Origin of the sequence: Alloalcanivorax profundimaris (assembly GCF_015265435.1) — a bacterium.
Taxonomy (GTDB): Bacteria; Pseudomonadota; Gammaproteobacteria; order Pseudomonadales; family Alcanivoracaceae; genus Alloalcanivorax; species Alloalcanivorax profundimaris.
In genome coordinates, this window is the sequence record NZ_JABJWH010000009.1 from 1 (window position 1) to 115,343 (window position 115,343).

General features: G+C 65.6%; 85 protein-coding genes (1 of these 85 running past the window's edge). 23 read left to right on the plus strand and 62 right to left on the minus strand.

Features of this window, described 5'->3' with window-relative positions:
• Positions 1-123: 123 nt before the first annotated feature.
• The 6 genes from HMJ39_RS05375 to smc all read right to left on the minus strand — a co-directional run bounded on the left by HMJ39_RS05375 (position 124) and on the right by smc (position 8,583).
• Positions 124-363 carry a YheU family protein gene (locus tag HMJ39_RS05375; RefSeq protein ID WP_161383083.1) on the minus strand — a complete coding sequence of 80 codons (240 nt, stop codon included), beginning with the start codon at positions 361-363 and terminating at the stop codon, positions 124-126.
• A 24-nt stretch (positions 364-387) separates the two neighbouring features.
• Entirely contained in the window at positions 388-816 is a 429-nt protein-coding gene (locus HMJ39_RS05380) for a hypothetical protein (RefSeq protein WP_161383084.1), read from the minus strand.
• An 18-nt stretch (positions 817-834) separates the two neighbouring features.
• Positions 835-1,413 (minus strand): transglycosylase SLT domain-containing protein, encoded by a 579-nt coding sequence (locus tag HMJ39_RS05385; protein WP_161383085.1) that lies wholly within the window; start codon positions 1,411-1,413, stop codon positions 835-837.
• A gap of 95 nt (positions 1,414-1,508) precedes the next feature.
• A complete protein-coding gene (gene ligA / locus HMJ39_RS05390; RefSeq protein ID WP_194296556.1) occupies positions 1,509-3,851 on the minus strand; it encodes an NAD-dependent DNA ligase LigA in 2,343 nt (780 codons plus the stop codon).
• Between the two features lie 147 nt (positions 3,852-3,998).
• Complete coding sequence (zipA, locus tag HMJ39_RS05395) at positions 3,999-5,015, minus strand: cell division protein ZipA (protein WP_194296557.1); 1,017 nt, start codon at positions 5,013-5,015, stop codon at positions 3,999-4,001.
• Positions 5,016-5,088: 73 nt separating this feature from the next.
• On the minus strand, positions 5,089-8,583 hold the full coding sequence (gene smc, locus HMJ39_RS05400; protein ID WP_194296558.1) for a chromosome segregation protein SMC: 3,495 nt from the start codon (positions 8,581-8,583) through the stop codon (positions 5,089-5,091).
• Positions 8,584-8,790: 207 nt separating this feature from the next.
• Here smc and dbpA point away from each other — a divergent pair, with 207 nt between their 5' ends.
• Positions 8,791-10,173 (plus strand): ATP-dependent RNA helicase DbpA, encoded by a 1,383-nt coding sequence (gene dbpA, locus HMJ39_RS05405; protein WP_194296559.1) that lies wholly within the window; start codon positions 8,791-8,793, stop codon positions 10,171-10,173.
• Positions 10,174-10,452: 279 nt separating this feature from the next.
• Here the strand turns inward: dbpA and HMJ39_RS05410 are convergent, their stop codons facing one another.
• From HMJ39_RS05410 to HMJ39_RS05465, 12 genes are all read right to left on the minus strand, one after another.
• Complete coding sequence (locus HMJ39_RS05410) at positions 10,453-10,860, minus strand: hypothetical protein (protein ID WP_194296560.1); 408 nt, start codon at positions 10,858-10,860, stop codon at positions 10,453-10,455.
• 241 nt (positions 10,861-11,101) lie between these two features.
• On the minus strand, positions 11,102-11,515 hold the full coding sequence (locus HMJ39_RS05415; RefSeq protein ID WP_194296561.1) for a hypothetical protein: 414 nt from the start codon (positions 11,513-11,515) through the stop codon (positions 11,102-11,104).
• Between the two features lie 671 nt (positions 11,516-12,186).
• Positions 12,187-19,446 (minus strand): RHS repeat-associated core domain-containing protein, encoded by a 7,260-nt coding sequence (locus tag HMJ39_RS05420; protein WP_194296562.1) that lies wholly within the window; start codon positions 19,444-19,446, stop codon positions 12,187-12,189.
• Between the two features lie 202 nt (positions 19,447-19,648).
• The gene (locus tag HMJ39_RS05425) at positions 19,649-20,050 is read right to left on the minus strand and encodes a hypothetical protein (RefSeq protein ID WP_194296563.1); all 402 of its coding nucleotides are present in this window, start codon (positions 20,048-20,050) and stop codon (positions 19,649-19,651) included.
• Positions 20,051-20,104: 54 nt separating this feature from the next.
• Positions 20,105-20,503 (minus strand): hypothetical protein, encoded by a 399-nt coding sequence (locus HMJ39_RS05430; protein WP_194296564.1) that lies wholly within the window; start codon positions 20,501-20,503, stop codon positions 20,105-20,107.
• Between the two features lie 139 nt (positions 20,504-20,642).
• Positions 20,643-21,038 (minus strand): hypothetical protein, encoded by a 396-nt coding sequence (locus HMJ39_RS05435; RefSeq protein ID WP_194296565.1) that lies wholly within the window; start codon positions 21,036-21,038, stop codon positions 20,643-20,645.
• A gap of 119 nt (positions 21,039-21,157) precedes the next feature.
• The gene (locus tag HMJ39_RS05440) at positions 21,158-33,001 is read right to left on the minus strand and encodes a two-partner secretion domain-containing protein (protein ID WP_194296566.1); all 11,844 of its coding nucleotides are present in this window, start codon (positions 32,999-33,001) and stop codon (positions 21,158-21,160) included.
• Between the two features lie 50 nt (positions 33,002-33,051).
• Positions 33,052-34,617 carry a ShlB/FhaC/HecB family hemolysin secretion/activation protein gene (locus HMJ39_RS05445; RefSeq protein ID WP_194296567.1) on the minus strand — a complete coding sequence of 522 codons (1,566 nt, stop codon included), beginning with the start codon at positions 34,615-34,617 and terminating at the stop codon, positions 33,052-33,054.
• A gap of 537 nt (positions 34,618-35,154) precedes the next feature.
• Positions 35,155-35,916 carry a sulfate transporter CysZ gene (gene cysZ, locus HMJ39_RS05450; protein WP_161383093.1) on the minus strand — a complete coding sequence of 254 codons (762 nt, stop codon included), beginning with the start codon at positions 35,914-35,916 and terminating at the stop codon, positions 35,155-35,157.
• 91 nt (positions 35,917-36,007) lie between these two features.
• Positions 36,008-36,436 (minus strand): organic hydroperoxide resistance protein, encoded by a 429-nt coding sequence (locus tag HMJ39_RS05455; protein ID WP_161383094.1) that lies wholly within the window; start codon positions 36,434-36,436, stop codon positions 36,008-36,010.
• A gap of 95 nt (positions 36,437-36,531) precedes the next feature.
• On the minus strand, positions 36,532-36,987 hold the full coding sequence (locus HMJ39_RS05460; protein WP_194296568.1) for a MarR family winged helix-turn-helix transcriptional regulator: 456 nt from the start codon (positions 36,985-36,987) through the stop codon (positions 36,532-36,534).
• 96 nt (positions 36,988-37,083) lie between these two features.
• Positions 37,084-37,884, minus strand: a complete 801-nt coding sequence (locus HMJ39_RS05465) for an AraC family transcriptional regulator (RefSeq protein ID WP_161383096.1) — start codon at positions 37,882-37,884, stop codon at positions 37,084-37,086.
• Between the two features lie 136 nt (positions 37,885-38,020).
• Between HMJ39_RS05465 and HMJ39_RS05470 the strand changes: the two genes are divergently transcribed.
• Positions 38,021-38,305, plus strand: coding sequence for a hypothetical protein (locus tag HMJ39_RS05470; protein WP_161383097.1), 285 nt, complete (start codon positions 38,021-38,023; stop codon positions 38,303-38,305).
• Positions 38,292-38,702, plus strand: coding sequence for a GntR family transcriptional regulator (locus HMJ39_RS05475; RefSeq protein WP_194296569.1), 411 nt, complete (start codon positions 38,292-38,294; stop codon positions 38,700-38,702). The genes HMJ39_RS05470 and HMJ39_RS05475 overlap by 14 nt, the downstream gene beginning before the upstream one ends.
• Here the strand turns inward: HMJ39_RS05475 and HMJ39_RS05480 are convergent.
• Positions 38,699-39,904 (minus strand): 3-oxoadipyl-CoA thiolase, encoded by a 1,206-nt coding sequence (locus HMJ39_RS05480; RefSeq protein WP_194296570.1) that lies wholly within the window; start codon positions 39,902-39,904, stop codon positions 38,699-38,701. The genes HMJ39_RS05475 and HMJ39_RS05480 overlap by 4 nt on opposite strands.
• Positions 39,905-40,171: 267 nt before the next feature.
• Here HMJ39_RS05480 and HMJ39_RS05485 point away from each other — a divergent pair, with 267 nt between their 5' ends.
• A complete protein-coding gene (locus HMJ39_RS05485) occupies positions 40,172-41,323 on the plus strand; it encodes an acyl-CoA dehydrogenase family protein (protein WP_161383100.1) in 1,152 nt (383 codons plus the stop codon).
• A 244-nt stretch (positions 41,324-41,567) separates the two neighbouring features.
• On the opposite strand, the gene HMJ39_RS05490 is transcribed toward HMJ39_RS05485, so the two are convergent.
• Positions 41,568-42,596, minus strand: a complete 1,029-nt coding sequence (locus HMJ39_RS05490; RefSeq protein WP_161383101.1) for an MBL fold metallo-hydrolase — start codon at positions 42,594-42,596, stop codon at positions 41,568-41,570.
• Between the two features lie 104 nt (positions 42,597-42,700).
• On the opposite strand from HMJ39_RS05490, the gene HMJ39_RS05495 reads away from it, so the two are divergent.
• Together HMJ39_RS05495 and HMJ39_RS05500 are read left to right on the plus strand one after the other, a co-directional pair.
• The gene (locus HMJ39_RS05495; RefSeq protein ID WP_194296571.1) at positions 42,701-43,666 is read left to right on the plus strand and encodes a zinc-binding dehydrogenase; all 966 of its coding nucleotides are present in this window, start codon (positions 42,701-42,703) and stop codon (positions 43,664-43,666) included.
• 149 nt (positions 43,667-43,815) lie between these two features.
• Positions 43,816-44,571: a class II aldolase/adducin family protein gene (locus HMJ39_RS05500; RefSeq protein ID WP_161383103.1), complete on the plus strand. Its 756-nt coding sequence runs from the start codon at positions 43,816-43,818 to the stop codon at positions 44,569-44,571.
• Here the strand turns inward: HMJ39_RS05500 and HMJ39_RS05505 are convergent.
• The 21 genes from HMJ39_RS05505 to HMJ39_RS05605 form a co-directional block, all read right to left on the minus strand.
• Complete coding sequence (locus HMJ39_RS05505) at positions 44,559-46,175, minus strand: PepSY-associated TM helix domain-containing protein (RefSeq protein WP_194296572.1); 1,617 nt, start codon at positions 46,173-46,175, stop codon at positions 44,559-44,561. The genes HMJ39_RS05500 and HMJ39_RS05505 overlap by 13 nt on opposite strands.
• 2 nt (positions 46,176-46,177) lie before the next feature.
• On the minus strand, positions 46,178-46,483 hold the full coding sequence (locus HMJ39_RS05510; RefSeq protein WP_194296573.1) for a hypothetical protein: 306 nt from the start codon (positions 46,481-46,483) through the stop codon (positions 46,178-46,180).
• Entirely contained in the window at positions 46,483-46,740 is a 258-nt protein-coding gene (locus tag HMJ39_RS05515) for a hypothetical protein (protein ID WP_161383106.1), read from the minus strand. Before HMJ39_RS05515 ends, HMJ39_RS05510 begins: the two co-directional genes overlap by 1 nt.
• Positions 46,741-46,757: 17 nt before the next feature.
• Positions 46,758-49,235 (minus strand): TonB-dependent siderophore receptor, encoded by a 2,478-nt coding sequence (locus HMJ39_RS05520; RefSeq protein ID WP_194296574.1) that lies wholly within the window; start codon positions 49,233-49,235, stop codon positions 46,758-46,760.
• A gap of 115 nt (positions 49,236-49,350) precedes the next feature.
• A complete protein-coding gene (locus tag HMJ39_RS05525; RefSeq protein WP_194296575.1) occupies positions 49,351-50,271 on the minus strand; it encodes a ketopantoate reductase family protein in 921 nt (306 codons plus the stop codon).
• A complete protein-coding gene (locus HMJ39_RS05530; RefSeq protein ID WP_194296576.1) occupies positions 50,271-51,719 on the minus strand; it encodes a DHA2 family efflux MFS transporter permease subunit in 1,449 nt (482 codons plus the stop codon). Before HMJ39_RS05530 ends, HMJ39_RS05525 begins: the two co-directional genes overlap by 1 nt.
• A gap of 9 nt (positions 51,720-51,728) precedes the next feature.
• Positions 51,729-52,760 carry an NADP-dependent oxidoreductase gene (locus HMJ39_RS05535; protein ID WP_161383110.1) on the minus strand — a complete coding sequence of 344 codons (1,032 nt, stop codon included), beginning with the start codon at positions 52,758-52,760 and terminating at the stop codon, positions 51,729-51,731.
• Between the two features lie 200 nt (positions 52,761-52,960).
• The gene (locus HMJ39_RS05540; RefSeq protein WP_194296577.1) at positions 52,961-54,112 is read right to left on the minus strand and encodes an acyl-CoA dehydrogenase family protein; all 1,152 of its coding nucleotides are present in this window, start codon (positions 54,110-54,112) and stop codon (positions 52,961-52,963) included.
• 277 nt (positions 54,113-54,389) lie between these two features.
• Positions 54,390-55,589: an acyl-CoA dehydrogenase family protein gene (locus tag HMJ39_RS05545; protein WP_161383112.1), complete on the minus strand. Its 1,200-nt coding sequence runs from the start codon at positions 55,587-55,589 to the stop codon at positions 54,390-54,392.
• Between the two features lie 21 nt (positions 55,590-55,610).
• A complete protein-coding gene (locus tag HMJ39_RS05550) occupies positions 55,611-57,695 on the minus strand; it encodes a 3-hydroxyacyl-CoA dehydrogenase NAD-binding domain-containing protein (RefSeq protein ID WP_161383113.1) in 2,085 nt (694 codons plus the stop codon).
• A gap of 237 nt (positions 57,696-57,932) precedes the next feature.
• Positions 57,933-59,096 carry an ABC transporter substrate-binding protein gene (locus tag HMJ39_RS05555; protein WP_161383114.1) on the minus strand — a complete coding sequence of 388 codons (1,164 nt, stop codon included), beginning with the start codon at positions 59,094-59,096 and terminating at the stop codon, positions 57,933-57,935.
• A 71-nt stretch (positions 59,097-59,167) separates the two neighbouring features.
• Entirely contained in the window at positions 59,168-59,875 is a 708-nt protein-coding gene (locus HMJ39_RS05560) for an ABC transporter ATP-binding protein (protein WP_161383115.1), read from the minus strand.
• The gene (locus HMJ39_RS05565) at positions 59,862-60,647 is read right to left on the minus strand and encodes an ABC transporter ATP-binding protein (RefSeq protein WP_228462175.1); all 786 of its coding nucleotides are present in this window, start codon (positions 60,645-60,647) and stop codon (positions 59,862-59,864) included. Before HMJ39_RS05565 ends, HMJ39_RS05560 begins: the two co-directional genes overlap by 14 nt.
• Before the next feature lie 2 nt (positions 60,648-60,649).
• Positions 60,650-61,666, minus strand: coding sequence for a branched-chain amino acid ABC transporter permease (locus tag HMJ39_RS05570; RefSeq protein ID WP_228462176.1), 1,017 nt, complete (start codon positions 61,664-61,666; stop codon positions 60,650-60,652).
• 11 nt (positions 61,667-61,677) lie between these two features.
• Positions 61,678-62,541, minus strand: a complete 864-nt coding sequence (locus tag HMJ39_RS05575) for a branched-chain amino acid ABC transporter permease (protein ID WP_194296579.1) — start codon at positions 62,539-62,541, stop codon at positions 61,678-61,680.
• 135 nt (positions 62,542-62,676) lie between these two features.
• On the minus strand, positions 62,677-64,353 hold the full coding sequence (locus HMJ39_RS05580) for a long-chain fatty acid--CoA ligase (protein WP_194296580.1): 1,677 nt from the start codon (positions 64,351-64,353) through the stop codon (positions 62,677-62,679).
• Positions 64,354-64,656: 303 nt separating this feature from the next.
• Positions 64,657-65,463 carry a 5'/3'-nucleotidase SurE gene (surE, locus tag HMJ39_RS05585; RefSeq protein WP_194296581.1) on the minus strand — a complete coding sequence of 269 codons (807 nt, stop codon included), beginning with the start codon at positions 65,461-65,463 and terminating at the stop codon, positions 64,657-64,659.
• A gap of 15 nt (positions 65,464-65,478) precedes the next feature.
• Entirely contained in the window at positions 65,479-66,534 is a 1,056-nt protein-coding gene (locus HMJ39_RS05590) for a phosphotransferase family protein (RefSeq protein ID WP_194296582.1), read from the minus strand.
• Between the two features lie 16 nt (positions 66,535-66,550).
• On the minus strand, positions 66,551-67,315 hold the full coding sequence (locus tag HMJ39_RS05595; RefSeq protein ID WP_194296583.1) for an SDR family NAD(P)-dependent oxidoreductase: 765 nt from the start codon (positions 67,313-67,315) through the stop codon (positions 66,551-66,553).
• 69 nt (positions 67,316-67,384) lie between these two features.
• A complete protein-coding gene (locus HMJ39_RS05600) occupies positions 67,385-68,587 on the minus strand; it encodes an acyl-CoA dehydrogenase family protein (RefSeq protein WP_194296584.1) in 1,203 nt (400 codons plus the stop codon).
• 121 nt (positions 68,588-68,708) lie between these two features.
• Entirely contained in the window at positions 68,709-69,410 is a 702-nt protein-coding gene (locus HMJ39_RS05605) for a TetR family transcriptional regulator (RefSeq protein WP_228462177.1), read from the minus strand.
• 90 nt (positions 69,411-69,500) lie between these two features.
• Here HMJ39_RS05605 and HMJ39_RS05610 point away from each other — a divergent pair, with 90 nt between their 5' ends.
• The 4 genes from HMJ39_RS05610 (at position 69,501) to HMJ39_RS05625 (ending at position 76,104) form a co-directional block, all read left to right on the plus strand.
• Positions 69,501-70,727, plus strand: coding sequence for an efflux RND transporter periplasmic adaptor subunit (locus tag HMJ39_RS05610; RefSeq protein WP_194296585.1), 1,227 nt, complete (start codon positions 69,501-69,503; stop codon positions 70,725-70,727).
• 27 nt (positions 70,728-70,754) lie between these two features.
• On the plus strand, positions 70,755-73,904 hold the full coding sequence (locus HMJ39_RS05615; RefSeq protein ID WP_194296586.1) for an efflux RND transporter permease subunit: 3,150 nt from the start codon (positions 70,755-70,757) through the stop codon (positions 73,902-73,904).
• Positions 73,901-75,394, plus strand: coding sequence for an efflux transporter outer membrane subunit (locus HMJ39_RS05620; RefSeq protein WP_323370848.1), 1,494 nt, complete (start codon positions 73,901-73,903; stop codon positions 75,392-75,394). The genes HMJ39_RS05615 and HMJ39_RS05620 overlap by 4 nt, the downstream gene beginning before the upstream one ends.
• Positions 75,395-75,543: 149 nt before the next feature.
• Positions 75,544-76,104 carry an acyloxyacyl hydrolase gene (locus HMJ39_RS05625; protein WP_194296587.1) on the plus strand — a complete coding sequence of 187 codons (561 nt, stop codon included), beginning with the start codon at positions 75,544-75,546 and terminating at the stop codon, positions 76,102-76,104.
• Here HMJ39_RS05625 and HMJ39_RS05630 read toward each other — a convergent pair.
• Positions 76,092-77,960, minus strand: a complete 1,869-nt coding sequence (locus tag HMJ39_RS05630) for a sigma-54-dependent Fis family transcriptional regulator (RefSeq protein ID WP_194296588.1) — start codon at positions 77,958-77,960, stop codon at positions 76,092-76,094. The genes HMJ39_RS05625 and HMJ39_RS05630 overlap by 13 nt on opposite strands.
• A 221-nt stretch (positions 77,961-78,181) precedes the next feature.
• On the opposite strand from HMJ39_RS05630, the gene HMJ39_RS05635 reads away from it, so the two are divergent.
• The 5 genes from HMJ39_RS05635 (at position 78,182) to HMJ39_RS05655 (ending at position 87,411) form a co-directional block, all read left to right on the plus strand.
• A complete protein-coding gene (locus tag HMJ39_RS05635) occupies positions 78,182-80,323 on the plus strand; it encodes a PQQ-dependent dehydrogenase, methanol/ethanol family (protein WP_194296589.1) in 2,142 nt (713 codons plus the stop codon).
• Positions 80,324-80,325: 2 nt separating this feature from the next.
• Complete coding sequence (locus tag HMJ39_RS05640) at positions 80,326-81,840, plus strand: aldehyde dehydrogenase family protein (RefSeq protein ID WP_194296590.1); 1,515 nt, start codon at positions 80,326-80,328, stop codon at positions 81,838-81,840.
• 85 nt (positions 81,841-81,925) lie between these two features.
• Positions 81,926-83,620: an AMP-binding protein gene (locus tag HMJ39_RS05645; RefSeq protein ID WP_194296591.1), complete on the plus strand. Its 1,695-nt coding sequence runs from the start codon at positions 81,926-81,928 to the stop codon at positions 83,618-83,620.
• Entirely contained in the window at positions 83,613-85,232 is a 1,620-nt protein-coding gene (locus tag HMJ39_RS05650; RefSeq protein ID WP_194296592.1) for an AMP-binding protein, read from the plus strand. The genes HMJ39_RS05645 and HMJ39_RS05650 overlap by 8 nt, the downstream gene beginning before the upstream one ends.
• A gap of 109 nt (positions 85,233-85,341) precedes the next feature.
• Positions 85,342-87,411, plus strand: coding sequence for a TonB-dependent receptor family protein (locus HMJ39_RS05655; protein WP_194296593.1), 2,070 nt, complete (start codon positions 85,342-85,344; stop codon positions 87,409-87,411).
• 12 nt (positions 87,412-87,423) lie between these two features.
• Here the strand turns inward: HMJ39_RS05655 and HMJ39_RS05660 are convergent, their stop codons facing one another.
• From HMJ39_RS05660 to pedF, 6 genes are all read right to left on the minus strand, one after another.
• Entirely contained in the window at positions 87,424-87,852 is a 429-nt protein-coding gene (locus HMJ39_RS05660; protein WP_161383131.1) for a host attachment protein, read from the minus strand.
• A gap of 194 nt (positions 87,853-88,046) precedes the next feature.
• The gene (gene adhP / locus HMJ39_RS05665) at positions 88,047-89,075 is read right to left on the minus strand and encodes an alcohol dehydrogenase AdhP (RefSeq protein WP_194296594.1); all 1,029 of its coding nucleotides are present in this window, start codon (positions 89,073-89,075) and stop codon (positions 88,047-88,049) included.
• A gap of 73 nt (positions 89,076-89,148) precedes the next feature.
• Positions 89,149-90,669, minus strand: coding sequence for an acetaldehyde dehydrogenase ExaC (gene exaC / locus HMJ39_RS05670; RefSeq protein ID WP_194296595.1), 1,521 nt, complete (start codon positions 90,667-90,669; stop codon positions 89,149-89,151).
• A 94-nt stretch (positions 90,670-90,763) separates the two neighbouring features.
• Positions 90,764-91,720, minus strand: coding sequence for a quinoprotein relay system zinc metallohydrolase 1 (locus tag HMJ39_RS05675; RefSeq protein WP_194296596.1), 957 nt, complete (start codon positions 91,718-91,720; stop codon positions 90,764-90,766).
• Positions 91,707-92,486, minus strand: a complete 780-nt coding sequence (locus tag HMJ39_RS05680; RefSeq protein WP_323370849.1) for a quinoprotein dehydrogenase-associated SoxYZ-like carrier — start codon at positions 92,484-92,486, stop codon at positions 91,707-91,709. The genes HMJ39_RS05675 and HMJ39_RS05680 overlap by 14 nt, the downstream gene beginning before the upstream one ends.
• Positions 92,476-92,919, minus strand: coding sequence for a cytochrome c-550 PedF (pedF, locus tag HMJ39_RS05685; protein WP_161383134.1), 444 nt, complete (start codon positions 92,917-92,919; stop codon positions 92,476-92,478). The genes HMJ39_RS05680 and pedF overlap by 11 nt, the downstream gene beginning before the upstream one ends.
• 202 nt (positions 92,920-93,121) lie before the next feature.
• Here pedF and HMJ39_RS05690 point away from each other — a divergent pair, with 202 nt between their 5' ends.
• From HMJ39_RS05690 to HMJ39_RS05700, 3 genes are read left to right on the plus strand one after another with little or no spacing between them, the layout of a single operon-like run.
• Positions 93,122-94,963 carry a PQQ-dependent methanol/ethanol family dehydrogenase gene (locus HMJ39_RS05690; protein WP_194296598.1) on the plus strand — a complete coding sequence of 614 codons (1,842 nt, stop codon included), beginning with the start codon at positions 93,122-93,124 and terminating at the stop codon, positions 94,961-94,963.
• A 50-nt stretch (positions 94,964-95,013) separates the two neighbouring features.
• Positions 95,014-95,682, plus strand: coding sequence for a pentapeptide repeat-containing protein (locus HMJ39_RS05695; RefSeq protein WP_161383136.1), 669 nt, complete (start codon positions 95,014-95,016; stop codon positions 95,680-95,682).
• A gap of 2 nt (positions 95,683-95,684) precedes the next feature.
• Positions 95,685-96,218, plus strand: a complete 534-nt coding sequence (locus HMJ39_RS05700) for a rhodanese-like domain-containing protein (protein ID WP_194296599.1) — start codon at positions 95,685-95,687, stop codon at positions 96,216-96,218.
• Here the strand turns inward: HMJ39_RS05700 and HMJ39_RS05705 are convergent.
• The 6 genes from HMJ39_RS05705 to HMJ39_RS05730 form a co-directional block, all read right to left on the minus strand.
• A complete protein-coding gene (locus HMJ39_RS05705) occupies positions 96,184-97,629 on the minus strand; it encodes a NahK/ErcS family hybrid sensor histidine kinase/response regulator (RefSeq protein WP_228462178.1) in 1,446 nt (481 codons plus the stop codon). The genes HMJ39_RS05700 and HMJ39_RS05705 overlap by 35 nt on opposite strands.
• Positions 97,598-98,764 (minus strand): nitric oxide-sensing protein NosP, encoded by a 1,167-nt coding sequence (gene nosP / locus HMJ39_RS05710; RefSeq protein ID WP_228462179.1) that lies wholly within the window; start codon positions 98,762-98,764, stop codon positions 97,598-97,600. Before nosP ends, HMJ39_RS05705 begins: the two co-directional genes overlap by 32 nt.
• 75 nt (positions 98,765-98,839) lie before the next feature.
• Complete coding sequence (locus tag HMJ39_RS05715) at positions 98,840-99,514, minus strand: response regulator (RefSeq protein WP_194296601.1); 675 nt, start codon at positions 99,512-99,514, stop codon at positions 98,840-98,842.
• 194 nt (positions 99,515-99,708) lie between these two features.
• Positions 99,709-100,152 (minus strand): PaaI family thioesterase, encoded by a 444-nt coding sequence (locus tag HMJ39_RS05720; protein WP_161383140.1) that lies wholly within the window; start codon positions 100,150-100,152, stop codon positions 99,709-99,711.
• A 13-nt stretch (positions 100,153-100,165) separates the two neighbouring features.
• Complete coding sequence (locus HMJ39_RS05725; protein WP_161383141.1) at positions 100,166-100,972, minus strand: IclR family transcriptional regulator; 807 nt, start codon at positions 100,970-100,972, stop codon at positions 100,166-100,168.
• Positions 100,973-101,106: 134 nt separating this feature from the next.
• Complete coding sequence (locus tag HMJ39_RS05730; RefSeq protein WP_194296602.1) at positions 101,107-101,895, minus strand: SDR family NAD(P)-dependent oxidoreductase; 789 nt, start codon at positions 101,893-101,895, stop codon at positions 101,107-101,109.
• 295 nt (positions 101,896-102,190) lie between these two features.
• Between HMJ39_RS05730 and HMJ39_RS05735 the strand changes: the two genes are divergently transcribed.
• The gene (locus HMJ39_RS05735) at positions 102,191-103,618 is read left to right on the plus strand and encodes an aldehyde dehydrogenase family protein (protein WP_194296603.1); all 1,428 of its coding nucleotides are present in this window, start codon (positions 102,191-102,193) and stop codon (positions 103,616-103,618) included.
• Positions 103,619-103,628: 10 nt separating this feature from the next.
• A complete protein-coding gene (locus HMJ39_RS05740) occupies positions 103,629-104,477 on the plus strand; it encodes a crotonase/enoyl-CoA hydratase family protein (RefSeq protein WP_194296604.1) in 849 nt (282 codons plus the stop codon).
• A gap of 44 nt (positions 104,478-104,521) precedes the next feature.
• Here the strand turns inward: HMJ39_RS05740 and HMJ39_RS05745 are convergent, their stop codons facing one another.
• The 7 genes from HMJ39_RS05745 to HMJ39_RS05775 all read right to left on the minus strand — a co-directional run bounded on the left by HMJ39_RS05745 (position 104,522) and on the right by HMJ39_RS05775 (position 111,261).
• On the minus strand, positions 104,522-105,442 hold the full coding sequence (locus HMJ39_RS05745) for an SMP-30/gluconolactonase/LRE family protein (protein WP_194296605.1): 921 nt from the start codon (positions 105,440-105,442) through the stop codon (positions 104,522-104,524).
• 2 nt (positions 105,443-105,444) lie between these two features.
• Positions 105,445-106,242, minus strand: coding sequence for an SDR family NAD(P)-dependent oxidoreductase (locus tag HMJ39_RS05750; protein WP_194296606.1), 798 nt, complete (start codon positions 106,240-106,242; stop codon positions 105,445-105,447).
• Between the two features lie 122 nt (positions 106,243-106,364).
• On the minus strand, positions 106,365-107,147 hold the full coding sequence (locus HMJ39_RS05755; protein WP_194296607.1) for an SDR family NAD(P)-dependent oxidoreductase: 783 nt from the start codon (positions 107,145-107,147) through the stop codon (positions 106,365-106,367).
• 119 nt (positions 107,148-107,266) lie between these two features.
• Positions 107,267-108,031 (minus strand): SDR family oxidoreductase, encoded by a 765-nt coding sequence (locus HMJ39_RS05760; RefSeq protein ID WP_161383148.1) that lies wholly within the window; start codon positions 108,029-108,031, stop codon positions 107,267-107,269.
• A 132-nt stretch (positions 108,032-108,163) separates the two neighbouring features.
• On the minus strand, positions 108,164-109,195 hold the full coding sequence (locus tag HMJ39_RS05765) for a phosphotransferase (protein WP_194296608.1): 1,032 nt from the start codon (positions 109,193-109,195) through the stop codon (positions 108,164-108,166).
• A 135-nt stretch (positions 109,196-109,330) separates the two neighbouring features.
• Positions 109,331-110,539, minus strand: a complete 1,209-nt coding sequence (locus HMJ39_RS05770) for an acyl-CoA dehydrogenase family protein (RefSeq protein WP_161383150.1) — start codon at positions 110,537-110,539, stop codon at positions 109,331-109,333.
• Positions 110,540-110,583: 44 nt separating this feature from the next.
• On the minus strand, positions 110,584-111,261 hold the full coding sequence (locus HMJ39_RS05775) for a histidine phosphatase family protein (RefSeq protein ID WP_194296609.1): 678 nt from the start codon (positions 111,259-111,261) through the stop codon (positions 110,584-110,586).
• 215 nt (positions 111,262-111,476) lie between these two features.
• Between HMJ39_RS05775 and HMJ39_RS05780 the strand changes: the two genes are divergently transcribed.
• On the plus strand, positions 111,477-112,250 hold the full coding sequence (locus tag HMJ39_RS05780; protein ID WP_194296610.1) for an enoyl-CoA hydratase/isomerase family protein: 774 nt from the start codon (positions 111,477-111,479) through the stop codon (positions 112,248-112,250).
• A gap of 111 nt (positions 112,251-112,361) precedes the next feature.
• Here the strand turns inward: HMJ39_RS05780 and HMJ39_RS05785 are convergent, their stop codons facing one another.
• Entirely contained in the window at positions 112,362-112,988 is a 627-nt protein-coding gene (locus HMJ39_RS05785) for a TetR/AcrR family transcriptional regulator (RefSeq protein ID WP_194296611.1), read from the minus strand.
• 257 nt (positions 112,989-113,245) lie between these two features.
• Between HMJ39_RS05785 and HMJ39_RS05790 the strand changes: the two genes are divergently transcribed.
• On the plus strand, positions 113,246-114,430 hold the full coding sequence (locus HMJ39_RS05790; RefSeq protein WP_194296612.1) for an acyl-CoA dehydrogenase family protein: 1,185 nt from the start codon (positions 113,246-113,248) through the stop codon (positions 114,428-114,430).
• Between the two features lie 12 nt (positions 114,431-114,442).
• Positions 114,443-115,343: the 5' portion of an acyl-CoA dehydrogenase family protein gene (locus tag HMJ39_RS05795; RefSeq protein ID WP_194296613.1), read on the plus strand. The gene runs 185 nt beyond the window's last position; only the first 901 of its 1,086 coding nucleotides appear in the window; the start codon lies at positions 114,443-114,445; the stop codon falls past the right edge of the window.

Consider the following 115,343-nt stretch of genomic DNA (forward strand, 5'->3'; position numbering starts at 1 on the left):
CCGTGAACCCGTCCCTGGGGGCTCCCGGTTTGACATCCTGTCAAACAGGGTCCCGGAAAGGGGGCCACGCCGAGACGCTTCGAGCTAAGCCGCGACAGCGGTTTTTTGGGGAGGGGTGAGGCCTCAGAGGCCCAGCTCGCGGAGTTGCTCGCGGGTCATGACGGAGACGGTTTCGGTGGCGTCGTCGAACACCACCGAGGCCTCGCCGCGCTTCAGCTGGGCGCGCACCTGCTCCACCTTGGTGGCGGTGGGCACTTCCTGCTCGCCGTAATCGGTGCCGTCGCGGGTGACGAATTCCTCGATCAGGTTGTCCAGGGTGGCCCTGTCGATGTCGGACCAGGGCACGATGATGGGCGTGCTCATATCGGCTTCATACTCGTGTCGGATTCAAACCACGTTGCCTTCCCGGGACCACTCGCAGCGTACCCGCAGCGGCTCCTCGGAGGGCTCATGGTAGTCGTCGGCGCTGTCCCAGAGAAAGGTGTGGAAGCCGGCGAATTCGGTTTCCAGATGCACCACGGCGCTGACCCAGTACATGCGCTTGAGCAGCCGTTCGAACTTGGCGATCCAGTGTTCCCATTCGTATTCCACCGCCCGGTAGGACATGCCGAAGTGAATCACCTGGGTCTGGAAGCCGCCGCCGGCGCCCGGGTCGCCGGCGATGGCGAACATGTCCTGGCTGAGGAAGGGCCACTCGTCCGCTTCCGGCAACGCGCGCAGGGCACGCCGGTTGTGAAAGCAGCTCGCCTTGCGCTGCCGTTCGTCGCCGAACGGCAGGTGCTTGATGCAGCCGTAGACGATGGATTCGTTATCCACGGCGGCTCCCCTGCGCGGTCATCGTCCGCAGCGCTCCAGCTGCACCGCGTAGCGGCTGGCCATGTCCTGGGCGCGGCGGGCGGAGCGCTGCATGTAGGGGCGGCTTTTCCACACGCCCCGGGCGTAGCCGCCGTGGCCGGCGTAGTAGGCCAGGTAAAGGTGGTAGGCGTCGTTGAGAGCGATGCCATTGCGCACGTGGCTCTGGTAGTGGTACCAGCCGACGAAGTCCACGGCGTCGCCGAAGTCGTCGCGCTTGGCGCCGCCGTGGCCGGTTTCGCGCTGGTACCAGGCCCAGGTGCCGTCCAGGGCCTGGGGGTAGCCGTAGGCGCTGGAGGGCCGCGTCCAGGGAATGAAGCCGAGCAGCTTGGTGCGCGGTGGCTTGGCGTGGGCCTGGAAGCCGGATTCCTTGTAGATGGTGGCCATCAGGATCGCCACCGGCACGCCGTATTCCTGTTCGCTGCGCTTGGCGGCCTTGTACCAGTTATTGAACCAGCCGCCCTTCTGATCGAACACCGCGCAGACGTCGTCGATGTGGGTGGGGGTGGTGGCGCAGCCGCCGAGCAGCAGCAATGTCAGCGCCAGAACCAGGACGCGCATGAAGGGACCTCACGATTTCGGCTTGGCGACATGGTAACCGGCGGGGCGGTGGGCCGCCATCACCGATGGTAGCGACATCGGTGCGCCGGCCACGATCATTGTTCCGGCAATGAAAGACCGTGGCCGGCCAGGAAGTGGACGAAAGTGTCCTCGTCCATGACCTCGACGCCGAGCTTCTCGGCCTTGGCCAGCTTGGAGCCGGCGGCTTCGCCGGCCACCACCCGGGCGGTGTTCTTGGAAACGCTGCCGGCCACCTTGGCGCCCAGGCTTTCCAGGCGTTCCTTGGCCTCGCCCCGGGTGAGCCGGCTCAGGGTGCCGGTAAGCACCCAGGTCTGGCCTTCCAGGGGGCGCTCGTCGGCGGCGCCGGCGGGGGCCTTGTCGGCCAGTTTGGCGGCGTACGCCTCGGCGGCCCGCAGACGCGCCAGCCAGTCGTCGGCGCGCAGGCCTTCCTTCAGCTTCTCCAGGGTGGCGGCCTTGACGCCGGTGTCGGCGTCGTCCTCGCCGGCCTCCACCGCCTTAAGCAGATCGTCCAGCGCCCGGTAGTGGCGGCCCAGGGTCTCCAGGGTTTTGTCGCCCACGCCGCTGAGCGGCATGCCCAGGAACTTGGCGCCGCGCAGGAAACCGGCCAGGGTCAGGGCGTCCACGAAGCGCCTTGAAGGCACGCCGTCGCTGGCCGGGGTGACGCCGGCGGCGAGCAGGTCGTCGATCACCTTCTCGTTGTGGTCCTCGGCGAAGAAGGCGGCGATCGCCCGGGCCACCTCGCCGCCCACGTCCGGCACCTGCAGGAACAGCATCAGCGGCGCGTGGCGGATCGCCTCCAGGTCGCCGAAGCAATCCGCCAGCGCCTTGGCGGTTTCCTCGCCGATCTGCAGGATGCCGAGGGCGAACAGGAAGCGGCTCAGGCTGTTGTGCTTGGAGGCTTCCAGGGCCGCCATCAGGTTGGCGGCGGACTTCTCGCCCATGCGCTCCAGGCCGGCCACGTCCTCCGCCTTGAGCTTGTACAGGTCGGCCACGTTGTCGATCAGCTCCTGGTCCACCAGGGCGTCCACCAGCTTGTCGCCGAGGCCGTCGATGTCCATGGCCCGGCGCGAGGCGAAATGCTTGATCGCCTCGCGGCGCTGGGCGCCGCAGATCAGGCCGCCGGTGCAGCGCGCCACCACGCCGTCGTCGGCGCGCAGTATCTCGCTGTCGCACACCGGGCAGCGTTCCGGCAGGTGGATTTCCCGGGCGTTGTCGGGGCGCCGCTCGGGCACGGTTTTCACCACCTTGGGAATGACGTCGCCGGCGCGGTAGATCACCACGGTGTCGCCGACGCGGATGTCCAGGCGGCGGATCTCGTCGATGTTGTGCAGGGTGGCGTTGCTGACGGTGACGCCGCCCACCTGCACCGGCTCCAGCTTGGCCACCGGGGTTAGGGCGCCGGTGCGGCCCACCTGCCAGTCCACGTCGTTGAGCACGGTGAGCTCTTCCTGGGCCGGGAATTTGTGGGCGATGGCCCAGCGCGGCGCGCGGCTGACGAAGCCCAGGTCGCGCTGCCAGTCGAAGCGGTCCACCTTGTAGACCACGCCGTCGATGTCGTAGTCGAGCCGTTCGCGGCGTTCCTGGATGTCGTTGTAGAAATCCAGCAGCGCGTCGATGCCCTGGCAGCGGCGCACCTCGCCGTTAACGCGCAGGTTCAGGTCGCGCAGGCGCTCCAGCATGGCGGAATGGGTATCCGGCCAGGGCTCGCCTTCCAGCCGCGCCACGGAGTAGGCGTAGAACTCCAGGGGGCGCTCGGCGGTGATGCGCGAATCCAGCTGGCGCAGGCTGCCGGCGGCGGCGTTGCGCGGGTTGGCGAAGGTCTTGTGGCCGGCCTCTTCCTGGCGCCGGTTGAGGTCGCGGAAGCCGCTGTGCGGCATCACCACCTCGCCGCGCACCTCCAGCAGGGCCGGCGGGTTATCGCCGCGCAGGCGCAGGGGGATGGAATCGATGGTGCGCACGTTGGCGGTGATGTCCTCGCCGGTCTCGCCGTCGCCCCGGGTGGCGCCGCGCACCAGGCGGCCCTGCTCGTAGACCAGGGACACCGCCAGGCCGTCCAGCTTGGGCTCGGCCACGTAGTCCACCAGGCCGCTCACGTCCAGGCGATCACGCACGCGCTGGTCGAAGTCACGCAGTTCCTGGTCGTTGAAGGCGTTGCCCAGGCTCAGCATGGGCACCGCGTGGCGCACTTCCTCGAAGGCGTCCAGGGGGGCGTCGCCGACCCGCTGGGTGGGCGAGTCCTCGGTGACCAGGTCCGGGTGCGCCTCTTCCAGTTCCTGCAGGCGGCGGAAGGCGCGGTCGTATTCCGCGTCCGGCACGGACGGATCGTCCAGGGTGTAGTACCGGTAGGACCAGTCGTTGAGGGTGGTGCGCAGTTGTTGGATCTCGTCGGCGGGGGCCGGGGTTTTCTTCGAGGTCACAGAGTATTGGGTCCTTGCTTTGGGGACGACCGGATGGCGTTCCGCTTCGGCCGCGATGGGCGCCGGGGTATCCGGTCGCTATCGCGGCCGAAGCGGAGTGCCGCCCAGCGCTCGTGCCGCTTCCTGGAGAGCGCAGTGCGGCGGCGGTCAGGCGCCGTGGGAGACGCGCTGGCGGCGTTCGAATTCCTGCACGCGCTGGCGCAGGTGCTCCATGGTTTGCGGCGTGAGCACGCTGTGCTGTTCGTCCTTGAGCTCGCCGTCCAGTTCATCGGCCAGGCGGCGGCCGATGGCCAGCATGCGGTCCAGGGCGGCCAGGGGCTCGCCGGGGCCGGGCAGCTTCATGAAGAAGGTGATGCCGGCGAAGCCCTCTTCTTCCATGGTGTCGATGTCGAAGGTGCCCGGTTCCACCGCGTTGGCCACGGAGAATTCCAGCTGGTCGCCGGCGTTGCTGTCGCGGTGGCGGTGGAAGATCTGCATGTCGCCGTAGCGCAGGCCGCCTTCCAGCAGCAGGCGCAGCAGGGCCTGGCCGTCGAAGCGGTCCGGGCGGCGGGCGATCAGGTGGAACACGATCACTTCCAGCGGGGGCGCGTCCTGGGCCGGGGCGTGGTTGTTGCGCGCGCGGGGCGGTTCCGGGGGGGCCTCGGGGGTTTCGCGGCCGGAGCCGCTCCTACCGGGATCGTCCGCGGCGCGGGAAGGTTGCAGCGGCTCCGGTTCGGGACGCGGCTCCGGCTCGGGTTCCGGCTCCGGGGCCGGCGGCTCGGGCTCCACCCGGGGCGGCGGCTCGGCGGCGCGGGGCGCCGGGTCGCCGGCCTCGCCTTCGCCGTCGAACAGGCTGCCCTGCTCGGCGCGGCGGGCGGCGCCTTCCTCCGGTGGGGTCTCCGCCGGGTCCATCATCATCGGCGGGTCGGCGCGGTCGAGCGGGTCGTCGACGCCGTCCATGTCGAAGGACGCTTCGCCACGGCGGCGGACCCGGGGTTTGCCCAGGTCGTGGGGGTATTCGTCCTCGTCGTTGTTGTCGTCGCCCTTGCCCTTGCCGAAACGGCGGTCGATGCGCATGCGCAGGCGGCCGTGCCGCTCGCGGATCATGCGTCGCACGCCATCGGCGAGAATCAGGAGGATCAGAATGACCAGGATGCCAATCAGTGTTTCCAGATTCAGGCCCATGTTGCCTCTTCCTTAGCTTGGCTTGCGTCGCCCAGATTCATCGGATCGGTGTGCTCCCGCGTTACGTCCCGCATTACATGGCCGCCATTTCCGCGGCTTCGTCCACGTCCACGGACACCAGGCGGGATACGCCCGGTTCGTGCATGGTCACGCCCATCAGGGTGTGCGCCATTTCCATCGCGATCTTGTTGTGCGTGATGTAGATAAACTGTACCCGCTCCGCCATTTCCGACACCAGATTACAGAAACGCCCCACGTTGGCGTCGTCAAGGGGGGCGTCCACCTCGTCGAGCAGACAGAACGGCGCCGGGTTCAGTTCGAAGATACTGAATACCAGGGACAACGCCGTGAGCGCTTTTTCACCCCCGGACAGCAAATGAATGGTGCTGTTGCGCTTGCCCGGGGGCCGCGCCATGATCGCCACGCCGGTGTCGAGCAGGTCCTCGCCAGTGAGTTCCAGGTAGGCGTGGCCGCCGCCGAACACCTTGGGAAACAGCTCCTGGAGCCCCTTGTTGATGCGGTCAAAGTACTCCTTGAAGCGGGTACGGGTCTCCCGGTCGATCTTGCGGATGGCGTTTTCCAGGGTCTTGAGCGCGTCTTCCAGATCGTCGTTCTGCTGATCCAGGTACTGCTTGCGCTCGGACTGCTGCTGGTATTCCTCGATCGCCGCCAGGTTGATCTGGCCCAGGCGGGCGATGCGCTGGCCGATGCGTTCCAGCTCCTCGGCCCAGTCTTTCTCGTCCGCCTCCTCGGGCAGGTTGTCGAGCACCGTGTTGAGGTCGAAGTGCTGCTCGTCGAGCTGCTCGGCCACGGTCTGGCGGCGGGTGGTCAGGTCCTGCCACTGCATGCGCTTGCCGTTGATGGTGTCGCGCACTTCCTGGGCCTGGCGCTCGTGCTGGCCGCGCCGGCCTTCCAGGTCGCGCATGCGGTGCTCCACGTCCTCCAGGCGGCGGCGCGCCTCGGCCAGTTGCTGCTCCGCCTCCAGGCGCTGTTCCAGTTTTTCCTCCAGCTGTTCCTGGAGTTCCAGGCCCGGGTCGCCGCCCTCGCTGGCCTGCTCCTCGAGCTGCGCCTTGCGCTCGCCGAGGCTGGCCACCTGGGAGGACAGGCGGTCCAGGTTCTGGCGCAGGGCGTCCGCCTGGGTGCGCGCGCCCTGGGCGTCCATGGCCAGCTGGTGGGACAGGTCGCGCTGCTGGCGCGCCTGCTGGCGGGCGTCGTCAAGGCGGGCGCGGGCTTCGTCGCGCTTTGACAGCAGCGCCTCGCGCTCGCCGGAGTCCTGCTCCATGGCGTCCAGGGCTTCCTGGAGCACGGCGCGGGCCTCCTTGACCTGTTCCTCCTCCTGCTGGAGCTGCCCGCGGGCCTCCTCCATCTCGTTGCCGAGGCGCTCGCGGCGCATGGTGATCTGCTCCAGGCGCACCTGGCGGGCACTGACCTGGGCGTTCACCTCGCCCAGTTCCCGGTTAATGCGGGCCGCCTGGCGCTGCACTTCCTCGCGCTCTTCCTCCAGCTCGGCGATCGCCTCGCGGGCCTCTTCCAGGGCCGCCTTGAGCTCTTCCACCCGGGCCTCGCCGGTGTCGATGGTGCCGGCCAGAGCCTCCAGCTCGCGGCGACGCTCCAGCACGCCGGCCTCCTGGTCCTGTTCGCGCACCACCTTGAGCCAGTCCGGGCCCAGCCAGATGCCGTCCCGGGTGACCACGGATTCGCCGGCGGCCAAGCGCCCGCGCAGGGCCAGGGCGGCCCCCAGGTCCTCGGCGGCGTGCACGCCGGCGAGCAGGCCCTCGGGGACCTCGCCGCGCACATGGCGGCGCAGCAGGGTATCGCCGTCGGCGGCATCGGGGGCGCTGTTCTGGATCAGGGTGACGCGGCCGTGGGTGAGGTCGCCGAGCCAGTCGCCGACCCGGTCCAGGCCGTCGATGGCCACCGCCTGCAGGGCCTCGCCGAGCACCGCTTCCACGGCGTTTTCCCAGCCTTCGGCCACCTGGATGCGGTCCGCCAGGCGCGGGTGTTGGTCCAGCTCATGGCGCTCCAGCCACTCGCTGACCGCGCCGTCGTCGCCCATGGCCGCCTTCTGCAGGGCCTCCAGGGAGGTGTGGCGGTTCTTGGCCGCCTGCAGCCGGTCGCGGGCCTCGTCCAGCTCGCGGCCGCGCTCGCCGTTCTCCCGGCGCAGCTGGTTGATGCGCTCCTGCAGGCTCTCGGCGCGCAGCTCGCTTTCCTCGCCCTGCTCCCGGAACTCCGCCACCTGCTCCTCGAGCTGGCGCATTTCCTGGGCCAGGGGCCCGGAATCCAGGGATTCCTGCTCCTTGGCCAGGCGCTCCAGGCGGTCGCCCAGGCGCTCGATGGATTTTTCCAGGTGCTGGATGCGGGACTGCTCCACCTCCGCCTGACGGCGGGATTCACCGGCCTTGTTATTGAACGCTTCCCAGGCCTGCTGCCATTCCTGCATGGCGTCCTCGGCCAGGGCCAGGGCCTCGGCGGCGGTTTCCTCGCGCTCCCGGGTCAGCTCCAGATCCGGCTCCAGGCTGGCCAGGTTCTCGTCCAGTTCCGCCAGCTTCTCGGCATCGGCGCTCTGGTGGGCCTCCGCCTCCTTCCAGCTGGCGCTCACCTGCTCCAACTCCTCGTAGAGCTGCTGGCGCCGCTCGCGCTGGTGCTGGATGCTCTGCTCCAGGCGCGCCACCTCGGCGCCCAGGGCGTAGTAGCGCTGTTGCACCTGGTTGAAGCTTTCCTGGACGTCGTTGTGGTTCTCGCGCAGGGCCTCGATCTCGGCGTCGGCGTGGCGCTGCTCGGCGATGCGCGCCTCCAGGGCCACTTCCAGCTCGCCGATCACCTGATCAAGCTGCTTGACCTGGGTGTCCAGGCCTCTCCAGCGCAGCGCCTTGAGCTGGGCGCTCTTGTGGCGCTCTTCTTCCTTGTACTGCTTGTACTTCTCGGCGGCGGCGGCCTGGCGGCTGAGGCGTTCGAGCTGGCGCTCCAGCTCCTCGCGGATGTCGGTGAGGCGCTCCAGGTTCTCGCGGGTGCGGCGCATGCGGTTCTCGGTCTCGCGGCGCCGCGCCTTGTATTTGGAGATGCCCGCCGCTTCCTCGATGTAGACCCGCAGTTCCTCCGGCTTGGCCTCGATCAGGCGGGAAATCATGCCCTGCTCGATGATCGCGTAGCTGCGCGGGCCCAGGCCGGTGCCCATGAAGATGTCGGCGATGTCCTTGCGGCGGCATTTGGTGCCGTTGAGGAAGTAGTTGGACTGGCCGTCCCGGGTCACCTGGCGTTTCACGGAGATTTCGTTGAACTTGCCGTACTCGCCGGTGACGGTGGCGTCGGAGTTGTCGAAGATCAGCTCGATGGAGGCCTGGGCCACCGGCTTGCGGGCGTTGGAGCCGTTGAAGATGACGTCCGCCATGGATTCGCCGCGCAGGTGCTTGGCGGAGGACTCGCCCATCACCCAGCGTACCGCGTCGATGATGTTGGATTTGCCACAGCCATTGGGCCCGACCACGGCGGTCAGGTTGTCCGGAAACGAGGCCGACGTGGGATCCACGAACGACTTGAAGCCGGCCAGCTTGATGGTTTTCAGTCTCATAGGGTGCGAACCGCGGCCATCGCCGCTCCAACGATCTAAAGCAGACTAGTCTAGCGGCAAGAGGGCTTGAATTCACCCGGCCCGGGGGCTTTTTACGTGTGCTTGCGGTAACCGGGAGGGCCCGGCCGCGCTTGTCGCTCCAGCGGGGACGGGATGGGGGCGGAAGGTGCTAGAATGCGCGCCCTTCCCTGCTTTCCAGGCCGTGCCATGACCGATACCGATTTCGCTTCCCTGCCGCTGGACGCCGCCACGCTGGCGAACCTGGCGTCGCTGGGCTTCACGGCCATGACGCCGATCCAGGCGCGCAGCCTGCCCGTCATTCTCGAGGGGCGGGACGTGCTCGCCCAAGCGGGCACCGGCTCCGGCAAGACCGCCGCGTTCGGGCTAGGGCTGCTGCATTCGCTGGACCGCCGGGACTTCCGTTGCCAGGCCCTGGTGCTGTGCCCCACCCGGGAGCTGGCGGACCAGGTGGCCCGGGAGCTGCGGCGGCTGGCCCGGGGGACGGACAACATCAAGGTGCTGACCCTGTGCGGCGGCGTGGCCATGGGGCCCCAGGTGGGCTCCCTGGAGCACGGCGCGCAGATCATCGTCGGCACCCCGGGGCGGATCGAGAAGCACCTGGCCAAGGGCACCCTGTCCCTGGACGGCCTGAATACCCTGGTGCTGGACGAGGCCGACCGCATGCTCGACATGGGCTTCGTGGACAGCATCGCCGGCATCGTCGAACGGACCCCGGCGCGGCGGCGGACGCTGCTGTTCTCCGCCACCTGGCCGCCGGCCATCCAGGCCCTGGCGGGCCGCTTCCTGCGCGATCCGGTGTCCATCAAGGTGGCCACGGAAGAGGACCGCCCGGACATCGAGCAGCGTTTCTACGAGGTGACGCCGGATACCCGCCTGGAGGCGGTGACGCGGCTGCTTTACAGCCTGCGGCCCACGTCCTGCGTGGCCTTCTGCGCCACCAAGCGGCAATGCCAGGAGGTGGCGGACCACCTGAACGCCCAGGGCGTCTCCGCCCGGGCCCTGAACGGGGACCTGGAGCAGCGCGACCGGGACCAGGTGCTGGGCCTGTTCGCCAACCGCAGCCTGGCGGTGCTGGTGGCCACGGACGTGGCCGCCCGGGGTCTGGACATCGCCGCCCTGGATCTGGTGATCAACCTGGAGCCGGCCCGCGACCCGGAAACCCACACCCACCGCATCGGCCGCACCGGCCGCGCCGGCGAGCGCGGCCTGGCGCTGACCCTGGTGGCGCCGCCGGAAATGCGCCGCGCCCTGGCCATCGAGGACCAGCACCCCGGCGCCCTGCCCTGGCACGCCCTGGACCAGGTGCGCCCCCACGCCGACCGGAGCCCGCTGCGGGCGCCCATGGCGACCCTGTGCATCGGCGCCGGCCGCAAGCAGAAGCTGCGCCCCGGCGACATCCTCGGCGCCCTCACCGGCGACGCCGGCCTGCCCGGCGACAAGGTGGGCAAGATCACCCTCTTCGACCACCAGGCCTATGTGGCCGTGGACCGCGCCGTCGCCGACAAGGCCCTGCAGCGCCTCCAGGCTGGCAAGATCAAGGGCCGCTCCCTGCGCGTGCGCCGGCTTTAGCCGGCGGCCACGAAAAGCGGCCTGGCTCAATCGCGATTGGAGGCGATTTTCCGGCGACCAAAGTTTGCCAACCAAAATCGGGGATTCCTCTGGCCACTTACTGCTCAGCCCGTTTAGTGATCGCCCCCACCATTAATCCCCTACTGGATCAAGACCTAGAAATGCCGCTCTACTTTTAAAAATCAGACCTGCTTACCCGTATCGCCGCATACCTAGAAACGCGAACAGCACTTCAAAAACCGAACCTGACCAAACGCGAAAGCCACCTAACAATAGGCGCTATTCTCTAATAACCCTGACACCATAAAAAGCAACACCAAGACCAAACGGCTCACCATACGCACTCCAGCCGCCATAAGTGTTGCAGTTGCCAACATCCACCAAAATTCTTATGGGAAGCCGCTGAGCTTGAGCCGCAAGCAAGGTAGCAACCCGGGTTTTCGCGGCACCGTTGAAGTCGGCGCTGGTCCAATAGCTGAAAATGCCATGGGTATCTGTAGGTGCACAGCCGACGCTCAGTGGTTCATTGGAAGATACTCTTACAGTCATGACATTTTTATCATACTGAGAATACACCACAACATCTTCAACCATTAAATCCTGATCAAGCCAAACTTGATCAGCAAAAGAGTGTGAAGAAACAGACAATAAAAAAGCAACGAAAACTCGTTTTACCACCTTCATCATAGTCCCCCTTTAAAAAGTAACTTTAAAACCATATTTTTCAAAATCATTTATTAATCCAAAAACCAATATCCGAGCAACGCACAGAAAACGGCAAGGCCAGCGTGATCAGATTCAACCTTCGGTATCGGCTCGACTGCCAATTTTCAACTGCCATACCAAAGCCGAACTCAAACGCACCCCGCACGAACCCATGTCATTAGCGGCCCCTTCGATATAGCGCCTGTTCGGAACCGTTTGCTAGTCACTCAGAGAACCTAATACCCGTCCAAAAATTGCCATATGGACGAGCGGAAGTAGAGGAGCAGCGAGAGGTCTCAAAATGGATATCCACAGGCAACTTCTGGGCATGGGCAGCGAGCGCCGTGGAGTATTGAGCCTGAACCCTTGAATGGGGCTTATCCTCCGACCACCAAGTAACAACCATCACGTCAGATGCGGTCGTATTCCCATCACTCCATGTCAGGGCACAATTCGACACAGGAATGGAAACGTCGGCCGGCAAAGCCCTGAATTTGAGCATCAGTACATGATTACCATCATAATAAGAGCCAACCGAAACGACCTCGGCATTTTTTATGTACCAGCCTCTATTGGCAGCATTACCAACCATCACAATGGAAGAAAGAAACACCACCGAAATAATACTAAATTTCATACGCCCTATACACACCCATAAACGCAATTAAAGCGACCAAGTTCAGATCGGCCTCCTGGAGGCCGAAGCATCCACCACCATAAAATACAACAATAAAATATATAATGTTTCTTTCATTTTTCTATTTAGCAATCACCCGAACAACATGCACCTCCCAAACCACTGGGACCACAAAACTCCACGCAGACCGACGCAGCATTAAAAACACTGGTTCCACATACAACCTGACCGCCAACGACTTATCTCGAGCTAACGAAAGAACCAGTAACCTGCGCCACCATGGTTCTTCTTCTCTGACACCAAATTAGCAAAACTTTATCTTATTGACCGGCAAATAACCCAAATCAAAACCCAATCACACGTTATTGTTAACAACAAACACCAAACATGAAATCATAAAACAAAAAAATAACACCGCATCCATCCCACCCCCAGGCAAAAATAGAGAAAGAAACAAAACCAAAAACAACGAAAAAATATTCAAAACCAGAAAAAACTTTTTTTTATGGAAGAGCCCTCTAGTAAATTCAAAAACAATATACCCAAAGAGAAAAAACGAACAGGCGAATGCAAACCCCAAAAGCCCATCTCTACACGCATAAGAAATCATAATGGAAATCGCCATAATGAGTATAGCTGAAGACGATTTTCGATTATTCACTACAGGCATATCATTTATCCTTACCGTCGACAAAAAAACCAGTCCAAGTAGTAGTTAATTGATTTATACCCCTATGGAAGTTGTACGCAGTGCCAGCAGGAGTACCTCTGACAAGCAAGGAACCCAAAGCCTCCGCACCCAACTTCTGCATCGTATAATCGTTTTGGTTTACTGCATCAGAACCAAAACCCAAAGCCATGGATGAACCAGCTAGACTACCGGCCGGTTCGCCTACAAAAAAGGCTCTTGCGGTGCCCAATCCGGCGCCCATAGACAATACCGACATGGTAGTAGCAAGATTATCGCTGTTAGCCAACGACGCCGCGCCTCCCATAATTGGGGACAGAATAGGAATATCCCTATCGATCCACCAGTACACCGCATAATCTGCGGCCCCGGTAAATCTAACGAAAAGAGACTGCAGCCGTTCGGAAAAAGCCGCTTGGTAGCTATCCCACTCCGGCTCATCTCCCCCAAGCTCATTATATTTATAGCCTATAGCCGCCTGGAGAGCACCAACAGCAAACTTACCTCCAGTCACCTCAGATACGGTGCCGCTAGCCAGGGCAGCAGCTAACGTTCCGCCCACCTTGTTTGATATCTGATCGTGTATTCCGCCACCTATCACCGATTCCGTAAGCCCTCCCCAAAGACCGGACCGTGCATCGCCGCCAGACATTTTAGCAAACGCCGCTCCTCTGGCTCCATGTAGGCCCGTGGCGATCACCTCGCGGACTACGCTTTCCCCTGCACGGAATTGCCCTATGCGACCGGCGGCATATTGATTCGAATACGCAAGCGCCGCTGTTTTCATGCCAATTTCAAAAACATCGGACAATGGCGCACCGTTAGCATAGGCCATACTTGCGTTGGCTCCGGCGTTACAGATAGGGGCGTAGGGGCCACAGGCTGTACTTATAGTGCCGATGACTTCGCCAGCATACTTATTACGGCTAGCAAATTTGGCTAGTGCGCGCCCACCATGATAAAAAAGCGCCTCATTAACTGGCCCCATAACGAATTGCATGATCTGGCGCCTAAACTTCTTTCTTACATCTCGCCATTTGTCCGTCACGTTCTCGCTCCACCAAGAGTACCCAGTAGGATCGGTGTAGCTCATCGGGTTGTTCAGAACGTAACTATAGCGATTGTAGCTTTCTGTATTGGCCAAACCTTTAATTATCGGGTCGGCGCTCATAAATCGGCCGAGGGTCGGCTCATAGATGCGCCCCCCCATGTGGATCACTCCGACTTGGTCCAGCATTTCGTGGCCAGTGAAGCCTCTACCCGTGGTGTTTTCGTCACGCTCCAGGTCGAACCAATCCAGATCTGACAGGCTTACCCAGTCGAGGCCTTGTCTTGGGCGACCCCAGGGGTCGTATTGGAATCGCTCGTTGACACCACCCAACTGATTGGCCACCGCGACGATGGAGCCCAGGGCGTCGGAGAAAAGGTACTCATCTTTCAAGGTCGACGCGTCGCCGTCTTCCAGTGAGACGACAACCCCGCCCGGTAGGGACCAGCGCTCCTTAACCGTCGTCGCGCCAGCCTGGGAAATCGTCAGCGTTTCGTAGGATCCAATGGACGTTTTATTGATGGACTGATCGGATGCGGTGCTGACCTTGCGCAGAATCTCCCTGGATGGTCCGTAGACAAACTGCACCTGGGCATCCGGCGTGCTAATGGAAACCGGTTTATTGAACGATGTATAGGAAATGGTTTTGTTACCACCGGTGAGCATATTGCCGCCGGCGTCGTAGCAGTATTGCTCGTTCCTTACACCGGTCACCTGAGTCACCGCGCCTGGGCCAGGGGTGTAGGTCTCTCCCTGGTATTGGCAGGTCTCCTGGTAGGCATAGCTGCCTACATCGTTCCGAGCAGTAATATTGCCGGCGATGTCGTACTGAGCGGTTTGCTCAAACGACAGGCCAGGCTCGCCGAGATTTTCAACGCTGGCCCGGATCAGCCGATCCAGGTCGTCATACTCGAACGTTTCTTCAATGGCCAGATTTTGCGTAGTATTCGTCTGGGAACGCTGTAACAGGTTGCCATTAGCATCGTAGACGTAGCTCTCATCCTGGATACCCCAGGAAGGCGCCAGCGTCATCTTGGAGCGAATCTGCGAAATCATGCCGGTAGCGTCGTTGTAGGCTGCCTGATTCTCGATCATTCCATTGGCGAAGCGCCGCCGTGTAACGTCTCCGCGGGCATTTTGCGCCAAAATCTGCCAATAGTAGTCCGACGACCCCGCCTTACCGAGCTCAGTCAGGAAACCTAGATTGTTGTACCGGTACTCCACACTGACACTTGGACCTTGATCGCGATGAGCGGGGGTCATCACAGCGAGCTTGCCAGTATCCTCGTCGTATTGCTGGGTGCTTACATAGTCGACTTGTGCGTAGCGGGTCTCGGTACGGACCACGCGGCCCAAGCTGTCGTAGAACGGCTCCTGTTCGTAACCGGCAGATGTCCGTACAGAGGCCAAACGTCCCACCCCCTTATCGAGCGCATCATAGCTCCAACTGGTATCCGCAATCTGTCCCTGGCAGCCACTTAGTGCCGAATTGAGCGCCTGTGTCCAGTCAGACGACGCCAGATAATCGTCGGTCCGGGCCACCTGGCGCCCGAGCACGTCATAGCTAAAACAGACGCGACGACCAGAGCCATTCTCCTGCAGAACGAGCTGGTCATAGCCATCGTAAGCGTATCGCCAGGTACCAATGTTCGGGTCGCTGGACATGACCTTGCGCCCGAGCAAATCGTACTGATTGACCAGTTCCACCCCACCGGGCAATAACGCCTTGATGAGCTGCCCCGTCGCATCGTAGAAATAAGTAATCCGGCGGCCATCGTTATCTGTCGCCTTTCGCATATGACCTGCCACATCGTCGGTAACGGACGAGACACGCACCTGCGCGCCCGCTCCGAGTTGCCCGCTCCAGGAGGTCGTCTGAGTGGTGGTCAGGCCATTAAAGTGGGTCTCCGTCAGGGCACCAGAAGCAGCCATTCGCCGGGTCGGTCTGCCCATGGCATCCCGTTCCAACACTTCGTCCCAGTGTACTGCCCCACCCGACTTGTAGGGCTGGCTGCTACGCAGTAAACGTCCCTGGGCGTCGTATTGTGCAACGTTGTAGATATAAGCACCGTCAAGGCCCTGGGTACGCGTTTGAACTGTTCGCCCGAGTTTGTCTTTATATTCACGCGTTTTGGGCGACATAGCCGTACCACCGGCGGATGCCTGCCAGCTTTCGGAGTAATATACGGCATGCGCAGGACAATTGGATAGACAAGCTTGGATGCGTACTTCCGTGGATTGCCCGCCCGGCGAGGTCTTGCGGACCAACCGTCCTACGGAATCGTATTCCCAGGTAGAAACCAGGCCATTCGGATCCTGTTCGGTCAGCTTAGCACCGGTGACTTCATCATAACTGGAAATAACCTGGTGCCCGAGATCGTTGGTGACGCTCGTCTGGAAACGGCCTCTTGAGTCGTACCCGAACTCAATAGTACGGGGAGGCAAACCGGCCACTGATGTGGTAACCGTCTCCTTTAAACCAAAATCGTTGTATGTGTAGCTTTTTTCCTTTCGAAGATCCGCACGATCCGGCTCAATAATCTCTTTCTTAAGCATACCCGCGAACGTTGACTGGGACGCAGAGTAATACTCCCACTCCGAGACTTTAGTAATTGCGGGCACCGCGGAGCCTTGATAAGCCCCGGCATGAGTCACCGTGGAACGAGTAAGCCGCCCCAATATCCAGTCATCCAAGTAATCATCAAACTGACTGACAACCGTTTTCGTAAAGCTCTGCTGGGGTCCGGATGTGGTTTCGACAACATTAGTCAAATTCCCAAAATCGTCATAAGCATGCGTCGATGACGAAGCCTGTATGAAAGCGCCATTTAGATCATAGCTCTCCGATTGGCTTTCTATCTGCTGCACCCTGTAGCGCAAAGGAGTTTGGCTGTCACCATTCCAGATCGTCTCATCATGCGCCACAACGTTGAAACCAGACCCTTCATAGGTCACGGTTTCCCAGGTATTCTCCTGAACAGAAACCTCTTGAAGCGCACCGCTGCTTGTAAGGTAACTGGTTTTATTCTTCTCGACATACCCCGTCTGGTGCAGGTAAGGCTCGTGGAGATACCAGGTTTCATTGATCTTCCGATCATTCTCTGACGTGGTCTCTATATAACGAAAACCCAGCCCTCCTATTCCGCCCTCAATGTATCCATAGTTTTTATAAAAATAGCTCTGCTCATTAAATCCGCCTATACCATTCGAAACGCTCAAACGAGAAACAACATTAATGCCCGACCCGATATAAATTTCGCCATACTCTCCGACCCCTCGGTCGTGCGCGTACACCGACGGATCGGAAATATCTTTATAATCAACCTGATAAGAAAGCCCCATACCGTTAGTCACACCGGTTAAATAATCATGTCTCTCTGACGAGCCCGAATCAAAGCAAGCCATTCCTCGATTATCCTCCGGATGAAGACCGCGAAGTGACTTAAAGTAGAGCGCACAATAACTAACCTGACCATCTCCATTGATGTCGGCCCAACCACGGTTTATACCCCTCAACCCTCTCGGGACCAGGGTTCCAGGGAATATAGGCATTGAGTAACTTTCAACAGAATGCCCAAACCCTTCCGGCGTACTCAGCATACACCTCAGGACAGATTTATCCTCAACGCACCAATCGATCAAGCCATCTTTGTTAACATCCACGAACTGGGTTGCCTCGGCCATTGCCTCGCTAGCTATTGCCGGCAAAGCCGAGCCATATTCACTCCAAGGGCTGTCGCTAATCTGCATAAAAGGAGATACGATCTCACTCCCCCAACCCTGCCCGGTAGATTCCAAGCATTTCGCACGATACCCGCCACGACCGGAATAATTGGTTACGTATATTCTGCAAAAATCGGAATACCCATTTCCCGTGAAGTCAACAAAACGCGCTGAAAAGCGCTTCGTGGAAGTACCCATGTAATACGACTGATCAATATCTTTGTCATCTTTGTAATTGCTTCCTGTTTTCGACCAACGTCCACCGTTTAGATCCTGGCCTTTTCTATTCAAATCGCATGTAATTTTATTATCTTTCACTCGGCAGTAGTCGGGAAGACTATCACCATTGATATCCACCCAATAGCCAGGAACCTCATCTACGTGGCGCACAACTGCTCGATCATTAAAACTAAAATTTTCACCTTCCCTTATTGCACAAGTTACATATTTTTTTTCATCATTCTGAGTATAGGAAAAGCAATAATCGAGCCAGCCATCATTATTGAAGTCCACCCAGGACCGCCCTGAAATCTGAAAAATGCCGGTTGGCCGATTAACAGTACTTGATACCGTCTGTTCGAAACTGATGTCGTCCCCACCGCTATTAAGATGGCATTTCAACCGATCGGAGGAATCCCAAGCCTTATCGCCGTTCGGTATCGAATAGCAAAAATCAACATAGCCATCATTATTAATATCTTTCCATGCCGGATCCACATTCCAATTCAGGAAATCCAATGGCGCCTGCATCAAATCGGTACCGTTCAGGACCACATCAATTGGTATCGAATCACCAAAACGCCCTGATTCATTGATTAGGTAGCAAAGCACTTCCGCCGTATTCCAGCGAGTTCCGGAACGATCCGTTGGAGACACGCGGCAATAGTCATCCACGCCGTCCCGATTAATATCCGCCCAACGATTAAAACCAAATTTGGTAAACCCTTCCTCATATACATAGCCAGTCGAGGGGTTGCCCGGAAATCGAATATATTGTCCGTTTGCAAAACTGGGGGCGTCGCCCCTTCGCCAATCCAGCGTCGTCGGATTAAAGCACTCACCTCTATAGTTACACTCGGCATAACTCGCCATCAAGGAGCGGCGAGTAACTTCATTGCTTTCATAGAAGAAATGATATTCGCGAAGAGTCGCTTTCTCCACCTGGCTGTATATACTTTTCAAACGAAGCCCAAGGCTAAGCTTTCGGCCTAGTATCGCGGTCGTTTTCCCATAAGGGTCAGTTTCATAATGAAACTCAACACCAGCATAACCAGACTGATCAGCCCCATCGTGGATAGTGTATTCTATCTTCCTCGGGAAAAATGATGCCTGATCTGGCAAGTATGAAACGCGATACCCATAACCTAAGCGATCTGAGACAGACTCCAACGCCCAAACGCCCACCGCGCTATTGTTTCTTTTACCACGAACCCTGGAATTTTCCGATTGCCCGTACTTGTAAAGATCACCATCTTTTCGATATTGGGTAAAACCGCCGTTTTCAAATACGATGCGCGAACTATCTTCTTTTTCCAGCCGGTAGATCGAGCCACTCTCCCAATAGCTCCCACTGACAAGTACTAGCCTGACACCATCTAAACACGCCAAATCTTCATTCGAACCATCCACACCTTGAGTATATCCGTCCTGAAGATTCTTGTGCCCACAACGCCTCACGGCGGATAGCCCTGAGATCTGAAACCCCATGCCCGCTTGGCCGTATTCGGCATCACTGGAATAATTCAAAGAAACGCTAGGTGTCACACCCGAGCCACCACTAGCAACTTGAATGGGTATTGAAAAATGGGCCTGCCCCTGACTGACCGAAAAACGCGACTGAGAGGCCCCGGTCAACGAGTATAAAAGACTAATCCGGTGCGGACTTTGAAACCGGCCGCTGGCCAATTCCGCATAATAGTCACCATCAATAACTATTTCCGCCCCATTAGCTCCCAGACGATCCGTCACACTCACATTGGAGTTACCAGAAACCCATATTCCGTCAAGTTTTTTAAACTGGTCTTTCAAGCCGAAAGAACCATCTCCATTATTATCAAGGTAAAGCGTATTTTTTGAGGAAACCTTTGAATGGAGCACTATATCCAGCTCGCCATCGCCATCAAAGTCTCCTAACAAAACCTCATAGTCGCCGGTTGGCTGATCGGGAATTTCAGCGTCGCCGGATAGGGTGCAAGGTTCGAAATCGCCAGAAGTAGTCCCGCAAAATAGAAGGTTCTCGTAGCCCGCGGATATTGGTACTGGAAAGGTAACACCCGCCCCAATGGGCACATAGTTGGGCACCGCAACAAGTAAGATGTCAGGAATACCGTCAAGTCCATACTCGACACTGGATATATCCTGGTGGTAGACAACGTAATTATGCTTCTGCAAGCTCAACGGCCGCGCAGCAAGAAGGTTGGAAGATAATAAAAAACAGAAAATCGAAACAAAAAAAACAAACCCCTTCCTCACCTTAACCCCCTCACCATTCCTCATTTTATAAAACAGATGACCACCTGACGGCTTTCAAAGAAAGCAGCAGAAATATCACCTTATCTATTCCATTAATTGGCCGGAGCGGATTGTCCGCACAAACTCGAGCCCCTTATATCAATCTTGGAAAACGCAATAAGCGGCACCCAAAGCAGCCAAATCGCACATACTCACTGAAACACTATTTTGCTATTTTTACGCCCATTAAACGCAAGCCAAGACCATAAGGCGCCCCATAATGGTTCCACTGACTTCCTGAACTACAATTGTTCATATCGACCCAAAGGTCCACAGGCAAATCTTGAGCTTGAGCCGACAACAAAACCGATACCCAGGTTTGCACTGTTGCGTTTATAGAACCATCGTACCAATAAGATACGATGTCGTGCGCATCCGTGGGATTACACCCCACGTTGTTATCGGACGGCACCCCTGCCATCCGAACCGTCACCACATTATTTCCGCCCTGGTTGTATACTAAAACGTCCTTGACATAGATTCCTTGAAACGCCCACTGTCTAGCAGCCTGGCTCTGACTGCACAAAAAAAAGGTCAATACGCCAACAAGGATTGAAATTCTCACGCACCCTCCAGAAAAATCCGCACGGCAATAATCTTTAATACAAAAAGGCGGCACCTAATTGGAAACGACTTCGACACCAAGAAGATTAAGGCCGAGACCTGCCGGGTTGCCGAAACGCCCCCATACAGAGGACGTATTGCAATCATCTGCATCTAACAAAACATTAACAGGCAGAGACTGAGCTTGCGCCGACAGCAAGACCGACAAAAGGCCCTGGTGCGTATTATTCAGATCGCTCTTGTATAGAAAGCTGACGATGCCGTGTTGATCTGTTGGCGCACACCCCGTGTCAAAGACGGCATCTTCTTTAAATCGTACCGTTATGACATTCCTATTATTTTCATTATAAACCATCACGCTTTTTATCCGGTGGCTCCCCACCCAGACCATATCCGCCGAAACTTGCCCACAAAAAACCGCAACAATTATTATTCCTAGAATTCTTAACTTCATACCTCCCCCAAAATTTTCCTCTACGGATTCTATATATTCTTCTCAAGGCGGTATGTAGGAAATGTCTCCCTTGTTGTGTAAGAGATATCTCACAATCACCCCATTGAAACTTGGCCTACAAAGCTTCGTTTATTGAAGATCAAGGAGTTTTCACTCTAACCCCGGCAAATCGCTGCCCCAGCCCGGCTGGTGCACCAAAAGCGTCCCACTGACCCGCCGTATTGCATTGATCCGTGTCGATTAAGATGTCGACTTCAACCCCCTGCGCTTGCGCCGCAAGCAACCCCGAGACCCATGTCTGGACCCGACTGTTAAAGTTCCCTTCAACCCAGTAACTAAAGATTCCATGATGATCCGTTGGCACACACCCCGTATCAATACCTGAATCCTTTTCTAGCTTGGCCGTCACTATTCCGTAGCCCGCCATGCTATATATCAACACGTCTTTTACTTCGAACCCTCTCTCCCAGACCTTTTGCGCTCCGGCCTGGCCGGCCATGAAGATTCCTAGAAAAATCATGATTATGTATTTCATTTTACCCCCTATTCTTATACGCCTATGAACTTAACCCCTCGATTTATTTAAAGCAAACACCAGACATAAAAAAGCCCGGCCGAGGCCGGGCTCCCAAGCGGGGGTGAGTATGGGAAAACTCAGGGTTCGTAGTGCCACTCGCCGTTGTCGCCGGGCACGGGCTGGAAGCCCTGGCCGGTGGTGTTCGGCTGGAAGCCTTCGAACGGGTTGAACACCAGGCGCGGGGTGTCGACGCTTTGCGGGTGCGTCAGGTCGCCCACGTACTGGGAGTCCTCGACGATCTTGCCGCCCAGGGTGCGCTGGTTGAGCGACACCCGCGCCTTGCCGTTGGTGGTATCCACCAGATCGTAGACCCGTTCGCCGTTGTCGGTGGGCACCCGCACGTCCACCTGGCCGGCGCGGATGGAGCCGGATTCGGTGGCGTTGCTGGTCAGGGTCCGGCCTTCCAGGGTCACCTTGCCGCCGGCGAGTCCGGTGGTGGTGTGGAGGGTGTCCACGGTCAGGTCACCGCCGGCCCGGTAGCCGATGTCGCCGGTGCTGTCGGTGCGCGCGCCGGCGACCATGGTGACGTTGCCGTTGGAGATCACGGTGACGCCGTCGGTGCCGCTGATGCGGCCGCCCTGGGTGAAATCACCGGCGGCGGCCAGGTCCACGCGGCGGCCGATGACGTCGCCGGTGAGGTCCAGGTCGCCGCCGGTGTTCAGGCCCAGGCCACCCTGGCCGGTGAGGCCGGTGAGGGTGAGCGGGCCGGTGCCGCGGTTGTTGATGTAGACCCCGCCAGTGCCGCCGGCGGCACCCAGGGTGTCCACGTCCACGTTCAGCGGGTTGCTGGCGCGGGCGATGCCGGTGGCGGCGCTCAGTTCGAGCAGCGCGGCGACGATGTTGTTGGCCTCGCCGTTGCCATCGAGGATGGCGCCGGCCACGGCGGAGAGCATCACCGCGTTGCCCGGGGTGAGGGCCTGCACCTCGTTGACGGTGAGGTCCCCGGTCAGGGTGCGCACGCGGATGTCGCCGTCGTCGATGCGGGCGTCCAGGCCGGCCAGGCCGTCCTGTTCCTGCACGTTGATGACGCCGCTTTCGGCGCGCAGATCCAGGCTGTTGGCGCGGGTGGCGATGGCGGCGGTGTCGGTGCCCACGCCGTCGCGGCCGGCCAGTCGCACCTCGTCGCCCACCACGCGGGTGTCGGCATCACCATCGTCGATCAGCTTGCCGTCGTTGGCGACCACGGTCACCTGGCCCTGGGCGCGGATGTCGCCCAGGGTGGCGTCGCCGTCCTCGATCTCCAGGCCGACGCGGCCGTCGCCGGTGCGGGCCTGGCTGATGAGTACCGGGCCCTGCTGGCTCAGCATCACGTCACCGGCGTCGGAGAGCGCGTCGATGCGCTCGGCGGTCAGGTTCAGGAAGCCATCGGTGGGGTTGTCGGTGGCCCATTCACCGATGCCGTCGTTGGCGCGCAGGGTGACGTTGACGCCCTCGACCTCACCAGCGCCGTCCTTGCGGATGGCGCCGTCAGAGCTGAGAGCCACATCGTGGTCGCCGGCGGCGACCCGGCCAATGCCGAGATCCCCACCGTTGTCCACGTCGATGTCGCCGTCCGCGGTGGTGGCGCTGTCGAGGCGCAGGTCGCCCTGGTTGTCCAGGTCGATGGCGCCGGTGCCGCTGACCGCCAGGGTGGCGCTGTCCAGCTCGCTGTTCAGGCGGATGCCACTGACCGCGCTGCCGCGCAGGTCGTCGGCGCTGAGCGTGCCTTCGGCGCTGGTGGCCAGGCGGCCGGCGCTGTCGAGCACGGCGTCGCCGTTCACCGCCAGGGCGTCGATGGTCAGGTCACCGCCGGCGCGCAGGTGGGCGTCGCCGTCGGCCAGGCTGCTGTCCTTCACGGTGAGCCCGTTGGCGTCCAGGTCCTCCAGGTGCAGATCACCGCTGCCGGTGATGGTGGCATAGAGGTTGGTCACGCGGGTTTTCAGGCCGCTGAGGGTGGAGCCGATGCTCTTGGCCGCGGACAGGAACAGGTTGTCGCCGTGGATGTGCTCGGCGATGGTCGGGTCGGCCTGAATGCCGCCTTCCTCGCTGGTCACGGACACGTCGCCACCGGCACGCAGGGTGGACAGGGCCACGTCGTCCCCGGCTTCCAAGGTCAGGTCGACGCCGCTGTTCATGGCGCTGGTGGCGTCCATGGTGATCTTGCCGCCGGCGTTGGCGTCCAGGTCGGCGCCGGCGGTCAGGCCGGCGTTGTTGGCCAGGGTCAGGGCCCCGTCGCTGGCGGTGATCCGGGCGTTGCCGTTTACCGCGTCCAGGCTGGCGTTGTCGAAGCCCACATCGGTGCCGGCGGTAACGGTCACGTCCCGGTCGGCTTGCATGGCGCTGCCGTTGTCGACCACTACGGCGGCCTCGTCGCTGCTCATGGTGAGCGAGTCGCTGGCGGTGACCCGGCTGCCGTCGGTGACGGTCAGGTCGCCGCTGCCCACGGTCAGGCTCAGGTCCGCCGGGTCGGCGTCCGCGGCGGCGCCGCTGGTCAGGGTGGCGGCGGTCAGAGTGGCCCCGCCGCCGGCTTTACCGGTGAGCGCGCCGCCGGCGGTGACGCTGGCGCTGGTCACGGCCAGGTCGCCTTGTTCACCGGCGCCCAGGTCCAGATCGCCGCCGGCGCGGGCGTCCGTGCCGGTGGTGAAGGCCAGGTCGCCGCCGGCCTCGGCGCTGAGATCGGCGTCGGCGGCCAGGGTGCTGGCGTTGCGCGCGGTCAGGTCACCGTCGGTGGCGGTGAGACTCAGATCGCCGGCGGTGGCGCGGGCCTGGGCGCCATCCACGGTAAGGTCGCCCTTGGCCTTGAGATCCAGGTCGGTGGCGGCGGTGGCGCGGCTGTTGGCCAGGGCCAGATCCGCGCCTTGCGCATCCAGGGACAGATTACCGCCGGCCTCGGCGGTGGCCTGATCCAGGGTCACGTTCTGGCCGGCGGTGCCGGTGAGGTCGTTGCCGGCGGTGAGCGTGGCGCCGCTGGTGATGCTCAGGTCGCCGTCGGTGGCGGTGAGGGTCAAATCACCGTCGCCGGCGTCCACGGACGAACCGTTGTTAACGCGCACGTCGGTGGCGGCGGTGAGGGTGGCGTCGGTGGCCGCCCGTGCCCGGCTGCTGTTGGTGAGGACGACGCTGCCTTCCTCGCTGCCCAGGGTCAGGGCCCCGGCGGCGGTGGCCTGGCTACCGCCGGTGAGGGTCACGTCGCCGCTGCCGGCGTTCAGGCTCAGATCGACACTGCCGGCTTGCAGCGGCGCGAACGCGAACAGCGTTACCGGCGCCGGCTGACCGCTGGCCAGGGTGGCGCTGGTCAGGGTAATGGCCCCGCCGGCGTCGCCGTCCAGGAAGCCACCGGCGGTGACGCTGGAGCGGGTCACCGCCAGATCACCCTCGGCGGCGGTGAGGGCGGCATCGCCGTCGGCGCGCACGGTGGCGTCCTGGATGGTCAGGTTGTCGCCGGCGTCCAGATCCAGGGCGCCGTCGGCGTCGGCCTGGGCACCTTCGGTGAAGGCCAGGTCGCCGCCGGCGTTGCCGGTGAAGTCGCCGCCGGCGCGCAGCACGGAGCTCTCCCGGGCGGTGAAGTCCCCGTCCGTGGCGGTCACGTCCAGGTCGCCGGTGGTGGCTTCCAGGCGCGAGCCCTGGGCCAGGCTGACGCCGCCGCCGGCCGCCACGGTGGCGTCGGTGACGGCGGTGGCGCGGCTGCTGTTGGTGAGGCTGACGTTGCCTTCCTCGGTGTCCATCACCAGGGCCCCGGCGGCCTCGGCGCGGCTGCCCTGGGACAGGGCGATGTCACCGCTGCCGGCGTTCAGGGTCAGGTCCACGTTGCCCTCGGGCAGCGGCTCCACGGACAGCGGCGCGAACGGCACCATGGCCGGGCGGCCGCTGGCCAGGGTGGCGGCGGTGAGCAGGATGCCCTGGCCGGCGTCGCCGTCCAGGAAGCCGCCGGCGGTGACCGTGGCGCGGGTCACCGACAGGTTGCCGGCGGTGGCGGTGAGGGCGGCGTCGCCGTCGGCGCGCACGGTGGCGTCCGTCACGCTCAGGTGATCGCCGGCGTCCAGGTCCAGATCGCCGCCGGCGGTCACGTTGGCGCCGGTGGTGAAGACCAGGTCGGTGCCGGCCTCGCCGGTGAGATCGTTGCCGGCGGTGAGGCTGGAGGACTGGCTGACGCTCAGGTCGCCGTCGGTGGCGGTGAGATCCAGGTCGCCGTCGGTGGCGGTGAGCGCGGAGCCACCGGAGAGCGCCACGTTGTCACCGGCGGTGACGGTGGCGTCCACCTGGCCGGTGGCCTGGCTGGCCACCAGGGTGACGCTGCCGGTGTCGGCGGTGAGGCTCAGGTCCGCGTTCAGGGACTCGGCGCTGGCGTTGTTCAGGGACAGGTCGGTGCCGGCGCGCAGGGTGACGTCGTCGGCGCCGCTGACGCGGCTACCCTGGCTCAGGTTCAGGCTGCCGTCGGTGGCGGTGGCGTCCAGGGTGCCTTCGGTAGCGGTGAGCAGGGAGCCACCGGACAGCCGCAGGTCACCGGCGGCGGTGGCCTCGGCGTTGCCGCCGGCACCGGCGTTGGTGTTCATCAGCGTCATGGAACCCTGCCGGGCGGTCAGTTCCAGATCCACGCCGGCGGCCACCATGGCGTCGGTGAGGGTCATGGCCTGATCGGCGGTCAGGGTCACGTCGCCGGCGGCGCCGGCGGCGCTGTTCTGGCTGAGGAGCAGGTCACCGCCGTCGGCGGTGGCGGACAGATCGCCCTCGGCGGCGAGCAGTTGGGCGCCACCGGACAGGCGCACGTCCTTACCGGCGGTGACGGTCACGTCCTGCTGGCCCAGGGCGGCCCCGGTGTGCAGCGTCACGTTGGTGCCGGCGTCCAGGTCGAGGTCGGCGCCGGACTGAACGCGGCCGTTGTCGACCACCAGCAGTTCGCCCTCCTCGGCGCTCAAGTGGGTGTCGCCGGTGCCGGTGATGGTGCTGCCCTGGGTCAGGCGCACATTGTCGCCGGCATCCAGGTCGAGCGTGCCATCGACGTCCGGGTCGAGAGAGCCGCCGGCGCTGATCAGGGCGTTGGTGAGCACGGCGTCGCCGCCGGCATCGCCGTCGAAGGCACCGCCGACCAGCATCTGGCTGTTGTTGAGGCTGATGTCGCCATTGGTGGCGGTCACGCTCATGTCACCGTCGGTTTCGGTGTGCAGCTGCGACTGGGTGAGGCGCACGCTGCCGCCGGCGCTGACGGTTTGCCCGCCCTTGGTGGCGGCGCGGCTGTTGGTGAGCAGCACGTCGCCGTTGTCGGCGGTGACGCTCATGTCGTCGCCGGACTGGGCGGTGGCGTTGCTCAGCGCCACCTGGTTGCCGGCTTGCAGGTCCAGGGTGGTGGCGGCACTGACGCCGCTGTTGCCGTTGATATCCAGGTTGCCGCTGGTGGCGGTGGCGTCCAGGGCGCCGTTGGTGGCGGTGAGGGTGGACGCGCCGGACAGGGTGATGTTCTGGCCGGCGGTGAGGGTCGCGTCCCCGGCGCCGGTGGCCTGGCTGTTGGCCAGGGTCACGTTGCCGTTCTCGCCGGTCAGGGTCAGGTCGCCGCCGGCCTCGGCGCTGGCGTCGGTGAGCGACACCGTGGCGCCGCCCTTCAGGCTCAGGTCGCCGGTGGCCTGGGCACGGCTGTTCTGCACCAGGCTGACGCCGCCTTCGGTGGCGGTGGCGGACAGGTCGCCGCCGCTGGTCAGTTGCACGCCGTTGACGGCGGTGATGTCACCGGTGGTGGCTTTCAGGGTGAGATCGCCGGCGGCGGCCAGGTTGGCATTGAGCAGCTGGCCCTTGCCGCTGCTCAGGCGGGTGTCGCCCTCGCCGGTCTGGGTGACGGCCTCGTTCACGGTGAGGGCACCGTCGGCCACGGTCAGGTGCAGGTCGCCGTTGGCGTCCAGGCCGGTGAGGCCGGGCAGGCCCAGGTTGGGGGTAACGCCGCCCACGGTGAGGTCGCGGTTCTGGTTGAACAGGTAGAGGCCGCCGTCACCGGCGTCCGCTTCCAGGGCACCGGTTTCGATCAGCAGGGCCTGGTCGGCGGTGCCGATGCCCTTGCCGGCGCGCAGGGCCAGCTGGTCGGCGTCCAGTTCCGGGGTGTCGTCCGCCTCGTTCAGGGCGTCGATGGCGCCGTCCGCCACCAGGGTGATGTTGGCGCCCTCGCCGTCGCTGCGTACTTCGCCCAGGTGCAGATCACCGGCCTCGCTGGTCAGGGTCACATTGCCGGTGGTGGTGGTGACTTTCTCCACGTCCAGATCGTCGGCGTCGTGGAGATTGATCTCGCCCTTGGCGTCGGCGGTGACCACGTCCACGGCGGTGTCCAGGCCGCGCTGGGTGAAGGAACCGGTGGCGCCGATGGCGCCGCCGGCGGTCAGTTCCAGGCGCTTGGCGGCGATCAGGGTGCTGTTGTCCTGGTCGTCGTCGATGCGGCCGTCGGCGTCCAGGGCGATGGTGGCGCTGTCGCCGGCGGCGGCCAGTTCATGGACGGTCAGATTGCCGCCGGCGCTGACGTCGATGTCGCCGTTCAGGGTTTCCAGGGCGATCAGCGCCAGGTCGTCGCGCTCGCGCAGCAGCACGTCGCCGTCGCTGGTGCCGCTGTCGACCACGCGGTCCACCTGGGTGTCCAGTTCCACCTGGCCGTCGGCGCGGAAGTAGAGGTCGCCGCCGGTGACGTTCAGGGTGTCGCCGTTGTCGTCGATGATGGCGCCGCCCTCGGCGTACAGATAGGTGTCGCTGTCGGCGGTGATGTCGGTGTCGACCACCTGGGTTTTCAGGCGCAGGTCGCCTTTGTTCCAGAGCCCCATGTCGCCGGCGGCGGTGAGGCCACTAAGGCCGTCCACGGTGCCCAGCACCAGTTCGTCGCCGCCGTTGTCGTTGACCACGAAGGCGTCGCCGGCGCCAGCGTCCACCGCGATTTCATCGGTGTCGGTGTGCAGCGAATCCTCCTGGTCGGCGACGCCCTGGCCGGCGCGCACGGCGATGGCCGGGGCATGCAGGGTGCCCACATCGGCGACCCACTCGCCGTCCACCCCTTCACCTTCAACGAAAGTGCCGCCGATGCCGCGCACGGCGCCGTCGGCCTGCAGGGAAATCAGGGTCGGGCTGACCACATCGCCCACCACGCTGATCGAGCCGGCCACGTTTTCGGCGCGGATCTCGCCCACGGACTTGATGTCGCCGAGGCCCAGATCACCGGTGGAGTCCAGGTAAACGCCACTGTTCAGGGCGCGGCCGCTGCTGGTGCCCATGTCCAGCTGGTTGGCCTGGATGCCCAGCGGCTTGGCGGCGGACATGTCGATGTCCTGGGCCTGGTCGTAGGCGGCGATGGCCTGGTGGCGCAGCGCCTGGCTGGCGTCGCGGGCGGCGGTGGCCTTGAACACGGACTGGTCGGCCATGTCCCGGGACACCCGGGTGGTGTTGCGCAGGGTGGTCCAGCTTTCCACGTTGGTGACCGCGTCGCCCAGATAGGCCTTGGCCACGTCCAGGTCGTTGAGGGCCACGTTGAAGCGGTCGGAGAGCGGCGAGAAGGTATTGCGGTCGTACTCGTCCACGGCCACCTGGGCGGCGGACAGTGCCAGGCTCAGGCCCTGGAAGGTGGCTTCGGCGCCGCCGTCGCCGCTGAACGGGATCGCCTGGGCGCCGCCGGCCACCATGGCCATGGCGTCCACCGCGATCTGGGCCACGGAGACCACCCGGTTGAGGGTGTTCAGGGTGCTCTCCGCCGCGCTCAACTGGCGGGAGAGATCGTTGACCCGGGCCTGGGCACTGGCCAGATTGGCCTGGGAAATATTGCGGTTGACGATCGCCTGGTTGAGCGCCGCCAGGTAGGCCTCGAGCTGCTGCTGGAGAACCTCCAGCTGCAGGATCTTGGCGTTCAGCTCCGCCACCTTGCCGGCATAGTCGGCGATGGCGGTGTCGCGAGCGATTTCCGCGTCGCGCTCGCTGGGGGTGTTGCCGATCAGGGTGACGTGGTCGCCGCGCACGTTCTGGTCGGCGCCGTTGCCGTCCAGGATCACGCCGTCGCGGGCGATCACGTAGACATCGCCGGTGCCGCCGGTGTCGAGCATGCCCAGGGTCACGTTGCGGTCCGCGTCCAGGGTGATGTCGCCGCCCTCGGTGACCAGGTTGCCGGTGATGATGTTGCCGTTATAGCCCTCGTTGGCGCCGTCGGCGCGGGCGGTGAGGGTCATGCTGCCACCGCCGGGCAGGCGGATGGTGTCGTCCTGGTTGAGGAACACGATGTTGCCGTTGGTGGCGGTGAGCACCAGCTTGCCGCCGTCCATGACCAGGGTGCCGCCGTTGTTGTCGAGCACGGTGATCGAGGCGGCGACGATGGTGACGCCGCTGGCGCCCTTGCCCACCAGGCTGTCGGCGTCCACTTCCACGGCGCCGGGGCTGGCGGCGTTGACGTCGCCGTTGCCGCCGCTCACCGACATGCGGTCCACGTCCAGCACCAGCGGGCCGGTGTTGCCGATGCCCTGCTGGGCGCGCATGTCCACCTTGCCGGCCACCACGTTGGCCTGGTCGGCGCCGTCCGGGCGGGCGTCGTTGATGGCGCCATCGCTGGTCAGGGTAACGTTGCCGCCGGCGGCGGTGACCGTGCCCAGACCGATGTCGCCGGCGCTGTCGATGTCCACGTCGCCACCGGCGGCGCGGGCGCGGATCAGGCTCAGCGGGCCGCTGTCGCGGTTGCGCAGATAGATACCGCCGTTGCTGGCGTCGACCACCAGCTCGTCGACGCGGATTTCCAGGGCGTCCACGGTGCCGTCGGCGGCGCCCACCTGCTGGGCGCTCAGGTTCAGGTCGTCGGCGATGATGTTGGCGTCGTCGCCGTTGCCGTCACTGACCCGGCCGGAGGCCTGGAAGGTGACACTGCCGCCGCTGGCCAGGCGGCCGAGCACGGCGTTGCCGGACTGGGTGAAGTCGATGTCGCCGCCGGCCTCCCCTTCCAGCAGGCTCAGGGCGCCCACGTTGCTGACGAAAATGTCGCCGTCGGAGAGCATGGACAGCTCGCCGGTGACGGCGGTGGACAGGGCGCGGGCATCACTGCCGATGCGGGCGGCGTCCAGTTCCACGTCATTGCCGGTGATGGCGGTGCTGTCGCCGTCGCCATCCAGGGTGCCCAGGGCGGTGAGGCGGATCAGGCCGTCCGCGGACACCTGGCCGAGCTTGAGATCGCCCTTATGCGCCACGGCCACGCCGCGATCGGCGCCGCCGGCGGACGCGTTCAGAAGCAGTTCACCGGTACCCTGGTTGTCCAGATCAATGTCGCCATCGGCGGTGGTGGCGTCGATGCGGTTGGCGTCGGTGCTCAGGTCGATGTCGTCGCCGGCGTCCAGGGCCAGGCCGTCGGCGGCCAATACGTCGTCGCCGTCGCCGCCGATGCGGCCGCTGGCGGTCAGGCTCACCTCATGGCCGCTCAGGTCGGCGCCTTCCACGATCAGGTTGCCGGCGCGGTTGTTGAAGTCCAGATCCAGGCCGTCGCCGCCACCGCGCTGCACCACCAGGTGCTCGTCCGCGCGGTTGAAGGCGACGCCGCCGGCGTCGTCGGTGATCTCGACATTGCCGCCCAGGGTGGTCACGCCCAGGCTGGACAGCAGGCCGGTGTTGGCCACGTAGGAGCCGGCCAGGCTGGTGCCGGTGGTGGTGGTCAGGCTGCCCACCTCGGTCTTCAACGCCTCGGCGGCGGTGCCGATGGCGCCGTCCGCGTCCAGGGTCAGGTGATTGCCGCGCACGTTGAACGGCGCGGCGGCGTAGCCGAGGATGTCGCCGTCCTGGCTGACCACGGACACATCGCCGTCGTCGGCTTGCACCCTGCCCAGCAGCACATCGCCCAGGGTGGCCGTCAGTTGCACCTCGGCGTTGTCGCCCGCGGCGTGGATGTCCAGGGCGGCCAGTTCGTTGTCCTCGGCCAGGTAGATGCCGTCGGAACCGGAGCGGGCCTGGATGGCGTTGCTCTGGGTGGTCAGGGCGGCGCCGTCCTGGCCCAGGCGGCCGGCGGCGTCCAGGGCGATGAAGCGGCCGGTGATGACGGCGGACTCACCGCTTTTGTAGATGCCGCCATGGTGGGAGAACAGCCAGAGCTCGTCCGGCGAGGAAATGCGGTCGCCGATCAGGATGTTGTCCTCGGCGGCGATTTTCACCCCGTGGTCGCCGATGGCGCCGTTGCTCAAGGTGACGCTGCCGTCGGCGCCGCCGATGCCGGTGGACGAGACGGTCTGGCCGCCCTGGCTGATGCGCTCGCCGGCGCTGACCCGGCCAAGCATCAGCTCGCCGTCCTGTTCGTCGATGTAAATGCCGCCATCCTGGGTGGCGGCGGACAGCACGTCCACGGCGGTGGTTACCGCCCGGTGATCCTCGCCGATGGCGCCGTCCGCCTTCAGGTTGGTGGCCCAGGCTTCCACGTTGGCCTCGGCGCCGTTGCTGCCGCGCAGGTCGCCGTCCTCGGCGGTGATCAGGGCGCGCAGGCCGGCTTCGGCGCTGTTGTCGCCGGTGCTGACCCGCTCCAGGGTCAGGTCGCCGTGGGTGTCGGTGATCACCACATGGCCTTTTTTCGCCTCGGCGCGCAGGGTGTCCGCGTCCAGGCGCAGGGGGTTGCTTTCCGCGCCGATGGTGGCGTCGTCCACGGTGGTGGCCAGGGTCACGCGCTCGCCGCTGGCGGCGGTGCCCAGGTCGCCGTTGCCGAGGATGTCACCGGCGGCGGTGACGCCCAGGTCGCCGTCCACGTGGACGCCGTTCAGGGTCACGCGACCGTCGCGGTGGGTGAAATCCAGGTCGGTTTCCACGATGCCGGAGGTGGACAGGCGGTCCCCTTCGAAGTTGACGCTGGCATCGTTGAGCACCGGAGCGCCGCTGATCGGGTCCTGGCTTTCGTGCTTGAGGTTGATCTCGGCGTCGTCGCCAGTGTCGATCTTGAGGCTGGCGAGCTGGTCCGCTTCGTCGACGCGGATAGCGCCCGCGTCGCTGCTCACGTCCAGGTGATCCACTTCGGTATTGACCGCGCCGGCGGCGCCGATGCCGGTGCCCGCCTGGAGCACGGCGGTGTCACCCTTGATCAGCCCCCCGGTGGAGGTAATGGCGTTGTCCGCCCGCAGCCGGACCTCGCCATCGGGGCCGGTGGCGGTGAGGTTGCCGGACTGCTCCAGGTCGTCGCCGGCCAGAGTCAGCTCGGTGGCGGCGGTGATATCGCCCTGGTTGACCACGGAGGACACCACGGCGTCCTTCTGGCTGCCGGAGAGCAGCACGTGGCCGGCCTCGATCTGGCCGCCGGCGCCGTTCTTGATGGTGCCTTCGGCGCCGGAGAGGTCCGCGTCGGTGACCGAGAACTTCACCAGGCCGTTGCCGGTGAGGTCGATGTCGTAGCTGCCGTCGCTGGCCAGGGCCACGCGGCCCACGTTGGCGATAATGTGGCCGGTGTTTTCCACGTTGGGGGCGATCAGGTAGACGAAACCGCCGTCGTCGGTGGTGATGGTGCCCTGGTTCTTGATGGAGGCGCTGTTCATCAGCTCGCCGCTGAAATTGAACTTGCCGTCCATGAAGTCGTCGTCGGCGATGTCGAAGGTGGTGGCCAGCAGGCCCGCCACGTCGACGGTGGCGTCGGCGCCGAACACGATGCCATTGGGGTTGATCAGGAAAATGTTGCCGTTGGCGGTGAGCGCGCCCTGGATCTGCGAGACGCTGCCGCCGGTGACCCGGTTCAGCGTTACGTCGCTGGCGCTCTGATGCATGAATTCCACCAGTTCACTGGGGTCGATGCTGAAATCGTCCCAGTTGATCACTGCCTTGCCGGTGGTCTGCCGGATCAGGGTTTCCAGCGCCGCGGGGTTGGTGATCTGCGCCTCCCCTCGTACCACGTTGCCGCCGCTGGGCCCGGCCAGGGCCGCACCGCTGAAACCGAACACCGAAACCGAAACGGCCGCCGCCACCGATGCTTTGCGCTTGTTATTCCGTGCCATGATCTGTCACCCGTAAAAGTCGTATGCGGGCCCGCGGGCCCGGCCCCCCCTCAGAAGCGGTAGCGCGCCTGAGCGTAGAAATAATCGTTGTCGCCGGTTTCCGGCCCCAGCGGCAGGCCCCAGTCCAGGCGCAGCTCCACCGGGTCCAGGGGCCGGGCCATCAGGCCCAGGCTGACGCCGGAGATGTGCTGTTCGCTGTGCTGGTCGTAGAAGGGTTCCTTGATGTGCATGCGGCCGTGGCTGATCTGGCCGATCAGCTGGTAGCGGTGGTCGTCGGCGAACAGGTCGTAGCGCCCTTCCAGGGAGGCGGTGACGCCGCTGTCGCCGGAGTACGCTGAAGGCGCGTGGCCCTTCACCGAGTTGACGCCGCCGATCGCCCACTGCTCGCTGGAGACCAGCGGGTCGAAGGCGTACTGGCCGTACAGGCGCGGGATCAGCAGAGTACGGGCGTTGAGCCGCTGGATGCGGGTCAGGTCCAGGGTCACCTTGGTGAAGTCGTTGTCGGCGCCGGCGAAGGCACGGCTGGACAGGGCGGAATTGTTGTCCATACCGCCCAGGCGCTCGCCCAGCCCCTGATGCACATCCAGGGACACCAGGCTGCGCCCGGACAGGTCGGTGCGGTCCCAGGCCACGCCCAGGCGCAGCTTGCGGACCCGGTCCTCGGCGATGCGCACGCCGAGCATGTCCTGGTCCAGATTGGTGCCTTCCAGCCACAGGCTGTAGGTGAGGATGCTGCGCGCGGACAGGATCTGGTCCTGCAGCACGCCGAGGCCGGCGCCGGTGCTGTCGCCTTCCACTTCCAGCACCTTGAAGTCACGGCCGACGTTGACGTTGCCGGTGGAGCCGTAGATCTGAACGCTGGTGCCGCGGCTGTCCACCGGGGTGGCGTAGTCGGCGTAGGCGAACCAGGCGTCGCCGTCGCCCAGGGACTGCATGCCGATCAGGTTGGCGCTGTCGCCCCGCCCGCTCAGGTTCTCCAGCTTGATGGAGGGCACCACCCGGTAGCGACCGGTGTCCTTGCTGCCGTAGTTGTTCACTTCCAGGCTGCCACTCAGCAGCGGCCCCTCTTCCACGTCCACCAGCAGGTTGGTGAAGCCCTGCTCGGCGCCGGGCTTGAGGGTGGCGCTGGCTTCCACGCCGGCTTCCCGGTTGATGCGGGTCAGGGCCCGCTCCACCCGGTCCAGGCGCAGCGGCTCGCCGGCGCGCACGCCGCTGGCGGCGAGGGCGTCGCGGATGCGCTGGGTGTGGTAGCGGCGCTCGCCCTGGATGCGTACCTCGCCGAGGCGACCTTCCAGCACCACCAGTTCCACCGGCTTGCCGTCGGCGAAGGTCTGGCGCGGCACCACCACCTTGACCAGCGGGTAGCCGGCGTCGTGGTAGAACGCCTCCACCTTGTTGGCCAGGCCCTGAATGTCCTTGAGCGTCATGGGCTTGCCGATTTCCGAGGCGATCAGCCCGGACAGGTCGGCGGCGCTGTAGGTGGTGTTGCCCTGGAAGGCGACGCCGTTGACCACCACCTGGCGGGCGGCGGGTTCCTGGGCCAGGGCCGGGGCGCCGGCGCCCCCCAGGGCCAGCGCCAGAACGGCGGCGGGCACGAATCCGATTTTACTTCTCATGAACGATGCATCCCGAAACAATCGCCGCGATCCGGCCACGAGCGGCCCCCGCGGCGGACATGGCCGATGAAAGAAACGGGTTGGTTGGGCAGGACGGCGTGGCGCCCCGATAGGCTGAAGTGCAGGCCCCCATTTTTTCTTCCCCCCGATCGGAGCGGTGCTCCAAACGTTGTTCCCGCCGTGCTCTTTGGACTTTTTGCAAACTTTTGCACGACGTGAACCAGTTCACAATTCAGGAAATCTATTTCACGAAACTGCTACGGTCAACGAACATTTATTTACGTTCTTAAGCGTTTTTAGGGCGGAATATTGATGCTATTTACGTATGAAAAAACAGGAATACGATAAAAATATCAGCCAGGGAAAAACGGGGTATTTCGAGGTATTTGGGGAGAAAACACCGGATTATTTCCGCTCCGGACCGGGCAGGGACAACCCGGTTTCGTAAGGAACATTTTGAGAACGAAACGATACTTAAAAAAAATCAGCTTTTCTCATTATAAAAAAGCTTTTCGGCGAAACAAAAAAAGGGGCCAGTCAAGGCCCCTCTTCCAGTTCGTGCACCCACACCAGGGTGCCGGCGATCACCGCCACCGGCATGATCACCAGGTTCACCAGGGGCAGCATGGTCAGGCCCAGGATCACCGAGCCGAAGGTGAGCACCAGCCAGCGTTTGGTCTTGAGGCGTTCCAGCATCTCGGTGAACGGCACCTGACGGTTGTCGGCGGCGTAGTCGATGTATTGCATGCCCAGCAACCAGCCGGACCACAGGAACCAGACCGCGGAGGCGAACACGTTGACCACCGGGATGAAGTAAATCACCAGCACCACGAACAGAATCAACACCGCCCGCCACAGCCAGTACCAGGTTTTGCGCAGCTCACGCTTGAACACCCGCAGGGTCATGGCCGGGATGGATTCCTCCGGCAGCGGCCGGCCGGTGGCGCGCACATCGACCTTTTCCGCCAGGAAGCCCATGAAGGGCGCGGCGATCAGTTGCACGCCGAGGGTGAAGACGCTGGCCAGCAGCCCCAGCAGCAGGATCCACACCAGCACCACGGCGGCGCTGACCAGGAAATCGATGGCGCCGTTCAGGAAGCTGAGGCCGCCGTCGAAGGCCCAGCCGGCGGTGGCGGTGCTGATCCAGCCGGCGATCCACTGACCGGACAGGTAATAGAGACCGCCGAACACCAGCACGTTGAAGATCATGGGTACCACCACGTAGGCCCGCAATCCGGGGCTGCGGGCCAGGGTGAGACCTTGTTTCAGATAATCCAGCGCGCGGGTGACTTGGGACACGACGACCTCGTTTCAGCGAATGCCGGCCGATTCTAGCATTGCCGGCCATCGAGGCCAGTGCCCGGCGGCGAGGCCGGGCCGGGGTGCCAGTTCAAACGTGGACTTCCAGCTCCACCGGGATGTTGCCCCGGGTGGCGTTGGAGTACGGGCACACTTCATGGGCCTTCTCCACCAGGGCGCGGGCGTCGCTTTCATCCAGGCCCGGCAGGGTCACCGCCAGGGTCACGGCCAGGCCGAAGCCCTCGCCGTCCGGGCCGATGGCCACCTTGGCATTGATGTGAGTGTCCTCGGGCAACTCCGCCTTGGCCTTGCCGGCCACCAGCTTCAGGGCACTGAGGAAGCAGGCGGAATAGCCCGCCGCGAACAGCTGCTCCGGGTTGGTGCCCTCGCCACCGGGGCCGCCCAGAGCCTTGGGCGTGGTGAGCTGAACGTCGAGTTGTTTGTCGCTGCTGGTGACACGGCCGTCGCGGCCACCGGTGACACGGGCTTCCGCCTGATAGAGGGTCTTTTCGATGGTCATGGGGTTTCTCCGTTTGCTTGATTTTGCACGATTAAATCGTGCGCTATTTAAATGCTTGTACGTTGCCGCGAAGCCTGATCGCGACCGGGCGGCGTTCAGGACGTTTCAGTAAGCCGCCGCCGCAGGGTTTCCAACTGTTCCTTGAGCGCCACCAACTCCTCCGGCTCACAGCGGCTGGCGCAGGCCACCGCCTCGGGGATCGCCTCGGCGCGGCGGCGCAGAGCGCGGCCGGCGTCGGTCAGCCGTACCTCCACCCGCCGCTCGTCCTCGGTGGCGCGCCGGCGTTGCAGCAGGCCGGCGTTCTCCAGCCGCTTGAGCAGTGGCGTCAGGGTGGCGGAATCCAGGAACAGGCGCTCGCCGATGGCGGACACCGACTGCCCGTCGTGCTCCCAGAGCACCATCATCACCAGGTACTGCGGGTAGGTGAGATCCAGTTCGCGCAGCAGCTTGCGGTAGACCTTGGTCATCGCCAGCTGGGTGGAATACAGCGCGAAGCAAACCTGCAGGTCGAGTTGCAACAGGGAGTCCGGAGTGTCGGTGTCATCGTTCATGGGCGGATAATTACATAGCGCGCTATTTAATAGCAAGCAACAACCGAGACGATGGAAGCGGCCCGCTGCGGTTTCCATCGCTTTTCAGAAGCGGTTTCAGGCGCGATCCACCAGCCCGCCCCTCCCCCGCCAGCGGCCCGGTGTCATTCCAAAAACCTGGCCAAAGGCCTCGATGAAGGCGCTGGTGGTCTGGTAGCCGGATTCCAGGGCCACCGTGGTCACCGGCAGGCCGGCGGCCAGGTGTTCCAGAGCGCGCAGCAGACGGGCGCGTTGACGCCAGGCCTGAAAGCCCAGCCCGGTTTCCCGGGGGAACCGCCGCGACAGGGTGCGCGGCGACAGGCCGGCCCAGCTTGCCCACTCGGCCTGGCCGCGCCGGTCCGCCGGGTCGCGCAGCAGGGCGTCGGCGATGCGCGCCAGCCTTGGATCCCGGGGCATCACCAGCCCCAGAGGCGCGTTCGGCAGGCCGCGAATCTCGGCGGCGATCACCGCCACCAGTGGATCCCGCTCCGGCGCCCAGGACTGTTCGTCCCAGTCGGCCACGCGCTTCACCGCCTCCATAAGCAGACCGGACACACGCAGGATACAGGGTTCCGCCGGCAGCCCCTGGCACAGCGTTTCATTGATCAGCATGGCCCAGCCGTCGAACTGCCCGTGGGGGTCGATGCCGTGCTCCCGGCGGGGCGGAATCCAGATGGCATGCAGGGCGGGCACCGCCCAGCGGGTGTCGCCGGTGTGCACGGTCAACAGGCCCTCCGTGGCGCCGCACAGCTGCCCTTCCCGGTGCTGATGGACGCCGGCGGCGCGGGCCTCCCGGCTGGCCCGGGATTTGTCCCAGATGCGTGCGAGCAGCGGGCCCTGAAAGGCCGGGAAAGTGCCGCTGCCCCCGGTCGGGGGCATCCTGGTCCAGGTCATATTGGCGTAGTTCCGATATTGAATGGCCCTTATACGGTATTTCAGTCAGACCCTCGACGCTAATCTGGATCGCACCCTGATTCCCGGCCCCGACTCAAGGAACCGACTCAAGGAACCAACTATGCGAGCCAACGACATTCTTCCCGATCAACAAAACAGCCTGAAGCGGAACGGCACGGTGATCCGCAAGGGCTCCGTGGGCGCCTTCCTGGCCAACGCCCGACTGTGGCTGGAGCCGGATACCGAGCCTGACCAGCGGCGCCGGGCGGAACATGATCTGCGCGAGTTGCTGCCGGCACTGCGGGCTCTGGGCCTGTTCGAGCTTCTCGAGGTACGCGATCCGGCCCTGCGGGCCTGGCTGGACGCCGCCGACACCGACCGGGAGGCGGGCCATGCATCCGAGTGACTTTCAGGTCCACGACGTGGCCGACTTTCCGCTGGTGCGTTTGATGCCCGAGGGGCTGCCGGAGGGCTACGCGGTGCAATGGGAGGCGGAGATGGAGACCCTGATCGGGCAGCCCGATCCGTTCGTGATGGTGGTCGCCGCCATCGAGGGCGAACACCGGGAAGCCCATGAGGACCGTAAACGCCGCACCCTGTGGATGAAGCGCAACCGGGACACCCTGGCGCGCCGTTGCCGGGGCATGGTGGCGGTGGAGCCGGACACCACCAAACGAACGATGATGCGGGCACAGAGCGCGGCCCTGGCGGGCCTGTTCAAAGTGCCGCTACGGATCGTGGCCACCGCCGAGGAAGCGGACCGGCTGGCGCGGGCCTTCCTCGACGGCGCGGACGACGATTAGCGCTGGCGTTCGATCAGCATGGCGACGCCCTGCCCCACGCCGATGCACAGGCTGACCAGGGCGTAGCGGCCGTCGATGCGCTCCAGCTGACGCAGGGCGGTGAGCGCCAGGCGGGTGCCGGAAGCGCCCAGGGGGTGGCCCACGGCGATGGCGCCGCCGTTGGGGTTGAGGCGCTCGTCGTCGCCTTCCAGGCCGAGCTGTTTGCAGCAGCCCAGCACCTGGGCGGCGAAGGCCTCGTTGATTTCGATCACGTCCATGTCCGCCAGGGTCAGGCCGGCGCGGTCCAGCACCTTGCGGCAGGCGCCCACCGGGCCCAGGCCCATGATGCGCGGCGGCACGCCGGCCACGCCGCCGGCGATGATGCGGGCGCGCGGGGCGATGCCGGCTTTCTCGCCGGCGGCGCGGGAGCCGATGATCAGGGCGCCGGCGCCGTCGTTGACGCCGGAGGCGTTACCGGCGGTGATCACGCCGCCTTCCACGATGGCGGGCAGTTTGGCCAGCTTTTCCACATCGGTGCCCGGGCGCGGGTGCTCGTCCTCGGTAACGCTGAGCGGCGGCTTCTTGCGGCCCTGGGGCACTTCCACGGCCTGCAGCTCGGCGGCGAAGAAACCGTCGGCGCGGGCCGCTTCGTAACGGCGCTGGGACTGGGCGGCGTAGGCGTCCGCCTGCTCGCGGCTGATGCCCAGCTCGGCGGCCACGTTCTGGGCGGTTTCCGGCATGGTGTCGCGGCCGAACTGCTGCTCGATGCGCGGGTTGGGAAAGCGGGCGCCGATGGTGCTGTCGTACATGGGCATGTTGCGGCTGTAGGGGGATTCCGCCTTGGCCATGACGAAGGGCGCGCGGCTCATGGACTCGGCGCCGGCGGCGATCACCAGCTCGCCTTCGTCCACGGTGACCATGCGCGCCGCGTCCAGGGTGGCGGCCAGGCCGCTGCCACAGAGCCGGTTGACGGTGAGGCCGGCCACGGTTTCCGGCAGGCCGGCCAGCAGGCCGGCGTGGCGGGCCAGGTTGCGGGCGTCCTCGCCGGCCTGGTTGGTGTTGCCGGCCACCAGGTCCTCGAAGTCTTCCGGCGCGAACGGGTTGCGCGCGATCAAGGCTCGGATCACGCCGGCCAGCAGGTCGTCGGGGCGTACCGGGGCCAGGGCGCCGGCGTGGCGACCGAAGGGCGTGCGCAGGCCGTCATAGATGTAGGCGTCGAGCATTGAAATTCCTGAGTTGAAAGTGAAAAGTTGAAAGTTAAAAGGACGGCCCGGCCGGCACGCAGCCCGACCGCGCTTTCCACTTTTAACTTTCAACTTTCAACTTTTAACTGCGCCGCCAGGCGCTTTAGTCCGCATAGCGGAACATTATTCCAAAACTTGACGGAGAGAATAGGTCGTGACAGAGTGCGATGCAAGCCGCCGGCGACCCACCAGTCACTCTTCCAGGCGGTCCGACTTCCAGATTAACCAATAAGACAGAAGAGCCCCATGATTCGCGACCAGGAAGTGCTCAACCAGCTCGTCGACACCATCGGCCGTTTCGTGCGCGACCGCCTGATTCCGGCGGAGCAGACCGTGGCGGAAAACGATGCCATTCCCGAGGATATCGCCAGCGAAATGAAGGAAATGGGCCTGTTCGGCCTGTCCATTCCGGAAGAGTACGGCGGCCTCGGCCTGACCATGGAAGAGGAGGCCCTGGTGGCCTTCGAGATCGGCCACACCTCGCCGGCGTTCCGCTCCCTGTTCGGCACCAACAACGGCATCGGCGCCCAGGGCATCCTGATCGACGGCACCGAGGAACAGAAGCGCAAGTACGTGCCCAAGCTGGCCACCGGCGAAGTGATCGGTTCCTTCTGTCTCACCGAGCCCGACGTGGGCTCCGACGCCGCCAGCCTGAAAACCCGGGCCGACAAGGACGGCGACCATTACGTGCTGAACGGCACCAAGCGCTACATCACCAACGGCCCGGAAGCCGGCCTGTACACGGTGATGGCGCGCACCGATCCGGACAACAAGGGCGCCGGCGGCATCACCGCCTTTATCGTGGAAGGCGACACCCCGGGCCTGATCCGTGGCAAGCCGGACGTGAAGATGGGCCAGAAAGGCGCCCACGTTTGCGACATCACCTTCGATAACTGCCGGGTGCCCGCCGAGAACATCATCGGTGGCAAGGAAGGCCAGGGTTTCAAAACCGCCATGAAGGTACTGGACCGGGGCCGTCTGCACATCTCGGCGGTGTGCGTGGGCGTCGCCGAGCGCCTGATCGAGGACGCGCTCAAGTACGCCATGGAACGCAAGCAGTTCGGCCAGCCCCTGGCCGACCACCAGCTGATCCAGGCGATGCTGGCCGATTCCCGCGCCGAGGCCTTCGCCGGCCGTTCCATGGTGCTGGAAGCGGCGCGCAGCAAGGACGCCGGTAAGAACGTCAGCCTCGACGCCTCCTGCTGCAAGCTGTTCTGCGCGGAAATGGTGGGCCGGGTGGCCGACCGGGCGGTGCAGATCCACGGCGGCGCCGGCTACATGGCCGAGTACGCGGTGGAACGTTTCTACCGGGACGTGCGTCTGTTCCGGATTTACGAGGGCACCACCCAGATCCAGCAGATCGTGATCGCTCGCGGCATGGTCCGCGACGCGCAGTAGGCCGCTGCAAGCTTGCAGTTTGAGCCGACCGCTATCGCGACTGAAGCGGAGTGCCGCCCAGTCGCTCCTACGAACTCCCCGTAGGAGCGAATTCAGTCGCGAAGCGGTCGCGCCCAACACCAGGGTGGATCGCGGCTAAAGCCGCTCCTACAGCTGTTCACTGTTCACTTTTAACTGTTCACTGCTCCACGCCCCCCCTACCCCAGCCAATTTATACAATGCCCCGCCCATACCGGACGGTATGCTAGACCGCGATGTGGTAGAGGCGCCCGTCGCGTTCCTCGCGGCGTACCCGGCCGAGGGCGTGCAGGCAGTTCAGGTGGGCGATGCTCTCGCCCATGGCGAACATCAGCTGGTGGCTGTCCAGCTCGCGTTTGAACAGCACCGGCAGCAGATCGAAGGCGGTCAGCGGCCGTTCGGCGCAGGCGTCCCGGGCGGCATCGAGTTGTTCGTCGTGGTGGGCGCACAGATCGTCGATGCGCTCGTGCAGACCACGGAACGGCAGACCGTGGGCCGGCAGCACCAGGGTGTCCCGCGGCAGCGCCGCGCGCAGGGCGCGCAGGGAGTCGACAAAGTCGGTGACCGGATCGTCGTCGGGCTCGTGGGCGCGCACCGTGAGGTTGCTGGAAATGGTGGGCAACACCTGGTCGCCGCTGATCAGCAACCGGTCCCGCTCCCGGTACAAGCAGGCGTGCTCCGGGGCATGACCCCGGCCGATGTGCACCCGCCAGGTGTCGCCGTTGATGGACACGGCGTCGCCTTCGGCGATGATCTCCGGCGCCGGCGGCAGCTCCGGCATCACCTTGCGGTAGCTGTTGCCACGACCGGCCAGGGTGTCCAGGGCGTCACCGCCCAGACCGTGGCGGCCGAACAGGCGTCGGAAGCCCTCCGCCACGGCCTCGTCGCTGGCGGTTTGCAGGCGATGGGTAAGCGCCCACTCGCCCTCGGTCATCCACACCGGGGCCTGGAAATGGCCGGCCAGCCAGGCGGCCTGACCGATGTGATCCGGATGGTAATGGGTCACCAGGATGCGGCGGATCGGGCGTCCGTCCAGGGCGCTGTCGAAGGCGGCGCGCCACAGTTCCCGGGTGGCGCGGGAACCGAAACCGGTGTCCACCAGGGTCCAGCCGTCACCGTCCTCGAGCAGCCACAGGTTGATGTGGTCGAGGGAAAACGGCAGCGGAAAATGCAGCCAGTGGACGCCCGGCGCCACCTGGATGCGGTGGCCGGACGCCGGCGGCTCGGTGAAAGGATATTGAAGCGCTGAGCTCATACCGGGACACTCTTTCTGGGCGCGCGCCCGGCGATCCCGGCGCGCGCGACAACATGAACTTGACCGGGGCGGCGAGGCCGCCCGGTTTGGCAGGGAGAAACACCATGCAAGCGTGGCGTATTCAGGACGACCACACTCTCAAACTGGACGACGCCGAGGCGCCGGAACCCGGCACCGGCCAGGTGCGCATCGCGGTGCGCGCGGTGGGCGTGAACCGCGCCGACATCATGCAGACCCAGGGCCTGTACCCGGCGCCCCCGGGCTTCGACAACAGCGTGCCGGGGCTGGAATACGCCGGCGTCATCGACGCCGTGGGCGACGGCGTCATGGGCCGGAAAGTGGGCGATCGGGTGATGGGTCTGATCCCCAGCGCCGCCTACTCCGAGCAACTGGTGGTCCATGAGCGCGAGACGCTGACGCTGCCCGACGAACTGGACTTCGCCACCGGCGCCACCATCCCCGAGGCCTTTCTCACCGCCTACCGGGGCCTGTTCCTGGAAGGCGGCCTGCAGCCCGGCCAATGGTGCCTGATCCGCCCGGCCACCGCCGGCGTCGGCCTGGCCGCCACCCAGCTGGCCAGCACCCTGGGCGCCCGCCCGATCGGCTCCAGCCGCGACCTGGACAACCTGGCCACGGCCCGGGAGATGGGCCTTCTGGAAGGCGTGGTGGAGGACGACACCCTCCCCGAGCGCATCCAGGCGCTCACCGGCGACGGCGTGGCGGTAATCCTGGACATGGTGGGCCCGGACTGGAAAACCGTGCTCAAGGGCCTGCGCGTGGAAGGCAAGCTGGTGATGCTGAGCGCCCTGGCCGGCGCCACCACCGAGCTGAATCTGCGCGCCCTGATCGCGCGCCGGCCGACCATGATGGCCATGACCATGCGCAGCCAGCCCCTGGAAAAACGCATCGCCATCGCCGAGGTGTTCAACGACCGGCTGGCGCCGCTGTTCGCCACCGGCCGGCTCAAGCCCCTGCCCCTGGTGTCCTTCCCGTTCAGCGACGCGCCGGCGGCGCACACGCACATGGTGGAGGACAACTTCAGCGGTAAGCGGGTGCTTGTTAACGACTAGCGTGGGCCGCGCAGGAGCGTTCACGGTGACATGGGCAGCAGCTTGGGCGCGCGAGGCATCGCGGCCGGAGCCGCTCCTTCGGATAGCCATAGGTTCAATACTGTTGTTATATTTATGAAACACTATTTCACAACAAATGAGGTGCCGCAATGACCGAAGCAACCGCTCGCCAGAGCACCATGAGTCAGGGAGAGTGGGAAGTCCGCAAGGACCTGGCCGCCGCCTACCGGCTGGTGGCCCTGTACGGCTGGGAGGACCTGGTGTTCACCCACCTGTCCGCCCGCGTGCCCGGCCCGGAGCATCACTTTCTGATCAACCCCTACGGCTGGCTGTTCGACGAGATCACCGCCTCTTCCCTGGTGAAGGTGGACCAGGATGGCGAGATCGTGGAAGGCGGCGCCACCAACCGGGTCAACCCGGCCGGCTTCACCATCCACAGCGCCGTGCACATGGCCCGCGAGGAAGCCGGCGCGGTGCTGCACCTGCATGCCCCGGACGGAGTGGCGGTGAGTGCCCACAAGGACGGCCTGCTGCCGCTCAGCCAGACCGCCATGCTGTGTCTACAGCACATCGCCTTCCACGACTATGAAGGCGTGGCCCTGAACCTGGATGAGCGCGAGCGGCTGACCCGGGATCTGGGCGACAAGAACATGATGCTGCTGCGCAACCACGGCACCCTGAGCGTGGGCCGCGACGTGGGCGAGGCCTTCACCTACATGTACTTCCTGATGAAGGCCGCGGAGATCCAGGTGCGCACGCTCAACCAGGGCGAGCCCTACCTGCCTTCCCAGGCGGCCATCGACACCACCGCCGAACAGTCCCAGCAGCTGGGCATGGCCAGCAAGCTCACCTGGCCGGCGCTGCTGCGCAAGCTGGAGCGCATGGGCAGCGACTACGCCAGTTGATCGCCCGCCCGCGACCAGACACTGTCGGCACCGCCTTGCCGTACCCGGCGGGCGGTGCGGCGGGCCGCCAGCACCAGCAGCCCGGCGGCCAGTAACGCGCTGACTTCCACGCTCAGCAGCCCCGGCCGGGGATACACCCAGGGCGGCAGCGACGGCGCCAGCCAGGCCACCAGACCGGTGAGCGGGATCGCCAGGGTGGCGAGAGCGCTGAGCCACAGCAATTCCACCGCGGCCCGCGCCGGGCCGCGCCAGAATGCCCAGGCTACGCTGCCCAGGAAGACCGCGTAGTACACCGCCGGGTACCAGGCGTTGGCGTCCGCCGCCAGACCCTGGACCCATTTGCCCGCCACCATGGCCGCGGACACCCCGGCCACGCAGCCCCAACACACCCCCACGGTGGCCGCCGCCATGGCCCGGGTGGCACGCCGCTGCCTGACCGGCGCCCCGCCGCGCCGCTGTTTGCGGCGGCGGCTTTCCACCCACAGCAGGTTGCCGCTGTAGAACAGGAAGGCGCCGCCCAGCCCCATCAGCACATAGCTCCAGCGGATCACCGGCCCGCCAAAGTTGCCGAAGTGCAGGGCGAAGAACGCCGTGACAATGTCGATCCAGGTGTCCTCGTGGCCGGGCAGATAGTCCAGGCTGGTGATTTCGCCGCTGTAGGGATCCATGCCGGCGAAGCCCCGGGTGGCCCCCCGTAGCATGTGCCCCTCGCTTTTGCCACCCACGCGCAGGGCGGCCCGGGGACCCAGCGGGTCGCTGTAGACCAGCTCCCGGGGCTCGAACCCGGGCTCGACGTCGCGCAGCGTGGCCAGCAGGGTGGCCGGCGCCACCAGCTGGTCGGCGCCCCGGGGCGCGCCCTCCGGCGCCGGCGCGGGGCGCTCGAACAGCGGGCGGTCGCCATAGACCGCCTGCCCCAGGGCGGTGTAGATCTGGTCGTGGAAGGCGAATACGATCACCGTCAGGCCGATCATCAGGTGAAACGGCAGGCTGGTGATCCCCACCACGTTGTGGGCGTCCAGCCAGAAACGCTTGAGGTTGCGCCCGCGCCGCAGGGCCAGGAAGTCCTTGATCAGCGTGGGCAACAACACCACCAGCCCGGACACCAGCGCCAGCACATACAGCACGCACACCACGCCCATGGCGTAAACGCCCCAGTAATGATGGCCCCGCCCGGGGATGCCGCCGGTCTGGTGGAGCAGATCGATAAGCTCCGCCATGGCGGAGGGCGAGCTCTCCACGGTGACCAGATCGCCGCTGGCGTCCAGGGTGGTGCCCCGCGCCACGCCGCCACCGTGATCGTCACCGCCTTCCCGCCAGACCAGCGGCGCCGGCGTATTTTCCTCGGGGCGCAGGTGCAGGGTGAAGCCCCGGGCCGAGCCGGGGTGGGCCTCCAGGGTGGCGGCGATCAGCGCCGGCCACTGGCCGGCTCCGGGCCAGTCCGCCGGCGCCACCTTTTGCTGTTGCGGCGGCGTGGCCCAACGTTCCAGGGGATCCTTGAACATGGTGAGGGCACCGGCGTAGAAGCCGATGAACAGCATCATGCCGGCGATCAGGCCGGTCCAGGTGTGCAGGGTCTTGTAAACGCGGATCACGTCGCTGCGCATGATCAGCCCCCCGCCAGGCCGGCGCGGGCCGCCAGCAGAAGACCGAAGGCGGCCAGATTGGCGGCGCCCAGCCACAGCCAGGCGTGCACGCCGCTGGGGAACAGATAAACCAGGGAGAAGGTGATCATCCAGGGCACCGGCACCATCCACATGACCAGCTGCACCTTGTTGACGGCGTCAATGCCGCCGGGGCCCAGCCAGGCGAACAGACCGCTCAAGGCAATGCCCAGGGTAAAGCCCAACAGCCCGCCGGCCAGGGTCTTGCTCCACCAATCCGGCCGGATCGGGGTGTACTTGGGTTTCGCCATCAATGATCCCCGCGACGCAGCAGGGACAACAGGGGCAGCAGGCCGAGCAGCAGCATCAACACGGTCAGCGCGGCGAAGAAACCCGCCTTGGGGTCCAGGGCCCGCATCCAGGCGGGCCAGGATAGCAGCACCAGCACCGCCGCCCAGGGCAGCCAGCCCCGGCTCAACGGCTGGCGCAGCCAGCCCTGGTTGGGCGACGCCAGATACAGCAAGGCGGCCCCGACAATGCTCAGTATCAGACTGACGGCGATGGCCATGGTGTTCTCCTCTCCGCTTACCAACGGTATTTGACGCTGGCGGTGACAGTGCGGGCCGAGCCAAAGGAACAGCCGTACTGGGTGCAGGTGGTGAGGTATTCCTCGTCCTTCAGATTGCGGCCGGTGAGCGCCAGGCTCAGGCCACGGGCGCCGAAGCGGCTCAGGTCGTACCGCAGGGAGGCATCGTAAAGGGTATAGCTGTCCAGGCGGTACTGATTCTCCGCGTCACCGTACAAATCGCTGACGTAACGGGCGCCGGCGCTCAGCCCGAGCCCCGCCAGGGGACCCTGGCGCCACTGATAGTCGAGCCACAGGCTGGCCATGTTTTCCGGGGCCAGGGGCTTGTCGTTGCCCTCCTGCTCGCCATCGGTGACCTCGGTGTCCAGGCGGGTATAGCTGGCGGTGACGCTGAGCCCGCTTTCGTGCCACATCTTGGCCTCCAGCTCCGCGCCCCGGGTGCGGGTCTCGCCGGTTTGCCGCTGGCAGGGCCCGGTGTCGAGGCAGGCCGCGTCGGCCGGCGGGTTGGCGTCCAACACCACCAGGTTGGTCTGGTATAGATCGAACAGCGACAGGGTAACCAGGCTGTTGCTGCGCGGCGGCTGGAACTTCACCCCCATTTCGTATTGCTTGCCCTCGGAGGGCTCGAACGGGGAGCCGCTGGAATCATCGCCGCTGAGCGGCTCGAAGGAGGTGGCGTAACTGGCGTAGGGGGCCAGGCCGTTATCGAACAGGTAGGTGGCGCCGGCGCGCCAGGTGAGCGCGTGGTCGTCGGCGGAATCCGCGTCGTCCAGGGCGTCCACCTCGAAGTAATCCTGGCGGGCGCCCAGGGTGAACCGCCATTGGTTCAGGGCGATCAGGTCCTGCAGGTAGACGCCGGTCTGGCGCTCGACCCGGTCTTGATCGATCTGTACCGCCAGGCTCTCCTCGAACCCGGCGGCGCCACCGTAGACGGGATTGAAGACATCGATGTCGGGAATATTGGCGGTCACCATGTAACGGGTGGCCTGCCAGTGGCTGCGCAGATAGTCCACGCCCATCACCATGTCATGGCTCAGGCCGCCGGTGCGGAAACGGGCCTTGAACTGGTTGTCCGCCTGGATGCTGCGCAGGTCGCCCTCGCCTTTCACGCCACGGCGGGGGAAGGTCCGGTTATCCCCGTTGAGGCCGCCGTTGTCGACGGTGAGGCGCGGGTTGGAGACCACCGTTCGGAACAGGGTGTCCACGTAGCTGTATTTCAGGTTCTGGCGGAACGACCAGACGTCGTTGAAATAGTGGTTGAGGTCGTAGCCCACGGCCCACTGTTCGCGGTCATAGGTGTTCCAGTCCGGTTCGCCGAGAAAGGTGTCCCGGTCGATGTACCCGTAGGGCGTGGGGTACAACAGCCCCTGCACCGGCAGGAACTGATAGGTGGAGCCGCCTTCGTCCTTCTGGTAATAGCTCAGGAAGGTGATGTCGGTGTCCCCGGACACGAACCAGGTGGCGCTGGGCGCCAGATAGAGCCGGCTCAGTTCGGTCTCGTCCACCTGGGCATCGCCGTCGTTGTAGGAACCCACCAGGCGGCCCAGCACCTGGCCGTCACCGGTCAAATCGCCGCCCAGATCGAAGGCGCCTTCATATTGATCAAAACTGCCCGCCTCCAGGACCACCTCGTTGCGGTGATCGTAGGCCGGCCGCTTGGCCACCATGTTGACCAGCCCACCGGGAGCCACCTGCCCGTACAGCACGGCGGCGGGACCTTTCATGACCTCCACCCGCTCCAGCCCGTAGGCGTCCACCTGGGTGGTGGTCCACTGGCCGCCCCGGGGCATGCGCAGGCCGTCCAGGTACATGTTGTTGCTCCAGCTGCCGGCGTCGAAACCACGAATGCGGATGTCGTCCACGCGGCTGTCGATGCCATCCAGTTCCGTGCTCACGCCGGCGGCGTAATTGAGCGCGTCCATCACCGTGTCGGAACCGCGGTCGTCCATTTCCTGGCGGGTCACCACGGAGATCGATTGCGGCACTTCCAGCAGCGCCGCGTCGGTTTTCGTGGCAGTGGCCGAATGGGTGGCCAGATAGCCCTTGCTGGCCGCGCCCCAGGCGTATTCCGTCACCGGCGACTGGTCGGCCACCTGCACCTCTTCCAGGCGATGCACGTCCTCGGCGCCGCGCTCCACCACCACGCCGTCGCCGGTAAACCGCCAGACAAGACCGCTGCCCGCCAACAGGGTGGCCAGCGCCTGATCCAGGCTGAGCGTGCCATTGACCGCGTTGGCGGTGATCGCCGGCAAATCACCGGCATGGCGGATGGGCACGCCGGTTTGCTGGGAGAGATTGGCCAGGGCCCGGGTCAGGTCCTGGGCGGGCACCGCCACCCGCACCCGCTGCGGGCGATGGCTGGCACGGGGGGTATCGGTGACCTGGGCCAGCGCCGGCGGCGCCAGGGCGCCCAGGGAAACCGCGAAACACCCCATCAACACGCCCGCGCTGGGCGCCATGCCAATCCGCATGTGCATCGGCCATCACCTCTTTCAATTATTAATGAGAATTATTATCAATAATAGTCTCATTAACGAGGATCAGGCAATCACCTCTTCATCACGGCGTGAACCGGTGCGCGGAGCGCGCGGTTCAGGCGCGCATGCGCAGGGCCGCCAGCATGGTCTCCAGGCGCGGCACTGCGACGCCGTGCTTCTCGGCGATGGCCACCACGTTGCCGAGGATGGCGTCCAGCTCGATGGGCCGGCCGTTCAGATAATCCAGGGCCATGCTGTTCTTGTAGGCCGGCATCTTGCGGGTGCCCTCGATGTTCTTGTCCACCAGCTGCGGCGGCAGCGGGTGGCCGTCCGCCTGGGCGGCGGCCATCACCTCCTCCATCAGCTCGCGCACCAGCTTCTCGCCGCCGGGGGTGTCCAGCATGGTCAGGGTGTCGGCGCCGTTGGCGAGCACCGAGAGCGGATTGAAGGGCGTGTTCCAGACGCACTTGAGCCAGCGCTCGCGGACCACGTCCTCGGCCAGCTTGATGTCGATGCCACCGGCCACGAACAGGTCGCGCAGCGCTTCGCAATGGGCATCCAGGCCGGACGGAAAGCGGCCCATGACCAGGCGGCCGTAGGCGTTGTGCTTGATGCGCCCGGGTGCCACCCGGCTCACGGCGACGAACGCCAGACAGCTGATGATGGGGTTGTCCGGATAGGCGTCCGCCAGCTCCCGCTCGATGTCCAGGCCGTTCTGGATCAGCACGATGCGGGTGCCCTCGCCCACCCAGGGTTTGACCAGGGCGGCGCGGTCGCTGCCGGGCAGCACCTTGGTGGCGAGGATCAGGTAGTCCGGCGCCGCGTCCGGGCGGTCGCCGTCCTTGTACAGCCGGTCCGGGGTCCAGGAAATATCCCCCAGGGGGCTTTCGAACTGGAAGCCGTGTTCCTTGACGGCGTCGTACTCGGAGCGCACCACGGCGCTCACCGTGCAGCCGGCGCGCTTGAGGATGGCGCCGTAGAAGCTGCCAATGGCGCCGGCGCCGATGATCAGGGCATGGGGTTGGGAATCGGTCATCAGGATTTCTCCGCGTGCATTCGTTGCTCGCCCCGGCGCAGCGCGCGCAGGGGCCAGAAACCAAGAACGAAAACGATCAGTAACATCAGGTAGGCGTCATCGAAGCCCACCTCGAAAGCATGGGGGTGGCCGGCCTCGGGATAAGCCTGCCAGTAGCGGTCGGAAAAGAATTGTACGCACACGGCGCACAGGTTCACGCCCAGGGCACCGCCGGTCTGGCGGCCGAAGTTGATGATGCCGGCGCCCTGGGGAATCAGCGCCGGCGGCAACATCGCCAGGCTGCCGGTGGTCACCGGCGGCATCATCAGCCCCATGGCCAGCCGCGCCAGCACCGCCCAGGTGATCAGCCAGGCACCGGCGGTGGCGCCGTCGGCGCCGCGCATCATCACCATGCTGGTGATGAAGAACAGCAGCCCCGCGGCCACCAGGCCGGTGATCGGCATGCGGTCGGTCAAGTAGCCGACGAACGGAAAAATAAAGGCCATGGACAAGCCGGCGGGCATCAGCATCAAACCGGCGGCGGAGGCGCTGAACCCGGACACCTGCTGGAAGTACAGCGGGAACATGTAGGTGGAAGCGAACACCCCGGCGCCGATTGCCATGGACAGCAGAAAGCCGCCGCCGAACCCGGGCGTCTGGAACACGCGCAGGTCGAACAGCGGGTGGCGGGCGCACCGCTGCCAGAGCACGAACGCCACCAGCAACAGCGGCCCGCCGATCAAGGCGGCGAGCAGCCACGGCTCCAGCCAGCCGCGACGCAGGCCGGAGGCCAGCGCCCACAGGGTGGCGGTGAGCCCGAGGCTGAGCAGCCCGAGGCCGGCCCAGTCCAGAGGCGGCGCCTGCTCTTCGCGGTGGTCGGGCAGAAAGGCGCGGGCCAGGAGCATGGCCACGGCGCAGGCGGGCAGCACCACGAAGAAGGTGGCGCGCCAGGACCAGGCGTCCACCAGCACCCCGCCCAGGGCCGGCGCGATGGCCGGGCCCAGGATCACGCCCATGCCATAGATGCCCATGGCCTGGCCGCGCTTGTGCAGCGGGAACACCTGGAAGATGGTGATCATGGCCAGCGGCTGGATCAGGCCGGCCATGACCCCTTGCAGCACCCGCGCCAGCACCAGCACCACGAAGCTGTCGGCGAACCCGCCCAGCAGCGAGGCGGCGATGAACACCCCCAGGGCGATCAGATAGGCGCCCCGGGAACCGAAACGGGCCACCGCCCAGGCATTGAGCAGCATGCCCACGGTCATCGCCGCCAAAAAGCCGGTGGCGAGCCAGTGGACCTGATCCTGCTCCAGGCGGTACTGGGCCATGATCGACGGCACCGCCACATTGATGATGGTGGAGGCCAGCACCACGGACAGGGTGCCGAGCATCACCGTGACGGTGGCGAACCATCGATAGCGGGTGCCGTGGCGCTCGAACAGACGCGCCACGGCCGGATTGTCGGACATGGAGGACCCTTACTTCAGGGTCGGGTCTTCACCGACGCGGACCAGCAGCTTGCCCCGGTTCTTGCCCTGCAGCAGGCCCTGGAACGCACTGACGGCGTTTTCCAGACCGTCCACCACGTCTTCCTGGTAATGCACCTTGCCGTCGCGGATCCAGGCGCTCATGTCGCGCTGGAAGTCCGGGCCACGGTGGGCGTAGTCGAACTGGATAAAGCCCTTGATCAGCAGACGCTTGACCAGCACCTTGCCCATGAAGCCGGGCAGGCGATCCGGGCCCTGGGGCATTTCCGTGTCGTTGTAGTGGGCGATGCGGCCACACACCGGAATGCGGGCGAAGTCGTTGACCAGCTCCATCACCGCGTCGAAGGTGTCGCCGCCCACGTTCTCGAAGTAGACGTCGATGCCGTCCGGGCAGGCTTTCTTGAGCTGGTCACGGAAGTCCGCGTCCTTGTAATTGACGCAGGCGTCGAAGCCGTAGGCGTCGACCACGTGCTTGCACTTGTCCTCGGCGCCGGCCACGCCGACCACGCGACAACCCTGGATCTTGGCGATCTGGCCGACCACCTGGCCCACCGCGCCGGCGGCGGCGGACACCACCACGGTTTCGCCTTTTTGCGGCTTGCCGATTTCATCCAGGCCCACGTAGGCGGTGAAGCCGGGCATGCCGAGCACGCCCACGGCGGTGCTGATCGGTGCCTGGGCCGGGTCCAGCTTGCGCATCATTTTCGGGCTGTTGACGGAGTATTCCTGCCAGCCGCCCGGGCACAGCACATAGTCGCCCTGCTTGAAGTCGCCGCTGCGCGATTCCACCACCTGGCCCACGGTGGCGCCCTCCATGACGGCGCCCTCCTCCACGCTGGCGGCGTAGGACTTGGCGGCGCTCATGCGGCCGCGCATGTAGGGGTCCAGGGACAGATAGATGGTGCGCACCAGCACCTGGCCCTCGCCCACCTCGGGGACACTGCCTTCCTGGAGTTTCAGGTTTTCATCACCGGGCATGCCGGTGGGACGTTTGGCGAGAATGATCTGACGATTAGCGGACATGGTGTGCGTTCTCCCGAATGCTAAATTGTTATTCGCGCTCAGCGGTTATAAGAAACCGAAGATGCTGAGTTAACAGTGAACAGTTAACAGTGAACAGCGAACCCCGACGGGCGCTCAGGCGTATCCGAGAGGGGGGGTCGCTATTAACTGTTCACTGTTAACTATTAACTAAAAAGGGCGGCCCGAAGGCCGCCCTTTTTTCATGCTGCGTGGTCGTCCACGTCGATCAGCGTTTCCAGGATACCCAGGTGGTATTCCCGGTCGCCGAACCAGTGGTCGATCATCACGATGCGCTTGGCGTAATGGGAGACCGGGGTCTCTTCCATCATGCCCATGCCACCGAACAGCTGGATCGCTTCCTCGGCCACCTTGCGGCCGGATTTGCCGACCTGGGCCTTGGCCGCGGAGATGCGCTTCTTGCGCAGGTCCGCCGGGGCGTCCAGGCTGCAGGCCGCCAGCATGGTGATGGAACGCACTTTTTCCAGCTCCATGCGCATTTCCACCATGCGGTGCTGCAGGGCCTGGAATTTGCCGATCGGCACGCCGAACTGCTGGCGTTCCTTGATGTATTCCAGGGTCTGGTCGCAGGCCACTTCCATGGCGCCGGCGGCTTCCGCGCACAGGGTGATCAGGCCCAGATCCAGGGTCGCTTCCAGGGCGTCGATGGCCTTGCCTTCCTCGCCCAGCAGGGCGTCACCGCCCACCTTGACGTTGCTCAGGGTGATCTCGGCGGCGTGCAGACCGTCGATGGTGGCGTAGCCCTTGCGGGTCACGCCATCGGCGTTGGCGTCGACGATAAAGGCGCTGAGGCCGTCACGGGCGTCGGCGTCGCCGCCGGTGCGGGCGATCACCACCAGCTGGTCGGCGCTGTCACCGTGCAGGACCACGGCTTTCTCGCCGCTGATCACATAGCCGTCGCCGTCTTTCTTGGCGCTGGTCTCGACCACGGTGTGGTCGTAGCGGCCACGGGGCTCGTAGGCGGCCAGGGCGAAGCGGGTCTCGCCGCCGATGATGGCGGCCAGCCACTGCTCTTTCTGGGCGTCGTCGCCGAGCTTGTCGATCAGCACGCCGGAGAGCACCACGGTGGCCAGGTAGGGTTCCACCACCAGGCCGCGGCCGAAGCCCTCGGCCACCACCATCAGCTCCGGGCCGCCGCCGTTGAAGCCGCCGGCTTCCTCGGAGAAGGGCACGCCCAGCAGGCCGAGCTCGGCGAACTGGTTCCACATGTCGGTGCTGAAGCCCTGCTCGGACTCCAGGATCTTGTTGCGCGCGTCGAAGGTATAGGTGTCACGGACCAGACGACCCACGGTCTCTTCGAGCATGCGTTGCTCGTCGCTCAGTTTGAAATCCATGTTCGCGTCTCCTAGAACCTGATCGGCATTAGTTCATCTTTGCGCTGCTGCCCGAAAACGTGGCAGACAAGGCGCGTGGTGCAGCCCTTGGTGGCGCCAAGGGCAAAGCGCGCAACGCGGGCTGCCGCGTTTTCGGGCGCAGCCCGAAGGGACGGGCCAGTTTCCACGCAGCGCGGCGTCATTCGTCGTTCATTTGGCATAACCAAACGTCTCTCCTCATTCCTAGCTCTGCGCGGAAACTGGCTCCGTCGCAAAGCTGAAATAATGTCGATCAGGTTCAAAGTCCGAGAATCATCTTGGAGATGATGTTCTTCTGAATTTCGTTGGAGCCCCCGAAGATGGAGAGCTTGCGGAAATTGAAGTAGCGGCTGGCCACGGAGGCGGCGAATTCCGGCCCCACGTAGGGGCCTTCGAAATCGCCCTCCAGCTCCTCGGGGAGGAACGGCAGCGCATGGGGACCAGCGGCGCGGCGGAACAGATCGGTGATCTCCTGGCGCAGCTCGGTGCCCATGATCTTCAGGAAGGAGCTTTCCGCCCCGGGCACGCCGCCGGCCTCCGCGGCCGCCACGGTGCGCAGGTTGGTCATCTCCAGGGACATCAGCTCCATTTCCACGTCCGCCAGGCGGGCGCGGAAGTGCGGTTCCTCGATCAGCGGCTTGCCGTTGACCTGCTGCTCCCGGGCCACCTGCTTGAGGTGCGCCAGGGCCGCCTTGGAGGAGCCCACGCCGGCGATGCCGGTGCGCTCGAAGGTGAGCAGGTACTTGGCGCAGGTCCAGCCCTTGTTCTCCTCGCCGACCAGGTTTTCCACCGGCACCTTGACGTTGTCGAAGAACACTTCGTTCACTTCGTGCTCGCCGTCCAGGGTAATCAGCGGGCGCACCGTGATGCCCTCGCTTTTCTCCATGTCGATGAGCAGGAAGGAAATGCCTTCCTGTTTCTTGGCGTCCGGGTCGGTGCGCACCAGGCAGAAAATCATGTTGGCGTGCTGGCCCAGGGTGGTCCAGGTCTTCTGACCGTTGACGATGTAGTGATCGCCTTCGCGCACCGCGCGGGTCTTCAGGCTGGCCAGGTCGGAGCCGGCGCCCGGCTCGGAGTAGCCCTGGCACCACCAGTCATCGCTGCGCAGGATGCGCGGCAGGTAATAATCCTTCTGCTCCTGGGTGCCGAACTTGATGATCACCGGGGCGACCATGTTGACGCCGAACGGCAGCACGGTGGGGGCGCCCGCTTCGGCGCACTCTTCCTCGAAGATGTGCTTCTGGATCGGGCTCCAGCCGGTGCCGCCGTGTTCCTTCGGCCAGTGCAGGGCCAGCCAGCCCTGCTCGTTGAGAATTTTCTGCCAGCGCACGGTGTCTTCCTTGCCCAGGCGCTTGTGTTCTTTCACCTTGCGGGAGATGTCCGCCGGCAGCTTGTCGTTCAGGAAGGCGCGGACCTCGTCGCGGAACGCGCTCTCTTCCGGGGTGTAATTAATGTCCATAACGTCCTCTCAGTGCCGGGCTCAGCCGTAAAAGCCTTTGCCCTCATTGGCCAGCTTCTCGAGCAGCGCCGCCGGCTTCCATACGTCGTTGCCGGTTTCCTTGTGGAACTGGCTCACTTTGTCATAAATGGTCTTGACGCCCACGGAGTCGGCCCAGAACAGCACGCCGCCCCGGTAAACCGGGAAGCCGTAGCCGTAAATCCAGATCACGTCCACGTCCAGGGGGCGGGCGGCGATGCCCTCCTCCAGGATCTTGGCGCCTTCGTTGACCATCACGTACATGCAGCGCTCCAGGATTTCCTGATCGCTGACTTCACGGGCCTGGATACCCTGCTCCTCGCGGAATTTGGCGATCAGGGCGTCAACCTCGGATGAAGGCACGGGGGTACGGTCGCCTTCCTTGTAGTCGAACACGCCGGCCTGGGTTTTTTGACCCAGACGGCCCTGCTCCACCAGCTCGTCGGTCCAGTTACGCGGCGGTGCGTTGTCGGGATCTTCCTTACGCAGCTCCTCGCGAATGCGGTAGCCCACGTCCATGCCGGCCAGGTCGGACATGGCGAACGGGCCCATGGGGAAGCCAAGGTCGAACAGCACCTTGTCCACCTGGGCGGGGCTGGCGCCCTCGTTGACCAGTTGGATGGCTTCCGCCTGACGTTTGTGCAGCATGCGGTTGCCGACGAAACCGTGGCACACGCCCACCAACACGCCCACCTTGCCGATGCGGCGGCTCAGGTCCATGACGGTGGCGACCACGTCGTCGGCGGTCTTCTCGCCGCGCACGTTCTCCAGCAGTTTCATCACGTTGGCCGGGCTGAAGAAGTGCATGCCCATCACGTCCTCGGGACGCTGGGTGAATTCGGCGATGCGGTTCACGTCCAGGGTGGAGGTGTTGGTGGCGAGGATGGCACCGGGCTTGCACACCCGGTCCAGCTCGGAGAACACGGCTTTCTTGACATCCATGTTCTCGAATACGGCCTCGATCACCAGATCCACGTCGGACAGATCGTCGTAGCTCAGGGTGGGCTGGATCAACGCCATGCGATCCTCCACCTGCTGGGCGGTGATGCGGCCCTTCTTGGCGGTGTTCTCGTAGTTCTTGCGAATCACCGCGATGCCTTTCTCCAGGGCGTCTTCCTTCACCTCCAGGATCTTCACCGGGATGCCGGCGTTGGCGAAGTTCATGGCGATGCCGCCGCCCATGGTGCCGGCGCCGATCACCGCCACCTGGTTGATGTCACGCTTGGGGGTGTCCTTGGGCAGACCGGGCACCTTGGCCACTTCCCGCTCGGCGAAGAACACATGGCGCTGGGCGCGGGATTCCGGGCTCACCAGCAGCTCCGCGAACAGTTCGCGCTCGCGCTTCATGCCTTCGTCGAAGGGCAGCTCCACGGCGGCCTGCACGGCCTTGATGCAGTGGAACGGGGCCTTGAAACCGCGCTGCTTGCGGGCGATGGATTTCTCGAAGTTGGAGAACAGGTCCGGATCTTCCTTCTTGGCCTGGAGATCACGGATGCGACGCAGGGGCGCGTTGTCGGCGGCCAGCTTGCGGGCAAAGGCCAGGGCGCCTTCCAGCAGGTCGCCGCCGATCAGTTCGTCGACGATGCCCAGCTCCAGAGCGTCCTTGGCTTTCACCGGGTTGCCGGCGACGATCACTTCCAGGGCTTTCTGGGCGCCGATCAGGCGCGGCAGACGCTGGGTGCCACCGGCGCCGGGCAGAATGCCCAGTTTCACTTCCGGCAGACCGACCTTGGCGGAATCCAGGGCCACGCGGTAATCGCAGCCCAGGGCCACTTCCAGGCCACCGCCCAGAGCGGTGCCGTGGATGGCGGCGACCACCAGCTTGTCGCTGGCTTCGTATTCGGCCACCACGTCCGGCAGAGCCGGCCCCTGGGGCGGTTTGCCGAATTCACGGATGTCGGCGCCGGCCGGGAAGGTACGGCCTTCACCGATCACCACCAGGGCCTTGGCCTGGTCGTCGTCGAGCCCCTGGCGCAGACACGCCACCAGCCCCTCGCGCACGCCCTGACCCAGGGCGTTGACCGGCGGGTAATTGACACTGATGACGCCGATGTCGCCTTCCAGACGGTAGCTGACTAGGTCGCTCATGTTCTCTCCTTCAGCAAAAAGCCCCGGAAATGTCTTTTTTCGCCATCTTTCCGGCGTCTCCGGTGGCCTTTAAAACGGGTTGGATTCCAGGCTCCTCAGTATAAGAAATGCGGGCCTTTTATCAATAATTCGAAACTTGGTTTTATCTAGCGGACGGTTCCGGAACGGGCCGCCGGATCGCGGGCCCGAACCAAAAAGGGCACCCACCGGGTGCCCTCTGAAGCCGCGGGGGCGGGCTTAGTCTTTGTAGTCGGCGGTTTCGCGAATCACCACCTTGCCGTCGACCACTTCCGCGATTTGCGGATCGGCGCCCAGGTTACCGTCCTCGGTGACGTCGGTCACGTCGTAGGGGTTGTGCTTGGGATCGACCTTGGCCAGCGCCTGGGGAATGGCGGCGCGGATGGCGCGCGGATCGTCCACGCTGCCGGCTTCCTGCATGGCGTGCATGATCAGGTACATGGCGAAGTAGTGGTAGGCGGTTTCCGAGGTGGCCACGCCGTCATGCTTCTCCTGCCACAGCTTGACGAAGCGCTCCGCGCCGGGGGTGTTGTATTCCGCCAGGGGCACCACGCCCACGGACCCTTCCAGGGATTCCAGGCCGCCGGACACCTTGGCCACTTCGTCCATCTTGGCCTGGTCCATGATCACGAAGCCGCCCTTGAAGCCCAGCTCCCGGGCCTGGCGCACCACCAGACCGGTGGGCTCGGAGGCACCGCCCACGAACAGCACGTCCGGGTCCTCGGAGAGCACCTTGCTGACGCCGGTGTAGAAGTCGGCGGACTTGTTGTAGTCCATCGGGTTCATGGACACCACGTCACCGCCGGCCTTGCGCCACACCGGCACGAACTCCTTGGTCCAGTACTTGGCGTAGTCGTGGGTGGCGTTGGCCACGCCCAGCTTCTTGCCGAAGCGGTCCATGGTGATCTTGGTGAACGGCGTCAGGTAGTCGGTGAAGTTGGGCGGAATCTTCACGGTCAGCTCGTTGCCCTTGGCGGTCACCGCCGGCACCGAGGTGTAGGACATGATCAGGAAGCCGTCGCGCTCGTTGAAGGCCTGCAGCGCGAAGGTGCCGCCGGAGTGCGGCGTGAAGATGATCGGCGCGTCGTACTGCTGCACCAGGCGCTTGCCGTTCACCGCCGCCTGGCTGGGCGAGTACTTGTCGTCCAGGGATTCGATGTCGATGGTGTAGTTTTCGCCATCCACGTCGAAGCCGCCGGCGTCGTTGATCTCCTCGGCGGCCATGCGCAGGCCTTCCAGGGTGTTCTCCCCGTACAGAGCGGCGCCGCCACTGAGCGGGCCGGTGAAGCCGATGGTCACTTCCTCGGCGTGGGCCGCGCCGCCCAGGGCCAGAGCCACGGCGCTGGCGGTGGCGAGACGTCGAAAGGTCTTGGTCAGATTCATGATGCGTTTCTCTCCCATTGTTTTTGTTGGGCTATTGTTGTGTGGTTTGGTGCGTGTCGCGTTGATGCGTGTCAGGCCCCGATGTAGGCCTTGCGGACCGCTTCGTTGCCGAGCATGGTCTCGCGGTCACCCTCCATCACCAGGCGACCGTTCTCGATCACGTAGGCGCGGGTGGCGATTTTCAGCGCCGCGAAGGCGTTCTGTTCCGCCAGCAGCACGGTGGTGCCTTCCTGGTTGATCGCCTGAACGGCGCCGAACACCTGCTTGACCACCAGCGGCGCCAGGCCCAGGGACGGTTCGTCCAGCATCAACAGTTTCGGCCGGCCCATGAGCGCCCGGCCGATGGCCACCATCTGCTGCTGGCCGCCGCTGAGCGAGCCGGCGGCGTCGTCCTTTTTGTCGTTCAAAATCGGGAACATTTCAAGGACGTGATCCAGTGTTTTTTTCATGCCGGCCCGATCGCGGCGGTGCACGTAGGCACCCAGCATCAGGTTCTTCATCACCGACATTTCCGGGAACAGCTTGCGCCCTTCCGGGCACTGTACCACGCCGGACTGCACCAGCGCCGAGGGTTTCTTGCCGGTGACGTCCTGGCCGTTCAGGCTGATGCGGCCGGCGCTGGGCTTGAGCAGCCCGCTGATGGTGTTGAACAGGGTGGTCTTGCCGGCGCCGTTGGCGCCCAGCAGCACCACCAGCTCGCCCTGCTCCACGTTCATGGAGACGCCGTCCAGGGCCTTGAAGCTGTCGTATTTGGCGTCGACGTTCTCAAGCTTCAACATCTTCGTCACTCCCCAGATAAGCCTCGATCACCACCGGATCGTTCTTGATTTGTTCCGGCGTGCCCTCGGCGATCTTCTCGCCGTGGTCCAGCACCATGATCTTGTCCGCCAGGCTCATGATCATGTCCATCTTGTGCTCGATCAGGCACACGGTGATGCCGTGATCAACCATCTTGCGGATCAGGCCGGCCAGGTTCTCGGTTTCCTCCGGGTTGATGCCGCCGGCGGGTTCATCCAGCAGCACCAGCTCCGGGTCCGTGGCCATGGCCAGGGCGAAGGCCACCCGTTTGCGCTCTTCCTGGCTGATGTCGACGATGTAGCGGTGCCCCAGGTGCGACAGGCCGACGAAGTCGAGCACCTCCTCGGCGCGGGCGCGGCACTTCTTCTCTTCGTCGCGCAGGCGCTTGGAGTTGATGATCACGTCCCACAGGCGCGACTGGGTGCGCAGCCGGTGGCCGACGATCAGGTTATCCAGCACCGTGGACTGATCGAACAGCATGGTGGTCTGGAAGGTGCGGGCGATGCCCAGCCGCGCGATGCGGTCCGGGGACATGCCGGTGACGTCCATGCCCTGGAACTCGATGCGCCCTTCGCTGGGCGGCATGGCGCCGGCCACCAGGTTGAAGAAGGTGGTCTTGCCGGCGCCGTTGGGGCCGATGATGGCGTTGATCTGGCCGGCCTGGAAATCGACGCTCACGTCGTTCACCGCGGCCAGGCCGCCGAAGCGTTTGGTCAGGTTCTTGATGCTCAGCATTGTTTTGTTATCCGCCATGATTAACCGGCCTCCCGCTGATCGCCGTCGGCGGTGTCGCCGACCCGGGACCCGGCCCGCTTGGCCGGCGCCTTGCTCGCCAGACGGCGGCCGCGCCAGGTCAGGAAGGTACCGACGATGCCCTTGGGCATGAAGATCACCAGCACCACCAGCAGCGGACCGAACACGATCATCCGGTATTCCTCGAAGGACTGCACCGCCTGGGTGATCCAGGTGATCAGCAGGGTGCCCACCAGCGGCCCCATCAGGGTGCCGATGCCGCCCACCAGCAGGTAGGTGATGACGTCGAAGGTATGGGTGATTTCCGCCAGGTCCGGCCCGATGAAGCGCACCACGCCGGCGAGCAGCGCCCCGGCCAGGCCCGCGTAGGTGGTGGACAGCACGAACGCCAGCACCTTGTTGCGCATCAGGTTGATGCCCAGGGACTGGGCCAGGTCGTCACTGATGCGGATGGCCAGGAAGGTGCGGCCCACCAGGGAGCGGGAAATGCGGCTGATCAGGCCGATGGCGAGCACCAGGAAGAACAGCACCAGGTAATAGAAGGGGATGGTCTCGGTGAAGTCCACCAGCCCGAAGCCCTCCGGCGGCGCGATGCTGATCACGCCCAGGGTGCCGTGGGTCAGCTCTTCCCATTTCTCGATCAGCAGATAGATGATGAAGCCCACGCACAGGGTGAAGATGGCGAAGTAATGTTCCTTGAGCCGCAGCGACACCACGCCCACCAGAAAGCCGAAGAAGGCACCGAGTACGCCGGCGGCGATGAACGCCGGCCAGAACGCCCAGCCGTAATCCACGGTGAGCAGGCCCACGGTGTAGGCGCCGATGGCGAAGAAACCGCCGTGGGCCAGGTTCAGCTGACCACAGTAGCCGGTGATGATGTTGAGGCCGTAGACGGCGATGGCCCAGACGAACGCCAGCGCCATCACGTAGATCTGGTATTCACTGCCGGCCACCCAGGGAAACAGGATCGCCGCCGCCAGCAGCACCACTTTCATCGCCGGGCTGGCGAAAAAGTTCATGACGCGGTCCATTAGCGCACCCCCTTGGTGAACAGGCCGGTGGGTTTGATCGACAGGATGGCCACCAGCAGCACGAACGCGATCAGATCCTTGTAGGTGCCGGACAGGTAGTAGCCGCCCAGGGCTTCGGCGAAGCCGATGATCAGACCGCCGACGATGGCGCCGGGAATGCTGCCCATGCCGCCCAGGATGATGATCACGAAGGCCTTCATGATCACCAGGTGCCCCATGGCCGGGTACACCAGGTTGATGGGCGCGAACAGAGTGGCGCCCACCGCCGCCAGAAAGCCGGCGATGGCGAAGGTCATCATCGCCACCCGGTTGGCGTCGATGCCGACCAGGAAGGCGCCCTCGCGATTCTGCGCCATGGCGATGATGGTGGAACCGGTCATGGTCTTCTTCAGGTACAGATGCAGCGCGCCCATCAGGCTGAAGGCGCCGACGATGATCAGCAGCCGCTGGGCCGGCAGGGTCAGGCCGCCGAAGTTGAAGATCTCGGTGTAGGGCGTGGGCATGCGCCGGAAGTCGGCGCCCCAGTGCATCTGCACCAGCGCTTCCAGAAACAGAAGAATGCCAATGGCGGCGATCTTGTCATGGATCGGCGGCGCGTGGCGCAGCGGGTGGAACACCAGCCGCTCGCACAGCACCGAGAGCAGCGCCACCACCAGACCGGCGCCAAGCATGGCCACCCAGTAGTTGAGGCCGTGCTCGACCATGATGAAGTAACTGACGTAGGCGCCCACCATGTAGAGAGCGCCGTGGGCGAAGTTGGGAACGTGCAGAATGCCGTACACCAGGGTCAGACCCAGGGCCACCAGCCCATAGATACTGCCCAGCGTCAGGCCATTCAGCGCCTGCTGGAGAAACGCGTCCAAGGGTTGAACTCCTCGTTATGGTTATGAAACCGCCTCACGCGGTGCCCCCAAGGGTCCCACCATTGAACGGGGCCCGCGCCTGGGAGGCGGCTTCGGTTTTTGTGTTGTTGTATCGTTTCTTGCTTTACACGAAGATCAGGCCTGCTTTTTGGCCTCCGCCCACTCCTCTTCCTGGAGTGAACGCCACATTACCTTGCCGGTGGGCGAACGGGGCAGCTCGTCGCGGAATTCCACGATTTGCGGCACCTTGTAGGCCGCCATCTGCTCCTTGCACCACTCGATGATGTCGTTTTCGCTGACCCGGCCTTTCTGGTCCTTGGCCAGTACCACGCAGGCCTTGACGGTTTCGCCACGGCGCTCGTGGGGCGCGGAGATCACGCAGCTCTCCTGAATCGCCGGGTGCCGATACATAAGACTTTCGACCTCGGCGGGCCAAACTTTAAAACCGGAGGCGTTGATCATGCGCTTGACCCGGTCGACGATGAAGAAATACCCCTCGTCATCGTAGTAGCCCATGTCGCCGGTGCGGAAGAAACGCTTGCCGTCCAGCTCGATGAAGGCCTTCTCCGTTTCCTCCGGCCGGTTCCAGTAACCCTGGAACACCTGCGGGCCGTGGGAAACGATCTCGCCCACCTCGCCAACGCCCAGCTCCTCGCCGGTATCCTCGTTGATGATGCGCGAATCGGTGTCGAACACCGGAATGCCCAGGCACTGCTTCTTGGGGTGCTCCGGCGGGTTGATGTGGGTGGCGGCGATGGTTTCGGACAGGCCGTAGCCTTCCATGTAACGCAGGCCGGTGAGGTTGAACAGCTTGTCGGACACCGCTTCCGGCATCGCCGCCCCGCCGCCGCCGATGTTCTGCAGCGTGGACAGATCGAAGGATTCCACGTCCGGATCGGAGAGCAGATCGATGGCCATGGTGACGATGTTGGTCCAGCTGGTGACCTGGTAGCGTTCGATCAGCTTCGCCGCCACGCGGCGGTCCCAGCGGGTCATCAGCACGATGGTGCCGCCCAGGAAGATGGGGCTGTTCATGGCGCCCTGCATGCCGGTGACATGGAAGTACGGCAGGGTCGCCAGCACCACGCCCTCGCGGCCACCGCCGGGGCGCCAGGCGGCGCCGTGCACGCAGGTGGCCATCACCGAGCGGTGGGTGTGCATGCAGCCCTTGGGCGCGCCGGTGGTGCCGGAGCTGTACGGGAACACCGCCAGATCGTCCGGGCCGACCAGCAACTCGCCGGGCCGGTAGCCGGCGGCCAGGGCGTCCGCCCAGGCGATCACGCCTTCGCCGTCGAGCGGCTGGGCCGGGGCCTTCACTTCCGCCGGCAGATCCAGATCGGTGTCGGCGGCGGCGTAGTCGCCGTAGGCGGCCACGATCACGTGGCGCAGGCGTTCATGGCCGATCAGCGGCTGGATCTGGGCCAGCACTTCCTGGCCGCACAGGCACACGGACGCCTGGGTGTCTTCCAGGTAGTGCTCCAGCTCGGCGGAGCGGTTCATCGGGTTGATCGGCACCACGATGGCGTTGGCGCGCAGGATGGCGTAATAGCCGATGATGAATTGCGGCGCGTTCTGCATGAACAGCAGCACCCGGTCGCCTTTCTCCACGCCCAGATGCTGGAGCTGGCCGGCCAGCGCGTCCACCTGCTCCTTGAGTTCCCGGTAGGAGATCGCCTTGTCGTAGTAGACGATGGCGTTCTCGTCGGGATAGCGCAGCGCGGAAATCTCCAGGTTGGTATAGAGGCTGGTTTCCGGCAGGGTCAGGTGGTGTGGGGCCCCGTCCGGCCAGACGGCGAAATGCCGATCGAACATGCCTTTACTCTCCCTTGTGATGCTGTTGTGCGACGCGAACCGGGCCGCGCCGTTTTTGTTAGAGCCCGTCCACGCGGGCAAAACCGCGCCCAAGCGCCCGCTTGGGGCGCCCGGGGCCGGTTTCCGGAGTCAATCTGGCGGTCAATCTGACACGCCGCCCCGGGGTCGTCAATACTATTTCGGAATAACGTTCCAAAAACGAAACAGTGCCTTGAAACGCCGTATCGCGGCTGAAGCCGCTCCTACAGAGTCTTGTCCGGCGGCGTGAACCGCTCCATCCGGGACGGCACCGCAGGAGCGGCTTCAGCCGCGATCAAGGCGCGGCGCCTCGCCCCGCTCCCAGCATTGCTCGGCGAACGCGTCGTTGCACCGGGTGGGCTGCAACGGCATCACCGAAACATAGCCGTCGCGCAGGGCCACCACGTCGGATCGCGGGTGCTCGATGGCGCCGGGCCGGCGCTCGAACGCCAGCCAGTGGTAGGACAGCCCGCGGCCGTCGGTGCCGTGCACCAGGCGCGGCCCGGCGATGCCGCCGCTGACCTGCTGGGTGAAGCGGCAGCCGCGCAGTTCGTCCACTGGCCGGTCCGGAAAATTCAGGTTCCAGCAGGCGCGCTGATAGCCGTCCCGGTCGGCGCCGGCGTCCCACAGATCGCGGATCAGGGTCGCCGAATGGCGTGCCGTGGGGGTGTAGTCGATGGCCTCGCGGTCGCCCACGAAGGCCTGGCTCAACGCCACGCCGGGCAGGCCCAGGTGGGCCGCCGCCAGCACCGCGCCCACGGTGCCCGAGTACATCACCGAATCGCTCAGGTTGGCGCCGCAGTTGACCCCGGAGAGCACCAGATCCGGCGGGTCCTCGGCGAACCACTCGGCCATGGCGAACATGACGCAGTCCGCCGGGGTGCCGGACACCGCGTAGCGGCGCTCGCCGTGGTGGTAGACACGCAGCGGCGTGTGCAGGGAAATGCCCTGCCCCACGCCGCTCTGGTCGTGCTCCGGCGCCACCGTCCACACCTGCTCGGCGAGCTCGGCGGCCACCGCTTCGGCCACCGCCAGCCCCGGGGCGTCGATGCCGTCGTCGTTGGTGACCAGGATCTTGCGGAATAATCTCATAGGGGTTCCCAAACGTTATTTGTGGGCGCGGGCGATCTGCCAGCCGCGCTCGGCGATCAACCCGGCCCGCTTGCCCACCTCCAGGGCGTTGCGGTCACTGGCGTTGCCCTGCAGGGCGCGGGCGTACACCCCCTGCAGAATCGCCGCCGAACGGAACAACGCGAACGCCAGGAACACCGGCCAGTCGTTGATGCCGTCGCGGCCGGCGCCCTCGCAGTAACGCTCCAGCAGGGCGCGTTCGTCGGGGATGCCGCGGGCGGTCAGATCCAGGCCGTCCAGGCCGCGCACGCCGTTAACGCCGTGGGGCATGTGGTACGGCAGGCAGCAATAGGCCAGGTCCGCCAGGGGGTGGCCGATGGTGGCCAGCTCCCAGTCCAGCACCGCCACCACCCGGGGTTCCTGGTTGTCCACCAGCAGGTTGCCGAGGCGGAAGTCGCCGTGGGCGATGGCGGCACTGTCGTCGTCGGGAATGTGGTCCGCCAGCCAGGCCATGAGGTTGTCCATGGCCGGCAGGTCGTCGGTCTTGGAGGCCTCGTACTGGGCGCTCCAGCGCTTTACCTGACGGGTCACGTAGCCCTGGGGCTTGCCGAAATCCCCCAGGCCGACGGCCTGGTAATCGACCCGGTGGAGCCGCGCCAGGGTGTCGATCTTGTCGTAGTAAAGACGGCCCCGGTCGGCCTTGTCCAGACTTTCCAGCTGCGGCTGGCTGTAAACCCGGCCGGGCACGAAGTCCATCACATAAAAGCTGGTGCCGAGCACCGATTCGTCCTCGCAGAGCACGCGCATGGTCGGCACGGGCACCTCGCCGTGCTCGCCCAGGGCCTTCATGACCCGGTACTCGCGATCCACCTGGTGAGCCGAGGGCAGCACCTTGCCCGGCGGCTTCTTGCGCAGCACGTAGCGGCGCGCGCCGCTTTCCAGCAAGTAGGTGGGGTTGGATTGCCCGCCCTGGAACTGACGGACCTTGAGGGGCCCGTCGAGCAGATCCTGGCCGGCCAGGTAGTCCGCCAGGCGCCCTTCGTCGAGACGGTGGGCGTCCAGGACCGGGACGATTTCCGGTTGACCTTCCATAATCACCTCGCCCTGTTCAGCAGATCGTTTCGCCGCCGTCGGCGACCAGGGTCTGGCCGGTAACGTAGGCACTGGCGTCGCTGGCCAGGAACAGGGTCACCCCGGCGATGTCCACCGGTTCGCCGATGCGCCGCACCGGCGTGCGTTCCTCGGCGCGCTTGCGCCGTTCCGGATCCTCGGTGAGCGCCTTGGCGAAATCCGTGCGCACCAGCCCGGGGGCGATGGCGTTGACGCGGATGTTGCGCGGCCCCCACTCCACCGCCAGGTTGCGGGCCAGGGCCGCCTCGGCGGCCTTGGAGACGCCGTAGGTGCCGATCACGGTGTTGCCGCGCAGGCCGGCGATGCTGGAAATGATCACCACGTTGCCGCCGCCGTTCTTGTCCATCTCCGGCAGCACCCGGTTGCACAGCCAGAAGGTGCCCTTGACGTTGGTGTCCATGATCTTGTCCCAGGCCTCGTCGGTGAGTTCGGCGGTGGGCCCGTAGACCGGATTGGTGGCGGCGTTGCACACCAGAATATCGATTTTGCCGAACGCGGCCAGGGTTTCGTCGACCAGGTTCATCAGGTCTTCTTTCTTGCCCACGTTACAGGGCACGGCGATGGCCTCGCCGCCTTCCGCCTTGATCGCCTCGCACACCTGGTGGCAGGGCTCCGGCTTGCGGCTGGAAATCACCACCTTGGCGCCGGCGCGGGCCATTTCCTCGGCGATGGCCTTGCCGATGCCCCGGGTGGAGCCGGTGATCAGGGCCACCCGGCCGGTGAGGTCGAAGAGCTTGCTCATAAAGAATGTCCTCCGGACGATTCAGGATGCAGCGCTTTATCCTGCATCCTGAACCCTGTATCGGTATTGTTATTGGTAGCGGCCGAGCTCAAGCTTGGCGATGGAGTCCAGGTGCACCTCGTCCGGGCCGTCGGCCAGGCGCAGGGTGCGCAGGTTGGCCCAGGCGGAAGCCAGGAAGGTGTCCTGGCACACGCCCAGGGCACCGTGCACCTGGATGGCGCGGTCCACCACCTTGAGGGCCATTTCCGGGGCGATCACCTTGATCATGGCGATTTCCTGACGGGCCACCTTATTGCCCACGGTGTCCATCATGTGTGCCGCCTTGAGGGTCATCAGCCGGGCCTGCTCGATCTCCAGACGGGAGCGGGCGATGTCCTTGCGGATGGAATCGAACCGCGACAGCTTGCGGCCGAACGCCTCGCGCTCCTCCACCCGGCGGCACATGGCTTCCAGGGCCCGCTCGGCGAGGCCGATGGTGCGCATGCAGTGGTGGATGCGGCCCGGCCCCAGGCGACCCTGGGCGATCTCGAAACCGCGCCCCTCGCCGAGGATCAGATTGGAGGCCGGCACGCGCACGTTGTCGAACACGATTTCCGCGTGGCCCTTGGGCGCGTGGTCATAACCGAACACATGCAGGGCGCGCTCGATGCTCACGCCCGGGGTGTCCAGGGGCACCAGGATCTGCGACTGCTGCTGGTGGCGCGGCGCGTCCGGGTTGGTCTTGCCCATGACGATGGCGATCTTGCACTCGCTGGACATGGCGCCGGAGGACCACCACTTACGGCCGTTGATCACGTAGTCGTCGCCGTCACGCTTGATCTCGGTGCAAATGTTGGTGGCGTCGGAGGACGCCACCGCCGGTTCGGTCATCGAGAAACAGGAGCGGATCTCGCCGGCCAGCAGGGGCTTGAGCCATTGTTCCTGCTGTTCCGGGCTGCCGTAGCGGGCCAGCACTTCCATATTGCCGGTGTCCGGGGCGGCGCAGTTGAACACCTGCGGGGCGAAGCCCACCCGGCCCATCACCTCGCACAGGTGGGCGTAGTCGTAGTTACTGAGGCCGGCGCCCAGCTCGCTTTCCGGCAGGAACAGGTTCCACAGACCGGCGGCTTTGGCCTTCTGCTTGAGTTCCTTGAGGATGGGCGGTGGCGTCCAGCGGTCCTCGCTGTTGGCATGCTGTTCGGCGTACACCGCTTCGTTGGGGTAGACGTGCTGGTCCATGAACTCGACCAACTGGTCGTACAGGGCCTGGGCCCGGTCGGAAAGGGGCAGCATGGGGCTCTCCTCGCATTGTTCTGAAGCCCGCTCGGACTGGACGGACGGCGGACATACTTATTGGTAGGTCCGGCAATGTGGCATGCCCCGTCGGTGTCGTCAAATAATTCGAAACGGTGTTTCAGGTTTGCGAAACAGGGCCGCCCGGCGGCGTGTGGGCGCGCTCGCCGGCGATGGTGGGACAGTAACGGAGGGTGGCGATGTAGCTGTCGACGAAGTCGGCGGCCTCGCCGTCCAGATCGAAGGAATCGGGCAGCAGCAGCCAGGTGTAAAGCAGGCCCGTCATTTGCACGTGCAACTGGGTGACGGCCCGGTCCAGATTCAGGGTGGCGGGCAGCTGGCCGCGCTCGATGGCGTTGCCCAGGGTTCGGCGCACCTTGTCGCCGCCGTCCAGGTAGCTTTCCCGGACCCGCTGCATGAGCGGATCGGTTTGCTCGGTGAATTCACATTTGTAGAACAGGATCTCGAATACCCTGCGGTGGTCGGGGTCACGCACGGTACGTTGGAGCACGTCGATGAGAAGATCGCGGAAACGATCCAGGGGATCCTCCTCGCCGGGGTCCTCGGCCCGCTGGGAAAGGGCCTCGGTGGGCAGCCGGTGGCGCTCAAGCATGGCCGCGAATACGTCCTGCTTGTTCTTGAAATGCCAGTAGATCGCGCCGCGCGTCACCCCGGCCTGCTGGGCGATGTCGTTCAGGGAACTGCGCGACACCCCCTTACGGTGGAAAACCAGCGCCGCGGCGTCGATGATATGCTCGCGGGTCTCCTGGGCTTCCGCTTTGGTGCGTCGGGCCATGGTCGGGTCCTGCGTTCCACGATTCATTCATTTTTCCATACTATACATACGTTCTTGGATGTATGTATACTCCTGATCTTTCCGTGGCTTGATACGAATCAAAGAACCGAGGTTTCCATGCGCACAGGTTCGGTGTCCTTTCCCTTTATTGTTCTTTTCAGCCTGGCCCTGGCCGCCTGCGGCGGCGACGGCGAGCAGCAACAGCAGGCCGGCGGTCCGCCGGAGGCCGGCTTCGTCACCGTGCAGCCCCAGAGCTTCACCCTGGTCAACGAGCTGCCCGGTCGTACCAGCCCCTACCAGATCGCCGAGGTACGCCCCCAGGTCACCGGCATCGTCCACGAACGCCTGTTCGAAGGCGGCCAGCAGGTGGAGGCCGGCCAGCCGCTCTACCAGCTCGACGACAGCCTGTATAAGGCCGACGTGGCCAGCGCCCGGGCCAATCTGGCCAGCGTCCAGGCGACCCTGAAGTCCACCCGTCTGCGCGCCGAGCGGTTCGACAAGCTGCTGGACATGAAGGCGGTGAGCCAGCAGGAATACGACGAGGCCCAGGCCGCCCTGGGCGAGACCCAGGCCCAGGTGGACGCCGCCCGCGCGGCCCTGCGGACCGCGCGCATCAATCTGGACTACACCACCATCAAGGCGCCCATCGACGGCCGCATCGGCCGCTCCGTGGTAACGCCGGGGGCCCTGGTCACCGCCAACCAGACCGAGGCCCTGGCCACCATCCGCCAGCTGGACCCGATCTACGTGGACCTGACCCAGTCCAACCAGGAGCTGCGGCGGCTGCGCGAGGCCCTGGAGGCCGGCCGCCTGCAGCAGGTGGGCGAGGACAAGGCCCGCGTGACCCTGCTGCTGGAAGACGGCAGTGAGTTCGACCAGCCCGGCACCCTGCAGTTCTCCGAGTTCGCGGTGGAGGAAAGCACCGGTTCCGTGACCCTGCGCGCCCTGTTCCCCAACCCGGACAATGACCTGCTGCCGGGCATGTTCGTGCGCGCCCGCCTGCCCCAGGGCGAGCGCGACGACGCCATCCTGGTGCCGCAGAAAGGCGTCGCCCGGGACCCGTCCGGCCAGGCCACCGCCATGGTGATCGGCGAGGACAACAAGGTCGAGCAACGCCAGGTCACCACCGAACGCACCGTGGGTAACCGCTGGCTGATCAGCGACGGCCTCCAGGCCGGCGACCGCCTGATCGTCGAGGGGCTGCAGAAAATCCGCCCCGGCGCCCCGGTGAAACCGGTGGAGCTGAAACAGGATCAGGCGGAATCCGCCACCGTCACCGTGACCTCCGAGGAGGGCGGCGAAGGCGGCCAGAACGGCAACGCCCAGGCGCAAGACGCGCAGTAAACGAACGCCCACGCAACAGGGACAATCATGGCCAGATTCTTTATTGACCGACCCATCTTCGCCTGGGTGATCGCCATCGTCATGATGCTCGCCGGGGCGCTGTCGATCTATAACCTGCCGGTCGAGCAGTACCCCACGGTGGCGCCGCCGGAAGTGTCGATCCGCGCCACCTACCCGGGCGCCTCCGCGGAGGCGGTGGAGGACTCGGTGACCCAGGTCATCGAGCAGCAGATGAACGGCATCGACAACCTGCTGTACATCGACTCCACCAGTGACTCCACCGGTACCGCTCAGATCGCCCTGACCTTCGCCGCCGGCACCGACCCGGACATCGCCCAGGTGCAGGTGCAGAACAAACTCCAGCTGGCCACGCCGCGCCTGCCCCAGGTGGTGCAGCAGCAAGGCGTGCAGGTGAGCAAGTCGTCCGACTCCTTCCTGATGGTGCTCGCCGCCACCTCCAACAACGGCAGCATGAGCCGCACCGACCTGTCGGATTACCTGGGCGCCAACGTCCAGGACCCGCTCAGCCGGGTGCAGGGGGTGGGCACCACTCAGCTGTTCGGCGCCCAGTACTCCATGCGCGTGTGGCTGGACCCGAACAAGCTCAACCAGTTCGACCTGACGCCCACGGACGTGATCCAGGCGATCTCGGTGCAGAACAACCAGGTCACCGGCGGGCAGCTGGGCGGCCAGCCGGCGGTGCAAGACCAGCAGCTCACCGCCACCATCATCGTGCAGACCCTGCTGGAAACGCCGGAAGAATTCGGCGAGATCCTGTTGCGGGTGAACAACGACGGCTCCCGGGTACGGCTGCGTGACGTGGCGGACATCAAACTGGGCTCGGAGAACTACAATTTCGACGCCCGCTTCAACGGCCGCCCCGCCTCCGGCATCGGCATCAACCTGGCGTCCGGCGCCAACGCCCTGGACACCGCCGACCGGGTGCGCGCGCGGCTCGACGAACTGAGCGAGTTCTTCCCCGAGGGCATGGAGATCTCCTACCCCTACGACACCACGCCGTTCGTGAAGATCTCCATCCTGGAGGTGGTGAAGACCCTGTTCGAGGGCATCGCCCTGGTGTTCCTGGTGATGTTCCTGTTCCTGCAGAACTTCCGCGCCACCCTGATTCCCACCATCGCCGTGCCGGTGGTGTTGCTGGGCACCTTCGCGGTGCTGTTCTCGTTCGGCTTCACCGTCAACACCCTGACCATGTTCGGCATGGTGCTGGCCATCGGCCTGCTGGTGGACGACGCCATCGTGGTGGTGGAAAACGTGGAACGGGTGATGGAGGAGGACGGGCTCGGGCCCCTGGAGGCCACCCGCAAATCCATGGACCAGATCACCGGCGCCCTGGTGGGCATCGCCCTGGTGCTGTCCGCGGTGTTCGTGCCGATGGCCTTCTTCCCCGGCTCCACCGGCGCCATCTACCGGCAGTTCTCGATCACCATCGTCTCGGCCATGACCCTGTCGGTGCTGGTGGCGTTGATTCTGACGCCGGCACTGTGCGCCACCATGCTCAAACCCTCTTCCGCCCAGCATGAGGAGAAGAAGGGCTTCTTCGGCTGGTTCAACCGCAACTTCAACCGCGCCAGCCACGGCTACCAGAGCCGGGTGGAGAAGATGATCGGTCACCGTGGCCGTTACCTGGTGATCTACGTGGCCATCGTGGCGGTGCTCGGCTTCACCTTCACCCGCCTGCCCAGCGCCTTCCTGCCGGAAGAGGATCAGGGCATCCTGCTCACCCAGGTGCAATTGCCGGTGGGCTCCACCCTGGGCCAGACCATGGACGTGCTCGGCAAGATGGAGAACTACTACCTGAACGAAGAGAAAGCGGTGACCTCGATCTTCACGGTAGGCGGCTTCAGCTTCGCCGGGCGCGGCCAGAACTCCGGCATCGCCTTCGTGCGGCTCAAGGACTGGGAAGAGCGAGATCTCGGCGTCGACGGCGTGCAGCAGGTCATCGGCCGCTCCATGGGCTACTTCTCGCAAATCCGCGAGGCGATCATTTTCGCCCTGAACCCACCGGCGATCCCCGCCCTGGGCACCTCCGGCGGCTTCAACTTCCAGCTGCAGGACCGCGGCGGCCAGGGCCACGACGCCCTGGTGCAGGCCCGCGACCAGCTGCTGGGCGCCGCCAACCAGGCCGGCAACCTCACCCAGGTGCGCTTCAACGGCTTGCCTGACGCGCCCACCTACGATCTGGAAGTGGACCGCCAGCAGGCCCAGGCCATGGGCGTGTCCCTGGAACAGATCAACAACACCCTGTCGGTGGCCTGGGGCTCCAGCTACGTCAACGATTTCATCGACCGGGGCCGGGTCAAGCGGGTGTACGTGCAGGGCGACGCGCCCTTCCGCATGCTGCCCGAGGACATCAACGCCTGGTACGTACGCAACGGCGCCGGCGAGATGGTGCCGTTCAGCACCTTCTCCGACGGCGAATGGACCTACGGCCCGCAGCAGTTGCAGCGCTATAACGGCGTGTCGTCCATGAACATCCAGGGCGACGCCGCCCCCGGCGTGAGCACCGGCGAGGCCATGGCCACCATGGAACGGCTGGCCGAGGACCTGCCCCAGGGCTTCGGCTTCGAGTGGACCGGGCTGTCGTTCCAGGAACAGCAGGCCGGCGCCCAGGCGCCCGCGCTCTACGCGCTGTCGCTGCTGGTGGTGTTCCTGTGCCTGGCGGCGCTCTACGAGAGCTGGTCGATTCCGTTCGCGGTGATGCTGATCGTGCCCCTGGGCGTGATCGGCGCCGTGGTGGCGGCCATGCTGCGCGGCTTGAACAACGACGTCTTCTTCCAGGTGGGCCTGCTGACCACGGTGGGGCTGTCGGCGAAGAACGCCATTCTGATCGCGGAATTCGCCAAGGACCTGGAAGACGAGGGCTATTCCTTGCTCAAGGCCACCCTGGAGGCCACGCGCATGCGGCTGCGGCCGATCCTGATGACCTCCCTGGCGTTCGGCCTCGGCGTGACGCCGCTGATGCTGAGCACCGGCGCCGGTTCCGGCGCCCGCAACGCCATCGGCACCGGGGTGTTCGGCGGCGTGGTGGCGGCCACCGTGCTGGCGATCTTCTTCATCCCGCTGTTCTACGCCCTGGTGCGTCGCATCTCCGGCGTGCCGATGACCGGCAAGAAAGACGGCAGCACGCCGCTGGAGGATCGGGAGGCACAGCCATGAGCGCCATGAATCGAACAGCCATGAAAAGCATGAACCGCTATGCCCTTCCCCTGCTCGCCGCCCTGGCCCTGGGCGGCTGCACCCTGGCCCCGGACTACCGGCAACCGGCCTCGCCGGTGCCGGCCACCCTGGGCGAGGCGGACGGCGTCGCCGATTCGGTGATGCTGCCCGGCTGGCGGGCCCTGTTCACGGACCCGCACCTGCGGCAACTGATCGACACCGCCCTGAGCAACAACCGGGATCTGCGCCTGGCCATGCTGGACGTGGCCGAGGCCCGCGCCCAGTACCGCATCGAGGGCGCCGACCTGCTGCCCTCGGTGAGCGTCAACGGCGACGGCACCCGCCAGCGGGTGCCCGCCGACCTGAACAACAGCGGCGAGAGCACGGTGCAAAGCCAGTACGGCGTCAATGTGGGCATCGCCGCCTACGAGCTGGATCTGTTCGGGCGCATCCGCAGCCTCAAGCAGTCCGCCCTGGAGTCCTACCTGGCCACCGAGGAAGCGCGCCACAGCGCCCGCATTACCCTGGTGTCCGAGGTGGCCAACGCCTACCTGACGCTGATGGCGGACCGGGAGAACCTGCGCATCAGCGAGGAGACCCTGGGCGCCCAGCGGGAATCCGTGGATCTGGTGCAAGGCCGCTTCGATCTCGGCCTGGGCTCGGAGCTGGACCTGCGCCAGGCCCAGGTAGCCCTGGAAACCGCCCGCGCCAACCGGGCCCGCTTTCAGCGCCGGGTGGCCGCCGACCGCAACGCCCTGGCGGTACTGGTGGGCGCGCCTCTGCCGGCGCTGCCCGGCGACGACCTGGACGCCCCGGCGGTGGCGACCCTGCCGGAAGTGCCCGCCGGCCTGCCCTCGGCGGTGCTGCGCCAGCGCCCGGACATCCGCCAGGCGGAGCACGCGCTGCGCGCCGCCAACGCCAACATCGGCGCGGCGCGGGCCGCGTTCTTCCCGCGCATCAGCCTGACCGCCTCCGCCGGCACCGCCAGCAGCGAGCTGTCCGGCCTGTTCGAAAGCGGCTCCAAGGCCTGGTCGTTCTCGCCCAGCGTGTCGCTGCCGATTTTCAGCGGCGGCCGCAACAAGGCCAACCTGGACGTGGCCGAGGTACGTCGCGACCGCAACGTGGCCCGCTACGAGCAGACCATCCAGACCGCCTTCCAGGAAGTGGCGGACGCCCTGGCGGCCCGGGATTCCCTGGCCGAGGAAGAACGGGCGCAAAGCGCCCTGGTGGACGCCACCGCCCGTTCCCTGACCCTGGCCGAGGCCCGCTACCGGGAAGGCGCCGACGACTACCTGGCGGTGCTGGACGCCCGCCGGGAACTGCTCACCGCCCGCCAGCAGCGGGTGTCGGTGACCCTGGACAAGCTCAACAACCGCATCACCCTGTACCGGGCCCTGGGTGGTGGCGCCGCCGCCGACCAGGCCACCCTGATCGGTACCCTGGACACGGACGCCCCCGCGGCCACCACCGGAAACGCACCCCGTAGCTGATCGCGGCTTCGGGGGGCGTCCCCTCCTCCCGGACGGTTACACCGATCTTTTCCGCATTTCGCGGGCCACCCGTTCTTTGACGGGAAACAGCACTCCGTTTGGAGTATAAACCGCGCTTGTTGCGCTTTTTTTGCTCGGGAAAACAAACAATGTGGAATCGATTGCGCGGCCCGCGCCACCGGGCCACGATGGCGGTCGCCGGCCTGGCGCTGTGTGCCCAGGCCGGTGCCGCCGACCCCGGCGTCGAGGCCGGCGTCCGGGTCGGCGGTGGCGAAGGGCTGGACTACCATAGCCTGTTCGTGAGCTGGCCCTCCGGCTGGCTGCAAACCCACGCGGTGGAATCCTGGCTGCCCGGCGACCTTGTCCAGGCCTACTGGGATCTGTCCGTGGAACGCTGGGAAGGGGAAGACAACAACGGCGGCGACAATCAAACCGAGGTCTACATCTTCGGCCCGGTGGCCCGCGTCAACTGGCCCAGCGACCGCCTCTATTTCCTGTTCGGCGTGCAGCCCTCCTACATGAGCCACCCGCACATCGACGATGACGACATGGGCGGCAACATCCAGTTCACCAGCCACGGCGGTCTGGTGTTCCAGGTAACGCCCCGCCTGGCGGTGGGCCTGCGCGGCCAGCACACCTCCAACTCCCGGCTCTACAAACCCAACCCGGGCATGAACCTGGCGTCCGTGACCCTGGCCTACCGGTTCTGAAGCCCGGGGCGCTCCAGCCCGAAGCGCCGCATCTTGCGGTAAAAGGTGGCCCGCCCGATCCCCAGGGAACGGGCGGCGGCGGAGACGTTGCCACCGCTGGCGCTTAACGCCGCCAGCATTGCCCGCCGGGTCTGGCCTTCCAGGGTGCCAGGGGCCGGCGCGGGAGCCGGTGGGTCGCCGCCGTCCCTCGGAACGGCGGGCAAGTGCTCCGGCTCGATCCAGCCGTCCTCCGCCAGCACCGCCCCCAGCCTCAGTGCCTGTTGCAGCTCACGAACGTTGCCCGGCCAGGAATGCGCCATCAGCGCCCGGCGCGCCGCCGGCGACAGCCGGGGCGCCGGGGACGCGGGCGCCACTTCCTGGAGCAGCGCGTCCATCAGGGCCTCCAGATCGTCGCGCTCGCGCAGGGCCGGCAACGCCACGCGCAATCCGTTGATACGGTAGAACAGGTCCTCGCGAAAACGCCCCTCGGCGATGGCCCGGTCCAGGGCCTGCAACGTGGCGCATACCAGCGAGAACGACACCGGCCGCACCCGCGCCCCGCCCAGGCGGGTTACCTCCCGATCCTGGAGCACGCGCAGCAACCGGGCCTGCAGCGACAGCGGCATGTCGCCGATTTCATCGAGAAACAGGGTGCCGCCATCGGCCTGTTCGAACTTGCCGGCCATGCCGCCGCGCCGGGCCCCGGTGAAGGCCCCCTCCTCGTAGCCGAACAATTCGGATTCAATCAGCCCCTCCGGAATGGACGCGCAGTTCACCGCCACGAACGGGCCCTGGCGGGCGCCGCCGTGGCGGTGCAGCCAGCGCGCCAGCCGGTCCTTGCCGGTGCCGGTTTCGCCGTTGATCAGCACCGGCACGCCACCGGCATAGGCTTTCAGGGCGCGCGCCTGGAGCGGGTCGGCAACGGCCTCGCCGGCGGGAGCGCGACGTAACGCCACCACCGGGCGGGCGGCGCTCTCCACGCGGACGTAAAGCTGGCCGCCGTCCCGGCAGGCCAGCGCCACCGGCTCCCGGGCGGCCCGCCGCAGGGACGGCGCCACCTTGCCCCAAAGCCGCTCCAGGGTGACCGGCCGCCCCTCCGCTTCCAGACGGGTCAGATCCAGCAGCTGGCGCGCCACCGGATTGGCCCCCAGCAGGCAGCCGTCGCGGTCGAAATGGATCAGCCCCCGCACCGGGGAATCGGTCAGTTCGGCGCGGTAATGGATGGCCAGACGCAGATCCCCGGCCAGGTTCGCCACCATGTGGTTTTCCACCTCGCGGGCCGCCAGGGCCAGGGGCTCAAGCACGCCCAGGGCGCGTCCGTCATGGCGGCGCGAGGCATTCAGCACGCCGGCCAGTTCACCGTCCGGCGCGAACAGGGGCACGGCGGCGCAGATGAAGCCGCCCGCCTCTTCCAGAAAATGTTCGCCGCCGGTCACCACGCAGGGACGGCGCTCGGTGAGCGCGCAGCCCGGGCCGGTGGTGCCGGCCACGGTCTCATCCAAGTTGCCGCCGGCGCGCAGCGCCCGCCCCAGATCCGGGCAGGCCCGGTCTCCGCTCATCGAACGCACCACCCAGCCCTCGGCTTCCAGACAGGCGAGCACCCAGTCGGTGCCACGCAATGCCTTGAACAGCCGGTCCATCTCCGGCGCCACGTAGTCGAGAAGCTGTTCCCGGTATTCATGAAGGTGGCGCAACGCCTGGCGGGACACCGAGGAAAAGAGGCGCCGGTCGCCGGGATCCAGGCCGTAGGCCCGGGAGCGTTGCCAGGACCGGATGACTTCGCCGCGCACCCAGCCCGGCGGTACTTCCCGGCCTTCCTCGAACAACCGCCGGGCTTCCAGCAACTGACGGTCCATTTGCATACCGGTCGCGGGCATCTTCGTCTCCGACAAAGTGTCTTGTTGTTATACAGCCGACCGGGGCGCACCTGTCTCAATACGAGACAGGCGGTCTTGCCAGTACGCCCCGGGCTCTCCCTGATAAAGCCATAACCCTTTGTTTTTAAACGTTTTTGTATCTTTTTTCCGGGTTTTCCAAAGTATGGCACGGCCCCTGCGAAGGCACAACCGACGTCAACCCCTCTAATAAGGACAACATCATGACGAATCACACCCTCGCACCGGGCCTTGGCGCTCGCCTGTCGGCGGCCCTGATCAGCGCCTCGCTGTTGCTGGCCGGCGGCGCCCACGCCGACAAGGCGGACCAGGAGACCGTCGCCCCGGTGGATGCCGGCCACATCATCGACAACCGCGACAGTGGCCAGGACTGGCCGGCCCACGGCTTCGACTACCAGGAAACCCGCTTCAACCCGCTGGATCAGATCGACACCGGCAACGTGGACCAGCTGCGTCTCGCCTGGACCCATGACCTGAACAGCCAGCGCGGCATTGAATCCACGCCCATCGTGGTGGACGGCGTCATGTATGTGACCGCGTCCTGGAGCGTGGTGCACGCCGTGGACGCTGATACCGGCGAGCCACTCTGGACGTTCGATCCGGAAGTGCCCCCGGAAACCGGTGAATCCGCCTGTTGCGACGTGGTCAACCGGGGCGTCGCCGTGTACCGGGGCAAGGTCTACATCGGCACCCTGGACGGCCGCCTGATCGCCCTCGACGCCGCCACCGGCAAACCCCTGTGGCGCCGCGACACCATCATCGACCACGAGCACGCCTACACCATCACCGGCGCGCCCCGGGTGTTCAACGGCAAGGTGATCATCGGCAACGGCGGCGCCGAACTGGGCGTGCGCGGCTACATCACCGCCTACGACGCGGACACCGGCGAGCAGGCCTGGCGCTGGTTCACGGTGCCCGGCGACCCGTCCAAGCCGTTCGAGAACAAGGCCATGGAACGGGCGGCCAAGACCTGGGACCCCAGCGGCAAATACTGGGAAACCGGCGGCGGCGGCACGGTGTGGAACAGCATGGCGTTCGATCCGGAGCTCAACCTGATGTACATCGGCACCGGCAACGGCTCGCCCTGGGCCTGGTCAAAACGCAGCCCGGCCGGCGGCGACAACCTTTACGTGGCGTCCATCGTGGCACTGAATCCGGACACCGGCGAATACGTCTGGCACTACCAGGAAACGCCGGGGGACAGCTGGGACTACACCTCCACCCAGGACCTGATCCTCGCCGACCTGAAGATCGACGGTGAACTTCGCAAAGTGGTCCTGCACGCGCCCAAGAACGGTTTCTTCTTCGTGGTCGACCGCACCAACGGCGAGTTCATTTCCGCCGAGAACTATGTCGATGTGAACTGGGCCACCGGCTACGACGAAAACGGCCGGCCCAAGGTGGTACCCGAGGTGCGCCGCACCGACAAGGCCTTCGACATCGTCCCCGGCCCCTTCGGCGGGCATAACTGGCATTCCATGTCGTTCAACCCGAACACCGGGCTGGCCTATTTCCCGGCGCAGAACATCCCCCTGAATCTGGCGGTGGACCCGGACTGGGACGGCTACGGCAGCAACAAACCCGGCCAGCCCATGAGCGGCGTGGGCTGGAACACCGCGTCCAGGATCAACAGCGAGCCGCCCACCAGCCAGCCCTTTGGCCGCCTGGTGGCCTGGGACCCGGTGAAGCAGAAGGAGGCCTGGCGCCATGAGCACGCCTCACCCTGGAACGGCGGCACCCTGAGCACCGGCGGCAATCTGGTGTTCGAGGGCACCGCCGACGGCCACCTGCTGGCCCTGAACGCCAAGACCGGCGAGGTGCTTTGGAAAGCGCCGCTGGCCACCGGCGTGATCGCCGCCCCGGTCACCTACCGCATCGGCGACGTCCAGTACATCTCCATCGCCGCCGGCTGGGGCGGCGTCTACGGGCAAAGCCAGAGAGCCACCCCCAACCGCGCCAACCCGGGCACCGTTTACACCTTCGCCCTGAAAGGCAAGGCCAAGGCCCCACAACGGCCCGGAGCGGCGGACAAGACCCTGCTCCAGGGCGTGTCCTATGACCCGGAGCTGGTGCCGGAAGGCACCGCCCTGTTCGTCAGCAACTGCGTGTTCTGCCATGGCGTGCCCGCCGTCGACCCGGGCGGCAACCTGCCCAACCTGGGCTACTCCGACAAGGCCGTGATCAGCGAGCTGGACAAGTTCGTGTTCGACGGCCCGTTCATGTCCCGGGGTATGCCGGATTTCACCGGCCGTCTCGACAAGAAAGACGTGGAAAAACTCAAGGCCTTCATCCAAGGCACCGCCGACGCCGTGCGCGCGCAACAGCAACAACAAAAGGAAAAATAATCATGAGCTTGAACAACGATCTGAACCACCTGCTCGACGAACGCACCCGCCGTTTCCTGGAACAGGACTCGCAGCGGATGCTGATCGGCGCGCACTGGCGCGATGCCCGTGACGGTGGCCGGCTGGAGGTGACCAACCCGGCCGATGAGCAATCCCTGGGCAGCGTGGCCGCCGCCGGCGAGGCGGACGTGGACGATGCCGTCGCGGCGGCCCGCGCGGCGCTGGAAGACGGCCCCTGGGCGCGGGCCCGGCCCAACGGGCGCGAACGGCTGCTGCTGAAACTGGCGGATCTGATGGAACGCGATGCCCGGGTGCTGGCGCAGCTGGACTCGGTGGACAACGGCAAGTCGGCGCAGATCGCGGAAGCGGTGGACGTCACCCTGGCCATCGCCTTCTTTCGCTACATGGCCGGCTGGGCCACCAAGATCGAAGGCGGCACCCATGAGGTGTCGGCGCTGATGGCCGCGCCGGAGGCGGAATTCTCCGCCTTTACCCGGCGCGAGCCGGTGGGCGTGGTGGCGGCCATCGTGCCGTGGAATTTCCCGCTGCTGATGGCCGCCTGGAAACTGGCGCCGGCCCTGGCCGCCGGCTGCACCGTGGTGCTCAAGCCCGCCGAGCAGACGCCGCTGTCCGCTCTGTATCTGGGGCAGCTGATTCAGGAGGCCGGCTTCCCCGCCGGCGTCGTCAACGTGATCACCGGCGACGGCCCGGGCACCGGCGCGCCGCTGACCCGCCACCCGGGCATCAACAAGATCAGCTTTACCGGCTCCACCGAAGTGGGCCAGATGATCGGCCGCGCCGCCATGGACAACATGGCCCGCGTCACCCTGGAACTGGGTGGCAAGTCACCGATGATCGTGCTCGACGACTACGACCCGGAGCAGGCCGCCCAAGGCGCCGCCCAGGCGATCTTCTTCAACCACGGCCAGGTGTGTTCCGCCGGGTCGCGGCTCGATGTGCACAAGAGCCGCTACGATCAGGTGGTGGAGGGGCTGGCCCGGCTGGCCGACGAGATCACCCTGGGCCACGGGCTGGATCCGGACAACCAGATGGGCCCGCTGGTGTCCCGCGAGCAGATGGAGCGCGTGCTCGGCTACATCGACTCCGGCCGCGAACAGGGCGCGCAGGTGGCGACGCGCGGCGGCGGTGCGCCGGAGCGGGGCTATTTCGTGCGCCCCACCGTATTCGCCGGCACCGACGACGCCCTGCGCGTGGCCCGCGAGGAAATCTTCGGGCCGGTGGTGGTGGCGCTGCCCTACGACGACATCGAGGAAGTGGCCCGGCGCGCCAACGACAGCGCCTACGGGCTGGCAGCCAGTGTCTGGTCCAACGACCTGTCCCGGGTGCACCGGCTGATTCCCCGCCTCAAGGCCGGCAGCGTCTGGGTCAACTGCCACAACATGCTCGACCCGGCCATGCCCTTCGGCGGTTATAAGATGTCCGGTTTCGGCCGTGACATGGGTCGCGATTCGCTAAACGCCTATCTGGAAACAAAATCCGTGGTAATGGCATTGTAGTTATCCGTCCCCTCCAGTTGCCGGCGGCCCGCGCCGCCGGCGTTTCGCACCACGAACATTCCGATAACAATGACGTGGAGGAAGTATGCCCCACTCCGACCCCCAGCCCTCCTACACCAAGGGACCGGACGCCGGCCCCCTGTTCGAAATTCCGATTGGCGACGCCTTCGACGCCACCGTGAGCCGCCATGGCGAGCGCGAAGCCCTGGTGGTGCGCCACCAGGGCCTGCGCTACAGCTGGAGCCAGCTCGGCCAGCAAGTGGAACGGCACGCGCGCGCCCTGATGGCCCTGGGCCTGACCGCCGGCGACCGGGTCGGCATCTGGTCGCCGAATTGCGCCGAGTGGTGCATCGCCCAATTCGCCACCGCCAAGATCGGCGCCATTCTGGTCAACATCAACCCGGCCTACCGGCTCGAGGATCTGCGCTACGCGCTCAATCAGTCCGGCTGCCAATGGCTGATCTGCGCGGACACCTTCAAGACCTCCGATTACCACCGCATGGTGCTCGATCTGGTGCCGTCCCTGGCCGGCGCCGAACCGGGCCGGCTCGATGATCCGGGCGCGCCGGAATTGCGTGGCGTGATCAGCCTGGCGGACCAGCCACCGGCGGGCTTTCTGCCCTGGCGGCGGCTCGACGAGCACGCCGAACGGGTGTCCGCCGACACCCTGCGCCAGCGTCAGAACGGACTGGACGCCAACGACCCCATCAACATCCAGTACACCTCCGGCACCACCGGTTTCCCCAAGGGCGCCACCCTCAGCCACCGCAACATCCTCAACAACGGCCACCTGGTGGGCGAAAGCCTGGGCCTCAACGAACGGGACCGGCTGGTGATCCCGGTGCCCTTGTACCACTGCTTCGGCATGGTGATGGGCAACCTGGCCTGCGTGACCCACGGCACCACCATGATCTACCCGAACGCCGGCTTCGATCCGGAAAGCACGCTGCACGCGGTGGCCGAGGAACAAGCCACCGCCCTGTACGGCGTGCCCACCATGTTCATCGCCGAGCTGGCCAGCCCGGTGCGCCAGCAAGTGGATCTGTCCAGCCTGCGCACCGGCATCATGGCCGGCGCCACCTGCCCGGTGGAGGTGATGCGCAAGGTCATCGACGAGATGCACATGAGCGAGGTGCAGATCGCCTACGGCATGACCGAGACCAGCCCGGTGTCCCTGCAGACCGGCGCCAATGACGAACTGGAGCGGCGCGTCAGCACCGTGGGCCGCACCCAGCCCCACCTGGAAACCAAGCTCATCGACGAACACGGCGCCACCGTGGAACGGGGCCAGATCGGCGAGCTGTGCACCCGGGGTTACTCGGTGATGCTCGGCTACTGGAACAACCCGGAAGGCACCCGCGAGGCCATCGACGACCAGGGCTGGATGCACACCGGCGACCTGGCGGAGATGGACGAGCAGGGTTACGTGCGCATCGTCGGCCGCGCCAAGGACCTGATCATCCGCGGCGGCGAGAACGTCTACCCGAGGGAGATCGAGGAGTTCCTGTACACCCACGAGGCGGTGGAGGAAGTGCAGGTGATCGGCGTCGCCGACGACCGTTACGGCGAGGAAATCGTCGCCTGGGTGAAAATCCGTCCCGGCACCGAGGTGGACGACGCCGTCCTGCTGGCCTTCTGCCGGGACCGCATCGCCCACTTCAAGATTCCGCGCTGGTTCCGTCTGGTGGACGAGTTCCCGATGACGGTCACCGGCAAGATCCAGAAATTCCGCATGCGTGAAATCAGTGAACGGAGCCTGAAGGAGCAAGGCCATGCTTGATTACCAAACCGCCGTGGAACGGTTCGATCTACAGCGCGCCGTGGACCGTGACCTGCACGGTTCCCTGGAGGCCCTGAACGCCTGCGTGGAATGCTGCGACCGCCACCTGGGCCAGGACCGGGTGGCGCTTTATCAGGAAAGCGAGGACGGCCATGGCGAGCAGTACACCTTCGAGCAACTGAGCGACGCCGCCGGGCGCTTCGCCACCGTGCTCGCGGACCGGGGCGTGGGCGCCGGCGACCGCGTGGCGGGGCTGCTGCCCCGGCGGGTGGAACTGCTGATCACGGTGCTCGCCACCTGGCGCCTGGGCGCGGTCTATCAGCCGCTGTTCACCGCCTTCGGCCCCAAGGCCATCGAGCACCGGGTGCATGCCGCCGACACCCGCGTCATCGTCACCGACCGCGACAATCGGGACAAACTCGACGAGGTCGACACCGACGCGGCGGTGATCACGGTGGACGCCGACCGCGACGGCGACGGCGACTTCCACGCCCTGATGGAGGGCACCCGGGACCCTCACCCGCCGGTGATGCGCGACGCCCGGGACCCGTTCCTGATGATGTTCACCTCCGGCACCACCGGGTTGCCCAAGGCGGTGCCGGTGCCGCTCAGGGCGATTCTCGCCTTCCAGGGCTACCTGCGCGACGCCGTGGGCCTGCGCGAGGACGACCGCTTCTGGAATCTGGCCGATCCGGGCTGGGCCTATGGCCTGTACTACGCGATCACCGGCCCGCTGGCCCTGGGCCACGCCACCACCTTCTACAGCGGCGGCTTCAGCGTCGAAAGCACCTGCCGGGTGATCGAGAAATACCGGATCACCAACCTGGCCGGCTCGCCCACCGCCTTCCGCCTGATGATGGCCGGCGGCGCGCCGGTGGTGGAGGCACTGCGCGGCCGGCTGCGCGCCGTCAGCAGCGCCGGCGAGCCGCTCACCCCGGCGGTGATCCGCTGGTTCGCCGAGGAGCTGGGCGTCACCATCCACGACCACTACGGCCAGACCGAACTGGGCATGGTGCTGTGCAACCACCATGCGCTGCGCCATCCGGTCCGCGAGGGCGCCGCCGGCGTGGCCGTGCCCGGGCACCGGGTGGTGGTGGTCGATGACCAGGGCCGGGAGCTGCCCCCCGGTGAGCCCGGCATTCTGGCGGTGGACCGGCGCCAGTCGCCGCTGTTCTGGTTCGAGGGCTATCCGTCGGCGCCGGGCAAGTCGTTCCTCGGCGATTACTATCTCAGCGGCGATACCGTGGAAGGCAACGAGGACGGCACCATCAGCTTTCAGGGCCGGGACGACGACATCATCACCACCTCCGGTTACCGGGTCGGCCCCTTCGACGTGGAAAGCGCCCTGATCGAACACCCGGCGGTGGTGGAGGCGGCGGTGGTCGGCGTGCCGGACCCGGAGCGCACCGAGATCGTCAAGGCGTTCGTGGTCACCGGCGCCGGCCACGCCGGCGACGAAGCGCTGGCCCGGGAGCTTCAGGAGCAGGTGCGTCACCGGCTGTCGGCCCACGCCTATCCGCGCCGGATCGAATTCGTGGACAGCCTGCCGAAAACACCCAGCGGCAAGATTCAGCGTTTCCTGCTGCGCGGGCAGGCAACCCCGGAGCGGTAATACTTTGGCACCAATCATCAGCGACTTTGGCACGCAACGCATTGAGCCGGCGGAGGTTAATCGCTAGCGTCCCGGTAACATCAAGAATGCCAACAAAACGAGGACCGCCATGCACCGCCACCTGCTCGCCTGGCTGGGCGGGGCCGCCCTGGCCCTGCCCGGCGTCGCCGCCGCCCTGACCCCCGACGACACCCACGAGCTGGACGCGGTCACCGTCACCGGCACGCGCCTGGAACGGGATCTCGCCGATCTGCCCGGCGCCGCCACGGTGGTGGACGCGGCCCGGGTGCAGGCCGGCCAGCCGCGCCTGCAGTTGGACGAAAGCCTGAGCCGGGTGCCCGGCCTGTACCTGCAGAACCGCTACAACTTCGCCCAGGGGCTGCGGCTTTCCAGCCGCGGCTTCGGCGCCCGGGCGCCGTTCGGGGTACGTGGTTTACGCCTGAACGTGGACGGTTTTCCCGAGACCCTGCCGGACGGCCAGTCCCAGGTGGACGCCATCGACCTGGACGGCCTGGAATCGATCACCGTGCTGCGCGGCCCGTCCTCGGTGTTGTACGGCAACGCCACCGGCGGCGTGGTGGACATGACCACGCGCACCGGCCGCGACCTGCGCTACGACCAGCGCGTGAGCGTGGCCGGCGGCGAGAACGGCTACCGCAAGGCGCGCCTGGAACTGGGCGGCGCCGACCGCGACGGCCACCATTACCTGAGCCTCACCGGCCTGCGCCACGACGGCCAGCGCCAGCAGAGCGACATGGAAAAATATCTGCTTAACGCCCGGGTGGGCCGCGCCCTCTCCGAGGACCGGGATCTGGAGCTGTTCTTCACCGCCCTGGACACCCCGGTGGCCGAGGACCCGGGCGGCCTGACCCGCGCCCAGGTGGACGACGACCGTGACCAGGCGGCGCGCTTCTCCAACCTGCTGGACGCCGGCCAGGAAGTGACCCAGCAACGCCTGGGCGTGCTCTACCGGGACCGCGGCCTGGGCGGCGAGCTGCGCCTGCGCGGCTTCGTCACGCAGCGGGATTTCCGCCAGCAACTGCCCTTCCCCGGCAGCAGCCTGATCGACTATCAACGGCTGTTTTACGGGCTGCGCCTGGAATACACCAACCAGGCACGCCTGTTCGGCCTGGACCACCGTTTCATCGTCGGCGTGGACGCGGACCGCCAGCGGGACGATCGGGGCCGGCGCAGCGTCAACGTGGCCGGCCAGGTCACCGGCGAAACCGCCGACGAGGACCAGACCGCCACCGCCAGCGGCCTGTTCGTGCAGACCGACACCGACCTCACCGACACCCTGGTGCTGGCCCTGGGCGCCCGCGCCGACCGGGTACGCCTGGACATCGACGACCACCGTCTGGTGGACGGCGACCAGAGCGGCGACCAGACCTTCAACGAAGGCAGCTACAGCGCCGGCCTCACCTGGCACCTGCACCCCCGCCACAGCGTCTACGCCACGGTCAGCAACGCCTTCGAGACACCCACCTTCACCGAGCTGGCCAACCCCTCCGGCGCCGGCGGCTTCAACCCGGACCTGGACCCGCAGAAGGCGGTGAACCGGGAAATCGGCGGCCGTGGCCGGCTCGGCCGGCGGCTGTTCTACGACCTGGCCCTGTTCAGCGTGCGGGTGCGCGACGAGATCACCCCCTATGAACTGAACGGCCGCACCTTCTACGACAACGCCGCGCGCACCCGGCGCGACGGCCTGGAACTGATGCTCGAGCACCAGACCACCGAGCGGCTCACCCTGACCCTGGCCTACACCTACTCGGACTTCGAATTCGAGGACTTCTTCGATGAGCAGCAAAGCCAGGACGTGAGCGGCAACCGGCTGCCCGGCCTGCCCCGCCATCATCTGTTCGCGGAAGCCGCCTGGCGCTGGTCCAACGGCGCCTTCCTGGTGGTCGACGGCGATTACGCCGGTCAGGTCTACGCGGAGAACAGCAACGAAACGGAAGTGGACGATTATCTGGTGGCCGGCCTGCGCGGCGGACGGGAATGGCGCCTGGGCGGTCGCGCCCTGACGCTCTACGCGGGGATCAAGAATCTGTTCGACGAGGACTACATCGCCAACCTGCGCATCAACGCCAACAGCGATCGCCCCGACCCGGCGGATCGGGGCTATTACGAACCGGCGCCGGGCCGCCACTGGTACGCCGGCGCCTCCTACGCCTGGTGAGCGTGGGGAGGATCACATGATGCCCGCCGCCTTCTTGATGTCGTTGACGCTCTGCTTGGTGAGATCCTTGTCCACTTCGCGGATCACCACCTCCTTGGTGGGATCGTCCAGCTTGTCGCGCAGCGTGCCCAGGAAGCGGGGTTCGGCGATCAGAATGAAATCGTCCACGCCGCCCTTGTCGTGGGCCGCCTTCATGTAGGACGCCACTTCCTTGGCGAAGAACGCCGCGTGCTTGTCGGAGGTGGCCTGCTGGTTGCCGGTGGCGCGGGGGTTGCCGTGCAGGGCGCCGCTGCCTTCCTTGCCGCCTTCACCGGTGCGCAGGTCGCCGGCGTGGGCCTGGCTTTCCGGATGATCCAGGTGGTCGATTTCGCGAATGCGGCCGACCTGGTGGGCGAACACGCGGGCATGGGCGGCGTTGCTGGCGATCACGTAGGTGGTCATGGCTCTCTCCTGGTTCCGTGTGTGACTGCTCCTTCCCCCCTAACCTCGCGTTCCCCGCCCTTGCGTTCAACCCGTACCCCGCACCGCGCCGGTAAAAAACCATCAAACCCGTTCACCGCGCTATGAAACAAAAAAAGCCGCCCCGGGGTTGGAGAGGCGGCGAAGTCAAGGCAGGAACAGGTTCAGCGCCGCATTCAGGACATCATATCGAGCACGATGCGCCCTTCGATCTTGCCCTCCAGCATGCGCTGGAAGACATCGTTGATGTTGTCGAGTTTTTCCGTGGCCACGGTGGCCTTGACCTTGCCTTCGCCGGCGAAGTCGAGCGCCTCCTGCAGGTCCTGACGGGTGCCGACGATGGAGCCGCGCACGGTGATGCCGTTAAGCACCGTGTCGAAGATCGGCAGCGGGAATTCACCCGGTGGCAGACCGTTGAGCACCAGGGTGCCGCCCCGGCGCAGCATGCGCTGGGCCTGGTCGAAGGCCTTGGGCGAAACGGCGGTGACCAGCACCCCGTGGGCGCCGCCGATGTCGCGCTTGAGCACCTCCGCCGGATCGGCGCGCAGCGCATTGACGGTGAGGGTGGCGCCGAGTCGCTCGGCCAGGGCCAGCTTGCCGTCGTCGATGTCCACGGCGGCCACGTTGAAGCCCATGGCCTTGGCGTACTGCACCGCCATGTGGCCGAGGCCACCGATACCGGAGATCACCACCCATTGCCCGGGGCGCGCTTCGGTCATCTTCAGGCCCTTGTAGACCGTGACGCCGGCGCACAGCACCGGAGCGATTTCGAGGAAATCCACGTTGTCCGGCAGCCGCCCCACGTAGCCGGCATCGGCCAGGGTGTAATCCGCGAAGCCGCCGTTCACCGAGTAGCCGGTGTTTTCCTGCGATTCGCACAGGGTCTCCCAGCCACCCAGGCAGTGTTCGCAATGGCCACAGGCGGAATAGAGCCAGGGCACGCCAACCCGGTCGCCTTCCTTGACGTGCTTGACCCCGTCGCCCACCGCCACCACATGGCCAACGCCTTCGTGGCCGGGGATAAAGGGCGGCTCCGGTTTCACCGGCCAATCGCCGTGGGCGGCGTGCAGGTCGGTGTGGCACACCCCGGAAGCGGCCACGCGGACCAGGATCTCACCCTGCCCGGGGCGCGGGGTGGCGACCTCCTCGATCGCCAGCGGCTCGCCGAAGCGGCGCACCACGGCGGCTTTCATTGTCTTTTCCATGCTCATACCTCCTCATCGGGCGGGCGGCCATTGGCCACCCGCCCGATGTCGTTCTTGTAGGAAAAACCGTGAATCAGAAGAAGCCGAGGGGATTGATGTCGTAGCTCACCAGCAGGTTCTTGGTCTGCTGGTAGTGCTCCAGGGCCACCTTGTGGGTCTCGCGGCCGACGCCGGATTTCTTGTAGCCGCCGAAGGCGGCGTGGGCCGGATAGGCGTGGTAGCAGTTGGTCCAAACGCGCCCGGCCTGGATGCCCCGGCCCATGCGGAACGCCACGTTGATGTCGCGGCTCCACACCCCGGCGCCGAGGCCGAACTCGGTGTCGTTGGCGATGGCCAGGGCGTCCTCTTCGTCCTTGAAGGTGGTCACCGCCACCACCGGGCCGAAGATCTCTTCCTGGAACACGCGCATCTTGTTGTGCCCCTTGAGCAGCGTGGGCTGAATGTAGAAGCCGCCGCCGATGTCGCCGTCCAGGGTTTCCCGGTCACCGCCGGACAACACTTCGGCCCCCTCGGTGCGGGCCACTTCCATGTAGGACATGATCTTGTCGAACTGTTCCTGGGAGGCCTGGGCGCCCACCTGCACATCGGTGTCCAGGGGGTTGCCGCGCTTGATGGTCTTCATGCGCTCGAGCACGCGCCCCATGAAGTCGTCGTACATGTCTTCCTGGATCAGCGCCCGGGACGGGCAGGTGCACACCTCGCCCTGGTTGAAGAACGCCAGCACCAGGCCTTCCACCGCCTTATCGATGAATTGCGGTTCGGCGTTCATGATGTCGGCGAAGTAGATGTTGGGGGATTTGCCGCCCAGCTCCACGGTGGAGGGAATGATGTTTTCCGCCGCGCACTTGAGGATGTGCGAGCCCACCGGGGTGGAGCCGGTGAAGGCGATCTTGGCGATGCGCTTGCTGGTGGCCAGGGCCTGGCCGGCTTCCTCGCCGAAGCCGTTGACGATGTTGATCACGCCGGCGGGCAGCAGATCGCCGATCAGCTCCATGACCTTGAGAATCGAGGCCGGGGTCTGCTCGGCGGGCTTGAGCACCACGCAGTTGCCGGCGGCCAGGGCCGGGGCCAGCTTCCAGGCCGCCATCAGGATCGGGAAGTTCCAGGGAATGATCTGGCCGACCACGCCCAGGGGCTCATGGAAGTGGTAGGCCACGGTGTTGGCGTCAATGTCGGCGGCGCTGCCTTCCTGGGCGCGGATGCAGCCGGCGAAATAGCGGAAATGGTCCACCGCCAGGGGCAGGTCGGCGTTGAGGGTTTCACGCACCGCCTTGCCGTTGTCCCAGGTCTCCGCCACGGCCAGGGCTTCCAGGTTCCGTTCCAGGCGGTCGGCGATGCGCAGCAGCAGATTGGAGCGCTCGCCCGCGGAGGTGCGGCCCCAGGCCGGCGCCGCCTTGTGGGCGGCGTCCAGGGCCAGGTCGATGTCCTCCGTGGAGGAACGGGCGATCTGGCAGAACACCTTGCCGTTCACCGGGCTCACGTTGTCGAAGTAGCGGCCGTGGACGGGGGCCACCCATTCACCGCCGATGTAGTTCTCGTAGCGTTCCTGGAAGGAGACCACGGCTCCTTGGCTACCGGGGTTGTCGTAAATCATCGCGAAGTGTCCTCGTTATTGGTGCGAATCGTCAGAATCAGGTTAGTCCCGGGCGCGCGCCACGCGCATGCGACCAAGGTATTGGTCGGCGCCCTCATTTGGTCGTAGCCGCCGGCTCGCCCCACAGGTAGCGGCGCTCGTAGTCGGCGTAGAAGTGGCTCACCGAGCGGGTCAGTTCGTAGCGGGCCAGGGGCCAGGCGGCGATGGCTTCGGGCAGGGGCGCGTCGATCACCCGGTTGGCGGTGGCGCCCCGTTCGGCGCCGGCGCGCAGCCGCCGATGCAGCCAGGCCAGCCAGGCGTCGGTGGCGGCGACCGGGCCCGGGTCCCGGGCCACCGGCCCGTGGCCCGGCACCAGCACCTTGAAGTCCAACGCCGCCAGCGTGGCCAGATCGTCGCGCCAGACCGCGATGCCCGGGCTGTGGGGCGTGGTGGGCGCGCGGTGGTGGAACACCAGATCGCCGGTGAACAGGACCCCGGTGGCCGGGTCCAGCACCGCCAGGTCGCTGCCGCTGTGGCCGCGCAACGCCAGCAGCCGCAGCGGGTAGCCGCCGAAGCGCCGTTCGCCGGCGGCCAGATCCACGCTGGCCGGCACCAGGCCGGTGTCCCGGGCGGCGTCGCCCAGACGTTGGTAGAGGGTGTCGCGGAAGGCCTCGCCGTGGCGGCGGAAGGCGGCGCGGGTGCCCGGCAAGGCGGCGATCTCCGCCTCCGGGAAGGCGCCATTGCCGAACACATGGTCCGGATGGTGATGGGTGTTGAGCACCCAGCGCACCGGCTGGTCGGTGACGCCGGCGATGGCGGCGCGCAGGGCGTGGCCGTAGGCCAGGGTGCTGCCGGTGTCGATCACCAGCACGCCGTGGCCGGTGACGATGAAGGCGCTGTTGGCGATGTCGCCGCCGTTGTCCTCGCTGAGCTCCTCGGGGCGACCCTCCACCATCCAGGTGTGCTCCGCCACCGGTTGCGGCGTCAGGTGGTGCTCAAAGGGCGGTGGCGCGGCGCCGGCGCCCAACGGCCACAGCAGCGCCGCCAGCAGAGCCGTGTCACGGAATCCCATGGTCGAACTCATTGCCGTTGTTGTCCCGGGCCTGGAACCGGTAGGCGGCGTCCTCGCCACCGCTCAGGGTCACCGCCAGTTCCGGGTTCTCGCTCACCGAGGCGTGCCAGTCGAAGCGCGCCACCGGCTCGCCGTCGCGCAGGAACGCCACCCGTTCCACGTAGAAGGCGTCGACGCTGGGGATCAGGCCGCTGTCCATGGGGTGGAACAGTTTCACCCGCAGCCGGCTGCCAGCCGGGTCGGCGAACCTGCGGGCCGCCACCCGCCCGAAGGTCTCCGACCAGTCGTCCACCTGTTTGGCGATACCGGGGGTGGAGCAGCCGCCGCCCTCGCCTTCCACCCGGGCGCTGCCCACGTACCAGACGCCGTCGCTGAGCAGGGCGGCGCGCACCGGCGACGACTGCTCCAGGCGCACGTTGAGCGCCACCCGGGCGAGGCCGTCGCTGAGCGGCCGGTAATCGAACACCAGCGGGATCGGGTTCAGTTCGATCCACAGCAGCATGCGCTGGAAGCGGCCGTCGAAGGCCGGCGCTTCCACCGCCACCGGCACGCGGCCGGAGTCCTCGGCGAAATCCGGCGTGATCACCCGCACCCGGTCGTCGAAACGCACCGGGGTGTCGCCCAGGAAACGCGCCCGGTAGCGCTCCCACATGAACGACTCCAGGGGATCGTCGGCGGCGGCAACCGGCACCGGCAACGCCGCCAGCATCAGCATCACCATCACCAGCGGAGCCAGGACACCAGCCGGCGCCGGTCTAGAGTTCACCGGTGGTCTCCAGGCTCACGGTTTCCAGCCAGGTGCGGATCGCCCACAGGGCCTCCTGGCTCAGGTAATTGGCCATGGGCGGCATCAGCACCCGGCCGTTGCGGCTGGCGCCGTTGATCACTCTCTCCTTGAACCACTGGTCGCCGTAGTCGCCGTTTTCCAGCTCGCGCAGGTCCGGAGCGATGCCGCCGGACTTGGCTTCCAGGCCGTGGCAGGAGGCGCAGTTCTGGTTGTAGGCGGAGCGGCCCACTTCCACCGCCAGGTCGTGCTGTTCATGGGGTTCCCGGTAGGGATTGCTGTCGCGCCATTGCTCGCCGAGATCCTCCAGGCCGCGGGTGTTCACCGATTGCGGCGTGACGTCACCGTGGCCCTGGGCCAGGGGCGCGAGGGGCAGAGTGAGGGCCAGGGCCAGCAGGGTTGTTGTTCTGATCATGGTCGGGTCCTTTTTGCTCGGGGTTCGCATCGCCCCCCAATCTAGCCAGCCACCCGACCGGGCCATACTCCCCCTTGGACGCAGAGCCCCCGGGCCCTTGGTCGTAGACCCAATTGACCGGGCGGAATGCGTCGCCGGTCGGTAGCGGCGCCGCCGGCTCCTGCCCCTAAATGGCGGTCTCGACCATCAAGAGGCTCAAACCATGAAAAAAATAATCGGCGTCCTTTCGGTGTCGACCCTGCTGGGTCTGGGTGCCAGTGGCGGCGCCCTGGCCAAGGACGTTTCCTGGAAGGACATACTCAACGACGCGAAAACCACCGACGACGTGCTGATGTACGGCCTGGGCGTGCAAGCCCAGCGCTACAGCACCCTGACCAACATCAACGCGGACAACGTGGGCATGCTGACGCCGGCCTGGTCATTCTCGTTCGGCGATGAGAAGCAGCGTGGCCAGGAATCCCAGGCCCTGGTCCACGACGGCGTGATCTACGTGACCGGTTCCTATTCCCGGGTGTTCGCCATCGACGCGCGCACCGGCAAGAAACTATGGGACTACAGCCACCGGCTGCCGGACGACATCCGGCCCTGCTGCGACGTGGTCAACCGGGGCGCCGCCATCTACGGCGACAAGATCTTCTTCGGCACCCTGGACGCCAGCATCGTGGCGCTCGACAAGGACACCGGCCGGGTGGCGTGGCGCAAGAAGTTCGCCGACCACAAGGTGGGCTACACCATGACCGGGGCGCCCACCATCGTGAAGGATCAGAAGACCGGCAAGGTGCTGCTGATCCACGGCTCCTCCGGGGATGAATTCGGCGTGGTGGGCCGGCTGTTCGCCCGCGACCCGGACACCGGCGAGGAAATCTGGATGCGGCCCTTCGTGGAAGGCCACATGGGCCGGCTCAACGGCGAGGAAAGCACCCCCAGCGGCGACCCTCGGGCGCCGTCCTGGCCGGACGATCCGGATACCGAAACCGGCAAGGTGAAAGCCTGGAGCCACGGCGGCGGCGCCCCCTGGCAAAGCGCCACCTTCGACCCGGACACCAACACCATCGTCATCGGCGCCGGCAACCCGGCCCCCTGGAACGGCTGGGCGCGTACCGCGCCGGGCGGCGACCCGGGGGACTACGACAGCCTCTACACCTCCGGCCAGGTGGGCGTGGACCCGAGCACCGGCGAGATCAAGTGGTTCTATCAGCACACCCCCAACGACACCTGGGATTTCTCCGGCAACAACGAGATCGTGCTGTTCGACTACCAGGACGAGAATGGCAAGACCCACAAGGCCGGCGCCCACGCCGACCGCAACGGTTTCTTCTACGTCACCGACCGCGCCAGCGGCGAGCTGATCAACGCCTTCCCGTTCGTGGACGGCATCACCTGGGCCAAGGGCATCGACCTGGACACCGGCCGCCCCATCGAGGTGGAAGGCCAGCGCCCGGCGCGGCTCAAGGACGGCGAGACCCGCTCCAAGGCGGTCGAGGTGTCACCGCCGTTCCTGGGCGGCAAGAACTGGAACCCCATGGCCTACAGCCGCGACACCGGCCTGTTCTACGTGCCCGCCAACCATTGGAAAGAGGACTATTGGACCGAGGAAGTGGAATACAAGCCTGGCTCCGCCTATCTGGGCATGGGCTTCCGCATCAAGAAACTGTTCGACGACCATGTGGGCATCCTGCGCGCCATGGACCCGACCACCGGCGACGTGGTCTGGCAGCACAAGGAGAAGATGCCGCTGTGGGCCGGCGTGCTGGCCACCCAGGGCAACCTGGTGTTCACCGGCACCGGCGACGGTTACTTCAAGGCGTTCAACGCGAAAACCGGCGAGGAGCTGTGGAAGTTCCAGGTGGGCACCGGGATCATCTCCCCGCCGATCACCTGGGAAATGGACGGTGAGCAGTACATCGGCGTGACCGCCGGTTACGGTGGCGCGGTGCCGCTGTGGGGCGGCGACATGGCCGACCTGACCCGGCCGATTTCCCAGGGCGGCTCCTTCTGGGTGTTCAAGCTGCCCGAGTTCGCCAAGAAACTGGCCCGACAATAACCCCCCCCGGCCGGCCCTTCGCGGGCCGGCTCCGTTTTCGGAGTTTCCCCATGCGAATCCGAGCCAAGCTTCTGCTCAGCACGCTGCTGGTAATGGCCGGCGCCCTGCTGCTGGATACGCCGCCGCGCGCCGACGACACCTGGACGCCACCGCGCCACAACGGCTGCGTGCTGGAACGGAAAACCCAATGCCCCGGCGCCGACCTGAGCGGCGCCGTGCTCGCCAACCTGGACCTGCGCGGTGCCGATTTCCAGGGCGCCAACCTGCGCGGCGCCGATCTGCGCCATACGGACCTGCGTGGCGTCAATCTGGCCGGCGCCGACCTCGGCGGCGCCGATCTGACCCGCGCCATCCTGATCAGCACCAATCTGCGCGGCGCCGACCTGCGGCAGGCCCGGCTGGTGGCCATCGACAGCTGGAATCTGTTCGCCCAGAAGGCCAACTTCGACGGCGCCGACCTGACCGGGGCCAACCTGGAGTTCGGCCGTCTCACCCGGGCCAGCTGGCGCCACGCGCGCCTGCGGGCCGCCAATCTGGAGATGGCCTGGATGAACAAATCCAACCTGGAGCACGCCGACCTGCGCGACGCCAACCTGCAGGAAACCAAGCTCAACCTGTCGACGCTGGAAGGCGCCGACGTGACCGGCGCGCGCCTGCGCTTCACCAACTTCCAGGGCACCTACATGCGCGATTGCAGCGGCTGCCCCCGGGACTGGTGACCGTGCGCGCCGCGCTGATCGGGCTGCTGCTGGCGGCATTGCCGGCGCTGGCCGCCGCCGCGCCCGCCTTCGACGCCGACGGCTACCGGCGCCCGCCCTACCGGGCGCCCACCCCGGCCAGCCTGGACGGCGCCACGGTGCTGGACACCGATGCCCTGGTGGCCCTGCGTCGGCGGCGGCCGGACACGGTACTGATCGACGTCTACAACGCCACCTGGACGGCCGGCGACTTTCTGCTGGAACGCCCCCACCCCAGCCTGCCCGGCGCGGTCTGGCTGCCCAATACCGGCACCACGCCGCTGGCGCCGCGCTGGCGGGCCTACCTGCTGGATCATCTGCGCGCCTTTACCGAGCACGACCGGCAACGGCCGCTGGTGTTCTTCTGCCGCTCGGACTGCTGGCTTTCCTGGAACGCCGCCCGCCGCGCCCTGGCCGCCGGCCATCCGGCGGTGTACTGGTACCCGCTGGGAGTGGACGGCTGGCGCGCCGCCGGGCGGCCGGTCAGCGGGACGACGCCGGCGCCTGCGGGGCGCTGACGCCGCCCTGCCCCAGGGCCTGCTGCAGGGCCAGCTTCAGCTTCATGGGCTTGAGTGGTTTGTAGAGAAGGGTGTGGCCGCGCCGGGCGCAGCGCTGCTTGAGCGGCTGCTCGCGGTCGGCGGTGACCATGATCACCGGCAACGGAACCTGGCGGCCGTCGTTGATGCTCTGAGCCACCGCCAGGCCGTCGTCGCTGTGCGGGTCCAGGTGGTAATCCATGATCAGCGCCAGGGCCGGGTCCTGGCGGGTGTCCACCTGGCGGCGCAGAGCGGCCAGGGATTCCGCCGCCACCACCTGGCAGCCCCAGCGTTGCAGCAGGGTGCGCATACCGGCGCAGATGGCGCGGTCGTTGTCCACCACCCACACCGTCTGGCCGGCCAGGGAGGCGGCGCCGTCCGCCGTGGGGGTCAGGGCGCGGCGTTCGGCGGCGCTCAGGGTGGCCACCGGCAGCCGCAGGGAAAACCGGGAGCCGCGCTGCAGCCGCGAGGTCACCGACAGCGGGTGATCGAGAATGCGGCTGATCTTTTCGACGATGGACAGCCCCAGGCCCAGGCCGCGCTCGTGGTATTTGACCGCCTGCTTGCCCCGTTTGAATTCCTGGAAGATGTCCCCGATCTGGTCCTCGCCGATGCCGATGCCGGTGTCCGCCACCACCACCTCCACCTGCCCGCCCCGGCGCCGGCAGCCCAACAGGATGGAGCCACCGCCGGTGTAGCGGATGGCGTTGGACAGCAGATTACGCATCACCCGGTTGAGCAGTTGCGGGTCCGAGCGCACCACCGCCGAGGTGGGCACGTAACGCAGCCGTAGCCCCTCGCGGGCGGCCATTTGCTTGTATTCCTCGGCAAGAACGTCGAGCAGCTGGCGCAGGGGGAAGGCCACCGGCTCGGCGGTGACCACGCCGGCATCCAGCTTGGAGGCGTCCGCCAGGGTGGTGATCAGCGATTCCAGGTCGCGCAGGGCGGTGTTGATGTGGGTAAGCATGAAGTCCGTGTTCTGGTCCGGCGCGTCCTGCAGGGCGCTGGTGAACAACCGCGCCGCGTTCAGCGGCTGCATCAGATCATGGCTCACCGCGGCCACGAACTTGGTCTTGGAGATGCTGGCCCGCTCCGCCTTGGCGGTGGCCTCGCGCAGGCGCGCCTCCACCCGGCGGCGCTCCTCGATTTCCTCCAGCAGCTGCTGGTTGGCCTCGCGCAGGGCCTGGGTGCGCTCGCGCACCTGCTCGGCCAGCACCACGGAGTGCTGAAAGGCGGCGTAGGGCGCGGTGGGCGCCATGCTGCTCTCTTCCACCCGTTCGATCAGGGCGTCGCAGATGCGCCGCAGGCGGGCGTTCTCCGCCATCAGCCGCGCCTCGTGCAACTGCCAGGGAGACTCCCCGTCAGGATCCCGGGGTTCGGTGTCGTCGACCAATGACCACCCCCGTCAGTGTCTGGTTGATGTGCATGCCGTTGAATTGCTCGCCGTAGGTGTTGAAGCCCACCACCTTGTGCTCGCGCAGCAGCGCCGAGGCCGGCGCGGCGAAACCACCGCTTTCCATCTCCATGCGGCGCAGGCAGCAGTCGCAGCCCAGGGTGACCCAGGCGGGCCCGAGGCGCGCCTCGATGGCGTTCAGGGTGTCCCGGGTCTCGCCGATCAGCGAGCCGGTGCGCATGGCGGTGAGCACGATGCCGTTCTCCACGGCGCAGTAGAACGACAGGCTCAGGTCGTCGTTGACGCGCTGGATGGAGCGCGCGTAGTAGTCGCTGTTGATGCGCACCGCCAGCGGGTAGCGGGCGAACACTTCGTCGTCCAGCCGCGCCACCGGCACGCCCACCAGGCGGGCGTATTCCTCCGCCGCCGGCGCCGCGTTCAGTTCCTGCACCACGCGGCGCTCGGCGTCGGCGGCGGTGACCACCAGCTTGCGGGTGTCCGGGCGCAGGTGGTGGATGCTGAACACCTCGAAATCCAGGCTGGTGGTGACCATCAGCACGATGGCCGCGTCGCTGTGGAAGGCGCCGTCGCTGTACACATAGGTGCGCGAGAGCCGGTAGTCGTCGCCGGCGGAGCCGCCGAAGCTGGTGATGCTGCCGAGCGCCGCGTTGAGGGTGGCGAGCACCATTTCCTCGTTGACGGAAAGACCGTCCAGAAGCGTCAGCACGAAACTGTTGTCGGCGCTCACCGGGCCAGCGGGGCCGTCCCGGCAGTCGCCGAGCAGGCCGTCGGTGAGCTGCTGGGCGTCGGCCAGGGTGAAACCGTCCAGACGTTCGATCAACCGGTGGGAGACGGCGAAGAAACGGCGGTCGAAACCGATCGCCACCACCGTGTCGCGGTCGTAACCACGGGCGGTGATTTCCCCGGCGGAGGTGCAGCCGCACAGGGGCACGCCCTGGAACCCCTCGCTGAGGGCCCCGGCCAGCCGGTCCAGATCGTAATCAATGGAGCAGAAGAACAGCACGAAGCCCAGGTTGGGGTGGCGCAGGCGTTCCGCCAGCGAGCGCGCCGCCTGCTGCTCATCGCGGGCATCGCTGTAGGCGGTGACGACGGCGTACGGGGGTATCGCGGTCATGTCGGCCTCCCGGGGAGACATTGTTGTTGTCATGCTTATTATGCGGCACGCGCCGGCGCCCCGGAACAGCGCGGCTCACACCCGCGAGGCCGGCCGGCGCAGATAGGCACCGAAATCAATATCGCCGGCGGCGAGAATCGCCTGCACCCGGTTGGTGGCGCCCAGCTTGCGAAGAATCGCCGACACATGGGCCTTGACCGTGCTCTCGGCGATGTTCAGTTCATAGGCGATCACCTTGTTGGGCTCGCCCCGGGCCATGCGCTCGAACACCTGCAGCTGCTTGCGGGTAAGCGTTTCCAGCACCTCCGGCGGCACCGCGCTTTCCGGCCGCGCCGGCGCCGCCGCCATGTCGGCGCGGATGATGTCCGAGGGCAGGTAGATGGAACCGGAAAGAATCTGCTCCAGGGCCTGGATCATCCGCTGGCGCGGGGTGGATTTGGTGATGAAGCCCACGGCGCCGTAGGTCATGGTCTGCAGGATGACCCGCTTGTCTTCTTCCGCGGACACCACCACCGCCGGCACGGTGGGGAATTCATTGCGCAGCTGGATCAGCCCGCCCAGGCCCTGCATGCCCGGCATGTTCAAGTCCAGCAGCACCAGGTCCAGGTCGTCGTTGTCGGCCACCAGGGCCATGGCGTCTTCCAGGGTGGAAGCTTCCAACAGGGTGCTGCCGGGAAAGCCGTCGTCGATCACCCGGGCGATGGCCTCGCGGAACAGCGGATGGTCGTCGGCGATCAGGACCTGATACATGGCGGGCGGACTCCCTGCGCGTCGCTCGTGGTTATTCTTTTCGTTCCCGACAGACTAGCACGACGGCGGCGGGGGCGGACCCCGCCGCCCGCGCATATTGGTCTAAAGTCGTAGGCCGACGGTACTTTAGGCGGTAGCGACCCCGAATGTCGCCGCTGCTACAGCGAAGGATATCAAGCGATGGAGGAGGCCGATCAGCGGTCCAGGGGCTGGCCGCGCGGATCCTCGGAGCCGCTGCGCAGGCGGAAGGTGCCCTCGCCGATGATCAGCAGCTGATCGTTCTCGTCGAGGATGTCCACGGTGGAATTGAAGATGCGGCTGCCGCCGGCCCGCCTGGTGCCGATGGCGCGGATATAACCGAGCCCGGACTGGCCGGTGAAGGTGGTGGTCATGGACAGGGTGATCGCCTTGCGGATGCGGTCCGGATACGGGCACCAGGTGCCGGCGCAGGCGCCGGCCACGTCCAGCAGGGTGGCGAGCACGCCACCGTGCACGCGATCGGCCAGGTTCAGGTGACGCGGTTCCACCCGCAGGCCGAGTACCGCCCGGCCCTCTTCCCATTCCAGGAACTCGAAGCCCAGCAGGGCGGGAAAACCGTAATCGAATTTACGCGTCGCCGCGGCCATGTCCATCTTCATTCAACGGGTCTCGTCATACTTCCCGGCCCTGCACCATCTGCCGGACCTGGTCCACCACCTCCTTGAGGCGCGGGCCGAGATTCTCGATCAGAATTCGGCGACTCAGCCGCAACGACGAGCCACCACAATTGAACGGCACCACCTGGCCACCGTTGTCCAGGATCAGCGGCACGCCCACGGCGCTCACGTCCCGGTTCCATTCTCCGTCGGAGGTGACGAAGCCGTATTCCTGGTATTCCTTGCAGGCGCGCTGCAGACCGCGCTGCACTTCCGGCCAGGCGTCCGGGTTCTGGGCACGGATCGCCTCGTAATAGGGCTCGCGCTCGTTCTCCGGCAGCGCCGCCAGCAGGGCGCGCCCGGCCGCCGAGGTACCGGTGGCCACCCGCGACCCCACCGACAGGCGCAGCACCAGCGGGCCGGAGCCCTGGCACACCTGGATGTAGGTCATGGAGGCGCCGTCCGGAGCGGCGATGGCCACCATGCAGTCGGTGGCGTCGGCCAGTTCCTGCATGAAAGGCCGGGCGATGTCGCGCACCCCTTCACTGGCCAGGTAACGGTAACCGAGATCCAGCACCCCCGGGCCGAGCCGGTATTTTTCCAGGTTTTCCGCGTAGCGCAGATAACCCAGCTGGGTCAGGGTGGCGGTCATCCGCGACACCGTGGGGCGCGGAATGTTGGTGCGTTTGGCCAGTTCCGCGTTGCCCAGGTATTCGTCGGAGGGGCCGAAACAGCGCAGGATGTCCAGGCCCCGGGCCAGGGCCGTGACGAAATTACGGTCCTTCTCCGCGGCTCCGTCTTTGCCAAGAGCGGCTCGTCGCATGGGTTGTCTTCCTCAATCAGGCTTCGGGATGATGAATCGCTTTTATATTTGTTTATAAAACGGGCAAATATATCAAAAAGCCGTTTCACATAGGACCCCCTGTCGGGGGCCGTCTCGGTGTCGTTATGGGGTGTTCAGTGCTTCATACCGGGCAGGTTCAGGGAGGCGGTGTTGCCGCCGTCCACGGCCAGGGCCTGGCCGGTGACGTAGCTGGCATCGTCGCTGGCCAGGAACGCCATGGCCGCGGCGATTTCCTCGGGCCGGCCGTAGCGGCGCAGTTCGCAGCGGCTGCCCAGTTTTTCTTCCTTGTTGCGCTCGCGGGCGTAGTCGAACACCGGCTTGGTCATGCCGGTTTCGATCAGCCCCGGGCAAATGGCGTTGACGCGCACGTTGTACTGCCCCAGGTCGCAGGCGGCGGTCTTGGTGAGGTTGATCACCGCCGCCTTGGAGGCGCTGTAGGCGTTGCCGCCGGCGCCGGAACGAATGCCCGCCACCGAGGCGGTGTTGACGATGGCGCCGCCGCCCTGCTCGCGCATGTGGCGGCCCACGGCGCGGGTGAAGAACACCGGGCCGAGCAGATTCACATTGAGAATGGCGCGCCAGGTGTCGGTGTCGGTCTCGGTGATGCCGCTGTAGTCGCCGCCGGCAATGCCGGCGTTGTTGCACAGGGCGTGGATGCGGCCACGGGCCTCGATCACTTCCGCCACCAGGGCATCCACGGCGTGCTCGTCGGACACGTCCACGGCGCGCAGCAGGGCCTCGCTGCCCGCCGGCAGGGCCTCACGGGTTTCCGCCAGCCCGGCCTCGTTGCGATCCACCAGCACCAGAAAGGCGCCCTCCTCCGCGAACCGGCTGGCCGCCGCCCGACCAATACCGCTCGCCGCGCCGGTGATCAACACGGTACGCTGCTGGAATCGCTGCATGGTGCTCTCCTCGAATTGCTATTCTATTTTTCAAGCAAGATGACATGGGCACGGGGAGCGGTCAAGATTTCGGAACACCATTCCAAAAATGAACTAGGCAGATTCGTCAGGATGTGGCACGTTGGGCGGTCTTTAAAGAAGTTGAAAGTTCAAAGTTAAAAGTTAAAAGTTAAAACGCGAGCCGGGCCCGTTGAACGGAACCGCCCTGCTCGCGCTCAAAGAAAAGCCTCCGACGAGAGCCGCCCTTTCAACTTTTAACTTTCAACTTGTCACTCGTTTCCCAGGGAGAGTATTCATGAGTCATCTGGAACAGTTCTATATCAATGGCGGTTGGGTGGCTCCCGGCGCCGACGCCAAACCGTTCGAAGTGATCAATCCGGCCACCGAGGCCAGCGAAGGCAAGGTGTATCTGGCCGGTCGCGGCGACGTGGACGCGGCCATCCAGGCCGCCCGCGACGCCTTCGACGACTTCGCCGCCACGCCCCTGGACCAGCGGCTGCAAATGCTCAACACTTTGATGGCGGCCTACCAGAAGCGTCTGGACGACATGGCCGACGCCATCAGCCGGGAAATGGGCGCGCCCCGCCACGGCCTGGCCGCCAAGGTGCAGGCGCCCATGGGCCTGGGCCACATCAAGTCCACCCTGGAGGCCGCCAAGGACTTCGAATTCGAGCAGACCCTGGGGCGCGCCACCGTGCGCCGGGAGCCCGCCGGCGTGGCCGCCCTGATCACGCCCTGGAACTGGCCCATGAACCAGGTGCTGTGCAAGGTGGCGCCGGCCATCGCCGCGGGCTGCACCATGGTGCTCAAGCCCAGCGAATTCGCGCCGCTGTCCGCCATGGTCCTGGCGGAAATCATCGACGACGCCGGCCTCCCCGCCGGGGTGTTCAACATGATCTACGGCGACGGCGCCGAGGTGGGCCCGATGCTGTCCTCCGACCCGCGCGTGGACATGGTGTCGCTGACCGGCTCCACCCGCGCCGGTGCCTCGGTGAGCAAGGAAGCCGCCGACACCTTCAAGCGCGTGTCCCTGGAACTGGGCGGCAAGTCCGCCAACATCATCCTGCCGGACGCGGACTTCCAGAAAGCGGTGAGCCACGGCGTGCAATCGATGATGAACAACACCGGGCAGAGCTGTAACGCGCCCTCGCGCATGCTGGTGCCGGCGGACAAGCTGGGCGAGGCGGAAGCCATCGCCGCCCAGGTGTGCGAGAAACTCACCGTGGGCGATCCCCGCGACGAGAGCACCAAGCTCGGCCCGATCGCCAACGAACGCCAGTTCAAGCGCGTTCAGTCGCTGATCGAGAAAGGCCAGCAGGAAGGCGCCAAGCTGGTGTGCGGCGGCACCGGTAAACCGGAGGGCCTGGACAAGGGCTTCTACGCCCGGCCCACGGTGTTCAGCGAGGTCAACAACGACATGCTGATCGCCCGGGAGGAAATCTTCGGCCCGGTGCTGGTGATGATCCCCTACCAGAACGTGGACGAAGCGGTGGCCATCGCCAACGACTCCGACTATGGCCTGTCCGGCTATGTGTACGGCGCCACCATCAACGACGCCAAGCAGGTGGCGGCGCGGCTGCGCACCGGCATGGTCCACCTGAACGGCGCCCAGCTGGACCTGCCGGCCCCGTTCGGCGGCTACAAGCATTCCGGCATCGGCCGCGAATGGGGCGTCTACGGGCTGGAGGAATTCCTGGAAACCAAGTCCGTGTTCCATCCCTGAGGGCGCCACCATGAGCTACCAGACCCTGAGCGTGTCCGTGAACGACGGCGTGGCGCTGGTCACCCTGGACCGGCCCGATCAGCTCAACGCCATGAACGCGGATTTCTGGAACGAACTGCCGGCGGCGGTGCGCGAGCTGGACGCCGGCGGTGACGTGCGCGCCATCGTCATCAACGCCAACGGCAAGCACTTCACCGCCGGCCTGGACCTGGGCATGTTCAGCGCGCCGCCGGACCCGGCGGACCGCACCGCCCGGGTGCAGAAGGCGGCCCGCTTCCGCCAGCACACGGCGCTGATGCAGCAAAGCTTCAGCGCCCTGGAGGACTGCCGGGTGCCGGTGATCGCCGCGCTGCACGGCGGCTGCATCGGCGGCGGCGTGGACCTGATCAGCGCCTGCGATCTGCGCTACGCCAGCGCCGACGCCTTCCTCACCATCTATGAAATCAACGTGGGGCTGACCGCCGACGTGGGCACCTTCCCGCGCCTGTGCAAGCTGCTGCCGGAAGGTATCGTCCGTGAACTGGCCTACACCGGCCGGCGCATGGGCGCCGAGGAAGCGGAGCAGCGGGGCTTGTTCAACGCGGTGCTGGACGACCGCGAGGCGACCTTGAAAAAAGCGTTGGAAGTGGCCCGGGAGATCGCCGGCAAGTCGCCGCTGGCGGTGCACGGCTGCAAGCGGATGATCACCTACGCCCGGGACCACAACACCGCCGACGCCCTGGACTATGTGGTGACCTGGAACGCCGGCATGCTGCATGTGGAGGAAGTGCAGGCCGCCATTGAGGCGGGCAAGCACGGCGGCGACGGGGACTTCACTCCCCTGCCGCCGGCCCATGATCGGGTCAAAGGCGGGGTCTGAGACGGTGACGCGGCCGCCCCCACGAAGGGACGGCCGCGACCCGCTCACACGTTCAGGAAGTTCAGCGGCAACCCCGGGCGCTCCCAGGGCATGGACACCAGCTTGCCGGCGCTGGACAGCGTGATGTAGGCGGTACGCAGATCCTCGCCACCGAAGCAGATGTTGGTGGTCACCAGGTCGTCGGTGGGCACATGCCGCATGCTGGCGCCGTCCGGCGAAAACACGGTGATGCCGGAATGGAAGATGGTCGCCACGCAGATGTTGCCGTCGGCGTCCACCGCCAGGGAATCGAAGTAGCAAAACTCCGACGGCTGGCCCACCAGCCGGCCCGGCAGCAGGCCGCCTTCCGGCCGCGCCACTTCCCCCTCGCCGATGATGTCCATGGCCCACAACCGGCCCGGCAGGGTGTCCGCCACGTAGACGGTTTTCTCGTCCGGCGACAGCCCCACCCCGTTGGCGGAAGGAATCGGAAACACCGCCTCGCGCACGAAGGAACCGTCGGTGCGGGCATAGTACAGGCCGCCCCGATCCTCGGTGCGGCCCCGGCCCTTGCCCAGGTCGGTGAACCAGAAGCCGCCCTGTTTATCGAACACGATGTCGTTGGGGCCCTTGAGCGGCTCGCCGTTCACTTCCGTGTACAGCACCTCCACCTTGCCGGTGTCCAGGTCGATGCGCTCGATGCGCCCGCCGGAATAGTCCTCGGGCATGTCGCCGGGAATCAGCAGGCCGTCCTTTTCATGGAACCGCATGCCGCCGTTGTTGCAGACATAGCAGGCCCCGTCCGGGCCGATGGCGGCGCCGTTGGGGCCGCCGCCGGGCTCGGCGATGGTTTCCTTGCGGCCATCCGGGTGCACCCGGGTGAGCCGGCCGGCGGCGATCTCCACCACGATGAAGGTGCCGTCGGGCATGGCGATGGGGCCTTCCGGAAACAGCAGGCCCTCGGTGATAACGGTGTAATCGGACATGTTTATCCTTTTTCGTTGAACATCGCGATGCGGCCGCCATCCACCACCAGGTCATGGCTGTTGATGAAGCTGCCTTCGTCGCTGGCCAGGAATGCCGCCGCGTGGGCGATGTCGTCCGCCAGCCCGGCGCGGGGCAAGGGCGTGGCCTTGGCCAGGTTGCTCTGCAGCTTCTCCATCTTGCGCTGGTTTTCCTCGTCGCTGAGGCCCTGGGCGCGCTCGGAACCGCCCCAGAAAATCGGCGTGGCCACGGCGCCCGGCGAGATGGCGTTGACGCGGATGTTGAACGGCCCCAGCTCGGCGCCGGCCAGGCGCGTCATGTGCGCCACCGCCGCCTTGGCGCCGGAATACAGGTAACCGCCCTGGTTGAGGCGGTGGCCGGCGATGCTGGCATTGTTGATGATGCTGCCGCCGTTGTCCTTCATCACCCGGGCGGCGTGCTTGACGCCGAACGCCGGCGCGCCCACCAGCAGCCGCATGATGCGGGCGAATTCCTGCTCGTCGAAGGAGTCCACGGTGGTGCGGTCGCCGGCGCCGGCGTTGTTGAACAGGCAGTCCAGGCGGCCGAACCGCTCCACGGTGAAATCCACCAGGGCGGCGATGTCGTCCTCGCTCATGATGTCGGTGCGCTTGAACAGGGCGCGCTCGCCCAGTTCGTCGGCCAGCGCCTCGCCCTTGTTCCGGGACCGGCCGGCCAGCACCACGGTGGCGCCTTCCTCGATGAAGCGCCGCGCGGTGGCCTCGCCGATGCCGGAGGTGGCGCCGGTGATGATGGTGATCTTGTCCGCCAGACGATTGGCCATGGTTGTTCTCCTTGAGAGGCGGCTGACGCCGCCGATACAGGATTCAGGATGCAGGATTCAGGAGAGCCGTTCTGACGATTCTTCATCCTGTATCCTGCACCCTGTATCGCGGCTGAAAGCCGCTAGAAGGCGGAAACACCGCCGTCCACGGCGATCGCCTGCCCGTTCATGAAGCTGTTGGCCGGCGACAGCAACATCATCATCACGGCGACGATTTCCTCCGGCTCGCCAATACGCTTCATGGGGCTGCCGGCGGCCATCATGGCCAGGGTCTTGTCCGCTTCACCGCCGCTGGCCAGCCCCTCGCCGCCTTCCAGCATGGGCGTGCGGGTGTAGTAGGGGCAGATGGCGTTGACGCGGATGTTCTTGCGCCCGCTTTCCACCGCGGCGGTGCGGGTCAGGCCGATCACCGCGTGCTTGGAAGCGGCGTAGGCGCCGATCTTGGGACCACCGCCGATGCCCGCCATGGAGCTGGTATTGAGAATGGCGCCGCCACCGCTTTGCCGCATGGCCGGAATCTGATACTTCATGCCGAACATCACGCCTTTCACGTTGACGTTCATCTGCTGATCCAGCACCTCCTCGGTGAGGTCCTCGACGCCGATGAAGCCGTGGGCGATGCCGGCGTTGTTGGCCGCCAGGTCGAGCCGGCCGAAGCGCTCCATGGCGGTGTCCACCATGGCCTTGCAGTCGTCCTCGGAGGACACGTCACAGCGGCGCGCCAGGGCGTCCACGCCATCCGCTTCCAGATCGGCCACCAGCTTGTCCAGCGCCTCCATGTTGATATCGCCGAGCACCAGGCGGGCGCCGCGTTTGCCCAGCTCCGCCGCCAGGCCCCGGCCGAAGCCGCTGGCGGCGCCGGTGATCAGCGCCACCTTGCCGGTAAAGTCCAACATCGGGTCCATATGGATACTCCTTTTTCAAAGGAGCAAGTTGAAAGTTGCAAGTTGCAACGCGGCATGGCGCTTTAACTCCTGAAAGGACTTCGGCCGCGTTTCAACTTTCAACTTGTAACTTGCAACTTTTATATGGTGAAACCGCCGTCGACCACCACGCACTCGCCGGTGACGTAGCTGGACGCATCGGACACCAGGTACAGCACGGTGCCGGCCATTTCCTGGGGCTCCGCGTGGCGGTGCATGGGAATCTGGGCGATGGCGCTGTTGTAGATCTCTTCCTGCTGGAACAGGGCACCGGCGAACTTGGTCTTGGTGAGACCGGGCAGCAGCGCGTTGACACGCACGTTGAACTCGGCGCATTCCATGGCGAAGGATTTGGTCATGCTGATCACCGCCGCCTTGGAGATCGAGTAGATGCCCTGCATCGGGCCCGGCGACAGGCCGTTGATGGAAGCGGTGTTGACGATGGCGCCGCCGCCGTTGTCGCGCATCAGCTTGGCGCCTTCCACGGACATGTAGAAGTAGCCGCGCAGGTTCACGTCCACGGTCTTGTCGAAGGCGGACACCGGGGTGTCCAGGATGTGGCCGAAGTAGGGGTTGGCGGCGGCGTTGTTGACCAGGATGTCGAGCTTGCCGTGAGTGCTTTTGATGTGCTCGAAGATCGCTTCGATCTGCGCCATCTCGCCGATGTGGCAGGCGAACGCCTCGGCGCTGCCGCCGGCTTCGTTGATGGCGTCGGCCACCGCTTGGCAGCCGTCGATCTTGCGGCTGGAAACGATCACGTGGGCGCCCTGCTCCGCCAGGAGCTTGGCGATTTCCTCGCCGATGCCACGGCTGGCGCCGGTGACCAGGGCGATCTTGCCGTTCAAATCAAACAGTTTGGTGCTCATAAAATCTCTCCCGAAAAATATGGTGGCCCTAGTACCGTAGGAGCGGCTTCAGCCGCGATGGCGTTCCAGACGCGCGCGTGGTGAATCAACCAATCGCGGCTGAAGCCGCTCCTACCGTGACGGGGCGTGGTTTTAAGCGCCTTCGCGGACGATCCGCATGGCCATTTGCGCGAGCGGTTCCACCACCTGGCCCACGGCGGCGGCTTTCTTGCTGGAGGCGTTGCCGTCCTGGGCACGTTTGGCCACGCCCTGGGCGATGGCCGCCAGGCGGAAAAAGCTGAACGCCAGATAGAATTCCCAGTGGTCGATGTGATCGATGCCGCGACGCTGGCAATACATCGCCACGTATTCCTTCTCGGTGGGAATGCCCAGCGCCGGCCGGTCCTTGCCCTGCAGGCCGGACAGGTTGCCGCCCTCCTGGGGCATGCGCAGCTGCATGCACTGGTAGGCCAGGTCCGCCAGCGGATGGCCCAGGGTGGACAGCTCCCAGTCGAGCACGGCGATCACGCGCGGCTCCTCCGGGTGCCACATCATGTTGTCCAGGCGGTAGTCGCCGTGCACCAGGGACACCTGGCCGTCGTCCGCGGGCAGGTGTTCTTCCAGCCAGGCCATCAGGTCTTCCATGGCCGGAATGTGGTTGATCTCGGAGGCGCGGTACTGCTTGCTCCAGCGGCCCAGCTGGCGTTCGAAGTAACTGCCCGGCTTGCCGTAATCGGCGAGGCCGTTGGCTTCCAGGTCCACGTCGTGGAGCGCCGCCAGCACCCGGTTCATCTCGGTGTACATGGCGGTGCGGGCGTCGTTGTCCACCTCGGGAATGGCCGCGTCCCAGAAGATGCGCCCCTGGCAGAACTCCATCACGTAGAACATGGAGCCGATCACGTCCCGGTCCTCGCACAGGTGATACATGCGCGGCACCGGCACGGCGGTGTCGCGCAGCGCGTTCATCACCCGGAACTCCCGGTCCACGGCGTGGGCGGACTTGAGCAGCTTGCCCGGCGGTTGCCGGCGCAGCACGTACTCACCGGAAGCGGCGCGAAGATGGAAGGTGGGATTGGACTGGCCGCCGTCGAACTTGGTGGCGGTCAGCGGGCCCTGGAACCCGTCCACATGGGCTTCCAGGTACGCGGCGAGGTGTTCGGTATCCAGCGAGTCCACCTGGGACATGACTTCCTCCTTAAAAAAACAAAGTTGAAAGCGACAAGTTAAAAGTTGAAACGCGTGCACGGCCTGGGCGGTTACCCAAGCCGTGCCCGCGCGTCTTGTGTCGCTTCAACTTTCAACTTTCAACTTTCAACTGATTCAGGCGTATTGCTTGGCCAGGTTGCGGCCCAGCTGCATCATGTGCACCTGATCCGGGCCGTCCGCCAGGCGCAGGGTGCGCGCGTAGGCGAAGAAGCCGGCCAGCGGCGTGTCCTGGCTGAGGCCCACGGCACCGTGGATCTGGATCGCCCGGTCGATCACGTTGAGCGCCATGTTGGGCGCCACGATCTTGATCATGGCGATCAGTTCCTTGGCTTCCTTGTTGCCATGCCGGTCCATCATGTCCGCCGCCTTGAGGGTGAGCAAGCGGGCCTGCTCGATCTCACAGTAGCTCTTGGCGATGTCCTCGCGCACGGAACCCTGCTTGATCATCGGCTGGCCGAACACCACGCGGTCGTTAACGCGCTTGCACATCAGCTCCAGGGAGCGCTGGGCGGCGCCGATCAGACGCATGCAGTGGTGGATGCGGCCCGGCCCCAGGCGGCCCTGGGCGATTTCGAAACCACGGCCCTCGCCGAGGATGATGTTTTCCTTGGGCACGCGCACGTTCTCGAAGATCACTTCGGCGTGGCCTTCCGGCGCGTCGGCGGAACCCAGCACGTGCATGGGCCGCTTGACGTTGACGCCGGGGGTGTTGGTGGGCACCAGGATCTGCGACTGCTGCTCGTGACGATTGGGGTTGTCCGGGTCGGTCTTGCCCATCACGATCATGATCTCGCAGCTCTTGCGCATGGCGCCGGAGATGTAGAACTTGCGGCCGTTGATCACGTAATCGTCGCCGTCACGCTTGATCGAGGTCTCGATGTTGGTGGCGTCGGAGGAAGCCACTTCCGGCTCGGTCATGGCGAAGGCGGAGCGGATCTTGCCTTCCATCAGCGGCTTGAGCCATTGCTCCTGCTGCTGGGCGTTGCCGTACTTGGCCAGCACTTCCATGTTGCCGGTGTCCGGCGCGGAGCAGTTGAAGCACTCGGAGGCGATGTGGTGGCGGCCCATCTGTTCGGCCAGGGGGGCGTATTCCAGGTTGCTCAGGCCCACGCTCCACTCGCCGTGTTCCTTGGGCAGGAACAGATTCCACAGGCCCTTGGCGCGGGCTTTTTCCTTGAGTTCGTCAAGCACCGGCGGGGTTTCCCAGGGGTTCTTTTCCAGCTGCTCGTGGTAGGTGTGCTCGGCGGGCACCACTTCATTGTCGATGAAGTCGCGAACCTGGTTGATCAGGTCCTGGGTCTTTTCGGAATATTGAAAGTCCATTGTTCTCTCCCATGGGAACCCGGCGGGTTCCGGTCAGTATCGAATTAGCTGTAGGTAATCGAATCGCCGCGGTCTTCCCGGTCCAGGTGCGGCACCTGGTTGAACACCGATAACCGGTATACGTTTTTATTGAAGAAGCCCTGGGTGACGCCGGTGTTGCGGATCTGGAGATTGAGCTCCACCACGGTGTCGTCGGCGGTGGCCAGCATGTGGCGCATCCACATGGCGATGGCGCCGCCGGAGCTGACCACCAGCACCCGCTGGCGGTCCGCGTAGCGTTCCTGGATGTGGGCCATGGCGCCGGCCACCCGGTCGTGGAAGCCGCGCCAGCTTTCCGGCAAGGCGCCTTCCAGGCCATCCGCCCGCCAGTGCTGCATGGCGCGCTTGAGCACCCGGTAGAAGGCGGCGATGGACGCGCCTTCCGGCGGCGCCTGATCCGGGTGGGCGCTCAGGAAGGCGTCCACCACGGAATGGAAGTCGAATTCATTGAGGCCGGGCTGCACGTCGGCGTCGAGGCCGGCGCCCAGGCCTTCCAGAATGCCCTCGCCGGTTTCCACGTGGCGCACCAGATCGCCGGTGACCAGGGCATCGAAGGCCAGGCCGCGTTCGCGGTAATACTCACCCAGCCAGCGGGCCTGCTGGTGGCCCAGGGTGGACAGCTTGTCGTAGTTATCGGCGCCGAACGACGCCTGTCCGTGGCGGACCAGGTAAAACTCGGCCATGGGGATGCCTGTCCTCGCAGTGTTGAAGACAGCCTAGAGCAGCCCCGTAAGTTAGTGAAATTGATATTTTGAATCCCGGAAAATAAATCCGGTGCATGAGAGGTGCGTCGCCAGCACATCGGGAGAAGCCCTTCTTTCCCACCGTTATTCCTTGCTTTGCGAAACGAGGTTCCGATATTTTCGTGTCTTTCGATTGGCGAGACTGGGAGACAACAATGAGCAGCCTGGAACTGCAAAGCGGCTTCGTAAGCGTGGCCGAACACGACGCCCTGCTGGAGGTGACCCTGGACCGGCCGGACAAACTGAACGCCCTGAGCGCGGAAATGTACCGGGACCTGAGCCGGGCGGTGGATCACGTGCGCGACCGCGACGACCTCAATGCCCTGCTGCTCGACGCCAACGGCCGGGCCTTCACCGCCGGCAACGACATCGGCGATTTTCTCAACGCCGACCCGGAGGCGCGCCGCAGCGGCGAGTTGAGCCCGGCCATGCAGCTGGTGCACCGGCTGCTGACGCTGGACAAGCCGGTGATCGCCGCGGTGCACGGCAACGCCACCGGCATCGGCACCACCCTGCTGCTGCACTGTGACCTGGTGATCGCCGCCGACAGCGCCCGCTTCTACACCGCCTTCATCAATCTGGGCCTGGTGCCCGAGGCCGGCTCCAGCCTGATCCTGCCGGACCTGCTGGGGCGCCAGAACGCCAACCGCCTGCTGCTCGCCGGCGATACCCTGGACGCCGACGAAGCCCTGCGCATGGGCCTGGTGGCCTACCGCTGCGGCGACGACGAACTGCGCGACAAGGCCCTGGAGCTGGGCGGCAAGCTGGCCGCCAAACCGCCCCAGGCGATGCAATACACCAAGCAGCTCACCCGCCACGGCGCCGACGCCGTGCGCGAGCAGATCAACAAGGAATCGGTGCTGTTCAGCGAGCGCATGTTCAGCGACGAGACCCGGGCGATTTTCGAAACTTTCTTGAACAAGAAATAAGCGCGACCGAGAACCGTGCCGTAGGAGCGGCTTCAGCCGCGATAGCCCGGCGGTCGACTTGCGCTGCGCCGCCTTATCGCGGCTGAAGCCGCTCCTACACTACCGAGGCGGTCAGCGCGCGGTGACGCCACGCAGGGCCACGGTGGTGACCTCCTCCACCAGGGCGTCCAGGGCGCCGGGGCCGGTGTCGTAGCGCGGGTGGTACCAGTTGATCACCGAGTTGAGCGCGCCCAGCACCGGCTTGATCGCCAGCTTTGGTTCGTTGGCGTGCAGGTCGCCCTCCTCGATACCCGCGCACAACACCTGCAGGAACACCTGCTCGTAGCGCCGCCGCCGGTTCTGCAGGCGGGTCAGCTCGCGGCGCTGGGCCTCGGTGGTGCTCACCCGCAGGTGCATCTGCACCCCTTCCGCCACGGCGCGCTGGAAATGCTGGGTCTCGATCAGGGTGGCCACGTGGCGGCGGGCCATGGCGTGCAGCCGCTCGGCCGCCGGGGCATCGCGCTTGAGCTCCGGATCGATGGCCTGCACCAGCGCGTCCATGCCGCGCTGGTGAATCTCGAAGAACAGCTCCGCCTTGGAGTCGAAGTAGTGGTAAACCATGCCCTTGGTGGCGCCGAGCCGGCGGGCAATATCGTCAATGCTGGTGGCCTTGAAGCCGCGCTCCATGAAGGCGCGTGCCGCCGCGTCCAGAATGGTGTCGCGGGGGCTGGCGTCCAGCTCGCCCCGGGGGTGTGCCATGGATGAAGTCCTCTTGCCGGGCCGCTTGGGGGGAAGGCACCACTGTAGCAAAATCGGGCGCCACGGATTGCCCGATTTTGGCACGTTCGCCCCCGGCGGACATTGGCCGCTTTTGCACACGGCATGGTCGATCATGACATTACTGCCGTTAACCATGCCGCTTTTCACTCTGGACGCCCTTTTATGGTGCCAACATACTTTGGGACCGACTTGCCTATAAATGAAAAGCTGTTTCGAAACAGCTCGGGAGGAAACAGATGTCGGATCTCGAACAGTTCCGCGCGGACACCCGGGCCTGGCTGGACGCCAACTGCCCGGAGGAAATGCGCCAACCCATGAAGAGTCAGTCCGAGCACTGCTGGGGCGGCCGTAAATGGGAATTTCAGTCCGAGGCACAGAAAGTGTGGCTCGAACGCATGGCCGATAAAGGCTGGACCGCGCCCCAGTGGCCCAAGGAATACGGCGGCGGTGGTCTTGGCCCGGAAGAAGCGGCGATCCTCGACGAGGAAATGAAGCGCATCAACGCGCGCACGCCGGTGAGCAACTTCGGCTTCTGGATGCTGGGCCCGGCCCTGCTCAAGTTCGGCAGCGAGGAGCTCAAGCGCGAGCACCTGCCGCCCATCTGCCGGGGCGAAATCCGCTGGTGCCAGGGCTACTCCGAGCCCAACGCCGGCTCCGACCTGGCCAGCCTGCAAACCCGCGCCGAGGACAAGGGTGACCACTTCCTGGTCAACGGCCAGAAAATCTGGACCTCCTACGCGGACAAGGCCGACTGGATCTTCTGCCTGGTGCGCACCGACCCGGAGGCGACCAAGCACAACGGCATCTCCTTCGTGCTGTTCGACATGGAAAGCGACGGCGTCACCACCCGCCCCATCGAGCTGATTTCCGGCGAATCCCCGTTCTGCGAAACCTTCTTCGACGACGTCAAGGTGGACAAGAACCAGGTGGTCGGCGAACTCAACCGTGGCTGGGACGTGGCCAAGTACCTGCTCACCCATGAACGCAACAACATCGGCGGCGAGCCGCCGGGCTTCCTCAAGGGCCGCGCCCTGGGCCCTCTGGCCGCGGAATACGTGGGCACCGAGCACGGCAAGCTGGCCGACACCGCCCTGCGCGCCGACATCGCCCGGCTGGAGATCGACCAGATCGCCTTCAAGGCGCTGGTGGAAAAAATCCGCGCCGAGGCGGAAGCCGGCCAGGGCGTGGGCGCCCAGTCCGCGGTGCTCAAGTATTACGGCACCGAGCTCAACAAGCGCCGCTACGAAGTGATGATGGACGCGCTCGGCGCGGAAGGCCTGGAATGGGACAGCGAACGCACCATGGGCGGCCTGTACGCCCGCGAGTGGCTGCGCTCCAAGGGCAATTCCATCGAGGGCGGCACCTCCGAGGTGATGCTGGGCATCGTTTCCAAACGCCTGCTGGGCCTGCCGGACGCATAAGGAGTCGGACCAATGAAACTCAACGACGAACAACAGATGCTGCAGGACTCCGTGGCGCGGCTGATGGCCGACAAGGGCCCGGTGTCCCGCCTGCGCCAACTGCGCGACGAGAACAGCGAAAAAGGCTATGACGAGCCGCTCTGGCACGCCATGGTGGAAGCCGGCCTGACCGGCATCCTGGTGCCCGAGGAACACGGCGGCATCGGCTTCGGTCTGGTGGGCGCCGGCCTGGTGGCCCGGGAAATCGGCCGCAACCTGTCGGTAACCCCGTTCCTGTCCAGCGCCGTGCTGGGCGCCGCCGCCCTCAGCGCCGGCGGCAGCGATGCCCAGAAAGCGGAGTGGCTGCCGGCCATCGCCGAAGGCCGCGCGATCACCGCCCTGGCCATCGACGACGGCGCCAAGCACCGCCCCGAGGCGATCCAGGCACGGGTGGAAAACGGCCTGCTCAGCGGCGCCAAGCTGCTGGTGCTGGACGGCCACGTGGCCGACCTGCTGCTGGTGGCGGCGCAAGGTGACAACGGCGCCGGCCTGTTCCTGGTGGACCCCAACGCCGAGGGCGTGACCATCGAGCGCACGCAAATGGCCGACAGCCGCAATGCCGCGCGCATCCGCTTCGACAACGTGCCCGCCCAGGCCATGACCGACGGCGCCGCCGCCCTGGCCGCCGCCCTGCGCGCCGGCCGCGCGGTGCTGGCCGCGGAATTGTCCGGGCTGGCCCTGGAAGTGTTCGAGCGCACCCTGGCCTACCTCAAGGAGCGCAAGCAGTTCGGCCGCCTGATCGGCACCTTCCAGGCGCTGCAGCACCGCGCCGCCCTGCTCAGCGGCGAAGTGGCGATGACCGAGGCCCTGGCCATGCAGGCCCTGGACGCCTGCGACCGGAACGCCGAGGACGCCGACCAGCTGGTGCTGGCCG

What these genes read in the sequence shown, in the direction of transcription:
- HMJ39_RS05375 (WP_161383083.1), bottom strand. Translation starts at nt 363, where the DNA reads ATGAGCACGCCCATCATCGTGCCCTGGTCCGACATCGACAGGGCCACC.
- HMJ39_RS05385 (WP_161383085.1), bottom strand. Translation starts at nt 1,413, where the DNA reads ATGCGCGTCCTGGTTCTGGCGCTGACATTGCTGCTGCTCGGCGGCTGC.
- zipA (WP_194296557.1), bottom strand. Translation starts at nt 5,015, where the DNA reads ATGGGCCTGAATCTGGAAACACTGATTGGCATCCTGGTCATTCTGATC.
- smc (WP_194296558.1), bottom strand. Translation starts at nt 8,583, where the DNA reads ATGAGACTGAAAACCATCAAGCTGGCCGGCTTCAAGTCGTTCGTGGAT.
- dbpA (WP_194296559.1), top strand. Translation starts at nt 8,791, where the DNA reads ATGACCGATACCGATTTCGCTTCCCTGCCGCTGGACGCCGCCACGCTG.
- HMJ39_RS05410 (WP_194296560.1), bottom strand. Translation starts at nt 10,860, where the DNA reads ATGATGAAGGTGGTAAAACGAGTTTTCGTTGCTTTTTTATTGTCTGTT.
- HMJ39_RS05415 (WP_194296561.1), bottom strand. Translation starts at nt 11,515, where the DNA reads ATGAAATTTAGTATTATTTCGGTGGTGTTTCTTTCTTCCATTGTGATG.
- HMJ39_RS05430 (WP_194296564.1), bottom strand. Translation starts at nt 20,503, where the DNA reads ATGAAGTTAAGAATTCTAGGAATAATAATTGTTGCGGTTTTTTGTGGG.
- HMJ39_RS05435 (WP_194296565.1), bottom strand. Translation starts at nt 21,038, where the DNA reads ATGAAATACATAATCATGATTTTTCTAGGAATCTTCATGGCCGGCCAG.
- HMJ39_RS05440 (WP_194296566.1), bottom strand. Translation starts at nt 33,001, where the DNA reads ATGGCACGGAATAACAAGCGCAAAGCATCGGTGGCGGCGGCCGTTTCG.
- HMJ39_RS05445 (WP_194296567.1), bottom strand. Translation starts at nt 34,617, where the DNA reads ATGAGAAGTAAAATCGGATTCGTGCCCGCCGCCGTTCTGGCGCTGGCC.
- HMJ39_RS05455 (WP_161383094.1), bottom strand. Translation starts at nt 36,436, where the DNA reads ATGACCATCGAAAAGACCCTCTATCAGGCGGAAGCCCGTGTCACCGGT.
- HMJ39_RS05460 (WP_194296568.1), bottom strand. Translation starts at nt 36,987, where the DNA reads ATGAACGATGACACCGACACTCCGGACTCCCTGTTGCAACTCGACCTG.
- HMJ39_RS05465 (WP_161383096.1), bottom strand. Translation starts at nt 37,884, where the DNA reads ATGCCCCCGACCGGGGGCAGCGGCACTTTCCCGGCCTTTCAGGGCCCG.
- HMJ39_RS05470 (WP_161383097.1), top strand. Translation starts at nt 38,021, where the DNA reads ATGCGAGCCAACGACATTCTTCCCGATCAACAAAACAGCCTGAAGCGG.
- HMJ39_RS05475 (WP_194296569.1), top strand. Translation starts at nt 38,292, where the DNA reads ATGCATCCGAGTGACTTTCAGGTCCACGACGTGGCCGACTTTCCGCTG.
- HMJ39_RS05480 (WP_194296570.1), bottom strand. Translation starts at nt 39,904, where the DNA reads ATGCTCGACGCCTACATCTATGACGGCCTGCGCACGCCCTTCGGTCGC.
- HMJ39_RS05485 (WP_161383100.1), top strand. Translation starts at nt 40,172, where the DNA reads ATGATTCGCGACCAGGAAGTGCTCAACCAGCTCGTCGACACCATCGGC.
- HMJ39_RS05490 (WP_161383101.1), bottom strand. Translation starts at nt 42,596, where the DNA reads ATGAGCTCAGCGCTTCAATATCCTTTCACCGAGCCGCCGGCGTCCGGC.
- HMJ39_RS05495 (WP_194296571.1), top strand. Translation starts at nt 42,701, where the DNA reads ATGCAAGCGTGGCGTATTCAGGACGACCACACTCTCAAACTGGACGAC.
- HMJ39_RS05500 (WP_161383103.1), top strand. Translation starts at nt 43,816, where the DNA reads ATGACCGAAGCAACCGCTCGCCAGAGCACCATGAGTCAGGGAGAGTGG.
- HMJ39_RS05505 (WP_194296572.1), bottom strand. Translation starts at nt 46,175, where the DNA reads ATGCGCAGCGACGTGATCCGCGTTTACAAGACCCTGCACACCTGGACC.
- HMJ39_RS05510 (WP_194296573.1), bottom strand. Translation starts at nt 46,483, where the DNA reads ATGGCGAAACCCAAGTACACCCCGATCCGGCCGGATTGGTGGAGCAAG.
- HMJ39_RS05515 (WP_161383106.1), bottom strand. Translation starts at nt 46,740, where the DNA reads ATGGCCATCGCCGTCAGTCTGATACTGAGCATTGTCGGGGCCGCCTTG.
- HMJ39_RS05520 (WP_194296574.1), bottom strand. Translation starts at nt 49,235, where the DNA reads ATGCACATGCGGATTGGCATGGCGCCCAGCGCGGGCGTGTTGATGGGG.
- HMJ39_RS05525 (WP_194296575.1), bottom strand. Translation starts at nt 50,271, where the DNA reads ATGACCGATTCCCAACCCCATGCCCTGATCATCGGCGCCGGCGCCATT.
- HMJ39_RS05530 (WP_194296576.1), bottom strand. Translation starts at nt 51,719, where the DNA reads ATGTCCGACAATCCGGCCGTGGCGCGTCTGTTCGAGCGCCACGGCACC.
- HMJ39_RS05535 (WP_161383110.1), bottom strand. Translation starts at nt 52,760, where the DNA reads ATGTCCGCTAATCGTCAGATCATTCTCGCCAAACGTCCCACCGGCATG.
- HMJ39_RS05540 (WP_194296577.1), bottom strand. Translation starts at nt 54,112, where the DNA reads ATGGATTTCAAACTGAGCGACGAGCAACGCATGCTCGAAGAGACCGTG.
- HMJ39_RS05545 (WP_161383112.1), bottom strand. Translation starts at nt 55,589, where the DNA reads ATGGACATTAATTACACCCCGGAAGAGAGCGCGTTCCGCGACGAGGTC.
- HMJ39_RS05550 (WP_161383113.1), bottom strand. Translation starts at nt 57,695, where the DNA reads ATGAGCGACCTAGTCAGCTACCGTCTGGAAGGCGACATCGGCGTCATC.
- HMJ39_RS05555 (WP_161383114.1), bottom strand. Translation starts at nt 59,096, where the DNA reads ATGAATCTGACCAAGACCTTTCGACGTCTCGCCACCGCCAGCGCCGTG.
- HMJ39_RS05560 (WP_161383115.1), bottom strand. Translation starts at nt 59,875, where the DNA reads ATGTTGAAGCTTGAGAACGTCGACGCCAAATACGACAGCTTCAAGGCC.
- HMJ39_RS05565 (WP_228462175.1), bottom strand. Translation starts at nt 60,647, where the DNA reads ATGGCGGATAACAAAACAATGCTGAGCATCAAGAACCTGACCAAACGC.
- HMJ39_RS05570 (WP_228462176.1), bottom strand. Translation starts at nt 61,666, where the DNA reads ATGAACTTTTTCGCCAGCCCGGCGATGAAAGTGGTGCTGCTGGCGGCG.
- HMJ39_RS05580 (WP_194296580.1), bottom strand. Translation starts at nt 64,353, where the DNA reads ATGTTCGATCGGCATTTCGCCGTCTGGCCGGACGGGGCCCCACACCAC.
- surE (WP_194296581.1), bottom strand. Translation starts at nt 65,463, where the DNA reads ATGAGATTATTCCGCAAGATCCTGGTCACCAACGACGACGGCATCGAC.
- HMJ39_RS05590 (WP_194296582.1), bottom strand. Translation starts at nt 66,534, where the DNA reads ATGGAAGGTCAACCGGAAATCGTCCCGGTCCTGGACGCCCACCGTCTC.
- HMJ39_RS05595 (WP_194296583.1), bottom strand. Translation starts at nt 67,315, where the DNA reads ATGAGCAAGCTCTTCGACCTCACCGGCCGGGTGGCCCTGATCACCGGC.
- HMJ39_RS05600 (WP_194296584.1), bottom strand. Translation starts at nt 68,587, where the DNA reads ATGCTGCCCCTTTCCGACCGGGCCCAGGCCCTGTACGACCAGTTGGTC.
- HMJ39_RS05605 (WP_228462177.1), bottom strand. Translation starts at nt 69,410, where the DNA reads ATGAATCGTGGAACGCAGGACCCGACCATGGCCCGACGCACCAAAGCG.
- HMJ39_RS05610 (WP_194296585.1), top strand. Translation starts at nt 69,501, where the DNA reads ATGCGCACAGGTTCGGTGTCCTTTCCCTTTATTGTTCTTTTCAGCCTG.
- HMJ39_RS05615 (WP_194296586.1), top strand. Translation starts at nt 70,755, where the DNA reads ATGGCCAGATTCTTTATTGACCGACCCATCTTCGCCTGGGTGATCGCC.
- HMJ39_RS05620 (WP_323370848.1), top strand. Translation starts at nt 73,901, where the DNA reads ATGAGCGCCATGAATCGAACAGCCATGAAAAGCATGAACCGCTATGCC.
- HMJ39_RS05625 (WP_194296587.1), top strand. Translation starts at nt 75,544, where the DNA reads ATGTGGAATCGATTGCGCGGCCCGCGCCACCGGGCCACGATGGCGGTC.
- HMJ39_RS05630 (WP_194296588.1), bottom strand. Translation starts at nt 77,960, where the DNA reads ATGCCCGCGACCGGTATGCAAATGGACCGTCAGTTGCTGGAAGCCCGG.
- HMJ39_RS05635 (WP_194296589.1), top strand. Translation starts at nt 78,182, where the DNA reads ATGACGAATCACACCCTCGCACCGGGCCTTGGCGCTCGCCTGTCGGCG.
- HMJ39_RS05640 (WP_194296590.1), top strand. Translation starts at nt 80,326, where the DNA reads ATGAGCTTGAACAACGATCTGAACCACCTGCTCGACGAACGCACCCGC.
- HMJ39_RS05645 (WP_194296591.1), top strand. Translation starts at nt 81,926, where the DNA reads ATGCCCCACTCCGACCCCCAGCCCTCCTACACCAAGGGACCGGACGCC.
- HMJ39_RS05650 (WP_194296592.1), top strand. Translation starts at nt 83,613, where the DNA reads ATGCTTGATTACCAAACCGCCGTGGAACGGTTCGATCTACAGCGCGCC.
- HMJ39_RS05655 (WP_194296593.1), top strand. Translation starts at nt 85,342, where the DNA reads ATGCACCGCCACCTGCTCGCCTGGCTGGGCGGGGCCGCCCTGGCCCTG.
- HMJ39_RS05660 (WP_161383131.1), bottom strand. Translation starts at nt 87,852, where the DNA reads ATGACCACCTACGTGATCGCCAGCAACGCCGCCCATGCCCGCGTGTTC.
- adhP (WP_194296594.1), bottom strand. Translation starts at nt 89,075, where the DNA reads ATGGAAAAGACAATGAAAGCCGCCGTGGTGCGCCGCTTCGGCGAGCCG.
- exaC (WP_194296595.1), bottom strand. Translation starts at nt 90,669, where the DNA reads ATGATTTACGACAACCCCGGTAGCCAAGGAGCCGTGGTCTCCTTCCAG.
- HMJ39_RS05675 (WP_194296596.1), bottom strand. Translation starts at nt 91,720, where the DNA reads ATGGGATTCCGTGACACGGCTCTGCTGGCGGCGCTGCTGTGGCCGTTG.
- pedF (WP_161383134.1), bottom strand. Translation starts at nt 92,919, where the DNA reads ATGATCAGAACAACAACCCTGCTGGCCCTGGCCCTCACTCTGCCCCTC.
- HMJ39_RS05690 (WP_194296598.1), top strand. Translation starts at nt 93,122, where the DNA reads ATGAAAAAAATAATCGGCGTCCTTTCGGTGTCGACCCTGCTGGGTCTG.
- HMJ39_RS05695 (WP_161383136.1), top strand. Translation starts at nt 95,014, where the DNA reads ATGCGAATCCGAGCCAAGCTTCTGCTCAGCACGCTGCTGGTAATGGCC.
- nosP (WP_228462179.1), bottom strand. Translation starts at nt 98,764, where the DNA reads ATGACCGCGATACCCCCGTACGCCGTCGTCACCGCCTACAGCGATGCC.
- HMJ39_RS05715 (WP_194296601.1), bottom strand. Translation starts at nt 99,514, where the DNA reads ATGTATCAGGTCCTGATCGCCGACGACCATCCGCTGTTCCGCGAGGCC.
- HMJ39_RS05720 (WP_161383140.1), bottom strand. Translation starts at nt 100,152, where the DNA reads ATGAAGATGGACATGGCCGCGGCGACGCGTAAATTCGATTACGGTTTT.
- HMJ39_RS05725 (WP_161383141.1), bottom strand. Translation starts at nt 100,972, where the DNA reads ATGCGACGAGCCGCTCTTGGCAAAGACGGAGCCGCGGAGAAGGACCGT.
- HMJ39_RS05730 (WP_194296602.1), bottom strand. Translation starts at nt 101,895, where the DNA reads ATGCAGCGATTCCAGCAGCGTACCGTGTTGATCACCGGCGCGGCGAGC.
- HMJ39_RS05735 (WP_194296603.1), top strand. Translation starts at nt 102,191, where the DNA reads ATGAGTCATCTGGAACAGTTCTATATCAATGGCGGTTGGGTGGCTCCC.
- HMJ39_RS05740 (WP_194296604.1), top strand. Translation starts at nt 103,629, where the DNA reads ATGAGCTACCAGACCCTGAGCGTGTCCGTGAACGACGGCGTGGCGCTG.
- HMJ39_RS05745 (WP_194296605.1), bottom strand. Translation starts at nt 105,442, where the DNA reads ATGTCCGATTACACCGTTATCACCGAGGGCCTGCTGTTTCCGGAAGGC.
- HMJ39_RS05750 (WP_194296606.1), bottom strand. Translation starts at nt 106,242, where the DNA reads ATGGCCAATCGTCTGGCGGACAAGATCACCATCATCACCGGCGCCACC.
- HMJ39_RS05755 (WP_194296607.1), bottom strand. Translation starts at nt 107,147, where the DNA reads ATGGACCCGATGTTGGACTTTACCGGCAAGGTGGCGCTGATCACCGGC.
- HMJ39_RS05760 (WP_161383148.1), bottom strand. Translation starts at nt 108,031, where the DNA reads ATGAGCACCAAACTGTTTGATTTGAACGGCAAGATCGCCCTGGTCACC.
- HMJ39_RS05765 (WP_194296608.1), bottom strand. Translation starts at nt 109,195, where the DNA reads ATGTCCCAGGTGGACTCGCTGGATACCGAACACCTCGCCGCGTACCTG.
- HMJ39_RS05770 (WP_161383150.1), bottom strand. Translation starts at nt 110,539, where the DNA reads ATGGACTTTCAATATTCCGAAAAGACCCAGGACCTGATCAACCAGGTT.
- HMJ39_RS05775 (WP_194296609.1), bottom strand. Translation starts at nt 111,261, where the DNA reads ATGGCCGAGTTTTACCTGGTCCGCCACGGACAGGCGTCGTTCGGCGCC.
- HMJ39_RS05780 (WP_194296610.1), top strand. Translation starts at nt 111,477, where the DNA reads ATGAGCAGCCTGGAACTGCAAAGCGGCTTCGTAAGCGTGGCCGAACAC.
- HMJ39_RS05785 (WP_194296611.1), bottom strand. Translation starts at nt 112,988, where the DNA reads ATGGCACACCCCCGGGGCGAGCTGGACGCCAGCCCCCGCGACACCATT.
- HMJ39_RS05790 (WP_194296612.1), top strand. Translation starts at nt 113,246, where the DNA reads ATGTCGGATCTCGAACAGTTCCGCGCGGACACCCGGGCCTGGCTGGAC.